This is a genomic window from Pusillimonas sp. SM2304, assembly GCF_031628915.1.
Taxonomy (GTDB): domain Bacteria; phylum Pseudomonadota; class Gammaproteobacteria; order Burkholderiales; family Burkholderiaceae_B; genus Pusillimonas_C.
The window spans coordinates 395,903-511,245 of sequence record NZ_JAVLUJ010000003.1 but is presented as its reverse complement, the minus strand read 5'-3'; the positions used below and the strand labels follow the sequence as shown (position 1 = coordinate 511,245).

97 protein-coding genes, 1 tRNA gene and 1 pseudogene (2 of these 99 running past the window's edge) are annotated in these 115,343 nt (G+C 62.5%); 62 read left to right on the top strand and 37 right to left on the bottom strand.

Annotation, left to right across the window (positions count from 1 at the left end; genetic code table 11):
* Positions 1-603, bottom strand: the start of a protein-coding gene (gene edd, locus RE432_RS17225) for a phosphogluconate dehydratase (protein WP_310934766.1). The gene continues 1,248 nt to the left of window position 1, outside the view; only the first 603 of its 1,851 coding nucleotides appear in the window; the start codon lies at positions 601-603; its stop codon lies beyond the left edge, outside the window.
* 123 nt (positions 604-726) lie between these two features.
* Positions 727-1,104, bottom strand: coding sequence for a DUF423 domain-containing protein (locus RE432_RS17220; RefSeq protein WP_310934765.1), 378 nt, complete (start codon positions 1,102-1,104; stop codon positions 727-729).
* A gap of 199 nt (positions 1,105-1,303) precedes the next feature.
* Here RE432_RS17220 and RE432_RS17215 point away from each other — a divergent pair, with 199 nt between their 5' ends.
* The 7 genes from RE432_RS17215 (at position 1,304) to RE432_RS17185 (ending at position 11,146) form a co-directional block, all read left to right on the top strand.
* A complete protein-coding gene (locus RE432_RS17215) occupies positions 1,304-2,950 on the top strand; it encodes an isovaleryl-CoA dehydrogenase (RefSeq protein ID WP_310934763.1) in 1,647 nt (548 codons plus the stop codon).
* A gap of 123 nt (positions 2,951-3,073) precedes the next feature.
* Positions 3,074-3,700 (top strand): thermonuclease family protein, encoded by a 627-nt coding sequence (locus tag RE432_RS17210; protein ID WP_310935212.1) that lies wholly within the window; start codon positions 3,074-3,076, stop codon positions 3,698-3,700.
* Entirely contained in the window at positions 3,676-5,928 is a 2,253-nt protein-coding gene (locus RE432_RS17205; RefSeq protein WP_310934762.1) for an ABC transporter substrate-binding protein, read from the top strand. The genes RE432_RS17210 and RE432_RS17205 overlap by 25 nt, the downstream gene beginning before the upstream one ends.
* A complete protein-coding gene (locus tag RE432_RS17200) occupies positions 5,925-6,902 on the top strand; it encodes an ABC transporter permease (protein ID WP_310934761.1) in 978 nt (325 codons plus the stop codon). The genes RE432_RS17205 and RE432_RS17200 overlap by 4 nt, the downstream gene beginning before the upstream one ends.
* 4 nt (positions 6,903-6,906) lie before the next feature.
* Entirely contained in the window at positions 6,907-8,415 is a 1,509-nt protein-coding gene (locus tag RE432_RS17195; protein WP_310934760.1) for an ABC transporter permease, read from the top strand.
* Positions 8,412-10,148, top strand: a complete 1,737-nt coding sequence (locus tag RE432_RS17190) for a dipeptide ABC transporter ATP-binding protein (RefSeq protein ID WP_310934759.1) — start codon at positions 8,412-8,414, stop codon at positions 10,146-10,148. Before RE432_RS17195 ends, RE432_RS17190 begins: the two co-directional genes overlap by 4 nt.
* Positions 10,149-10,675: 527 nt before the next feature.
* Entirely contained in the window at positions 10,676-11,146 is a 471-nt protein-coding gene (locus RE432_RS17185; protein ID WP_310935211.1) for a DUF1178 family protein, read from the top strand.
* A gap of 64 nt (positions 11,147-11,210) precedes the next feature.
* Here the strand turns inward: RE432_RS17185 and efp are convergent, their stop codons facing one another.
* From efp to prpB, 13 genes are all read right to left on the bottom strand, one after another.
* Positions 11,211-11,768, bottom strand: a complete 558-nt coding sequence (efp, locus tag RE432_RS17180; RefSeq protein ID WP_310934758.1) for an elongation factor P — start codon at positions 11,766-11,768, stop codon at positions 11,211-11,213.
* Between the two features lie 148 nt (positions 11,769-11,916).
* Positions 11,917-13,029: an elongation factor P maturation arginine rhamnosyltransferase EarP gene (earP, locus tag RE432_RS17175; RefSeq protein ID WP_310934757.1), complete on the bottom strand. Its 1,113-nt coding sequence runs from the start codon at positions 13,027-13,029 to the stop codon at positions 11,917-11,919.
* Positions 13,030-14,232 carry a DUF2863 family protein gene (locus RE432_RS17170; protein WP_310934756.1) on the bottom strand — a complete coding sequence of 401 codons (1,203 nt, stop codon included), beginning with the start codon at positions 14,230-14,232 and terminating at the stop codon, positions 13,030-13,032.
* A 57-nt stretch (positions 14,233-14,289) separates the two neighbouring features.
* Entirely contained in the window at positions 14,290-16,992 is a 2,703-nt protein-coding gene (gene acnA, locus RE432_RS17165) for an aconitate hydratase AcnA (RefSeq protein ID WP_310934755.1), read from the bottom strand.
* Positions 16,993-17,128: 136 nt separating this feature from the next.
* Positions 17,129-19,720, bottom strand: coding sequence for a bifunctional aconitate hydratase 2/2-methylisocitrate dehydratase (acnB, locus tag RE432_RS17160; RefSeq protein ID WP_310934754.1), 2,592 nt, complete (start codon positions 19,718-19,720; stop codon positions 17,129-17,131).
* Positions 19,721-19,894: 174 nt separating this feature from the next.
* Positions 19,895-20,170, bottom strand: coding sequence for a GNAT family N-acetyltransferase (locus RE432_RS17155; RefSeq protein ID WP_310934753.1), 276 nt, complete (start codon positions 20,168-20,170; stop codon positions 19,895-19,897).
* 82 nt (positions 20,171-20,252) lie between these two features.
* Positions 20,253-20,648, bottom strand: coding sequence for a hypothetical protein (locus tag RE432_RS17150; RefSeq protein WP_310934752.1), 396 nt, complete (start codon positions 20,646-20,648; stop codon positions 20,253-20,255).
* Positions 20,649-20,816: 168 nt separating this feature from the next.
* Positions 20,817-22,259 (bottom strand): bifunctional 2-methylcitrate dehydratase/aconitate hydratase, encoded by a 1,443-nt coding sequence (locus RE432_RS17145; protein WP_310934751.1) that lies wholly within the window; start codon positions 22,257-22,259, stop codon positions 20,817-20,819.
* A gap of 578 nt (positions 22,260-22,837) precedes the next feature.
* On the bottom strand, positions 22,838-23,233 hold the full coding sequence (locus RE432_RS17140; protein ID WP_310934749.1) for a hypothetical protein: 396 nt from the start codon (positions 23,231-23,233) through the stop codon (positions 22,838-22,840).
* A gap of 161 nt (positions 23,234-23,394) precedes the next feature.
* A complete protein-coding gene (gene prpF / locus RE432_RS17135) occupies positions 23,395-24,585 on the bottom strand; it encodes a 2-methylaconitate cis-trans isomerase PrpF (RefSeq protein WP_310934748.1) in 1,191 nt (396 codons plus the stop codon).
* 26 nt (positions 24,586-24,611) lie between these two features.
* Entirely contained in the window at positions 24,612-27,206 is a 2,595-nt protein-coding gene (gene acnD / locus RE432_RS17130; protein ID WP_310934746.1) for a Fe/S-dependent 2-methylisocitrate dehydratase AcnD, read from the bottom strand.
* Positions 27,207-27,212: 6 nt separating this feature from the next.
* The gene (gene prpC / locus RE432_RS17125; RefSeq protein ID WP_310934744.1) at positions 27,213-28,370 is read right to left on the bottom strand and encodes a 2-methylcitrate synthase; all 1,158 of its coding nucleotides are present in this window, start codon (positions 28,368-28,370) and stop codon (positions 27,213-27,215) included.
* Positions 28,371-28,389: 19 nt separating this feature from the next.
* Positions 28,390-29,295 carry a methylisocitrate lyase gene (gene prpB, locus RE432_RS17120; RefSeq protein ID WP_310934743.1) on the bottom strand — a complete coding sequence of 302 codons (906 nt, stop codon included), beginning with the start codon at positions 29,293-29,295 and terminating at the stop codon, positions 28,390-28,392.
* Positions 29,296-29,541: 246 nt separating this feature from the next.
* Between prpB and prpR the strand changes: the two genes are divergently transcribed.
* A complete protein-coding gene (prpR, locus tag RE432_RS17115; RefSeq protein WP_310934741.1) occupies positions 29,542-31,485 on the top strand; it encodes a propionate catabolism operon regulatory protein PrpR in 1,944 nt (647 codons plus the stop codon).
* Between the two features lie 61 nt (positions 31,486-31,546).
* On the opposite strand, the gene RE432_RS17110 is transcribed toward prpR, so the two are convergent.
* Entirely contained in the window at positions 31,547-32,548 is a 1,002-nt protein-coding gene (locus RE432_RS17110) for a tripartite tricarboxylate transporter substrate binding protein (RefSeq protein ID WP_310934740.1), read from the bottom strand.
* A gap of 179 nt (positions 32,549-32,727) precedes the next feature.
* On the opposite strand from RE432_RS17110, the gene RE432_RS17105 reads away from it, so the two are divergent.
* The gene (locus RE432_RS17105; RefSeq protein WP_310934739.1) at positions 32,728-33,426 is read left to right on the top strand and encodes a GntR family transcriptional regulator; all 699 of its coding nucleotides are present in this window, start codon (positions 32,728-32,730) and stop codon (positions 33,424-33,426) included.
* A 4-nt stretch (positions 33,427-33,430) separates the two neighbouring features.
* Positions 33,431-34,390 (top strand): 3-hydroxyacyl-CoA dehydrogenase NAD-binding domain-containing protein, encoded by a 960-nt coding sequence (locus RE432_RS17100; RefSeq protein WP_310934738.1) that lies wholly within the window; start codon positions 33,431-33,433, stop codon positions 34,388-34,390.
* A 64-nt stretch (positions 34,391-34,454) separates the two neighbouring features.
* On the opposite strand, the gene RE432_RS17095 is transcribed toward RE432_RS17100, so the two are convergent.
* Positions 34,455-35,444, bottom strand: coding sequence for a malate dehydrogenase (locus RE432_RS17095; protein WP_310934737.1), 990 nt, complete (start codon positions 35,442-35,444; stop codon positions 34,455-34,457).
* A 315-nt stretch (positions 35,445-35,759) separates the two neighbouring features.
* Here RE432_RS17095 and RE432_RS17090 point away from each other — a divergent pair, with 315 nt between their 5' ends.
* The 7 genes from RE432_RS17090 (at position 35,760) to gltA (ending at position 41,528) form a co-directional block, all read left to right on the top strand.
* Positions 35,760-36,530 (top strand): GntR family transcriptional regulator, encoded by a 771-nt coding sequence (locus RE432_RS17090; RefSeq protein ID WP_310934736.1) that lies wholly within the window; start codon positions 35,760-35,762, stop codon positions 36,528-36,530.
* Positions 36,531-36,626: 96 nt separating this feature from the next.
* Complete coding sequence (gene sdhC, locus RE432_RS17085; RefSeq protein WP_310934734.1) at positions 36,627-37,040, top strand: succinate dehydrogenase, cytochrome b556 subunit; 414 nt, start codon at positions 36,627-36,629, stop codon at positions 37,038-37,040.
* Positions 37,040-37,420: a succinate dehydrogenase, hydrophobic membrane anchor protein gene (gene sdhD / locus RE432_RS17080; RefSeq protein ID WP_310934733.1), complete on the top strand. Its 381-nt coding sequence runs from the start codon at positions 37,040-37,042 to the stop codon at positions 37,418-37,420. The genes sdhC and sdhD overlap by 1 nt, the downstream gene beginning before the upstream one ends.
* Positions 37,421-37,423: 3 nt before the next feature.
* Positions 37,424-39,199 (top strand): succinate dehydrogenase flavoprotein subunit, encoded by a 1,776-nt coding sequence (sdhA, locus tag RE432_RS17075; RefSeq protein WP_310934732.1) that lies wholly within the window; start codon positions 37,424-37,426, stop codon positions 39,197-39,199.
* Between the two features lie 13 nt (positions 39,200-39,212).
* Complete coding sequence (locus RE432_RS17070; RefSeq protein ID WP_310934731.1) at positions 39,213-39,929, top strand: succinate dehydrogenase iron-sulfur subunit; 717 nt, start codon at positions 39,213-39,215, stop codon at positions 39,927-39,929.
* 15 nt (positions 39,930-39,944) lie between these two features.
* Complete coding sequence (locus RE432_RS17065) at positions 39,945-40,205, top strand: succinate dehydrogenase assembly factor 2 (RefSeq protein ID WP_310934730.1); 261 nt, start codon at positions 39,945-39,947, stop codon at positions 40,203-40,205.
* A gap of 18 nt (positions 40,206-40,223) precedes the next feature.
* The gene (gene gltA, locus RE432_RS17060; RefSeq protein ID WP_310934728.1) at positions 40,224-41,528 is read left to right on the top strand and encodes a citrate synthase; all 1,305 of its coding nucleotides are present in this window, start codon (positions 40,224-40,226) and stop codon (positions 41,526-41,528) included.
* Between the two features lie 57 nt (positions 41,529-41,585).
* Here gltA and RE432_RS17055 read toward each other — a convergent pair whose 3' ends face one another.
* On the bottom strand, positions 41,586-42,506 hold the full coding sequence (locus RE432_RS17055; RefSeq protein WP_310934726.1) for a LysR substrate-binding domain-containing protein: 921 nt from the start codon (positions 42,504-42,506) through the stop codon (positions 41,586-41,588).
* A 116-nt stretch (positions 42,507-42,622) separates the two neighbouring features.
* Between RE432_RS17055 and RE432_RS17050 the strand changes: the two genes are divergently transcribed.
* On the top strand, positions 42,623-43,414 hold the full coding sequence (locus RE432_RS17050) for a sulfite exporter TauE/SafE family protein (protein WP_409079885.1): 792 nt from the start codon (positions 42,623-42,625) through the stop codon (positions 43,412-43,414).
* Between the two features lie 57 nt (positions 43,415-43,471).
* On the opposite strand, the gene RE432_RS17045 is transcribed toward RE432_RS17050, so the two are convergent.
* On the bottom strand, positions 43,472-45,769 hold the full coding sequence (locus RE432_RS17045; protein WP_310934725.1) for an NADP-dependent malic enzyme: 2,298 nt from the start codon (positions 45,767-45,769) through the stop codon (positions 43,472-43,474).
* 320 nt (positions 45,770-46,089) lie between these two features.
* Between RE432_RS17045 and RE432_RS17040 the strand changes: the two genes are divergently transcribed.
* From RE432_RS17040 to RE432_RS17020, 5 genes are all read left to right on the top strand, one after another.
* On the top strand, positions 46,090-48,960 hold the full coding sequence (locus RE432_RS17040; protein WP_310934724.1) for a 2-oxoglutarate dehydrogenase E1 component: 2,871 nt from the start codon (positions 46,090-46,092) through the stop codon (positions 48,958-48,960).
* Between the two features lie 29 nt (positions 48,961-48,989).
* Entirely contained in the window at positions 48,990-50,198 is a 1,209-nt protein-coding gene (gene odhB, locus RE432_RS17035; protein WP_310934722.1) for a 2-oxoglutarate dehydrogenase complex dihydrolipoyllysine-residue succinyltransferase, read from the top strand.
* Positions 50,199-50,310: 112 nt separating this feature from the next.
* Positions 50,311-51,738, top strand: a complete 1,428-nt coding sequence (gene lpdA / locus RE432_RS17030) for a dihydrolipoyl dehydrogenase (protein ID WP_310934721.1) — start codon at positions 50,311-50,313, stop codon at positions 51,736-51,738.
* A 96-nt stretch (positions 51,739-51,834) separates the two neighbouring features.
* Positions 51,835-52,926 (top strand): cell division protein ZapE, encoded by a 1,092-nt coding sequence (zapE, locus tag RE432_RS17025; RefSeq protein WP_310934720.1) that lies wholly within the window; start codon positions 51,835-51,837, stop codon positions 52,924-52,926.
* A gap of 27 nt (positions 52,927-52,953) precedes the next feature.
* A complete protein-coding gene (locus RE432_RS17020; protein WP_310934719.1) occupies positions 52,954-54,285 on the top strand; it encodes a tryptophan--tRNA ligase in 1,332 nt (443 codons plus the stop codon).
* 25 nt (positions 54,286-54,310) lie between these two features.
* Here RE432_RS17020 and RE432_RS17015 read toward each other — a convergent pair whose 3' ends face one another.
* The gene (locus RE432_RS17015; protein ID WP_310934718.1) at positions 54,311-54,829 is read right to left on the bottom strand and encodes a hypothetical protein; all 519 of its coding nucleotides are present in this window, start codon (positions 54,827-54,829) and stop codon (positions 54,311-54,313) included.
* Positions 54,830-54,834: 5 nt separating this feature from the next.
* Entirely contained in the window at positions 54,835-57,201 is a 2,367-nt protein-coding gene (locus RE432_RS17010; RefSeq protein WP_310934716.1) for a Tex family protein, read from the bottom strand.
* Positions 57,202-57,365: 164 nt separating this feature from the next.
* Between RE432_RS17010 and RE432_RS17005 the strand changes: the two genes are divergently transcribed.
* The gene (locus tag RE432_RS17005) at positions 57,366-59,399 is read left to right on the top strand and encodes an ATP-dependent DNA helicase (protein ID WP_310934715.1); all 2,034 of its coding nucleotides are present in this window, start codon (positions 57,366-57,368) and stop codon (positions 59,397-59,399) included.
* Here the strand turns inward: RE432_RS17005 and RE432_RS17000 are convergent, their stop codons facing one another.
* On the bottom strand, positions 59,400-60,248 hold the full coding sequence (locus RE432_RS17000; RefSeq protein WP_310934713.1) for an outer membrane protein assembly factor BamD: 849 nt from the start codon (positions 60,246-60,248) through the stop codon (positions 59,400-59,402).
* A gap of 49 nt (positions 60,249-60,297) precedes the next feature.
* On the opposite strand from RE432_RS17000, the gene RE432_RS16995 reads away from it, so the two are divergent.
* The 9 genes from RE432_RS16995 to RE432_RS16955 all read left to right on the top strand — a co-directional run bounded on the left by RE432_RS16995 (position 60,298) and on the right by RE432_RS16955 (position 68,397).
* Positions 60,298-61,260, top strand: a complete 963-nt coding sequence (locus RE432_RS16995) for an RluA family pseudouridine synthase (protein WP_310934712.1) — start codon at positions 60,298-60,300, stop codon at positions 61,258-61,260.
* Positions 61,248-62,054: a peptidoglycan editing factor PgeF gene (pgeF, locus tag RE432_RS16990; RefSeq protein WP_310934711.1), complete on the top strand. Its 807-nt coding sequence runs from the start codon at positions 61,248-61,250 to the stop codon at positions 62,052-62,054. Before RE432_RS16995 ends, pgeF begins: the two co-directional genes overlap by 13 nt.
* 80 nt (positions 62,055-62,134) lie before the next feature.
* Positions 62,135-63,766 carry a class I poly(R)-hydroxyalkanoic acid synthase gene (locus tag RE432_RS16985; RefSeq protein ID WP_310934710.1) on the top strand — a complete coding sequence of 544 codons (1,632 nt, stop codon included), beginning with the start codon at positions 62,135-62,137 and terminating at the stop codon, positions 63,764-63,766.
* A gap of 26 nt (positions 63,767-63,792) precedes the next feature.
* A complete protein-coding gene (gene phbB, locus RE432_RS16980; RefSeq protein ID WP_310934709.1) occupies positions 63,793-64,530 on the top strand; it encodes an acetoacetyl-CoA reductase in 738 nt (245 codons plus the stop codon).
* 67 nt (positions 64,531-64,597) lie between these two features.
* Entirely contained in the window at positions 64,598-65,161 is a 564-nt protein-coding gene (gene phaR, locus RE432_RS16975; protein WP_310934708.1) for a polyhydroxyalkanoate synthesis repressor PhaR, read from the top strand.
* A gap of 70 nt (positions 65,162-65,231) precedes the next feature.
* A complete protein-coding gene (locus RE432_RS16970) occupies positions 65,232-65,768 on the top strand; it encodes an iron transporter (RefSeq protein ID WP_310934706.1) in 537 nt (178 codons plus the stop codon).
* Positions 65,768-66,112: a cupredoxin domain-containing protein gene (locus RE432_RS16965; protein WP_310934705.1), complete on the top strand. Its 345-nt coding sequence runs from the start codon at positions 65,768-65,770 to the stop codon at positions 66,110-66,112. Before RE432_RS16970 ends, RE432_RS16965 begins: the two co-directional genes overlap by 1 nt.
* Before the next feature lie 13 nt (positions 66,113-66,125).
* Positions 66,126-66,977, top strand: a complete 852-nt coding sequence (locus RE432_RS16960) for an FTR1 family protein (protein WP_310934703.1) — start codon at positions 66,126-66,128, stop codon at positions 66,975-66,977.
* 10 nt (positions 66,978-66,987) lie between these two features.
* The gene (locus tag RE432_RS16955; RefSeq protein ID WP_310934702.1) at positions 66,988-68,397 is read left to right on the top strand and encodes a 4Fe-4S binding protein; all 1,410 of its coding nucleotides are present in this window, start codon (positions 66,988-66,990) and stop codon (positions 68,395-68,397) included.
* Positions 68,398-68,412: 15 nt separating this feature from the next.
* On the opposite strand, the gene RE432_RS16950 is transcribed toward RE432_RS16955, so the two are convergent.
* Positions 68,413-69,576, bottom strand: a complete 1,164-nt coding sequence (locus RE432_RS16950) for a GNAT family N-acetyltransferase (protein WP_310934701.1) — start codon at positions 69,574-69,576, stop codon at positions 68,413-68,415.
* A 14-nt stretch (positions 69,577-69,590) separates the two neighbouring features.
* Here RE432_RS16950 and RE432_RS16945 point away from each other — a divergent pair, with 14 nt between their 5' ends.
* The gene (locus tag RE432_RS16945) at positions 69,591-70,679 is read left to right on the top strand and encodes a GTP-binding protein (protein ID WP_310934700.1); all 1,089 of its coding nucleotides are present in this window, start codon (positions 69,591-69,593) and stop codon (positions 70,677-70,679) included.
* Here the strand turns inward: RE432_RS16945 and RE432_RS16940 are convergent.
* Positions 70,656-70,979: a hypothetical protein gene (locus RE432_RS16940; protein ID WP_310934699.1), complete on the bottom strand. Its 324-nt coding sequence runs from the start codon at positions 70,977-70,979 to the stop codon at positions 70,656-70,658. The genes RE432_RS16945 and RE432_RS16940 overlap by 24 nt on opposite strands.
* Before the next feature lie 522 nt (positions 70,980-71,501).
* Positions 71,502-71,578: transfer RNA gene (locus RE432_RS16935), tRNA-Met, on the bottom strand.
* 68 nt (positions 71,579-71,646) lie between these two features.
* On the opposite strand from RE432_RS16935, the pseudogene scpB reads away from it, so the two are divergent.
* From scpB to typA, 8 genes and pseudogenes are all read left to right on the top strand, one after another.
* A pseudogene (scpB, locus tag RE432_RS16930) lies at positions 71,647-72,366 on the top strand (SMC-Scp complex subunit ScpB); the annotation flags it as partial.
* A gap of 1 nt (position 72,367) precedes the next feature.
* Positions 72,368-74,143, top strand: a complete 1,776-nt coding sequence (locus tag RE432_RS16925; protein WP_310934698.1) for a pseudouridine synthase — start codon at positions 72,368-72,370, stop codon at positions 74,141-74,143.
* Positions 74,144-74,437: 294 nt separating this feature from the next.
* Complete coding sequence (gene rimP, locus RE432_RS16920; RefSeq protein ID WP_310934697.1) at positions 74,438-74,926, top strand: ribosome maturation factor RimP; 489 nt, start codon at positions 74,438-74,440, stop codon at positions 74,924-74,926.
* Entirely contained in the window at positions 74,923-76,407 is a 1,485-nt protein-coding gene (gene nusA / locus RE432_RS16915; RefSeq protein WP_310934696.1) for a transcription termination factor NusA, read from the top strand. The genes rimP and nusA overlap by 4 nt, the downstream gene beginning before the upstream one ends.
* Positions 76,408-76,475: 68 nt before the next feature.
* Positions 76,476-79,421, top strand: a complete 2,946-nt coding sequence (gene infB, locus RE432_RS16910; RefSeq protein WP_310934695.1) for a translation initiation factor IF-2 — start codon at positions 76,476-76,478, stop codon at positions 79,419-79,421.
* Positions 79,422-79,426: 5 nt separating this feature from the next.
* Positions 79,427-79,837, top strand: coding sequence for a 30S ribosome-binding factor RbfA (rbfA, locus tag RE432_RS16905; RefSeq protein ID WP_310934694.1), 411 nt, complete (start codon positions 79,427-79,429; stop codon positions 79,835-79,837).
* Between the two features lie 31 nt (positions 79,838-79,868).
* A complete protein-coding gene (gene truB, locus RE432_RS16900; protein WP_310934693.1) occupies positions 79,869-80,624 on the top strand; it encodes a tRNA pseudouridine(55) synthase TruB in 756 nt (251 codons plus the stop codon).
* Positions 80,621-82,441: a translational GTPase TypA gene (typA, locus tag RE432_RS16895; RefSeq protein ID WP_310934692.1), complete on the top strand. Its 1,821-nt coding sequence runs from the start codon at positions 80,621-80,623 to the stop codon at positions 82,439-82,441. The genes truB and typA overlap by 4 nt, the downstream gene beginning before the upstream one ends.
* A gap of 102 nt (positions 82,442-82,543) precedes the next feature.
* On the opposite strand, the gene RE432_RS16890 is transcribed toward typA, so the two are convergent.
* Both RE432_RS16890 and RE432_RS16885 read right to left on the bottom strand, forming a co-directional pair.
* Positions 82,544-84,025 (bottom strand): NAD-dependent succinate-semialdehyde dehydrogenase, encoded by a 1,482-nt coding sequence (locus RE432_RS16890; RefSeq protein WP_310934690.1) that lies wholly within the window; start codon positions 84,023-84,025, stop codon positions 82,544-82,546.
* 71 nt (positions 84,026-84,096) lie between these two features.
* A complete protein-coding gene (locus tag RE432_RS16885) occupies positions 84,097-84,723 on the bottom strand; it encodes a TIGR00730 family Rossman fold protein (protein ID WP_310934689.1) in 627 nt (208 codons plus the stop codon).
* 52 nt (positions 84,724-84,775) lie between these two features.
* On the opposite strand from RE432_RS16885, the gene polA reads away from it, so the two are divergent.
* Both polA and RE432_RS16875 read left to right on the top strand, forming a co-directional pair.
* Positions 84,776-87,493 carry a DNA polymerase I gene (gene polA / locus RE432_RS16880; RefSeq protein WP_310934688.1) on the top strand — a complete coding sequence of 906 codons (2,718 nt, stop codon included), beginning with the start codon at positions 84,776-84,778 and terminating at the stop codon, positions 87,491-87,493.
* Positions 87,494-87,538: 45 nt separating this feature from the next.
* Positions 87,539-88,327, top strand: a complete 789-nt coding sequence (locus RE432_RS16875) for a dienelactone hydrolase family protein (protein ID WP_310934687.1) — start codon at positions 87,539-87,541, stop codon at positions 88,325-88,327.
* 9 nt (positions 88,328-88,336) lie between these two features.
* Here the strand turns inward: RE432_RS16875 and htpX are convergent, their stop codons facing one another.
* On the bottom strand, positions 88,337-89,218 hold the full coding sequence (htpX, locus tag RE432_RS16870; protein ID WP_310934686.1) for a protease HtpX: 882 nt from the start codon (positions 89,216-89,218) through the stop codon (positions 88,337-88,339).
* 150 nt (positions 89,219-89,368) lie between these two features.
* Here htpX and RE432_RS16865 point away from each other — a divergent pair, with 150 nt between their 5' ends.
* Together RE432_RS16865 and RE432_RS16860 are read left to right on the top strand one after the other, a co-directional pair.
* Complete coding sequence (locus tag RE432_RS16865; RefSeq protein WP_310934685.1) at positions 89,369-90,292, top strand: DMT family transporter; 924 nt, start codon at positions 89,369-89,371, stop codon at positions 90,290-90,292.
* On the top strand, positions 90,285-91,154 hold the full coding sequence (locus RE432_RS16860; RefSeq protein WP_310934684.1) for a sulfurtransferase: 870 nt from the start codon (positions 90,285-90,287) through the stop codon (positions 91,152-91,154). The genes RE432_RS16865 and RE432_RS16860 overlap by 8 nt, the downstream gene beginning before the upstream one ends.
* Positions 91,155-91,180: 26 nt before the next feature.
* On the opposite strand, the gene RE432_RS16855 is transcribed toward RE432_RS16860, so the two are convergent.
* Positions 91,181-92,332 carry an aromatic ring-hydroxylating dioxygenase subunit alpha gene (locus RE432_RS16855; RefSeq protein ID WP_310934683.1) on the bottom strand — a complete coding sequence of 384 codons (1,152 nt, stop codon included), beginning with the start codon at positions 92,330-92,332 and terminating at the stop codon, positions 91,181-91,183.
* 227 nt (positions 92,333-92,559) lie between these two features.
* Between RE432_RS16855 and RE432_RS16850 the strand changes: the two genes are divergently transcribed.
* From RE432_RS16850 to RE432_RS16810, 9 genes are all read left to right on the top strand, one after another.
* Positions 92,560-92,844: an exodeoxyribonuclease VII small subunit gene (locus RE432_RS16850; RefSeq protein WP_310934682.1), complete on the top strand. Its 285-nt coding sequence runs from the start codon at positions 92,560-92,562 to the stop codon at positions 92,842-92,844.
* A 2-nt stretch (positions 92,845-92,846) separates the two neighbouring features.
* Entirely contained in the window at positions 92,847-93,761 is a 915-nt protein-coding gene (locus tag RE432_RS16845; protein WP_310934681.1) for a farnesyl diphosphate synthase, read from the top strand.
* A 74-nt stretch (positions 93,762-93,835) separates the two neighbouring features.
* On the top strand, positions 93,836-95,707 hold the full coding sequence (dxs, locus tag RE432_RS16840; protein ID WP_310934680.1) for a 1-deoxy-D-xylulose-5-phosphate synthase: 1,872 nt from the start codon (positions 93,836-93,838) through the stop codon (positions 95,705-95,707).
* A 140-nt stretch (positions 95,708-95,847) separates the two neighbouring features.
* Entirely contained in the window at positions 95,848-96,666 is an 819-nt protein-coding gene (gene folE2, locus RE432_RS16835) for a GTP cyclohydrolase FolE2 (RefSeq protein ID WP_310934679.1), read from the top strand.
* A 211-nt stretch (positions 96,667-96,877) separates the two neighbouring features.
* Complete coding sequence (rpsF, locus tag RE432_RS16830; protein ID WP_310934678.1) at positions 96,878-97,255, top strand: 30S ribosomal protein S6; 378 nt, start codon at positions 96,878-96,880, stop codon at positions 97,253-97,255.
* Between the two features lie 23 nt (positions 97,256-97,278).
* Entirely contained in the window at positions 97,279-97,596 is a 318-nt protein-coding gene (priB, locus tag RE432_RS16825; RefSeq protein ID WP_310934677.1) for a primosomal replication protein N, read from the top strand.
* 93 nt (positions 97,597-97,689) lie between these two features.
* Positions 97,690-97,962: a 30S ribosomal protein S18 gene (gene rpsR, locus RE432_RS16820; RefSeq protein ID WP_310934676.1), complete on the top strand. Its 273-nt coding sequence runs from the start codon at positions 97,690-97,692 to the stop codon at positions 97,960-97,962.
* 16 nt (positions 97,963-97,978) lie between these two features.
* Positions 97,979-98,434, top strand: a complete 456-nt coding sequence (gene rplI, locus RE432_RS16815; protein ID WP_310934675.1) for a 50S ribosomal protein L9 — start codon at positions 97,979-97,981, stop codon at positions 98,432-98,434.
* A 117-nt stretch (positions 98,435-98,551) separates the two neighbouring features.
* Complete coding sequence (locus RE432_RS16810; RefSeq protein WP_310934673.1) at positions 98,552-99,934, top strand: replicative DNA helicase; 1,383 nt, start codon at positions 98,552-98,554, stop codon at positions 99,932-99,934.
* Here RE432_RS16810 and RE432_RS16805 read toward each other — a convergent pair.
* Genes RE432_RS16805 through RE432_RS16785 form a run of 5 tightly spaced genes read right to left on the bottom strand, consistent with a single transcriptional unit; the run spans position 99,931 to position 104,557 of the window.
* Positions 99,931-100,911, bottom strand: coding sequence for a bile acid:sodium symporter family protein (locus RE432_RS16805; RefSeq protein ID WP_310934672.1), 981 nt, complete (start codon positions 100,909-100,911; stop codon positions 99,931-99,933). The two genes, RE432_RS16810 and RE432_RS16805, sit on opposite strands and share 4 nt — an antisense overlap.
* Entirely contained in the window at positions 100,908-101,906 is a 999-nt protein-coding gene (gene pdxA, locus RE432_RS16800; protein WP_310934671.1) for a 4-hydroxythreonine-4-phosphate dehydrogenase PdxA, read from the bottom strand. The genes RE432_RS16805 and pdxA overlap by 4 nt, the downstream gene beginning before the upstream one ends.
* 33 nt (positions 101,907-101,939) lie before the next feature.
* Positions 101,940-103,586, bottom strand: a complete 1,647-nt coding sequence (locus RE432_RS16795; RefSeq protein WP_310934670.1) for a PhoH family protein — start codon at positions 103,584-103,586, stop codon at positions 101,940-101,942.
* Positions 103,587-103,643: 57 nt separating this feature from the next.
* Entirely contained in the window at positions 103,644-104,111 is a 468-nt protein-coding gene (locus RE432_RS16790) for a peroxiredoxin (RefSeq protein WP_310934669.1), read from the bottom strand.
* Positions 104,108-104,557: an MTH938/NDUFAF3 family protein gene (locus tag RE432_RS16785; RefSeq protein WP_310934668.1), complete on the bottom strand. Its 450-nt coding sequence runs from the start codon at positions 104,555-104,557 to the stop codon at positions 104,108-104,110. Before RE432_RS16785 ends, RE432_RS16790 begins: the two co-directional genes overlap by 4 nt.
* A 178-nt stretch (positions 104,558-104,735) precedes the next feature.
* On the opposite strand from RE432_RS16785, the gene alaC reads away from it, so the two are divergent.
* Genes alaC through crcB form a run of 4 tightly spaced genes read left to right on the top strand, consistent with a single transcriptional unit; the run spans position 104,736 to position 109,052 of the window.
* On the top strand, positions 104,736-105,923 hold the full coding sequence (alaC, locus tag RE432_RS16780; protein WP_310934667.1) for an alanine transaminase: 1,188 nt from the start codon (positions 104,736-104,738) through the stop codon (positions 105,921-105,923).
* On the top strand, positions 105,920-107,224 hold the full coding sequence (locus RE432_RS16775) for a homoserine dehydrogenase (protein WP_310934665.1): 1,305 nt from the start codon (positions 105,920-105,922) through the stop codon (positions 107,222-107,224). Before alaC ends, RE432_RS16775 begins: the two co-directional genes overlap by 4 nt.
* Positions 107,221-108,630, top strand: coding sequence for a threonine synthase (thrC, locus tag RE432_RS16770; protein WP_310934664.1), 1,410 nt, complete (start codon positions 107,221-107,223; stop codon positions 108,628-108,630). Before RE432_RS16775 ends, thrC begins: the two co-directional genes overlap by 4 nt.
* A gap of 29 nt (positions 108,631-108,659) precedes the next feature.
* Positions 108,660-109,052 carry a fluoride efflux transporter CrcB gene (crcB, locus tag RE432_RS16765; protein WP_310934663.1) on the top strand — a complete coding sequence of 131 codons (393 nt, stop codon included), beginning with the start codon at positions 108,660-108,662 and terminating at the stop codon, positions 109,050-109,052.
* A gap of 48 nt (positions 109,053-109,100) precedes the next feature.
* On the opposite strand, the gene hpnE is transcribed toward crcB, so the two are convergent.
* Genes hpnE through hpnC form a run of 3 tightly spaced genes read right to left on the bottom strand, consistent with a single transcriptional unit; the run spans position 109,101 to position 112,250 of the window.
* The gene (gene hpnE / locus RE432_RS16760; protein WP_310934662.1) at positions 109,101-110,471 is read right to left on the bottom strand and encodes a hydroxysqualene dehydroxylase HpnE; all 1,371 of its coding nucleotides are present in this window, start codon (positions 110,469-110,471) and stop codon (positions 109,101-109,103) included.
* Entirely contained in the window at positions 110,468-111,331 is an 864-nt protein-coding gene (hpnD, locus tag RE432_RS16755; protein WP_310934661.1) for a presqualene diphosphate synthase HpnD, read from the bottom strand. Before hpnD ends, hpnE begins: the two co-directional genes overlap by 4 nt.
* A gap of 55 nt (positions 111,332-111,386) precedes the next feature.
* Positions 111,387-112,250 carry a squalene synthase HpnC gene (gene hpnC / locus RE432_RS16750; protein ID WP_310934659.1) on the bottom strand — a complete coding sequence of 288 codons (864 nt, stop codon included), beginning with the start codon at positions 112,248-112,250 and terminating at the stop codon, positions 111,387-111,389.
* Positions 112,251-112,338: 88 nt separating this feature from the next.
* Here hpnC and alr point away from each other — a divergent pair, with 88 nt between their 5' ends.
* The 3 genes from alr to radA all read left to right on the top strand — a co-directional run.
* Positions 112,339-113,469: an alanine racemase gene (alr, locus tag RE432_RS16745; protein WP_310934658.1), complete on the top strand. Its 1,131-nt coding sequence runs from the start codon at positions 112,339-112,341 to the stop codon at positions 113,467-113,469.
* A gap of 104 nt (positions 113,470-113,573) precedes the next feature.
* Entirely contained in the window at positions 113,574-114,290 is a 717-nt protein-coding gene (locus tag RE432_RS16740; protein ID WP_310934657.1) for an SDR family oxidoreductase, read from the top strand.
* A 26-nt stretch (positions 114,291-114,316) separates the two neighbouring features.
* Positions 114,317-115,343, top strand: the 5' portion of a protein-coding gene (gene radA, locus RE432_RS16735) for a DNA repair protein RadA (RefSeq protein WP_310934656.1). Its footprint extends 335 nt past the window's final position; only the first 1,027 of its 1,362 coding nucleotides appear in the window; its start codon is at positions 114,317-114,319; its stop codon lies beyond the right edge, outside the window.

The window sequence follows — 115,343 nt, the reverse complement described above, 5'->3', positions numbered from 1 at the left end:
TTGCGCAAACAACTGGCGGGTATGCGCTTTGTCGTTGTTGGACAGGCCGGTGCTCATGGGGCCGGCCGGAACGAACACCGCGGGCAGGTGGCCGAAACTCAAGGCGCCGATCAACAGGCCCGGCACAATCTTGTCGCACACCCCCAGGTAGACGGCGGCATCGAACATCTGATGGCTCAGCGCGATGGCGGTCGACATGGCAATCACATCGCGCGAGAACAGGCTGAGTTCCATGCCGGTATGGCCCTGGGTCACGCCGTCGCACATGGCGGGCACGCCGCCTGCGAACTGCGCGGTGGCGCCGGCCGCGAAGGCGGCTTGCTTGATGAGTGCGGGGTAGGCCGCCAGGGGCTGATGCGCCGAGAGCATGTCGTTGTACGACGAGACGATCGCCAGGTTCGGGCGGGCGGCCTCCTTGAGCCTGAGCTTGGTGTCGGCGGGCATGGCCGCGAAGGCGTGGGCAAGATTGGTACAGCCCAACTGGCTGCGCCCGGTTTTCTTGCCGTAGGCGGCGCGCGTGCGCTGCAGATACTGCTGTCTTGTAGTCTGGCTACGGTTGATGATGCGCTCAGTGACACGATATAAGGTGCTGTTCAAGGCCATGGTGCGCATCCCGAAGAGTGTGATCAGGATTTTATTGTAATTTAACTACATTACAAAGGCAAGACCGCGCTATCGTGGCAGGTCCGTGTCTGGAAGGCTTGTGCTTTCGCTACAACAGGGCGTTCAAGGCGTTGCCCTGTAGGCCGCCACGGCCACCATGGCCCAGGCGATCAGGAAGGCCGCGCCGCCCAGCGGCGTGATGGCGCCCAGCCATTTTGTGCCGGTCAGCACCAGCACATACAGGCTTCCGCTGAAAACCAGGATGCCGGCGAACATGATGCTGCCCGACAGGCTGAGCAAGGGCGAGCCCATGCGCGCGCCCATCAGGGCAATGGCCAGCATGCCCAGGGCATGCACCAGTTGATAGAGCACGGCGGTTTGCCAGATGGGCAGCATGTCGGGTGTGATCATGCGCTTCAGGCCATGCGCGCCGAAGGCGCCGGCGCCTACGCCCACCAGCAGGGTCAGGGCGGCAACAATAACAAGTTGGCGGTCAGTCATCGATTCTTCCTGTGTCGTAAGGCATATACCCGCGCCGGAAAAGGGGGTGTGCGGATAAGCCGTACTTTAACAGTCCGGCGCCGCGCCGCAGGGGGCGGCTGTCCCCGCCAGAATGCCGGTGCTATGATGAATTCACGCTTGCCAGCGCTTGATCTGGATATGAAATGGATGGTCGCCGCGGCGACATGCGAGGTGCATCATGGACTGGTCTACGCACGAAGTCACCAATCAGGTACCTGAACTGGGCGGCTACAATCTGTATGAAAGCGATGCGGCTTTGCAGGAAGGCGTCAGGCGCGAAGGCGCCCAGCCGCACGCAGAAGCCTTGCTGCACTATGGCGAGCGCCTGGGCCGCGCCGATACGCTGGCCATGGCGCACGAGGCCAATCGCCACAAGCCCGAGCTGGAAGCCTACGACAGGCTGGGCCATCGGGTCGATCGCGTCCATTTCCATCCTTCCTGGCATCGTCTCCTGCGCATGGCTTTCCTGCAGGGCATGCACTGCAGCGCCTGGTCGGCGCCCGGGGCGGGCGCGCACGTTGCCCGCGCGGCTGCTTATCTGATGCATGGGCAGGTCGAGGCCGGTTCGCTGTGTCCCGTGACCATGACCTCGGCAGCCATTCCCGTGCTTGGCCAGGAACCCTGGTTCGACTCGGTTGCGCCGCTGCTTTTTTCATCCCAGTACGACGAGCGCGATGCGCCTTTGTCGGCGAAGGTATCCATGATGATAGGCATGGGCATGACCGAGAAGCAGGGCGGCTCGGACTTGCGCAGCAATACGACCCGTGCGGTGGCGCTGGGTCCGGGCGGACGCGGGAACCTTTATCGACTGACGGGACACAAATGGTTTTTTTCGTCGCCGACGTCCGACGCGCATCTGGTGCTGGCCGGCCATGACGATGTCTTTTCATGCTTTTATGTGCCGCGCTGGCTGGATGACGGCAGCCGGAACACGCTGCGCATTCAACGCCTGAAAAACAAAATGGGCAATGTGTCCAACGCCAGCGCCGAAGTCGAGTTTCAGGACGCCACGGGTGTCCTGGTGGGCGAACCGGGGCGGGGGATCGCCATCCTGGCCGGCATGGCCTCGACCACCCGCCTGGATTGCGTGCTGGGCAGCGCGGCGCTATTGCGCCAAGGGCTGGTGCAGGCCTTGCATCATGCGCGCCATCGCGTGGCTTTCGGCCAGCCGCTGATCCAGCATCCGCTGATGCAAACAGTGCTGATGGATATCGCGCTGGAAAGCGAGGCCGCCACCGTGCTGGCCTTGCGGCTGGCACGCGCCTTCGACGAGGGCGATGACGTGCTGGCGCAGGCCTATCGCCGGATATTGACGCCCGCGGCAAAGTTCTGGATCTGCAAGCGCGGCATCGAGGCCCTGGCCGAATGCATGGAAGTCTGGGGCGGCAACGGCTACATTGAAGACGGGCCCATGGCCCGGCTGTACCGCGAGGCGCCCGTCAACGCCATCTGGGAAGGGTCGGGCAATATCATGTGCCTGGATGTGCTGCGGGGGCTCAAGCGCCACCCCGAGCTGGCCGAGGCCTTGCTGACCCGCCTGGAGCAGGACTGCGCCGGCGAACCCGCGCTGAAGTCCCGGGCGGCCGGCCTGTTGTCCTTGCTGGCTGCGGCCGGCCCGGGCCTGGAGTCCGCGGCCCGGCATATCGCCCAGGAGCTCGTCCTGCTGACGCAGGCCAATTTGCTGCGGCGGCATGCGCCGCAGGTTCTGGCCGACGCCTTCATTCGCAGCCGCTGCCAGTCGGCGGGGCGGGTGTATGGCGCCTCGGCCACACCGCTGGCCTTGCATAGCGTGCTTGAGCGCGCCTGGCCCGGGGCATCAGGATAAACCAGCTGTCGTGGCGACCCGCTAAACCCTATAATCGTTGCGCAGCGCCGCGCCGGCAGCAAGCCGCAGGCATGGCGTATAGGGTATTTTCTTGCGGTACAAAGCGGGGATATTGTGAATAGTATGTTGAACGTGCTGCTGCGGCGCCTGGTCGATGCGCTGATGGCCCGCCGCTGGACCCGTCTGCTGCTTCTGGCGGCAGGGGTTGCGCTGGCCGCGACAGGCGTGCTGTCGGGCGCCGGGCCTGGCACCCAGGCCCAGGCGGGGGCGGCCGGCCAGGACGGCAAGTCCTATGGCCTGACGGGCCGCGTGGTGCGCGTGGCCGACGGCGATACCTTCAACTTGCTGGTCGGCGGCAAACAAGAGCGCGTGCGCTTGGCCAGCATCGATGCCCCTGAAGTCACCAAAGACCGCGAACGGCCCGGCCAGCCCATGGCGCAGGCCTCCAAAGATGCGCTGTCGGCCCTGATCGGCGGCAAGACGCTGACGCTGGTCTGTTTCGAGCGTGACCGCTACGAGCGCAATATTTGCGACGTGCCCCTGGAAGGGGGCATGACCGCTAACCAGAAACAGGTACAGTCCGGCATGGCGTGGGCCAATATGGAAGGGCGCGGCAAGTTCATGCGCGATCCCAAAGTACGCGGACTGGAGCAGCAGGCCAAGGACAAGGGCCTGGGCATCTGGCAGCGGTCCGATGCGGTCAGCCCGTGGGCCTGGCGCTATCAATGCTGGCAGAAGCAGCAGTGCTAAGGGGCGCGCGGTTTTTCCCCGCCCTGGCCGGCGCCCTGCTGATGCTGGCGCTGATGGCGGGCTGCTCGCGCGGCCCGGTCAACAGCCCCTACGCGCAACAGGAAGTGCAAGAGAACGTACTGTATACGGCGTTTACCCAGCGCTCGCCCAAGTATCTGGACCCGGCCAGTTCCTACTCCAGCGACGAAACGCCATTCACCTATTCCATTTACGAACCGCTGTATGGCTACGATTACCTGGCCCGGCCCTATAAGCTGATACCCAGGGCGGCGGTGGCCATCGACCCGCCCATCTATCTGGATGCACAGGGCAATCGCCTGCCCGACGACGTGGCGGGCGAGCAGGTGGCGGTCAGTGTGTACGACGTGCGCATCAAGCCCGGCATTCTGTATCAGCCGCATCCGGCCTTCGCCCGCGATGCGGCGGGGGATTACCGCTATTGGCCGATGCCGCCCGATGCCTTGCGGGGCAAGTTCAGCATGAGCGATTTCGAACACACCGGCACCCGCGAGCTGCATGCCGATGACTATGTGTACGCATTCCGTCGCCTGGCGAGTCCTCGGGTGGTATCGCCCATCTACGGCGTCATGGCCTCGCATATCGTCGGCCTGCGCGAGTATGGCGACCAGCTCAAGCAGGCGGATCAGGCGCTGCGCGACAATCCGGACGCCGCGGCGCATCGCGGCTGGCTGGACCTGCGGCAGACCGGGTTCGACGGTGTCCAGGCGCTCGACGCGCACACCCTGCGCATCAAGGTGATCGGCAAGTATCCGCAGTTCAAATACTGGCTGGCCATGACGTTCACGGCCCCCGTTCCCTGGGAGGCCGACCGCTTTTACCATCAGCCCGGCATGGCCGAGCACAATCTGTCCTTGAATACCTGGCCGGTGGGTACAGGCCCCTACATGATGGCCGAATCCATTGTGAACCGGCGCCACGTGCTGGAACGCAACCCCAACTTCCGGGGCGAGCCCTACCCTTGCCAGGGCGAACCCCAGGATCGCGCAGCGGGCCTGCTGGACGATTGCGGCAAGCTTACCCCTTTTATCGACCGCGTGGTGTTTTCCCTGGAAAAGGAAAGCGTGCCGTTGATGGGCAAATTCCTGCAGGGCTATTACGACATCCCTCAGGCCGACCGCGGGGAATACGGCGTTGCCATGCGCGTGGCGGCGGGCGACTCGGCCGACAAGGCGGCGCTGTATGCCGATCGTGGCTTGCAGTTGCGCAGCTCGACCGAGGCCCAGCAATATTACCTGGGCTTCAACTGGCTTGATCCGGTCCTGGGCGCCGGCGATACCCCCGAGCAGCAGGAAAAAAACCGCAAGCTCCGGCAGGCGATCAGCATTGCGGTCGACTGGGAACAGTATGTGTCTATTTTCCTGAACGACGAAGGCCAGGTGGCCCACGGCCCGGTGCCGCCGGGCGTGCTGGGCTACCAGGAATTGCCCCAGGGCCTGAATCGCCAGGTCTATACCCTGGAGAACGGCCGCGCCGTGCGCCGTCCGCTGGACCAGGCCAGGCAACTGCTTCGTGAAGCCGGCTACCCGGACGGGCGCGACGCCCGCAGCGGCAAGCCGCTGATCCTGCATTTCGACTGGGCCGGCGGCATGGGCTCCAGCGCCATGCTGGACTGGATGCGCCGGCAGCTTGCGGCCATCAACGTGCAGCTCGAGGTGCGGGCCACCGACTACAACCGTTTTCAAGACAAAATGCGCAACGGCACCGCGCAGATGTATATGTGGGGCTGGGTGGCCGATTATCCCGATGCCGAGAACTTCCTGTTCCTGCTGTATGGTCCCAACGCCAAGGCAAAGAACGGCGGTGAGAACGCGTCGAACTACGCCAATCCCGAATTCGACCGCTTGTTCGACCAGATGCGTTTCCTGGATGACGGGCCTGAAAAGGAAGCCCTGGTGCATAAAATGATCGCCATCGCCCAGCACGACGCCCCCTGGATGTTCGGCTATTTTCCCAAGTCGGGCGGCGCTTACCAGTCCTGGGTGGGCAATGCCAAACCCACTCAGATGGTGCGCAACACCTTGCAGTACTACCGCATCGATCCCGATCTGCGCGCCCGGAAAATCGACGCCTGGAACGTCCCGCGGTGGTGGCCGCTATGGTTGCTGGCCGCTCTGGCGGCGGTGGGCGCCGGGCTGGCCTGGCGGGTGGCGCGCGCGCGCGACCGGGCCACGGCGCTGGGCAATACTGACTCTGCGAGCCAACCATGATCCGCTATATTGTCCGCCGGCTATGCTATGGCGTCCTGATCCTGATAGGGGTCAATCTGCTGACCTTCGTCCTGTTTTTTGCCGTCAATACGCCCGACGACATGGCGCGCCTGTCCATAGGCGGGCAACGTGTCAGTCAGAGCGCCATCGACCGCTGGAAAACCGAAAGGGGTTACGACAAGCCGCTGTTCTTCAATACCGGGGCCAGCGGCACGCAACAGTGGACCGACACCATATTCTTTACCCGGTCGGTGCCGCTCTTGCGCTTTGACTTCGGGTTTTCGGACGAGGGCCGCGACATCGGCTACGAAATCAGCCAGCGCATGGGCCCCAGCCTGGCCCTGGCCCTGCCCACCTTCGTGATGGGGCTGTTCGTCTGCATTGCCTTTGCGCTCCTGCTGGTGTTTTTCAAAGGGACGCGGCTTGATTTTGCGGGCGTGGTGATCTGCGTTGTGCTGCTCTCCATCTCGGGGCTCTTCTATATCATTGCAGGGCAATGGCTGTTTGCCAAAGTCCTGCGCTGGGTGCCTTATTCGGGTTTTATCGATGGCTGGGAAAGCGTGCGCTTCCTGGTCCTGCCGGTGCTCGTCAGCATTGTGTCGGGGCTGGGGGCGCAATCGCGCTTTTACCGTACCTTGTTTCTGGAAGAAGCGGGCAAGGACTACGTGCGCACGGCCCGGGCCAAGGGGCTGTCCGAGCGCCTGGTGCTGTTCCGTCACATTCTGCGCAATGCCATGCTGCCCATTCTGACGGGCACCGTGTCGGCCATACCGCTGCTGTTCATGGGCAGCCTGATTTCCGAGTCCTTTTTTGGCATACCGGGCTTGGGCAGCTACACCATCGACGCCATCAACGCACAGGATTTCTCGGTCGTGCGCGCCATGGTATTCCTGGGCTCGGCCTTGTACATCGTCGGCCTGATCCTGGCGGATATTTCATACACGCTCGCCGATCCGCGGATCCGATTCGAGTAACGCCATGCCAAAATTCGTCTTCCTGTGGACCGATATTTTTGTTTTCTGCCTGGTGCTGGCGGTGGCCGTTTATGCCGTCCGGGCCAGCCGCAGCGTATCGCTGCGGTCCGCCTGGCGCAGCGTCGGCCAGACGCCGTCGGCGATGTGCGCGGCGGTGGTGCTGGCCTGCTTTGTGGTGCTGGGGGTGCTTGATTCGGTGCACTACCGCCCCTTGCTGCCACCCGTGGCGGGCAGTGGCGCTGCGGCGCAGAAGGCCGGCCCCATCTACTCGCCCGTCCTGCGTTCGGCGCTGGACGACCTGCTGTCGCTGACGCAGCTGGCCCAGCGCGAGAACACCTATTCGGCGCCGCTGGCCATCCGGCAATTTACCAAGGAAACCGAAATCATCGATGGGGAGCCGGTCCGGGATTTTCCGCGCCTCAAGCATGCGGGCCGATTGCTGGACGACGAGGCCGGCCACCGCGCCGATGTCGTTGGCCGCCTGCTGCAAGGGGTGGCAGCGGGCCTGGCCGCGTCCCTGCTGGCCGCCGCCGTGCTGACCTTGTCCCATTGGCGGCGGCGCGACACGCTGGGCCTGGCCTGGCGGGCCTGGTGGCGCAATGAGTCCGGCATCCCCTGGCGCCCCATGTGGGTGACCCTGAGCCTGATCTTGCTGCTGGCGTCGGCTGCGCTGTCCCTGGGGGCCGACTACCACGTGCTGGGTACGGACCGGACCGGCAACGATGTCTTGTGGCAATGCCTGAAAAGCATACGCACGGCGCTGGTCATCGGCACGCTGACCACGGTCGCCATGCTGCCTCCGGCACTGATCTTCGGTATCGCCGCGGGCTATTTCAAGGGCCGGGTCGACGACGTGATCCAGTACATCTATACCACCCTGACTTCCATCCCGGGCGTGTTGCTGATTGCCGCCTGCGTATTGATGATGCAGGTGTATATCGACAACAATCCCGGCATGTTCGACACGGTGGCCGCGCGGGCCGACCTGCGCCTGTTCCTGCTCTGCCTGATCCTTGGGCTGACCGGATGGGCCGGGCTGTGCCGCCTGCTGCGGGCCGAGGCGCTCAAGCTGCGCGAACTGGAATACGTGCAGGCCGCGCGCGCGTTCGGCATTGGGCACTGGCGCATCATGCGCCGGCATCTGTTGCCCAATCTGATGCATATTGTGCTGATCACGCTGGTGCTGGAGTTTTCCAGCCTGGTCCTGTACGAGGCCGTGCTGTCCTATTTGGGAATCGGGGTGGACCCCAGCACGCCTTCTTTCGGCACCATGATCGACGCGGCGCGGCTCGAGATGTCGCGCGACCCGATGATCTGGTGGAACCTGCTAGGGGCCTTCCTGTTCTTGCTGGCGCTGGTGCTGTCGGCCAATATCTTCGCCGATGCGGTGCAAGACGCCTTCGATCCGCGCATGCGGCGCTTCAGGCCGCAGCGCCCGGCTGCCGTTCATGGTCGCCCCGGCCCCGGGCCGGTCCCGGCGGCGGAGCAGGCCATGAAGGAAGCCCGCCCATGAATCAGTCCGCAAACCTGCCGCAACCTTTCATGCCGGACGATGGCGGGCCCGTTTTGTCCGTTCGCGATCTTTCGGTCCAGATTGCCGGCGAGGCCGGCACCACGCAGGCCGTCAAGTCGCTGGCGCTTGCCATTGCGCGCGGGCAGACCTTTGCGTTGGTGGGCGAATCGGGCTGCGGCAAAAGCATGACCGCGCTGGCCTTGCTGCGCTTGTTGCCCGAGGCGGGCCGGATTGCCGCAGGCCGCATTCACCTGGGGCAGGTCGAGCTGAACAGCCTGTCCGAGCAGGGCATGCGCCGGGTGCGGGGTGGGCAGATCGGTATCATCTTCCAGGAGCCTTCCACCAGCCTGAACCCCGTGATGACGATAGGGCAGCAGCTGCTTGAAACCCTGCGCACGCATACCACGTACCGGGGCAAGGCCCTGACCGAGCGGGCCGCCTGGTGGCTGGCGCGCGTCGGCATACCCGATGCCGAAAAACGCCTGAATGACTATCCCTTCCAGTTCTCGGGCGGCCAGAAACAGCGCATCATGATCGCCATCGCCCTGGCGGCGGAGCCCCGACTGCTGATCGCCGATGAACCCACGACCGCCCTGGACGTGACCGTGCAGGCCCAGATTCTGAATCTGCTGGCAGACATCCAGAAAGAAATGGGCCTGGCCATTATGTTGATCACGCACGATCTGGCCGTGGTCAAGAACGTGGCCGACTACGTGGCGCTCATGCGCGCGGGGGAAATTGTAGAAACGGTGGATGCCGCCAGTTTTTTCGCCTCGCCGCGCCACCCCTACGCGCGCCAGTTGCTGGCGGCCATTCCCACCTTCGCCAAACGGGGGCAGGCCTTGTCAGGCCCCAGAGGCAGCCATGCGGACGGCAATACGCCGGCCGACGCCCGTTCGGGGGCGCATCCGGCCAGGCAGCCGGTAGCGCCGGGCGACGCACCCTTGTTGAGCGTACGCAACCTCTCGGTGGCGTATGCCAGGAAGCAGGGGTGGTGGCAGCGCGGCGGATCACTGATCAACATCGTCAAGGATGTCAGCTTTGATTTGCGCGCCGGCGAAACCCTGGCCCTGCTGGGCGAGTCGGGCTGCGGCAAGACCACGACGGCCAAGGCTTTGCTGCGCCTGCTCGACAAACAGGCCGTGGTGGAAGGCCACGCCAGCCTGAACGGCGAAAGCCTGTTGGATGCGCGCGGCAAACGCCTGCAGCGGCTGCGCCAGTCCATACAGATCGTATTCCAGGACCCTTATGCCTCGCTGGACCCCCGGATGCTGGTGGGCGAAATACTGGACGAAGGCATTGCGGCGCTGCGTCCGGACCGATCCCGGACGCAGCGCTTGGCCCAGATCCGTGAGCTGCTCGACCGCGTGGGCCTGCCCGGCAACACCATAGACCGCTACCCGCACGAGTTCTCCGGCGGCCAGCGCCAGCGCATCGCCATTGCCCGGGCGCTGGCGGTCGAGCCCGCCGTGCTGGTCTGCGACGAACCCACCTCCGCGCTGGACGTGTCGGTGCAGGCGCAGATACTGGACCTGCTGCAGACTTTGCAGGCCGATTTCAACATCGCTTATCTCTTCATCACTCACAATTTCGGGGTGGTCGAATATTTGTCCGACCGTATCGCCATCATGCATGAAGGCAGAATCATCGAATCGGGCGAGGCCGAGGCCGTGCTGACGGCCCCCAGCGAGCCAGAGACCGCGCGCTTGCTGGCGGCGGTGCCTCGTTTATAGACAAGGGTTTGCGCCTGAAAAGGCCAGTGCGGCAGGCAAGGTTGGGGGTGGGAAGGCTGATGCGGCAGGCAAACAAAAGGCCGATGCGGCAGAGGCAAGCGAGTGAGTAGACAGGCCGACGCGACAGGTAAACGTGTGGATAGACAGGCCGACGCGACAGGTAAACGTATGCGTAGAAAGGCCGGTGTGAAAGAGGCTGTGAAGGCGCCTCGCGCACGCCGTTTTAGCCCTGTCAATCGGCGATGCAAGGGCGTGGCTGTTCGAGCCCGGGCTGATGGACAGCCAGTGGCTGTCCATTCGGGCGAGTTCCACGCCCGCGCCGATTGGCAGGGCTAAAACGGGCAACCCCGGCGCAGCCGGGGTCGTAGCGCGCGAAGCCGGAACAGCCTCTTTCACACCGGCCTTTCCTTGCCAATACTGACCAACACCTTTCCCCGCCTATAATGACCATCAAGGTCTCAGCGCGGCCATCTACGTCCCGGCGCGTTGCGACTTGAATTTGGGCCAGGCGCCCGCATATGGAAGTTATGGCATTAAAAGTCTTCGATCTTCAGTGCGAGCAGAATCACGTCTTTGAGGGCTGGTTCGGTTCGGCTGACAACTACGAATCCCAGCAGGCCCGCGGCCTGTTGAGCTGCCCTGTGTGCAATAGTCATCAAGTCAGCAAGAAGCTGTCGGCGCCCCGGCTGAATGTCAGCCACATCAAGGCGCAGGAACAGGCCCAGGCGGCCCAGCCCAGCGCGGCCACGGCTGCGTCCGATGCGGGGCGGGTTGCCCAGATGCAAGCTGAAGCCCTGCGGCACATCCGGCAGATGATACGCAATACTGAAAACGTGGGCGTGCGTTTCGCCGACGAAGCGCGCCGCATGCACGAGGGCGAAGCCGAGGAACGCGCCATACGCGGAACGGCCACCCCGCAAGAGCGCGAGGAACTCATCCGTGACGGCATAGGCGTCATGCCCATCCCCGACTTCCTGGATGACGAGCGCTTGCAATAATCGCAAGGCGATTACCCTGCATAAAACATGCCGGGCATAAAAAAAGCGGCTTGGGCCGCTTTTTTTACATTACCCGGCTGCGGTATTCGCCCGTGCGGGTGTCGATTTCGATTTTATCGCCGATGTTGCAGAACAGGGGAACGGCGACTTCCATGCCCGTGTTGGTCTTGGCGGGCTTGAGCACTTTGCCCGAGGTATCGCCCTTGACGGCGGGTTCGGTGTAGACGATTTCGCGCACAACAATGGTGGGCAGCGATACCGAGATGGCGCGGCCGTCGTAGAACACGACTTCCACGGTCATGCCTTCTTCCAGGTAGTTCAGCGCATCGCCCATGCTTTCGGCTTCGACTTCGTACTGGTTGTACTCTTCGTCCATGAACACATACATGGGGTCGGCATAGTACGAGTAGGTGCATTCCCTGTTTTCAAGCACGACGACTTCGAATTTTTCGTCGGCCTTGTAAACCGATTCGCTGCCCGAGGCGGTCAGCAGGTTCTTGAATTTGAGCTTGACGACGGCCGAGTTGCGGCCCGATTTGTTGTATTCAGCTTTCTGGACGACGAGGGGGTCGCTGCCGACCATCACGACGTTGCCAACGCGCAGTTCTTGTGCGGTTTTCATAGATTTAAAAACTCCGGGGGGGTCAAGTGCTCCGCCAGATGCGACTAGCCGGGCCGGAGCATGTCTTACTAAACCAAGTATTTTAACCGTTTCGCCGCCAAAGCGCTTTTGAAACCATGGCCAGGGCGGTCTTTCATCCTGATCTGAATCAGGATTTCTGCAGTTCCAGGCAAAAACGGGTCAGCGCGCTGGCCAGATCCTGCTGTTGCGACAACTGCCGGCTCCAGCTTGCGCAAGCCGTGCGCCAGGGCGCCCAGGCGGCGGGGGGCAGCGCCTGCTTCAGCAGCGTGCGGCACTGATCCCGCTCGCCGCGATTCCATGCGGTCATCAGCGCGCTGATGGACGGCGGGAAGGGGGACAAGGCCAGCCAGGCGTCAAGCTTGGCCATGTGGGCGTCATCGTCCTGCGGGTAGATATGCCACAGCAGCGGCTTGCCGGCCCACAATGCGCGCACCAGCGAGTCCTCGCCCCGCACGCAGTTCAGGTCGCTGCTCCAGAGCAGCCGGTCGAAATCGGCTTGATCGACGAATGGCATGTCGTGAACGTAAACGGGGCCATGCTGCCCTCGGCTCAGGCCGGGGCAGACACCGGCGGGCGCCAGAATGACCGCGGGCTCCACCTGGGCGGCCAGGGCGTCGATCAGGCTGTCCGCCGGCGCATCCGGGTAGCTGAACAAAAGAACCTGTCTTGCGCCTTCCCCGAGGGATGCGATATGGGCGTCGGGCACACCGATCTTGCGCAGCAAGCGCGTCCGGCATAAGGGGTCGGCCAGCCAGGCATCGCGGCGGGACAGCAGGCCGGGCTCGCGCAGCAGCCCGCCGGTATCCGGGGTGAACCCCGGAAAGAAGAATGCCTTGCGCAGTCCGTTCGCCTGTTTGGACGGCATGGCATGGCAGGATGCCACCCAGCGCTCGGCGCTGAGATATTCAAGGTTGATCCACACGCTGTCGCGTTGGCGCATGCGGGCGATAAAGGGCGGGGGCGGATTGCAGGCAAACGCCTCGATGACCACGGCATGCGGCGCCAGGTCGGGGGCCGGCGCAGTCCAGTGCACGATATCGACACCGTCCAGCAAGGCGCCCGGAATCACGCCGCCGAGCCGGGGTTCAATGCGGGCAAAACTGTTCAGGTCATCGACCCATAGGCGAACGGCGTATTGCTCGGGCATGCCCGCCAACTGTCTGGCCAGCCGCCAGCACACGCCGATATCGCCGAAGTTGTCGACGACCCGGCAGAAAATATCGAAGGAAAGCCTGCTCATTCAGTGGAAATGCAGGGGGGTGAGATCTGTTTCTTCAGGCAGTTCGGGGTGCAGCATTTCACCGATGGGGTTCGGAAAGTAGGGCGCGCCGCAGTCGTCGCAGAATTCAGGCGGATAAATGCCCGGCAGGCGCCGGACATCGGACACGCCCATCTCCTTGAGCAGCGCGGCGATTTCATCCGGCACGTCGACGTGGCCCGCTTCCAGGCCGTCGGAGGCGGCTTCTTCCTTGCTCAGGACGGGCCAGATGCAGCCATAGATGACCTCATTGCCCTGGCGGGTGCTGAAGCCGATGCGGTATTCCTCGATGGCGGCGTCCCCGCAACCGGCGATGACGGCGCGCAGGTCGCCGCCCGACAGGCCGGCGGCGGTTTGCAGCCAGGTCACGGCCGCCTTGAGGGCCAGAGGGCGTATACGCCGGTCCGCCTCGCGGCTATTGACGTAATAGGCGTCGGGCTGAAGGAATTCGACATGGCAGCCGGTGAACTGGGAGGACAGGATGGCCGCCCCGCCTTCCGCCCAATCGCTGTGGCATTGCTGCCGGGAAACGAAGGTGTTTGCGTCTTGCTTGAGTTGCCAGCGGAACAGCGCCTGTCCTTTGGGCACCACCACCACGCCCACGACGAAGCGCGCATCGGCCAGCAAGCCCTCGGGATTGTCCTGCGCATGCAGGAAATGCTGCTCGGCCGAGATGCCCAGCGCCTGTTGCGCCAGGCCTTGGGTCCAGGCCCGCGTTTCCTGAAAGGTTTGCGGCATCTGGTCGAAATTGACCAGTTTGGGAATGAAGGCAAGCTGGGCGTCGGGCGCCGAGATGCAGGCCTGAACCTGCGCCGCCAGCGCGGCAAGCTGGTCGGGCGTGAGGTCGCCGCTGGGCAACTGATAACGGGTCCAGGCGACGATGGGCGCCGAGAACAGCAGGGCGTCGTATTCGGCGCCCGCATGGGCAAGGGTCGTGGATTCGGACAGCGTTTCAGCCTGTTCGACCAGTATCTCGTAAGCGTTGATATCGCTTGCCAGCAGATGATCCAGGGCCGTTTCGACCGTTTTGTTCTTCTTGGCCAGCAATAATTTATTCAGCTGGGCGCCCAGCAGGCCTTCCCAGTAGATATCCTCGAGTCGGCTGCCCGAGCGCGCCAGCGCTTCTGTCAGATTCAGAAGACGCTGGGCGTCGCGGGACAAACGGGACGGCGAAGTAGCAGACATATGACGCATACAAAGTAAAGCGGATAATCTGCCTAGTGTAACGCTTTAGCCCTGGGGTCAGGCCGCGAGCAATTCGCGCAGGACGTAAGGAAGTATGCCTCCGTGCAGATAGTAGTCGACTTCGGTTGCGGTATCGATGCGCAGCAGCATGCTGACCTGCTGGCTTGTGCCGTCCTGGCGGCGTATGGTCAGCGTGACGTCCTGCTGCGGTGCGATGCCGTGTTCGATACCGGTGATATCGAAGGTTTCCTGCCCGGTGATGCCCAGGCTCTGGATGCTGTCGCCATCCTTGAACTGCAAAGGCAGCACCCCCATGCCGACCAGATTGCTGCGGTGGATACGCTCGAAGCTTCGGGCCGCCACGGCCTTGACGCCCAGCAGTTGGGTGCCTTTGGCCGCCCAGTCGCGCGACGAGCCGGTGCCGTATTCTTCGCCCGCAAAGACGACGGTCGGCACGCCCGCCGCCACGTATTTCATGGCGGCATCGTAGATGGACAGGCGCTCGCCGGTCGGTTGATACAATGTTTCTCCGCCTTCGTAGCGGCTGCCGTCGGGCAGGGCCGGAATCATCAGGTTCTTGATGCGCACATTGGCGAAGGTGCCGCGCATCATGATTTCGTGGTTGCCGCGCCGCGATCCATAGCTGTTGAAATCCTGCTTCATGACGCCGTGCGCCTTGAGCCATTCGCCCGCCGGGGAGCTTTCCTTGATGGAGCCGGCCGGAGAGATGTGGTCGGTCGTGACCGAGTCGCCAAACAGGGCCAGGGCGCGGGCGCCCCGCACTGGCGGCATGGCGGCGGGCTGCATGCCGAAGCCGTCGAAGAAGGGCGGTTCGGCGATATAGGTGGATTCGGGCCAGTTGTAGGTATCGCCTTCGACCCCCAGGATATTGCTCCAGAGGTCGCCGGGGTTGGATTTGATTTCCGCGTAATTGCTGCGGAAAACGGCTGGGTCCATGGCTTGCGCCATCAGTGCCTGGACCTCGGCGTTGGTGGGCCAGATATCGCCCAGCCATACATCGCCGTGCTTGCCCCGGCCCACCGGTTCCGTCATCAGATCGCGCAGGACGGTGCCAGCCAGCGCATAGGCGACGACCAGGGGGGGCGAGGCCAGGAAGTTGGCCTTGATGTTCGGGTGGATGCGCGCCTCGAAGTTGCGGTTGCCCGACAGCACGGCTGAGCACACCAGGCCGTTCTGGGTGATGGCTTCGTTCAAGTCGGCAGCCAGGTCGCCCGCGTTGCCGATGCACGTGGTACAGCCGTAGGCGGCAATGTCGAAGCCCAGCTTTTCAAGGTAGGGCAGCAGGCCTGTCTTGGTCAGGTAGTTGGTGACCACGCGCGAGCCCGGGGCCAACGAGGTCTTGATATGCTTGGGCACCGTCATGCCGGCTTCCACGGCCTTCTTGGCCATCAGCCCTGCCGCCAGCAGCACGCTGGGGTTGGAGGTGTTGGTGCACGAGGTAATGGCCGCGATCAGGATGTCGCCGTTCTTGACTTGCGTGCCGGCGCTGGTGGTGAACACTTGATGCAGTCTTTCGGGCGGCTGGTTGAAGCCGCTGGCGGACTGTTCGGAATACAGGCGGGCAAAGGTGTTCTTGACGTCGCCCAGTTCGATGCGGTCTTGCGGGCGCTTGGGGCCGGCCAGCGAGGGCGTGACCGTGGACAGGTCCAGGGTGATGAGTTGGGTGTAGGCGATGTCTTTTGCCTTGGGCACCCCATACATGCCCTGCGCCTTGAAATACGCCTGAAAGGCCTCGATCTCTTCTTGCGTGCGGCCTGTTCCCTTGAAATATTCGATGGTGCGGTCGTCGACCGGGAAAAACCCCATGGTCGCGCCGTATTCAGGCGCCATGTTGCCGATGGTTGCGCGGTCGGTGACCGACAGGCTCGATGTGCCCGGGCCACAGAACTCCACGAACTTGCCCACGACCTTGTGCTTGCGCAGCAGCTCGGTAATGGTCAGGACCAGGTCGGTGGCGGTGACGCCGCCAAGCAGTTCGCCCTTGAGTTCGACGCCCACCACGTCGGGCGTCAAAATGTACACAGGCTGGCCCAGCATGCCAGCCTCGGCCTCGATGCCGCCCACGCCCCAGCCGACCACGCCGATGCCGTTGATCATGGTGGTGTGGCTGTCGGTGCCAACCAGCGTGTCGGGGTAATAGACATTGTCTTTGGCGTTGACATGCACGCCGCGGGCCAGGTGCTCCAGGTTGACCTGGTGCACAATGCCGAATCCCGGAGGCACGACACCGAAGGTATCGAAGGCCTGCATGCCCCACTTCATGAACTGGTAGCGCTCGCGGTTGCGCTTGAACTCCAGTTGCATGTTCAGATCCAGCGCTTCTTTGGTGCCGAAATAATCGATCATGACCGAGTGATCCACCACCAGGTCCACGGGCACCAGGGGTTCGATCCGCTTGGGGTCCTTGCCCATTTTCGCGGCGACCGAACGCATGGCGGCCACATCGGCCAGCAGCGGCACGCCGGTGAAATCCTGCAGCACGACCCGGGCCACGACGAAGGGAATTTCGGTGCTGCGCTTGGCGCGCGGCTTCCAGCCGGCCAGTTGCCTGACGTGCGTCTCGGTTATTTTCTTGCCGTCGCAATTACGCAGGACCGATTCCAGCACAATACGAATCGATACAGGCAGCCGATGGATGTCGATGCCCAGTGATTTTCCGAGCGCGGGCAGGGAATGGAACTGGGCTGTTTTCCGCCCGATCTTGAACTTTTGCAAGCTGTTGAACGTATTGTGCGCCATGAGAGCTCCGGGATGTAGTGGGGGGGGATTTGATGCCTGTTTATTTTAGGCCTCTTCGCGCCCGATTTGGGGTGAAAAAAAGCCCCTGATGCAGATAGGCATCAAGGGCTTCTTGCCGCCGGGGGCCGGTAAAGGCTTAGACGCTGACCGAGTCGGCGATTTCCTGGAAATCCTCGATCTGGTCGAAGTTCATGTAGCGGTAGATCTGGCCGCTGTTTTCGTTCAGGACGCCCATGTCGGCCATGTATTCCTCGCGGGTCGGAATCCGGCCCAGGCGCGAGCAGATGGCGGCCAGTTCAGCCGAGCCCAGGAACACATTCGAGTTCTTGCCAAGCCGGTTCGGGAAATTGCGCGTGCTGGTGGACATGACCGTGGCGCCTTCGCGTACCTGGGCCTGGTTGCCCATGCACAGCGAGCAGCCCGGCATTTCCATGCGGGCGCCTGCGCCGCCCAGGACGCCGTAGTGGCCTTCCTCGGTCAGTTGCTTCTGGTCCATCTTGGTCGGCGGCGCCACCCAAAGCTTGGTGGGAATGTCGCGCTTGCCTTCCAGCAGCTTGGATGCGGCGCGGAAGTGGCCGATATTGGTCATGCAGCTGCCGATGAAGACTTCGTCGATGACCGTGCCCGACACATCGGACAGCGTTTTCACATCGTCGGGATCGTTGGGGCATGCCACGATGGGCTCGTGCACGTCGGCCAGGTCGATTTCGATGACGGCGGCGTATTCGGCATCGTCATCGGGCTCGATCAGTTGCGGGTTCTCGAGCCAGGCCTGCATGGCCTTGATGCGGCGGCCCAGCGTACGCTCGTCTTCATAGCCATTGGCGATCATCCATTTCAGCAGCGTGATGTTGCTGTTGATGTATTCGATGATGGGCTCTTTGTTCAGGCGCACGGTGCAACCGGCGGCCGAGCGTTCTGCCGATGCGTCGGTCAGTTCGAAAGCCTGTTCGATCTTCAGGTCGGGCAGGCCTTCGATTTCCAGGATGCGGCCCGAGAAGATGTTCTTCTTGCCTTGCTTGGCGACGGTGAGCAAGCCTTGCTTGATCGCATACAGCGGAATGGCGTTGACCAGGTCGCGCAGGGTGACGCCGGGCTGCATCGTGCCCTTGAAGCGGACCAGCACGGATTCAGGCATGTCCAGCGGCATGACGCCGGTGGCGGCGGCAAACGCCACCAGGCCCGAGCCGGCGGGGAAGCTGATGCCGATGGGAAAGCGGGTGTGCGAGTCGCCGCCCGTGCCGACGGTGTCGGGCAAGAGCATGCGGTTCAGCCACGAGTGGATGATGCCGTCGCCGGGGCGCAGCGAGACGCCGCCGCGCGTGCTGATGAAGGCCGGCAATTCGTGGTGGGTCTTGACGTCGACGGGCTTGGGATAGGCGGCGGTATGGCAGAACGACTGCATGACCAGATCGGCCGAAAAGCCCAGGCAAGCCAGGTCTTTGAGTTCGTCGCGGGTCATGGGGCCGGTGGTGTCCTGGCTGCCGACCGAGGTCATCTTGGGCTCGCAGTAGGTGCCGGCGCGCACGCCCTGGCCTTCAGGCAGGCCGCAGGCGCGGCCGACCATTTTCTGGGCCAGCGAAAAACCCTTGCCGGAATCGACCGGGTTTTGCGGCAGGCGGAACAGGGTCGAGACGGGCAGGCCGAGCGCTTCGCGGGCCTTGGCGGTCAGGCCGCGGCCAATGATCAGCGGAATGCGGCCGCCGGCGCGGACTTCGTCAAACAGGACGTCGGACTTGACCTGGAACTCGGCAATGACTTCGCCGTTCTTCAAGGCCTTGCCTTCGTAGGGGCGCAGTTCGACGACATCGCCCATTTCCATGTTCGAGACATCGAGTTCGATAGGCAGTGCGCCAGCGTCTTCCATGGTGTTGTAGAAAATCGGCGCAATCTTGCTGCCCAGGCAAACGCCGCCGAAGCGCTTGTTGGGGACGAAGGGGATGTCTTCGCCGGTGAACCACAAGACCGAGTTGGTGGCCGATTTGCGCGAGGAACCCGTGCCGACCACATCGCCCACATAGGCGACCAGGTGGCCTTTTTCCTTCAGCGACTCGATGAACTTGACCGGGCCGCGCTTGCCGTCTTCTTCGGGCTGGAAAGCCGCGCCTTCGCGCCGGTTCTTGAGCATGGCCAGGGCATGCATTGGAATGTCGGGGCGGGTGGTGGCGTCGGGAGCGGGCGACAGATCGTCGGTATTGGTTTCGCCGGGCACCTTGAATACGGTGATGGTCAGGCTTTCCGGGACTTCGGGGCGGCTGGTGAACCACTCGGCGTCGGCCCAGCTTTGCAGAATGCCCTGGGCATGCTTGTTGCCCTTGTCGGCTTTTTCCTTGATGTCGTGGAAAGCATCGAACACCAGCAGGGTTTTCTTCAGGCCTTCGGCCGCCACGGGCGCCAGCTCGTCATTGTCGAGCAGATCAATCAGCGGGCTGATGTTGTAGCCGCCCAGCATGGTGCCCAGCAGTTCGGTGGCGTGCTTGCGATCGATCAGGGAACAGGTTTCCTTGCCCAGCGCGATGGCCGCCAGGTAAGAGGCCTTGACTTTGGCGGCGTCGTCGACGCCGGCGGGCACGCGATGCGTGATCAGTTCGACCAGAAAGGCTTCTTCGCCGGCCGGCGGCGATTTGAGCAGTTCGATGAGGTCAGCGGTTTGTTGCGCGGACAGCGCAAGGGGAGGTATGCCCAACGCGGCGCGTTCGGCAACGTGTTGGCGATAATTTTCCAGCATGGTGCATGCCCTTGATTCTAAGAGAGTTGGGAATGAGATAACCCCCTAATTGTAAGAGGAAGCCGGGCTGGAGGCAAATGTCTTATATCTTATATAAGACTTGAGGCGGCGCAGTGTCGCATTCAGGGGAAAGTCGGGCTGGAAACGGGAAAAATCCGGCGCTGCGGAAGGGGATCAGGCCAGCAATGCCTGATATTCCGGGTGTTTTTTGATGTAGGCCGCCACATAAGAGCATACCGGGCGGACCAGCCAACCCTGTTCCCGAGCCGTATCGAGCGCCGCCTTGGCTAGATCCGCCGCAATGCCGCGTCCGCCCACCGCCTCCGGCACGCCCGTATGCAGGATGGACATGACGCCGTTCTGGAGTTCGTAATCCAGCTCGCTGAGGATGCCGTCTTCCGTCCATTCGAAACGCTGGGCGGCTTGATGATGTTGTACAGCGCGGCTCATATCGTAAAAGCTCCATAAAGGGCCGGCCCCGGCGGGCAGGCCTTGGGTTGATCAGGAAGGGGGCCGTCGGTGGAACGCCCGCTCAAGTCATTGTAAGCAGGATCATTGTCCACAGGGTCAGCATGGCGACCAGGCCGACAAAGCAGCCGCCCCAGAACCCGACCAGCGGCCACTTGATATGAATGGAGACGTCAGCGGGCTGTACATGGGCCAGCCGCAGGTTGGCGTCGCCAATAATCCAGAATTTTGATTTGGGAAAGCACAAGCGCAGGAAGTAATCCAGCAAAATGGCCGCCTTGATGGTCAGCGGAAAACGTTCCCAGGGGAATTTGTCCAGATAGGGATGCCGCAAGGTCTGATTGGTGACGCGCAGGCGAAAAAGCAGCAATACGCCGCCCGAGATCAGCGAGGTCAGGGCGCAGGCAACCAGCAAGGTAAAGGCAAACGGCAGGACGTAAAAGGCGAAGTTTTCAAACATGTCGGAAAGTGGATGAGCGTGGCGGGCATGCCGGTCAGGGGGCTGATTCAGCTAAGCCATCAAACAGATGCCCCTTGCGCAAGCGCAGGGGCGCATAGGCAATTGTACCGATACTGTGATGGCGAGCCCGCGGCGGCCCGGCAAGGCGGGGAAACAAGCCGGGCCGGGCTAGATGACGTACAAATCAACATACTCGTGCACCGGCATGCGTTCCAGCGCTTCCTGGTCCAGGGACGCATCCAGAATGCGCTGCTGCTGCCTGGCCGGAAAGCGGCGCGCCAGATTGATGCGGACCTTGGCTTCCAGCAGCGGAATCCCTTCGTCGCGGCGGCGCTTGTGCCCAATGGGATACTCGCATACGACCTCATCCAGCACAGTGCCGTCATTCAATTCCACGGTCAGCGCATTGGCGATCGACCGCTGATCCGGGTCGTGATAGCGGGCGGTAAAGGCGGGGTCTTCAACGCACACGATCTTGCCCCGCAGGGCGTCGATCCGCGGGTCGGCGGCGATGCCGTCCTCGTAATCGGCCGCTGTCAGGCGGCCGAAGATCAAGGGCACCGCCACCATATACTGGATGCAGTGGTCGCGGTCGGCCGGGTTGTTCAGCGGCCCGGTCTTGTCGATGATGCGGATGCAGGCTTCATGCGTGCGGATGGTGACTTTCCGGATGTCGGCGCTGCTTTTGCCGGCCAGGGCCAGCTTCCGGTGCAGGTCCATGGCGCATTCCACGGCGGTTTGCGCGTGGAACTCGGCTGGATAGGAAATCTTGAACAGCACATTTTCCATGACATAGCTGCCGTAGGGGCGCTGGAAACGGAAGGGCTGTCCTTTGAACAGGACATCATAAAAGCCCCAGGTGGGGGCGGACAGGGCGGACGGATACCCCATTTCGCCGGTCCTGGCGATCAGGGCCAGGCGCACGGCCCGGCTGGTGGCGTCTCCGGCGGCCCAGCTTTTCCGGCTGCCGGCGTTGGGCGCATGGCGATAGGTGCGCAGGCTTTGGCCGTCGACCCAGGCCAGCGACACGGCGTTCAGGATTTCATCGCGGTTCAGGCCCAGCATGTGCGCGACCACGGCGGTCGACGCGACCTTGACCAGGACGACGTGGTCCAGGCCGACTTTGTTGAATGAGTTTTCAAGCGCGATGCAGCCCTGGATTTCGTGCGCCTTGATCATGGCGGTCAGGGCGTCGCGCATCGTCAGGGCTGGCTTGCCCACCGCCACGGCGCTGCGCGAAAGCCAGTCGGCCGTGGCCAGGATGGCGCCCAGGTTATCGGACGGATGGCCCCATTCCGCCGCCAGCCAGGTGTCGTTGAAGTCGAGCCAGCGGATCATGGCGCCGATGTTGAAGGCGGCCTGGACGGGGTCGAGCTGAAACTGGGTGCCGGGGACTTTGGCGCCGTTGGGGACGACGGTGCCGGGCACGACGGGCCCCATCAGTTTGGTGCAGGCGGGGTATTCCAGGGCCTCGAGGCCGCATCCCAGTGTGTCGATCAGGCAGTTCCGGGCGGTGTCGTAGGCAAGCGCGGAGGTGATTTCATACTGCTGGACGTAGTCGACGATGTCGACCATGGCTTGATCCCATTCGGGGCGTGTGGCTGACCGCATGGCGAGGGCTCCTGAAGTTGGCTCTGATTACTATACGCCCTTGATTTGATGTGGGGGGTAGAAACCGCGCTTTGGACGTTGATACGGGGGCGGGTTTGTCTTTGCTTGATGGATAGGGGGCTTGATTGGTGCTTTTGTTCTTGAGGGGTGCTGTTGTACTTAACGGATGCTTTGGTTCTTAAGAGATGCTTTGGTGAGATGCTTTGGTTCTTAAGAGGTGCTTCGGTTCTTAAGAGACGCTGGGCCTGGCGCTGGATGCCGCGAGAGAATCGCACGATCCCGGCGTTGCCGGGATTGCCCGTCCTTGTTGGCGCTGCCGGGGCGGCTGCAAAACTCGCAACGTTGGCAGCCCACTGGGCTGCCAACACCCGTGTTGCTCGAACAATTGCAGCCTTGCCTCCCCGGCAACGCCAACAAGGACGGCGTGCTCAATCCTCGCTCTATCCAGCGTCAGGCCCAGCGTCTTTAGAGCGGGGAAACGCATTTGGCCGTCTTGCTTTGCTGAGCAGGCTTATGTCATGGTTGTGTTCATGTTCATGTTCATGTTGGTTGTGTTCATGTGCATGTTCGTGCCATGTTCATACCTGTGTTGACGTTCGGATCCAATCCCAATCTTCCAGCCCCAGCCTCAAGGCAATGCGGATGACAACACTTGTGCCCAGGCCCAAGCCTAGGCACAGACCGATATCCAACTTAAAGTCGATATCGATGTTTATGTCCTTGCGCTTGCCCTGGGGTGGTTGGGGGCAGGCCGGGCTGACTTTGAGCGCGCCGTGTTCCGGATGGCGGGCAGGGAGGCAAGTGCGCGCATGTTTGAGCCGAGTGCTTTGGACAATCCGGGGGATTGTCCATTCGGCGAGTTTGCGCACGCCCTGGCTGCCATCCGGAACACGGGAAATCCCGGCGCTAGCCGGGATCGCAGCGATGGAAGCCTGGCCGGCGCCCAACCACCCCAGGGCCTCAAGAACCAGCAAAAACCCGAATCCGAACCCGAATCCGAACCCGAATCCGAACCCGAATCAGAACCGGAAGGCCCAAACCAGACAAAGATCAAGCCAGCCAAAAATGGGATCAGCCAAAAAAATCGGCCTCATATCACAGAGGCCGATCATACAAAGACACCAGGCAGCGCCCGCTACATCACATCCCCGGGCACCCGTATCCATCCCTCCATCAGCACCCGTGCGCTGCGGCTCATGATCGCCTTCTTCACGACCCATTCGCCGCCCTCCTGGCTCGCTTCCGCGCCCACCCGCAACGTGCCTGAAGGATGGCCGAAGGTCACTGCCTGCCGTTCGCCGCCGCCTGCCGCCAGATTCACCAGCGTGCCCGGAATCGCGGCGGCCGTACCGATGGCCACCGCCGCCGTTCCCATCATCGCGTGATGCAGCTTGCCCATCGACAGCGCGCGCACGACCAGATCGATACCGGAGGCGTCCACCTGCTTGCCGCTCGACGCCGTATACCCCGCCGGCCCCGCGACGAAGGCCACTTTAGGCGTATGCTGGCGCCGGGCGGCCTCGTCCACCTGGGCAATCAGCCCCATGCGCACTGCGCCATGGGCACGTATGGTTTCGAACATGGACAGCGCCTTGGGATCGCCGTTAATGGCATCCTGCAGCTCGGTGCCGGTGTAGCCGATGTCCTGGGCGTTGATGAACACCGTCGGAATGCCGGCGTTGATCATCGTGGCTTTCAAGGTGCCGACGCCCGGCACCTCCAGGTCATCGACCAGATTGCCGGTGGGAAACATCGACCCGCCGGCGCCTTCTTCTTCCGCCGCGGGGTCCATGAATTCCAACTGGACCTCCGCCGCGGGGAAGGTCACGCCATCCAGCTCGAAGCCGCCGGTTTCCTGCACCGCGCCTTGTGTGATGGGCACATGCGCGACAATGGTCTTGCCAATATTGGCTTGCCAGATGCGGACCGTGGCCACCCCGTCCTGTGGAATACGGCCGGCGTCCACCAGCCCGTTGCTGACGGCAAAAGGCCCCACCGCGGCGGAAAGATTGCCGCAGTTCCCGCTCCAGTCGATAAATGGCGTGTCGATGGACACCTGGCCGAACAAATAGTCGACATCGTGATCGGGCCGTGTGCTTTTCGACAGGATGACCGTCTTGCTGGTGCTCGACGTGGCGCCGCCCATGCCGTCGGTGTGCTTGCCGTAGGGATCGGGGCTGCCGATCACGCGCAGCAGCAGCGCATCGCGGGCGGGGCCCGGTTTTTGCGCAGCTTCGGGCAGATCCTGCAACCGGAAGAAAACGCCTTTACTGGTGCCGCCGCGCATATACGTGGCCGGCACTTTGATCTGAGGTTGATAAGCCATGGGGCAGTCCTTATCCTTTGCTTTCCTTAACTGGCCGTTGCCGATTCAATGAAGTCCTGCGCAAAGCGCTGCAGCACGCCGCCCGCTTCGTAGATCGACACTTCTTCGGCCGTGTCCAGCCGACAGGTCATCGGCACTTCGACGCGTTCGCCGTTCTTGCGATGGATCACCAGCGTCAGGGTGGCCAGCGGCGTGGGTTCGCCGATGACATCATAGGTTTCGGTGCCATCGATGTTCAGCGTCTGGCGATTGATGCCCGGCTTGAACTCCAGCGGCAGCACGCCCATGCCGACCAGGTTGGTGCGGTGGATGCGCTCGAAGCCTTCGGCTGCAATGGCTTCCACGCCGGCCAGGCGCACGCCCTTGGCAGCCCAGTCGCGCGACGAACCCTGGCCGTAGTCGGCGCCCGCCACAATGATCAGCGGCTGCTTGCGCTCCATATAGGTTTCAATGGCTTCCCACATCCGGACCACCTTGCCGTCCGGTTCGATGCGGGCCAGCGAGCCTTGCTTGACTTGCCCATTCTCCTGCACCATTTCGTTCAGCAGCTTGGGGTTGGCAAAGGTGGCGCGCTGGGCCGTCAGGTGGTCGCCGCGGTGTGTGGCGTAGGAATTGAAGTCCTCTTCGGGCAGGCCCATTTTGGCCAGGTACTCGCCTGCCGCGCTGCTTGCCAGAATGGCGTTGGAGGGCGACAAGTGATCGGTGGTGATGTTGTCGCCCAGCACGGCCAGCGGACGCATGCCCTTCAGGCTGCGTTCGCCCGCCAGGGCGCCTTCCCAGTAGGGCGGACAACGAATGTACGTGCTTTGCGGGCGCCATTCGTACAGCGGGTTGAGCTGCTCGCCCTGAACCACGCTGGCGGCGAACATGGGTTCGTATACCGTGCGGAACTGCTCGGGCTTGACGCTGGCCGCGACAATGGCGTCGATCTCTTCATCGGTGGGCCAGATGTCTTTCAGGGTGACGGGCTTGCCGTCCTGATCGGTGCCCAGGGCGTCTTTCTCGATATCGAAGCGGATCGTGCCCGCAATGGCATAGGCAACCACCAGCGGCGGCGAAGCCAGGAAAGCCTGCTTGGCGTAGGGGTGGATGCGGCCATCGAAGTTGCGGTTGCCCGACAGGACGGCGGTGGCGTACAGGTCGCGATCGACCACCTCTTGCTGGATCTTGGGGTCCAGGGCGCCGCTCATGCCATTACAGGTGGTGCAGGCAAAGCCCACGATGCCGAAGCCCAGTTGCTCGAGTTCGGGCAGCAACTGCGCGTCTTCCAGATACAGCTGTACCGCCTTGGAGCCGGGCGCCAAGGAAGACTTGACCCAGGGCTTGCGGGTCAGGCCGCGCGCATTGGCGTTGCGCGCCAGCAGCCCCGCCGCAATCACGTTGCGGGGGTTGCTGGTATTGGTGCAACTGGTGATGGCGGCGATGATCACCGCGCCGTCCGGCATCAGGCCGGGTTCGTTTTCGACCACGCCCGAGATGCCGCGCCCCGCCAGTTCGGAAGTGGGGACGCGGCGGTGCGGGTTGGACGGGCCGGCAATGTTGCGCACCACCGACGACAGGTCGAACTTCAGCACGCGTTCGTATTCGGCCGTTGCCAGGCTGTCGGCCCAGAGCCCGGTATGCCGGGCATAGGTTTCCACCAGCTTGACCTGCTCGTCGTCGCGCCCGGTCAGCTTCAGGTAGTCGATGGTTTGCTGGTCGATGTAGAACATCGCCGCGGTGGCGCCGTATTCGGGCGTCATGTTCGAGATGGTGGCGCGGTCGCCCAGCGTCAGGCGCGCGGCGCCTTCGCCGTAGAACTCCAGGTACGAGGACACGACCTTCTGGCTGCGCAGGAATTCCGTCAAGGCCAGCACCAGGTCGGTGGCGGTGATGCCGGGCTGCAGCTTGCCGGTAAGTTCGACGCCGATGATGTCCGGCAGGCGCATCCACGACGCGCGGCCCAGCATGACGCTTTCCGCTTCCAGGCCGCCCACGCCGATGGCGATGACGCCCAGGGCGTCGACGTGCGGCGTGTGGCTGTCTGTGCCGACCAGGGTGTCGGGGTAGGCCACGCCGTCGCGGGCGTGGATGACCGGCGACATCCTTTCCAGGTTGATCTGGTGCATGATGCCGTTGCCCGGCGGAATCACATCGACGTTCTTGAAGGCCTTCTTGGTCCAGTTGATGAAGTGGAAACGGTCATCGTTGCGGCGGTCTTCGATGGCGCGGTTTTTCTCGAACGCGTCCTTGTCGAAGCCGCCATGCTCGACGGCCAGCGAATGGTCGACGATCAACTGGGTCGGCACGACCGGATTGACTTGCGAAGGGTCCCCGCCTTGCTTGGCAATGGCCTCGCGCAGGCCGGCCAGGTCGACCAGCGCGGTCTGGCCCAGAATGTCGTGGCAGACCACCCGGGCGGGAAACCACGGAAAGTCCAGGTCGCGCTTGCGCTCGATCAGTTGCCTGAGCGATGCGTCCAGGGTGCCTGGATCGCAGCGGCGCACCAGGTTTTCGGCCAGCACGCGCGAAGTATAAGGCAGGGTGTCGTAGGCGCCCGGCTGGATGGCGTCGACGGCGGCGCGCGCGTCGAAGAAGTCGAGCCGGGTGCCGGGCAGGGGTTTGCGGTGTTCAGTGTTCATGGCGGCTTAGCGCTTGTCCAGGGGAACGAATTTCTGGTCTTCGGGGCCGACGTAATTGGCCGTCGGGCGGATGATCTTGTTGTCGACGCGCTGCTCGATGATGTGCGCCGCCCAGCCCGCTGTGCGGGCGATCACGAACAAAGGCGTGAACATCGCGGTGGGCACGCCCATCATGTGATAGGACACGGCCGAGAACCAGTCCAGATTGGGGAACATTTTCTTGATGTCCCACATGACCGTTTCCAGGCGTTCGGCGATGTCGTACATCTTGGTGTTCTGTTCTTTCTCGGACAGCTTGCGGGCAACGTCTTTGATGACTTTGTTGCGCGGGTCGGAAACGGTGTATACCGGGTGGCCGAAGCCAATGATGACTTCTTTGTTTTCGACCCGGCGGCGAACGTCGGCCTCGGCTTCGTCGGGCGATTCGTAGCGTTTCTGGATTTCGAAAGCCACTTCGTTGGCGCCGCCGTGCTTGGGCCCGCGCAGCGCGCCGATGCCGCCGGCAATGGCCGAATACATGTCGGACCCGGTGCCCGCAATCACGCGGCTGGTAAAGGTAGAGGCGTTGAATTCGTGCTCGGCGTACAGGATGAGCGAGGTATGCATGGCGCGCACCCATTCATCGCTGGGTTTCTTGCCGTGCAGCAGGTGCAGGAAATGGCCGCCGATGCTGTCGTCGTCGGTTTGCACGTCGATATAGTGGCCGTTATGGCTGTAGTGGTACCAGTACAGCAGCGCGGAGCCCAGGTTGGCCATCAGGCGGTCGGCGATGTCGCGCGCGTCGGGCAGATTGTGATCGTCTTTTTCGGGCAGGATGCAGCCCAGCACCGAGACGGCGGTGCGCATCACGTCCATGGGGTGGCTGGCCGCGGGCAGGGCTTCCAGCGCGGCTTGCAACTGGGCCGGCAGGCCGCGCAGCTTGCGCAGCTTCTGTTTGTAGGCGGCCAGTTCGGCCTTGTTGGGCAGCTTGCCGTGGACCAGCAAGTGGGCGATTTCTTCGAATTCGCAGGCTTCGGCGATGTCCAGGATGTCGTAGCCGCGGTAGTGCAGGTCGTTGCCGCTGAGTCCGACGGTGCACAGGGCCGTGTTGCCGGCCACCACGCCCGACAGCGCGACGGATTTCTTGACTTTGGGTTTGTTTTCTTGTGCTTCGGTGTTAGCCATGTCTGAACTCCTGTAAAGATTATTTCGATTTGCCTTGCTGGAACAGCGCGTCAAGCCGGGATTCGTATTCGTGGTAGCCGATACGGTCGTAGAGCTCGTCGCGGGTTTGCATGAGATCGATCACGTTTTTCTGGTGGCCGTCGCGGCGTATGGCTTCGTAGACGGTTTCGGCAGCCTTGTTCATCGCCCGGAAGGCCGACAGCGGATACAGTACCATGCCGACACCGGCCGATTTCAGTTCCTCGACGGTAAACAACGGCGTCTTGCCGAACTCGGTGATGTTGGCCAGGACGGGCACGTTCAAGGCTTTGGAAAAGCGCTCGAAAGTGGCCAGGTCATAAGACGCTTCGGCAAAGATCGCGTCGGCGCCGGCTTCGACGCAGGCGGCGGCGCGGTCCAGCGCGGCGTCCACCCCTTCGACGGCAATGGCATCGGTACGGGCGATGATGAAGAAGTTGCTGTCGGTGCGTGCATCGACGGCAGCCTTGACGCGGTCGACCATTTCCTGGGCGGTGACGATTTCCTTGCCCGGGCGGTGGCCGCAACGCTTGGCGCCGACCTGGTCTTCAATGTGACAGGCCGCAGCGCCGAACTTGATCAGGCTTTTGATCGTGCGGGCAATGTTGAAGGCCGATGGGCCGAAGCCGGTATCGATGTCCACCATCAAGGGCAGATCGCATACGTCGGTGATCCGGCGAATGTCGGTCAGTACGTCGTCCAAGGTATTGATGCCCAGATCGGGCAGCCCCAGCGAGCCCGCGGCGACGCCGCCGCCCGACAGGTAGATGGCTTTGTAGCCTGCGCGCTTGGCAAGCAGGGCGTGGTTGGCATTGATGGCGCCAATGACTTGCAAAGGCTGTTCCTGCTGCAGTGCCTGACGGAACAGCGCACCGGCTGAAGCGGGTTGGGAGTTGGGTTGGGTCACGTCGGAACCTCTCTGGTAGTGGAGAACAATGGCCGCGCCATCGATGAGTGCCGGAACTAAAGCAATCGCCGTGCCAGTTTTTCAGCCCCTGCGCGTCACGGCAAACAGCGGGCTAAGTGATCGTAGCAAAAAGGAAATTCAGCTGCAGTACCGGATTGAAACACCGCCTTGTTGCGATTTTTGTTTCATTCATGAAATAATAGCGTTTCATTTATGTTTCAATAACTGAAACAAAGGGGTGGGAACATGGCGCTTTTTACTGCCTTGGGCGGCGCCCGCTTGCGTATTGCCGCAGTGGGGTTTCATGGACTGCGCGCCTTGCTCGAAGAGCTGGCGCCCAATTACGGCAAGGTGGCCGAGGTCGTCATCCTGGACAAGGCCTATGGGGATGCAGTCGAAAGCATCATGGCCTTGCGCCAGGCGGGCGGCGTGGATGTGGTGGTGTCGGCGGGCTCGAACGGCGGTTTTCTGCGCGAGCACCTTGACCTGCCGGTGGTGCTGGTCAAGCCCGGGGGCTTCGATGTCATGCGCGGCCTGGCGCGCGCTTCAGGCAAGTCGCGCCGGGTAGCCTTGGTGACCTACGGCGCCGTTCCGCCCGAACTCGCGCACTTCAACGAACGCTTTTCGCTGCAGGTCGAGTTGCGTGCCTACACGACCGAGGAAGAAGCCGAGGCCTGCGTGCAAGAATTGGCGGCGCTGGGCACCGAGGTCATTGTCGCGCCGGGCCTGGTCGTCGACCTGGCCCGCTCCTACGGCCTGGAAGGGCTCTTGCTGTATTCGCAAGGCGCCGTGCGCGAGGCCATGGAAGACGCCATCGAGGTGGCGCGCATTGCGCGGCAGGAAGCCGCAAGACGCGAAAAACTCAACACCATATTGGGGCAGTTGAAAGACGGTGTCGTGGCGGTCGACCTGGACGAACGCATCGAGACGGTCAACCCTGCGATGGAGGCCATTGCCGGCATACCGGCGGGGCAGATGATAGGGCAGCGCCTGGGCGCGGTGCAGGGCGAACTGAGCCTGGGCAACACCCTGCGCACGGGCGAGGCCGAAGTAGAGCGGGTCCAGCAGGTGAACGGCAAGACGGTGGTGGTCACGCGCATGCCCATCGTAGAGCAAGGCAGGCATACCGGGGCGGTGCTGATCTGCCAGGATCCCATCGCCATTCAGCGGGTGGATCGCAGCCTGCGCTCGCGTGGCCAGCCGACGGTGCGCAAGGCCAAGTACGGCCTGGCCAACCTGATTGGCCATAGCGAAGCGCTTGTGCAGGTCAGGCAGCGCGCCCAGACCTGCGCGCAAAGCAGCGCCACCGTGCTCATCGTCGGCGAGAGCGGAACCGGGAAGGAGCTGCTGGCCCAGGGCATACACAATGCCAGTCCCCGCCAGTCCCAGCCCTTTGTGGCGATCAACTGCGCGGCCTTTCCCGACACCCTGCTCGAGAGCGAGCTGTTCGGCTATGTGGATGGCGCGTTCACCGGCTCCAGCCGCGGCGGCAAAGTGGGCCTGTTCGAAGCGGCGCACACCGGCACGATCTTTCTTGACGAGATCGGTGAAATGCCCTTGTCGCTGCAGACCCGTCTATTGCGTGTGCTGCAGGAAAAAGAAGTCCTGCGCATCGGTGCGACCGAGCCCACCCCTGTCGATGTGCGCGTGATCGCGGCGACGCATCGGAATCTGGCGCAGCAGGTTCGGCAGGGCGAGTTTCGCCAGGACCTGTACTACAGGCTGAATATATTGCTGGTGCACTTGCCGGCCTTAAGGGACCGCGCGGGCGACCTGCCTTTGCTGGCTCGGCATCTTGCTGACAAGATTGCCGGCCGGCTCGGTAATCGGCAATTGGCCGACGACGCATTGATCCAGGCCATCGTGACGGCTGCCCAGGGTTATGCCTGGCCGGGCAACATCCGCGAGCTCGAGAATCTGATGGAGCGCACCATGGTGTTTCGCGGGCCGGCCCGCGAAGGCGGCCCGATCACGGCGGATGAGCTCAAGGACATCGCGCCGGAGCTTTTTGCCGGCCAGTCCTCCCAGCCGGCGCTGCGGCGTGGCCGCGAAGCCGCGGAACAGGCGCTTTTGCGGGATGTCCTGGCCGAGTGTGGGGGAAATCGCGATAGGGCAGCGGCTCGCCTGGGCATCAGCCGCACGACCCTGTGGCGGAAAATAAAAAGGCTGCCCCAGGGCAGCCTTGAGTAAAACGCAAGCGCATCGCTTTTGAAGCCTGCCCGCCACCGCGGGCCGGGCAGGCATGACGCTTTTACTGCTCGGGCTCGATGCCGGCTGTATCGATCACCTTCCGCCATTTTTCGATTTCGTCGCTCAACGACTGCCTGGCTTGTTCCGGGTCTTGATAGCCGGTCACCACGCCCTGGTTCAGCAGCGCATCTTGCACAGACTTGTCCGAGAGCGCTTTCTGGACCGCCTGGGTCAGAATACTCAGCTTGTCGTTGTCGAGTCCGGCCGGCGCCAGCACGCCGAACATGGAGCTGACTTCGAAGTCGTCCAGGCCGGCCTCTTTGGCGGTGGGCACGTCGGGCAGGGTGGGTGCGCGCTCGGCCGATGTCACCGCCAGCGCCCGCAGCTTGTCCGATTTGATGAAAGCCTGCGCGGCGGGCACGGTTTCGATCATGGCGTCCACTTGGCCGCCCACCACGTCCGTCATGGCGGGGCCGCTGCCACGGTAGGGCACCGAAGTCAGCTTGACCTTGCTGGTGATGCTGAACAGTTCTGCCGCCATGTGCTGGGGCGAGCCTATGCCTGCCGAAGCGATGCTGTAATGCTCGGGCTGCTGCGTGGCGAGTTCGATCAGCTCTGGCAGGCTGTTGGCCTTGACCGCTGGGTTGACCACGAACACCAGCGGCACCTTGCCGACGATGGACACCGGCTGGAAGTCCGTATTCAGGTTGTAGCTGACATTCTTTGCATACAGATTCTGATAAATGGAATGGCTGGTCAGCGCCCCCAGCAGCAGCGTATTGCCGTCCGGCTTGCTGCGCGCCACTTCAGAGGCGCCAATGCTGCCCGATGCGCCGCTGCGATTGTCCACCACCACCTGCACCTTCAATTCATCGGACAGCGCCTTGCCGATGATGCGGCCGATCACGTCTGTGGCGCCGCCGGGCGGGTAGGGCACGATGAGCTTGATGGGCTGGTTGGGATAGGACGATTGCGCCCCGGTGATCGGCGCCGCCATACAGGCGACGCCGGCCAAAACCGAGGCCAGTAGTGTTTTCCTTAGTGCTGCGTGGGTGTTGAACATGCTTGATAGTCCCCAGGGTGAATCAGTTCTTGCCGGATGCAAAACATTAATTGATAATATTATTAATAATATCTGGATCCACTTTAACGACGCGACCAGAAAAACGCAAGTTTTCCCATGCGCTGCTCTTAACAGCAGCCTTTCCAACCGGGCTTGCCCACCGAACGGCAGGAGTAACCATGAGCGCTGTTGCATTGGCCCATTCCGCTGTGGACGGCATCGTCCGGCAGCTTGAAGAAGACATCGTCCTGAACATACTGCACCCGAAACAGCGCTTGGTGGAAGATGAGCTGATGGCGCGGTTCGGGGTGCGGCGCCATGTGATCCGGTCTGCGCTTGCCGAATTGGTTCACCTGGGGCTGGTAGAGCACCGGAAGAACGTGGGCGCGCTGGTGCGTTCGTTTCACCTGTCAGAGGTCCAGGACCTGTACGGCATGCGCGAGCTGCTTGAAACCGAGGCGCTGTCCCGCATTGAACTGCCTGCGCGTCCGGAAGACATCGAGCGCCTCGAGGCGTTGCAGCAGGTGCACGACCAGGCGGTCATTGCCGAAGATCCCCGTGCCATCTTCAGGGCGAACGGCGATTTCCATGCCGCGTTTTTCGCGCTGTGCCCGAATCGCGTCATGGTGGACTCGATTGAATATTATTCAATCCAGACCAACGCCATCCGGTTCAGCTCCGCGCAGTCGCCCAAGGCGCAAAAGCGTTCGCGCCGCGACCACCGCGCCATGATCCAGGCGCTGAAAGAGGGCCGGCGCGGCGATCTGGTGCGTATCAGCCGCGAACACATCTTCCCCGCGCGTGACGAATACCTGGCACGCAATCAATATTATTTACAACACGATCATCGTCAATCTGATCAGAACAGAAAGGGTTAAAAACATGAAACAAGAGCAATGGCTGGGTGCGCCCAGCGCCGCCCGCGCCGTCGTGGTCGGCGGCGGCATCATGGGGGCCGATGTGGCTGTCGTGCTGCTGCGGGCGCGTTGCAAGACCGTCCTCGTCGAACCCAGGCAGGCACTGCACCAGGGCATCCGCGAGAAAATCGCCGAGAACCTGCAGGCGATCGAGCGGGGCGACAACATCGGCCTGCTGGCCATGGCCGCGTCGATCGACGAGGTGGACTGGCAGGACGTCAACCTGATGATTGAATGCGTGCCGGAATCGCTGGAGATCAAGCGCGAGCTGTTCAAGGCGCTGGCGGACAAGGCGCCCGCCCATACCTTGCTGGCCAGCAATAGTTCCAGTTTTCCCATCAGCCAGATTGCCCAAGGGCTGCCGACGCAAGAGCGCATGATAGGCCTGCACTTTTTCATGCCCGCCCATATCGTGCCCCTGGCCGAGGTGGTGCTGGGGCCGGCGACCGACCCGGGCGCCGCCGACGCCTTGTCCGCATTCATGCGGCGCTGCGGCTCGGTGCCTATTCTGGTGCGCAAGGACGTCCCGGGCTTTATCGGAAACCGGCTGCAGCATGCCCTGGGCCGCGAGGCCTTTTCCTTGATACAGGAAGGTATTGCCTCGCCGGAAGACATCGACGCCGCCGTGCGTTTCGGGTTCGGTTTCCGCTACCTGGCCGCGGGGCCGGTCCTGCAAAAAGAGCATGCGGGCCTGGATGTGCATGCCGCGGCTGCGGCCACCATCTATCCTTCTTTGTCCAATACGGCCATACCGCCCGCGGTCCTGTCGGACAAGCCCAAGAATGGTCAGTTGGGCATGAAATCCGGGCAAGGTTTCTATGCCTGGGATGATGCGCGCATCAAGGCCGAAAAGCAGCGCTACACCCGCGCCTTGCAGGCCAGCCTGCGCATCCTGGCTGAAGACCTGCCGCCGATCGAGCCCTGATCGGCCGGCGCCGCAGCAAAAAAAATGCCGCCATGATGGGCGGCATTTTTTTGGAGGGCGCTGCTTACTTCAGCAGGTCTTGCACGCCGTCGCGTTCTTCAAGCAGTTCCTTCAGGGTGAAGTCCATGCGTTCGCGCGAGAAGGCATCGATGTCCAGCCCTTCGATGCGGGTGTATTCGCCATTGGCCGTCGTGACGGGCACGCCGTAGATGATGCCTTCCGGAATGCCGTAGGAGCCGTCGGAAGGTATGCCCATGGTGACCCATTTGCCGTTCGAGCCCAGCACCCAGTCGCGGACGTGGTCGATCGCGGCATTGGCGGCCGAGGCGGCGGACGACAGGCCGCGTGCGTCGATGATGGCGGCGCCGCGCTTGCCCACGGTGGGAATGAAGGTATCGCGATTCCAGGCGTCGTCGTTGATCAGGCCGGCCAGGCTTTCACCGCCCACGGTGGCAAAGCGGATGTCTGGGTACATGGTGGGCGAATGGTTGCCCCACACGATCAGCTTCTCGATGTCGGCGACGGGCTTGCCCGATTTGGCGGACAACTGGGACAGGGCGCGATTGTGGTCCAGGCGCAGCATGGCGGTGAAGTTCTTGGCGGGCAGGTCGGGCGCCGATTTCATGGCGATGTAGGCATTGGTGTTGGCCGGGTTGCCCACGACCAGCACTTTGACATTGCGGCTGGCGACATCGTTCAGGGCCTTGCCCTGGGCGGTGAAGATCTGGGCGTTCACTTGCAGCAGGTCTTTGCGCTCCATGCCGGGACCGCGGGGGCGTGCGCCAACCAGCAGGGCCACGTCGGCATCCTTGAAAGCTTCGCGCGCGTCGCTGTGGGCGCTCATGCCGGCGAGCAGCGGGAAGGCGCAATCATCCAGCTCCATCATGACGCCTTGCAGCGCTTTCTGGGCTTTCTCGTCGGGAATTTCGAGCAGTTGAAGAATGACGGGCTGATCCTTGCCGAGCATTTCGCCTGAGGCGATACGGAACAGCAGGGCGTAGCCGATTTGGCCGGCAGCGCCGGTGACGGCGACACGCATGGCGGGTTTGGACATGAACAATCTCCCGGTAGATGTTAGGAATGAGTGAGGATGAAGAGACAACAGACAGTGTAATTCTTTGAGGGCGTTCTTTCACGGCCGGCGATGGCCCGGAGAACAGGCCGATACCGCTACGCGGCAAGAAACAGGACACCCTGCACCGCTTGGGCACAAGGCGCTAGCGTAGCCAAAAAAGGGTTTTTAGTCAAACATCTTATATCTTATATAAGACAGAAGAGTGTTAGACAGAAACGCCCAAGCATGCGAGAATAGCGGGCGTTCCATCCGCTTTTTTTGAACTTGCGCTCTGTCGCCGTATTGACCCTTCCCATGTCTGACACACCCCTAACTGATCGAGGTCCGGTACCTGAACGCGCTGCCAGCAGCGCTGCGTTCAGCCCGCTGTACCAGCAGATCAAGGGCCTGCTGCTGCAAAGCCTGGACCGGGGTGAATGGAAGCCGGGGGAATCGATACCCAGCGAGCTCGAGCTGGCCGCGCGTTTTCAGGTCAGCCAGGGCACGGTGCGCAAGGCCATCGACGAGCTTGCCGCCGATAACCTGCTGCTGCGCCGGCAGGGCAAGGGTACGTTCGTGGCGACCCACCACGAAGCCAAGGTGCGTTTTCGCTTCCTTCGGCTGACCCCTGATGACGGCAAGCAGGCCGTCTCGGGCAGCCAGATCCTGGATTGCCGCCGGATCAAGGCGCCCACCGACATCGCCGCCTTGCTTGAATTGCGCAGCGGTGAAATGGTGGTCAATATCCGCCGTCTGCTTTCCTTCGACCAAACCCCCACCATACTGGACGACATCTGGTTGCCCGGCGCGGCATTCCGCGGCTTGACCGCCGAGTCGCTGGCCCGCTACCGGGGGCCTTTGTACGCCTTGTTCGAGTCCGAGTTCGGCGTCAGCATGGTGCGGGCCGAGGAAAAAATCCGTGCTGTCTGTGCGGCAGAGGAACCCTCGCAGCGGCTGCAGGTCGAGCCGGGCACCGCCTTGCTGCAGGTCGAGCGCGTGTCGTACACCTATGGCGACCGGCCAATGGAAGTGCGCAGGGGGCTATACGTAACAGAACGCTTCCATTATCGAAACAGTTTGAATTAAAAGGGCCTTTTCTTCGATTTGGTACATCCGTGTTAAATCGGCGAAAATGCTCGTAGCGCTTTGCAATAAATTACTTTGTTTTAACTCGAGGCCATCATGTCCGATTCAGCTTCAAAGCCGCGTCCGCAGTTTCGCAACCTTAGCGTACCGCAGATCCTGAGCTACCGTCTGCCCCTGGCAGGAAAATCATCCATCTTGCACCGTGCAAGCGGCGCCTTGCTGTTTCTCTGTATTCCGCTGGTGATCTTGCCCTTGTTCGCGCTCAGCGTGACGTCGCACGAAAGCTTCGCCAGCATCCAGGCCTGGGTGGCCAATCCGCTGTGCAAGCTGGTTCTGCTGGCGCTTATCTGGGGCTATCTGCACCACTTCTGCGCGGGCATCCGCTACCTGGTGCTCGACCTGCACATCGGCAACGACAAGCACACTGCCCAAAAGACGGCGGGTGTCGTGTTCGGCGTCAGCCTGGCGCTGACACTGGTCTTCGGTCTTAAATTGTTTGGGGTGTGGTAATGGCTCAAGAACGCATCGGTACACAGCGCCTGGTCGTCGGCGCGCATTACGGCACCCTCGATTTCATCGCCCAGCGGGTCACCGCGGTCATCATGGCCGTCTACACCCTTGTGCTGCTCGGCGGCATCCTGTTTACGCCTGAACTCGACTTCGAAGGCTGGCGCAATCTGTTCACGTTCACCTGCCTGAGCCTGCCCGTGGGGCAGTTGCTGGCCACGCTGGCGTTCTTGTCGCTGGCCTGGCATGCCTGGATCGGCGTCCGCGACATCTGGATGGACTACGTCCGTCTGGCCGGCCTGCGCCTGTTCCTGCAGGTACTGACCATCCTGTGGCTGGTCGGCGCCGTTATTTATTTCGCAAAAATTCTCTGGAGTTTATAAGCCGTGGCTGCTGTCAAAAATTCCTTACCACGCCGCCAGTTTGATGTGGTGGTCGTAGGCGCCGGCGGAGCCGGCATGCGTTGCTCATTGCAACTGGCGCAGGCCGGCTTGTCGGTCGCTGTTCTGTCCAAAGTGTTTCCCACGCGTTCGCACACCGTTGCCGCGCAAGGCGGGGTCAGTGCATCGCTGGGCAACATGAGCGAAGACAACTGGTATTGGCACATGTACGATACCGTCAAGGGTTCCGACTGGCTCGGCGACCAGGACGCCATCGAATTCATGTGCCGCGAAGCGCCCAATGCCGTGTACGAGCTCGAGCACTTCGGCATGCCTTTCGACCGCAACCCCGACGGCACGATCTATCAGCGTCCGTTCGGCGGCCACACGGCCAATTTCGGTGAAAAACCCGTTCAGCGCGCCTGTGCGGCGGCCGACCGTACCGGCCATGCCATGCTGCACACGCTGTATCAGCGCAATGTGGCGGCGCGCACGCAGTTCTTTGTCGAATGGATGGCGCTCGATCTGCTGCGCAACGAGGCGGGCGACGTCCTGGGCGTCACGGCGCTTGAAATGGAAACCGGCGAAATCTACGTGCTGGAAGCCAAGCAGACCGTGTTGGCCACTGGCGGCGCCGGCCGCATCTGGGCGGCCTCCACCAACGCATTCATCAATACCGGCGACGGCCTGGGCATGGCCGCCCGTGCGGGCCTGCCGCTGCAAGACCTCGAGTTCTGGCAATTCCACCCCACCGGCGTGGCCGGCGCGGGCGTGCTGATTACCGAAGGCGTGCGCGGCGAAGGCGGTATACTGCTCAATAAAGACGGCGAACGCTTCATGGAGCGTTACGCGCCCACCCTCAAGGACTTGGCGCCGCGCGATTTCGTCTCGCGTTCCATGGACCAGGAAATCAAAGAAGGGCGCGGTTGCGGCGATGGCAGCTACGTGGTGCTCAAGCTCGATCACCTGGGGGCGGAAACCATCCAGAAACGCCTGCCGTCCATTCGCGAGATCGCCATCAAGTTCGCCAACGTCGATCCCATCAAGGAACCGATCCCGGTCGTGCCCACCATCCACTACCAGATGGGCGGCGTCCCCACCAATATCTATGGCCAGGTCGTCAGCTACGCCAATGGCGAAACCACGACAGTCAACGGCCTATACGCCATCGGCGAGTGCGCGGCCACGTCCGTGCACGGCGCAAACCGCCTGGGCACCAATTCGCTGCTCGACCTGATCGTCTTCGGCCGTTCAGCGGGCAACCATATCGTCCAGACGCATCCGGAACGTCAGCACGCGCACCAGCCCATTCCCGAGTCGTCCATCGACGCCTCGCTCGATCGCGTCAACAAGATCGAGTCGCGCACGTCCGGCGAAAAGGTGCAGGATGTCGCCAATGCCATGCGCATGTCCATGCAGCATCATTGCGGCGTGTTCCGTACCCTGGACCTGCTGGCCAAGGGCGTGGAATCGATCGAAGGCATTGCCGAGCAAGTCGAGCACATCCACTTCCAGGACAAGTCCAAGGTCTTCAACACGGCCCGTATCGAAGCGCTTGAGGTCTCCAACATGATCGAAGTGGCCCGCGCAACGACCAAGTCGGCGGCCAATCGCACCGAAAGCCGCGGCGCGCATGCGCTCAGCGACCACCCCGAGCGCGACGATGAAAACTGGCTGCGCCATACCTTGTGGTTCTCCGAAGGCAGCCGTCTCGAATATAAGCCGGTCACCATGAAACCGCTTACCGTGGACAGCTTCCCGCCCAAGGCGCGGACCTTCTAAGCAGGATATCGAAATGAGCCAAAAACGTATCGTCAAATTTGAAATCTACCGCTACGATCCCGACAAGGACGAGCGTCCTTACATGCAGAAGCTCGAGGTCGAGCTGCAGCCCACCGACAAGATGCTGCTCGATGCCATCATCCGTATCAAGAACGATGTGGACGACAGCCTGGCGTTGCGCCGGTCGTGCCGGGAAGGGGTGTGCGGTTCCGACGCCATGAACATCAACGGCAAGAACGGCCTGGCGTGCACGACCAACCTGCTGGAGCTCAAAGAGCCCATCGTGCTCAAGCCCCTGCCCGGGCTGCCCGTCGTGCGCGACCTGATCGTCGACATGACGCACTTCTTCAATCAGTACCACTCGATCAAGCCCTTCCTGATCAACGACCAGCCGCCGCCCGAGAAAGAGCGTCTGCAGTCGCCCGAGGCGCGCGAAGAGCTCGATGGCCTGTACGAGTGCATTCTGTGCGCCTGCTGCTCGACGGCCTGCCCCTCGTTCTGGTGGAATCCCGACAAGTTCGTGGGGCCGGCCGGCCTTTTGCAGGCGTATCGGTTTATTGTGGATAGCCGCGACGAAGCCACCGGCGAGCGCCTCGACAATCTCGAGGACCCTTACCGGCTGTTCCGTTGCCACACCATCATGAACTGCGCCGATGTCTGTCCCAAGGGATTGAACCCATCCCATGCGATCGGCAAGATCAAAGAAATGCTGGTTCGCCGTGCCATATAAGGTTCAGGATCGCTGATGAGAAAGTTATCAGAGCTGGAACGCGCGCGCCTGCGCTGGCGCGCGCGCCGGGGTCTGCTTGAAAATGACCTGATCATCACCCGGTTTTTGGATCACTATGAGGCCGAGCTAACCGACACAGATGTTTCTGCCTTGTCTTTGCTTTTCGAGATGGGCGATAACGAGTTGCTTGATGTGTTGCTGGCCAGGACAGAGCCTGCGGGCGTATACGATACGCCTGACATTCGCAGACTGGTCGCGCAAATGCAGAAGCTGTAACCTTTAAGGAAAATTGTGATGCAATTGTCAGACAAAAAAGCCACGCTATCGTTTTCGGACGGTAGCGCGCCGATAGAGTTCCCTGTTTATCAAGGCACTGTCGGTCCTGATGTCATCGATATCCGGAAGCTGTACGGCCAAAGCGGCATGTTCACGTACGATCCCGGTTTCCTCTCGACGGCCTCGTGCGAGTCGGGTATTACCTACATCGACGGCGACAAGGGCCAACTGCTTTATCGCGGTTATCCCATCGATCAGCTGGCGCAAAATTGCGACTTCCTCGATATCTGCTATTTGATCCTGAACGGCGAGCTGCCCGCCGGCAACCAGAAAGCGGAATTCGATGCCCTGGTGACCAATCACACCATGGTGCACGAGCAGATGCGCATCTTCCTGCAGGGTTTCCGGCGCGACGCCCATCCCATGGCCGTGTTGACCGGCCTGGTGGGCGCCTTGTCCGCCTTCTATCACGATTCCACCGACATCACCGACCCGCATCACCGCCATGTATCGGCCATCCGGCTCATCGCCAAGATGCCGACGTTGGTGGCGATGGCGTACAAGCATTCCCTGGGCCAGCCTTTCATCTATCCGCAGAACGATTTGTCGTACACCGGCAATTTCCTGCGCATGATGTTTGCCACGCCTTGCGAAGACTACAAAGTCAACGACGTCGTCGAGCGCGCGCTTGACCGTATCTTCATCTTGCATGCCGACCACGAGCAAAACGCGTCCACCTCCACGGTTCGCCTGTGCGGCTCGTCGGGCACCAATCCGTTCGCGGCCATTGCCGCCGGCGTGGGTTGCCTGTGGGGTCCGGCGCATGGCGGCGCCAACGAGGCTTGCCTGCAAATGCTCGAAGAGCTTCAGGCCAATGGCGGCGTGGCCAAGGTCGGCGAGTTCATGGAAAAGGTCAAGGACAAGAACTCGGGCGTACGCTTGATGGGCTTTGGCCATCGCGTCTACAAGAACTACGATCCGCGCGCCAAACTGATGCAGGAAACCTGCAAGGAAGTCCTGTCGGCGCTGGGCCTGGAAAACGACCCGCTGTTCAAGCTGGCCATGGAGCTCGAGCGCATTGCGCTGGAAGACCCGTACTTTGTAGAGCGCAAGCTGTACCCGAACGTCGACTTCTATTCGGGCATCGTTCAGCGCGCCATCGGTATTCCCACTTCCTTGTTTACGGCGATCTTCGCCTTGGCGCGTACCGTAGGCTGGATCGCCCAATGGAGCGAAATGCTGTCCGATCCCGACTACAAGATCGGCCGTCCGCGCCAGCTTTACACCGGCTCGCAAACACGCGACGTACCTGCTAAACGCTGATTCCGGCTTGATCAAAAGGGCGGGGCGCTTGTCAACAGGCGCTCCGCCTTTTGTTTTTCAAGGTCGGACCGCCGCGCCGGACGGCCTTGCGCCGGGCGCATCCAGCAGGCATCGCATCATTTCCTTCACGTATACCGGCAGATCATCGGCTGAACGCACGCACAGCATCAGGTCTCGGGCTGCCCAGGGGTCGCTCAGTGCGACCCGCTTGATGCGGGCCGCCCGCCCGCAACGCAGGGCCGCCGCCTTGGGCACCACGCCTATGCCGATGCCCTGGCCGACCATCCTGCAAACCGCGTCCAGGCTGCGCAGGCGCACGCGATAGCTCAGGCGCTTGCCCGACCTGCGCGCATGGTGGGCAATATGTTCCTGAAGCGCGCTGCCTTCCGTCAGGCCGACGAAGGCGCAGTGAGCCACTTCGGCCAGGCTGACCGAATCGCGCTGGGCCAGTTCGTGGTCCCTGGGTACGATCAGTGTCAGCGCGTCGTGCCGGAATATGCGGGTTTCCAGGCCCTGCAGGTCAACCGAGTCGGCCACGATGCCGATGTCCGCATGGCCGGCGCGGATTGCGTCGGCAATGTCGTAGCTCATCTTTTCTTCCAGATCGACTGAAATCTGCGGGTATCGGGCCAGGAATCCGCTGAGCATGTCGGGCAGGTACTCGCTGAGCGCGGCGGTATTGCAGAGCAGGCGCACGTGTCCGGCAAGGCCCTGGCCATATAGATCAAGCTCGCCCCGCATGCGGTCCATCTGCTGCAGTACCGTGCGCGCATGATGCAGCAGCGTACGTCCCGCCGGCGTGGCCTGCACGCCGCGCCGGCCGCGCAGCAGCAGGGCGGCGCCCACAGCTTCTTCCATGCCCTTGACGCGCTCGCTGGCAGAGGCCAGCGTCATGTGCGACCGCTGGGCGCCGTCGGTAATCGTGCCCGCTTCGTTGATGTTCAAGAACAGGCGCAGGTCGGTCAGGTCGAAACGCATGAAAAAATCATAGCATGCGCCCCTGGGCCAGGCTAAGGTTCAGCCTGAGGCTGGCTTAGCTAAAACCGAATTTTCCAATCCAGGGCCAGGCGGCAGAATAGCGGCAGGCTTTGATCATGAATTCCCTGGAGTCGTCGACGATGTTGACCGAAATGCTTGATGGTTTCACGCTGCAGTCGTTCCTGCCCGTGGCGGCGGTGTTTGTGCTGGCCGGCCTGGTCAAGGGGGTGGTCGGTTTGGGCCTGCCGACCATTTCCATGGCCTTGCTGTCCATCTTCATGGCGCCGGCGCAAGCCGCCGCTTTGCTGGTGATCCCGTCCCTGGTCACCAATGTCTGGCAGACCCGGCCTGTCCATGCGCTGGGCCCCATGCTGCGGCGCATCGGCGGCATGCAGGCGGGGGTGGCCGCGGGTACGTTGGCCGGGGCGGCCCTGCTGGGCGCGCCGGCCGGGGCCTGGGCAGCGGTGTCGCTGGGGGTGGCGCTGATTGCTTATTCGGCCTGGACGCTGTTCGGCAAGCCCCTGGCCGTGCCGCCGCGGGCGGAAAAATGGATGGGTCCGCTGGTGGGCGCCGTGACGGGTTTCATTACGGCCGTAACCGGCGTTTTCGTCGTGCCCGCCGTGCCCTACCTGCAGTCCCTGGGCCTGGCGCGCGATGCGCTGATCCAGGCCATGGGGGTGTCGTTCACCGTTTCAACCGTGGCGCTGGCCGTCGGCCTGTGGATGAATGACAGTTATTCATTCAGCGCGGCAAGCGCGTCGCTGCTTATGCTGCTTCCCGCTTTGATCGGGATGGGGGCCGGCCAGCGGCTACGCCAGTCGCTGGCCCCCGCTGTTTTCCGGCGTTGCTTCCTGATCAGCCTGGCCATCGTCGGCATCTATCTGGCCATCAAGGGTTTATGGCCGTAGCCGGGCAGGGCGCGGCGGTTTCAGCGCAAGGCCGGCACCGCCGCGCCCTTGACCCTTTTACAACTGCACCTGCCCGGCTTCTTGCTGCGCATCCACCACGGCCAGCGCCGTCATGTTCACAATCCGCCGCACGGTCGAGCTCGTCGTCAGGATATGTACCGGTCTTGCCGCGCCCAGGAGCACCGGCCCCATGGTCACGCCATTGCTGCCCGTCATCTTCAGCATGTTGTAGGTAATATTCCCCGTATCCAGGTTCGGCGTGATCAGCAAGTTGGCCGGCCCTTTCAGGGTCGAGTCGGGGAAGGATTTCAGGCGGATTTTCTCGGACAGCGCCGAATCCGCGTGCATCTCGCCGTCGACCTCCAGGTCGGGCGCGCGCTCTGCAATGATCCGGCGCGCCTCGGCCATCTTGCGCGAAGAAGCCGACGAGCGGCTGCCGAAGTTCGAGTGCGACAGCAGCGCCACCTTGGGCACCACGCCAAAGCGGTGCACCTCTTGCGCCGCCTGGATCGTCATGTCGGCAATCTGCTCTGCCGTCGGGTCTTCATTCACGTGCGTATCGCAGATGAACAGCGTCTGGGTCGGCAGCATCAGCACATTCATGGCTGCGTATGTTTTGGCGCCCGACTTCAGGCCGATCACTTCGTCCACATAGCGAAGCTGATTGTCGAAGCGGCTGGTGACGCCGCAGATCATGGCATCGGCGTCGCCGCGCTGCAGCAGCATGACCCCGATCAGCGAATTGTGCTTGCGCACCATGGCCTTGGCGATTTCAGGCGTTACGCCATCGCGGCCTTTCAGCTTGTAGTAGGCCGACCACGTTTCGTTGAAGCGGGAGTCGTCTTCGGGGTCGACGACCTCGACATCCTTGCCGATCGCCAGGCGCAGGCCGAATTTCTTGATGCGCATATCGATGACGGCGGGGCGTCCCACCAGGATGGGGTGGGCGAATTGTTCATCGACAATGGTCTGCACCGCGCGCAATACGCGCTCGTCTTCGCCGTCCGCATAGATGACCCGCTTGGGCGCGCTCTTGGCCTGCATGAAGAGCGGGCGCATCAACTGGCCGGTATGGTAGACCAGGCTCATCAGCTTCTGCCGGTAGGCCTCCATGTCGGCAATGGGGCGCCGGGCAACGCCGGAAGCGGCGGCGGCTTCGGCGATGGCGGGGGCGATTTTGACGATCAGGCGCGGATCGAAGGGTTTCGGGATGATGTAATCAGGGCCGAAGGTGAGTTCCTGGCCGGCATAGGCGGTGGCCACCTCGTCGTTTTGTTCGGCTTCGGCCAGTTCGGCAATGGCCTTGACGCAGGCCAGCTTCATTTCTTCATTGATGACCGTGGCGCCGGCATCCATGGCGCCCCGGAAAATGAAGGGGAAGCACAAGACGTTATTGACCTGGTTGGGATAGTCGGAACGGCCGGTGGCGATGATGCAGTCGGGCCTGGCCGCCTTGGCGACCTCGGGCCGGATTTCGGGCTCGGGGTTGGCCAGCGCCAGGATCAGCGGCTTGGGCGCCATGGTCTTGACCATGTCGGCGGTCAGTACGCCCGGCGCCGAGCAGCCCAGGAATACGTCGGCATCCCGGCAGACATCGGCCAGTGTGCGCGCGTCGGTGTCCTGGGCGTAGCGCGCCTTGTTGGCTTCCATGTTTTCTTCGCGGCCCTTGCGGATCACCCCGCGTGAATCGACCACATAGATGTTGGACAGCTTCACGCCCAGGTGCGTCAGCAGGTCCAGGCAGGCGATGGCGGCCGCGCCGGCGCCCGAACACACCAGCTTCACCTCGCCGATCTTCTTGCCGACCACTTTCAGGCCGTTGAGGATGGCCGCCGACGAAATGATCGCCGTGCCGTGCTGATCGTCGTGGAAAACCGGGATCTTCATGCGCTCGCGCAGTTTCTTCTCTATATAGAAGCACTCGGGCGCCTTGATGTCTTCCAGGTTGACCCCGCCCAGCGTCGGCTCCAGCGCCGCAATGATCTCGACCAGCTTGTCCGGATCGGTTTCAGCCAGCTCGATATCGAACACATCGATGCCGGCAAACTTCTTGAACAGGCAGCCCTTGCCCTCCATGACGGGTTTGGCGGCCAGCGGCCCGATATTGCCCAGGCCCAGTACGGCGGTGCCATTGGTGATCACGCCCACCAGGTTGGAGCGGGACGTATACATCGCGGCGGCATCTTCGCCGTCCGCGTGTATGGTCATGCACGCCACCGCGACGCCCGGCGAGTAGGCCAGCGATAGATCGTCCTGGTTGGCCAGCGGCTTGGTCGGCATGACCGAGATTTTTCCCGGGACGGGGTTCGCATGATAATCGAGGGCCAGTTTGGCGAGATCGGCATTGGGGTCCATGGCGGGGTGCTCCTGCAATAAAAATGAAACTTTCAATCAAAAGGGAAAAAGTTAACTGGATAAGGCCTGCTTGTGTGAAGAATTATCCGGATTCCGGCAAAGTTGTTTGTTAATGCCAACGCTTTGGCGCATTTGCCGGGGAATTCCCGCCGGCCAGGTTTATCCTGCCTTGCTTCAAGGGTATACTAGTACGAATACGGCTTATCAAGGCGTCGTACGTTGCCTTCTGCCCCGCTATCCGCTAATCGGTCTGGCCGTGTCGCGGAAGGTTGTTCCCTGCATCATAACGAGTGAGACACTCGGATAGGTGAAGCGCATATATGTCATCGGAAATAGAACTCTTATCTAACTCTTACCTGTTTGGTAGCAACGCCCCATATGTCGAGGAACTCTACGAGTCCTACCTTGACAATCCCGGTTCTGTTCCAGATCAGTGGCGTGATTACTTCGATCAACTGCAGCACCTGCCTGCCACCGACGGCAGCGAGGTCACCCGCGACCAGGCCCATGCGCCCGTCATCGAGTCGTTCGCGCAGCGCGCCAAGGCCAACGCCTTCATCGCGCGCGCCCAGGAACCCGATCTTGCCGTGGCCAGCAAGCAGGTCTATGTGCAGTCGATTATCGCTGCCTATCGCTCGCTGGGTTCCCGTTTCGCCGACCTTGATCCGCTGAAACGCCAGGATCGCCCCAATATCCCCGAGCTCGACCCCAGCTTCTACGGCCTGACCGAAGCCGACCTGGATCAGGTGTATTCCGCCACGAATACCTATTTCACCAAAGCCGACACCATGACCATGCGCGACATGCTCAAGGCCTTGCGTGATACCTATTGCCGCAACGTCGGTGCGGAATTCATGCACATTTCCGACCCGGCGGCCAAGCGCTGGATTCAGGAACGCCTTGAGTCCACCGTCGGCGTGCCGTCTTTCTCCCCCGAGCGCAAACGTCATATTCTGCAGCAGGTCACCGAAGCCGAAGGCCTCGAACGCTTCCTGCATACCAAGTATGTGGGCCAGAAGCGTTTCTCGCTGGAAGGCGGCGAAAGCTTCATTGCCGCCATGGACGAAGTCGTCGGCCATGCCGGCGATAACGGCGTACAGGAAATCGTGGTGGGCATGGCGCACCGCGGCCGCCTGAACATGCTGGTCAACATCATGGGCAAGATGCCCGCCGACCTGTTCGCCGAATTCGAAGGCAAGCATGCCGAAGGCCTGACCGACGGCGACGTCAAATACCACAACGGTTTTTCCAGCGACCTGTCCACGCGCGGCGGCCCTGTGCACCTGTCGCTGGCGTTCAACCCGTCCCACCTTGAAATCGTCAACCCGGTGGTCGAGGGCAGCGTGCGCGCCCGCCAGGATCGCCGGGGGGATGACGAAGGCTCGCAGGTATTGCCCGTGCTGGTTCACGGCGATGCCGCCTTTGCCGGCCAGGGTGTTGTCATGGAAACCCTTAACCTGGCGCAAACGCGCGGTTACGGTACCGGCGGCACACTGCACATCGTCATCAACAACCAGATCGGCTTTACCACCTCTGATCCGCGCGACACGCGTTCCACGCTGTATTGCACCGATGTGGTCAAAATGATCGAAGCGCCCGTCTTTCACGTCAACGGCGACGACCCCGAAGCCGTGGTCTACGTGACCCAGCTGGCGCTCGATTACCGCATGAAGTTTCATCACGACGTCGTGGTCGATATCGTCTGCTTCCGCAAACTGGGCCACAACGAGCAGGACACCCCCTCGCTGACCCAGCCCCTGATGTACAAAAGCATCGGCAAGCACCCCGGCACGCGCAAAGTTTACGCCGACAAGCTGGTGGCGCAGGGCGTGCTGGCCGAGGGCGAACCCGATCAACTGGTCAAAGACTATCGCCAGCTCATGGAAGACGGCCAACGCACCATCGAGCCCGTCCTGACCGACTACAAGAACAAGTATTCGACCGACTGGTCCGCCTTCCTGGGCGCCAAATGGACGGACCAGGCCGATACCGGCGTACCGCTGGCCGAACTGACCCGTATCGGCGAAAAGCTGACGACCGTGCCGGAAGGCTTTACGGTCCACTCCCTGGTCAACAAGCTGCTCAACGACCGCCGCAACATGGCGCGCGGCGAGCAGAATGTCGACTGGGGCATGGGCGAACACCTGGCTTTCGCTACCCTGGTCGCGTCGGGCTATGCCATCCGCATCACCGGGCAAGACTCGGGCCGCGGCACGTTTACCCACCGGCACGCCGTCCTGCACGATCAGAAGCGCGAGCGCTGGAACGACGGCACCTATATCCCGCTGCAGAACGTCTCCGACAGTCAGGCGCCGTTCACCGTCATCGACTCGGTGCTGTCCGAAGAGGCCGTGCTGGCCTTTGAATACGGCTATGCCTCGGCCGAGCCCAACACGCTGACCATCTGGGAAGCGCAGTTCGGCGACTTCGTCAACGGCGCGCAAGTGGTGATCGACCAGTTCATCACCTCGGGCGAAGCCAAGTGGGGCCGCCAGTGCGGCCTGACCATGATGCTGCCGCATGGCTACGAAGGGCAGGGCCCCGAGCACTCGTCAGCCCGCATCGAGCGCTTCCTGCAGCTGTGCGCCGACAACAACATACAGGTTGTGCAGCCCACCAACGGCTCGCAAATCTTCCACCTGTTGCGCCGCCAGATGATCCGGCCCTTCCGCAAGCCGCTGGTCATCCTGACGCCGAAGTCCTTGCTGCGCAACAAAGACGCCACCTCGCCCTTGTCCGACCTGGCCAACAGCCAGTTCCTGCCCGTCATCGGCGAACAGGACGAGACCATCGACGCCGCAGGCGTCAAGCGGGTGCTGGTCTGCTCGGGCAAGGTCTATTACGACATTGTCAACGCACGCCGGGAAGCCGGGCGCTCCGATGTGGCCGTGCTGCGCGTCGAGCAGCTCTATCCCTTTGCCCACAAGTCGTTCCAGGCCGAGCTGCAAAAATACACCAACGCCAAGGAAATCGTCTGGGTTCAGGACGAGCCGCAGAACCAGGGGCCGTGGTTTTATATTCAGCATCATTTGTACGAAAATGTGGCTGAAGGCCAGCGCTTGGGCTATGCAGGGCGCGCCGCGTCGGCCTCGCCGGCGGTGGGCTACCTGGCCAAACACCAAGAGCAGCAGCGCAACCTGCTGGAGCAGGCCCTGGCGCCCAAGTTCAAGAGCTTCATGCTGACCAAATAACGAATACCTCACATAACGGAATACATACTATGGCTATTACTGATGTTCTCGTACCCCAGCTTTCCGAGTCGGTTTCCGAGGCAACCTTGCTCAACTGGAAGAAACAGCCGGGCGAGGCTGTCGAGGCCGACGAGATCCTGATCGAGGTTGAAACGGATAAGGTCGTGCTTGAAGTGCCCGCGCCTTCGTCGGGCGTCCTGAAAGAAATCGTCAAGGGCGATGGCAGCACTGTCACGTCCGGCGAAGTGCTGGCCCGCATCGACTCCGAAGGCAAGGCCGCCGCGCCCGCTGCTGCGGCGCCTGCCGAACAAGCCGCAGCGCCTGCCGCAGCCGCCCCCGCGGGCGCGCCGGCCGCCGCTTCCGCCATCACTTCGCCCGCCGCCGGGAAAATCCTGGCCGACAAGGGCGTCGATCCGGCGTCGGTCGAAGGGTCGGGGCGTGGTGGCCGCATCACCAAGGGCGACGCCCTGCAAGCAGGCAGCCAGCCCGCCAAGAAGGCGGCCGCGCCCGCGGCGCCCGCCACGCTCTCGCTCGATGGCCGCCCCGAACAGCGCGTCCCCATGAGCCGTCTGCGTGCCCGCGTGGCGGAACGCCTGTTGCAATCGCAGGCCGACAACGCCATCTTGACTACCTTCAACGAAGTCAACATGCAAGGCATTCTGGATCTACGTAAAAAATACAAGGACCAGTTCGAAAAAGAGCACGGCGTCAAACTGGGCTTCACGTCCTTCTTCGTGAAAGCCGCCGTTGCCGCACTCAAGAAATACCCGGTCGTCAATGCTTCCGTCGACGGCAAAGACATCATCTATCACGGCTATTTCGATATTGGCATCGCCGTGGGCAGCCCGCGCGGCCTGGTCGTGCCCATCCTGCGCAACGCCGATCAGCTTTCCATCGCTGAAATCGAAAAGCAGATCGCCGATTTCGGCGCCCGCGCCCGCGACGGCAAGTTGGGTCTTGAAGAACTCACCGGCGGCACGTTCTCGATTTCCAATGGCGGCGTGTTCGGTTCGATGCTGTCCACCCCCATCATCAACCCGCCCCAATCGGCGATTCTGGGCATTCATGCCACTAAAGAGCGCCCCGTCGTCGAGAACGGCCAGATCGTCATTCGTCCCATCAACTTCCTGGCGCTGTCCTACGACCATCGCATCATCGATGGCCGCGAAGCCGTGCTGGCCCTGGTGGCCATGAAAGAAGCACTGGAAGACCCACAACGCTTGCTGCTGGACGTTTAAGCATCATGCAGGCTAAGGTGGTGTAAGAAAAACCCCGGAAGCCTCTTCGCCCATGCGCGAACAGGCTGGCCCGGGGTTTTTGAGTTAATACTCTATTCAATCGAGAAAGAACATGGCTAAACAATTCGACGTTGTTGTTATCGGAGCAGGGCCGGGCGGTTACATTGCCGCCATCCGCGCTGCGCAATTGGGCATGAGCGTGGCGTGCATCGATGCCTGGAGCACGGCCGATGGCAAACCCGCGCCCGGCGGCACCTGCACCAATGTGGGGTGCATTCCTTCCAAGGCGCTGTTGCAGTCGTCCGAGCACTTCGAGCAGGCCAATCATCATTTTGCCGAGCATGGCATCGAGCTCAAGGGCGTGAGCCTGAAGCTCGATACGCTGGTTGGCCGCAAAGATACCGTCGTCAAGCAGAACAATGACGGTATTTTGTATCTGTTCAAAAAGAACAAGGTCACCTTCTTCCATGGCAAGGGCTCGTTCGTGGCCCACGTCGATGGGGGCTGGTCCATCAAGGTAGACGGAAAAGCCCAAGAAGACCTGGTGGCCAAGCACGTCATCATCGCCACGGGTTCCTCGCCGCGCGAGCTGCCCGGCCTGCCGTTCGACGAAGCCCAGGTCCTGTCCAACGACGGCGCCTTGCGCATTCCCGCCGTGCCTAAAAAGCTGGGCGTGATCGGCGCGGGCGTGATCGGCCTGGAGCTGGGCAGCGTATGGCGCCGCCTGGGCGCCGAAGTCACCATTCTGGAAGCCATGCCTGATTTCCTGGCGGTGGCCGATCAGCAGGTCGCCAAGGAAGCGCAAAAAGCATTCGCCAAGCAAGGCCTGGCCATCCATACCGGCGTCAAGATCGGCGAAGTCAAATCCACTGCCAAGTCGGTCACCGTGCCCTACACGGATGCGGGCGGCGCCGAACAGAAGCTGGTGGTCGACAAGCTCATCGTGTCCATCGGCCGTGTGCCCAATGTCGACGGCTTGGGCGTGGATACGGTCGGCCTGAAACGCGACGAGCGCGGCTTCATTGCCGTCGACGACGACTGCAAGACCAATCTGCCCAACGTCTGGGCGGTGGGTGACGTAGTGCGCGGCCCCATGCTGGCGCACAAGGCGGAAGAAGAAGGGGTGGCGGTGGCCGAGCGCATCGCCGGGCAGCATGGCCACGTCAACTTCGCCACCATTCCATCGGTTATCTACACCTCGCCTGAAATCGCCTGGGTGGGCAAGAACGAGCAGCAGCTCAAGACCGAAGGGCGCGACTACAAGGCGGGCAGCTTTCCGTTCATGGCCAATGGCCGGGCCAGGGCCCTGGGCGACACCACCGGTTTCGTCAAGGTGCTTGCCGACGCCAAGACCGACGAGGTCCTGGGCGTGCATGTGATCGGCCCCATGGCTTCCGAACTCATCGCTGAAGCGGTCACCATCATGGAGTTCCGCGGCGCGGCCGAAGACATCGCCCGTATCTGCCATGCGCATCCGACCTTGTCGGAAGCCATGAAGGAAGCGGCGCTGGCGGTCGACAAACGCACGCTGAATTTCTGATCCTCGGCGTCGTCGATGACGTGACCTTTTGAAAAGGGCGGGCGCACGGCTCGCCCTTTTTTCGTTGCCCCCTTTGCCCAGACCAGGCTTCAAGCTATGAATGTTCTTGAGTATTATCATCACGCGCTGAAAGAGCGCGGCTACCAGCCCGACGAGGCGCAACTGGCCGCGATCGAGCGCTTGCAGGCTTATTTCGATGATTGGGTGAGCTTCAAGCAAGACCGTTCCTCGGCGCTCAGGAAAATCTTCAAGCGGCCCGATGTGCCGCGCGGCGTGTATTTATGGGGTGGGGTGGGCCGGGGCAAAAGCTTTTTGATGGATGCCTTCTACCTGACGGTGCCGGTCAAGCGCAAGACGCGGGTGCATTTTCACGAGTTCATGCGCGGCGTGCACCGCGAGCTCGATGCGGTCAGGGGGCAGCAGGACCCGCTGGACGAGGTCGCGCGCCGCGTGGCCAAGCGCTACCGCCTGATATGCTTTGACGAATTCCATGTGTCCGATGTCGCCGATGCGATGATACTGTACCGACTGCTGCTCAAGCTGTTCGAGCACGGCACGTCGTTCGTCATGACCTCCAATTACGAGCCATCGACCTTGTATCCGGACGGCCTGCATCGCGACCGCATCCTGCCGGCCATCAAGCTGATTCAAGAGCGCATGGACATCATGAATGTGGATGTCGGCACGGACTATCGGCGCCGCAGCCTGGAGCAGGTCCGCTTGTACCTGACGCCTATTACGTCGGATACGAACCAGGAACTGCAGGCCAATTTCGACAGGCTGCTGGACACGGCGCCCATGAAGCCGGTGCTGACCGTTGAAAACCGCGAGATCAAGGCCGTTGCGCTGGGCGGCAGCATCGTCTGGTTCGATTTTGCCACCTTGTGCGGCGGCCCGCGTTCGCAGAACGATTATCTGGACCTGGCCAGCCGCTTCCATACGGTCATTTTGTCGGATGTGCCGCGCATGGGGCCGCGCCATGCATCGGAAGCACGCCGCTTTACCTGGCTGATCGATGTGTTCTACGATCACAAGGTCAAACTCATCATGTCGGCCGAATGCGAGGCCGACGAACTCTACACGCAAGGCCCCATGTCCAACGAGTTTCATCGGACTGTCTCGCGCATCATGGAGATGCAATCCAGGGAATACCTGGATGCCGAGCGGCGCGAAGCCGTCACGCTGTAGTTCCCTTTCCTGACATCGAAGCGATTTATGAATACCAGAGTCCTCACAGGCATTACCACTTCCGGTACCCCGCATCTGGGCAACTATGCGGGCGCGATCCGCCCGTCCATACAGGCCAGCATGCTGCCCGGCGTGGATGCCTTTTACTTCATGGCCGATTACCATGCCCTGATCAAATGCGACGATCCGCAACGGATTGCGCGTTCGCGCCTGGAAATCGCCGCAACCTGGATCGCCGCCGGGCTGGACCCGGAAAAAGTCACGTTCTACCGGCAGTCCGACATCCCCGAGATTCCCGAACTGTGCTGGATGCTGACTTGCGTCACGGCTAAGGGGCTGATGAACCGGGCGCACGCGTACAAGGCAGCCGTCGACCAGAATGTGGCCCGGCAGCAGGAACCCGATGACGGGATCACCATGGGGCTGTTTTCATATCCGGTGCTGATGGCCGCCGACATCCTGCTGTTCAATGCCAACAAGGTCCCGGTGGGCCGCGACCAGATACAGCATCTGGAAATGGCCCGCGACATCGCCCAGCGCTTCAACCATCTGTATGGCCAGGGCAAAGACCTGTTCGTCTTGCCGGAAGTCCAGATCGCCGAGGACGTGGCGACGCTGCCCGGCCTGGACGGCCGCAAGATGTCCAAGAGCTACGACAACACGATTCCCCTGTTCGAGGGCGGCGCCAAGGCCTTGCGGGCGGCCGTCATGCGCATCGTGACCGACTCGCGCCAGCCGGGCGAGCCCAAGGACGCGGAAGGTTCGCACTTGTATGCCTTGTACCGCGCATTTGCCGCGCCGCAGGCAGCGGCGCAGTTCCGCAAGCAACTGGAAGAGGGCATGGGCTGGGGCGAAGCCAAGGACCAATTATGCATCCTCATCGAAGATGAGCTCTCGCCCATGCGCGAGCGCTATGTCCAGCTCATGGCCAGTCCCGACCGCATCGAAGACATTCTCCAGGCGGGCGCCGTCAAGGCGCGCCGCCTGGCGCAACCCCTGATGGAGCGTTTGCGCGTAGCGGTCGGCCTGCGCGCCGCCCCGGTGCCAAGCCAGGCGCCGGCCGCCAGGAAATCCGCCGGCAAGCGTGCGCGTTTCGTGAGCTTCCGCGACCAGGACGGCCAGTTCCGCTTTCGCCTGCTGGCCGCCGATGGGCAGGAGCTGCTGCTGTCGGAAGGCTTCGCCGACCCGAAGGCGGCGGGGGTGGCCATGGGCAAGCTCAAGGACGAACCCATCGCCTCCTTGCTGACCCGCGATGATCAGGTCGCGAGCCTGCATCTGGACGGCGCGCTGGTTTGCCGCTTCGACGCGGCACTGCTGCCGCGCGTGCATGAAGCCGTGGCCGAGCTGAATCAGGAATAAAACCGGGCCCGCTGCCGCGGGCACGTCAGTCGCAGCGCTCGGCCTTCAGGCCCAGTTCCTGGCACAGCGCCAGGGTGGCTGCGGCCTGTTCGCGATAGACGAGCACGGTCTGGAAGTCGTGGGTATAGCTTTCGCCAAAGCTGATCAGACAGTATTTGCCGTGGTGGGCCAGCAACTGGCGGTCAGCCCATCGATAGAAGTCCGACATGGTTTCGAAGTCGTTATCGTCGTAGGGGTAATCCGGCAGGGCGGGGCGCTCGAAAGCGTCGACGATCTGTTCATACAGCTCGTCGACCGTGTCTGCGACCGCGAAATAGTCCTCGAGCTCGATAAAGACGATGAAGGCCGTGACGCCTTCCGGGTCGTACTCGGCCACCTTGGCGGCATCCGCGCCGTAATGCTCCCGCAGCGTAGCGGCGGGGGCGCCTTGCGCCTGCAGGCAGATATTGACGATGCGGCTGGTTTCATGCTCGTCCATATCGTCGCAAGACAACAGGCCGATCAGGCGTTCGAGCTGCTGCCGATAGATATTTTCAGTGCTCATGGAGACTATTTCTTGAGTTTTGCAAAAGCGGCGGCCATGGCGCCCTGGCCGGCGGCTTCCTGCGGGCGCTGCGGCGCCTGGCGGCGCGAAGGGTTGCCGGCGGGGCCGCGGCGGTCGTCGCCTGTGCGGCGCGCCGGCGGCGCATCGTCATTCAGGCGCATCGTCAGCCCGATGCGCTTGCGCGCGGCATCGACTTCCTGCACTTTGACCTTGACCATCTGCCCGACGCGGACCACATCGCGCGGGTCCTTGACGAAGGTGTCGGACAGGGCCGAAATATGAACCAGCCCGTCCTGATGCACGCCGACGTCGACGAAAGCCCCGAAGTTGGCCACATTGGTGACGACGCCTTCCAGGATCATGCCGGCGTGCAGGTCGTTGATGGTGTTGACGCCTTCCTTGAATTCCGCGGTTTTGAACTCGGGCCGCGGGTCGCGCCCCGGTTTCTCGATCTCGAGAAAGATATCTTTGACGGTGGGCAGGCCGAACCGTTCATCGGTGAATTCGGCGGGCGACACGCCTTTCAAGGCGCCTGACTGGCCCATGACCTGGCGCGCATCCGCATTGATTTTCTTCAGGATGCGTTCGACCACCGGATAGGCTTCGGGGTGGACCGACGAGGCATCCAGCGGATTGTCGCCATTGGGAACGCGCAAGAATCCGGCCGCTTGTTCAAAGGCCTTGTCGCCGAAGCGCGGCACTTTCATCAGGGTCTTGCGGTCGGGAAAGGCGCCGTGATCGTTGCGCCAGGCCACAATGTTCTTGGCCAGGGATGCATTCAGGCCCGATACCCGCGTCAGCAAGGGCGCGGATGCCGTGTTGACGTCGACGCCGACGGCGTTCACGCAGTCTTCGATGACGGTATCCAGCGAGCGGGCCAGTTCGCGCTGATTCACGTCATGCTGGTACTGGCCCACGCCGATTGCCTTGGGTTCTATTTTGACCAGCTCGGCCAGCGGGTCTTGCAGGCGGCGCGCAATGGATACGGCGCCGCGCAGGCTGACGTCGAGGTCGGGGAATTCGTGAGCGGCCAGCTCGGACGCCGAATAGACCGAGGCGCCGGCCTCGGAGACCATGACCCGCGTCAACTGAAGCTCGGGGAACTTCTGCTGCATGTCGATCACGAGCTTTTCGGTCTCGCGCGAGGCGGTGCCGTTACCGATGGCGACCAGTTCGATCTTGTGCTTGGCCACCAGGGCGGCCAGCGTGTTGATGCTGCCTTCGCGATCGCGGCGCGGCTCGAAGGGGTAGACGGTGCTGGTGGCCAGCACTTTTCCCGTGGCGTCGATGGCGGCCACCTTGACCCCGGTGCGTATGCCCGGGTCCAGTCCCAGTACGGCTTTGGGGCCGGCGGGCGCGGCCAGCAGCAGGTCTTTCAGGTTGGCGGCAAAGACGCGTATGGCTTCCTGTTCCGCCGTATCGCGCAGCCGGCCGATCAGTTCGGATTCAAAAGCCGTCAACAGCTTGACCCGCCAGGTCCAGCGGCAGACTTCGCCCAGCCAGCGCCCGCGCGGCGGGGCGTCCGGGCTGAAGTCGGCGCCCACGCGCAGAAAGTCCGCGATGCGCGCTACGCAGGGGTGGGGCGTCAAGGCTTCCAGCTCGGGTTCCAGCCCCAGGCGGATGTCCAGTACGCCCTGCTGGCGTCCGCGCAGCAAGGCCAGGATGCGATGCGAGGGCAGCGAGCGCAGCGCTTCGCTGAAATCGAACCAGTCGCGGAAATTATCGCCTTCGTGCTCTTTGCCCTCGACCACCTTGGCATGTACCAGGCCTGTGTTCCACAGGTGCTCGCGCATGTTCTCCAGCAAGTCGGCGTTTTCGGCAAAGCGTTCGGCCAGGATGTCGCGCGCGCCGTCCAGCGCGGCTTTGGCGTCGTTGATTGAGGCTTCCGGATTCAGATACGATTCGGCCAATTGGGCGGGATCGGCATGCCGGTCTTCCAGAATGGCATCGGCCAGGGGCTCCAGGCCCGCTTCCCGCGCGATCTGGGCGCGCGTACGGCGCTTGGGCTTATAGGGCGCGTACAAGTCTTCCAGCCGCTGCTTGGTGTCCGCGGCCTGGATTTCCTGCTGCAGCGCGGGGGTGAGCTTGCCTTGCTGCCCGATCGAATCAAGAATGGCGGCACGGCGGGTTTCGAGTTCGCGCACGTAGATCAGCCGTACTTCGAGGTTGCGCAGCACCGTATCGTCCAGGCCGCCGGTGGCTTCCTTGCGGTAGCGCGCGATAAAGGGCACGGTGGCGCCGCCATCGAGCAGTTCGATGGTGGCGGCAACCTGCGCGGCGCGCACATTGAGCTCGTTGGCCAGCAAGGCCACGATTCGTGCCGGGTCGATGCCGGCGGCGTCGGGTTTGGATGAAACGGAGGCAGTAGTCATTAAGGCATCAAAAAAACATAAATCAAGCGGCGCATTTTGCCACATTGATCCTGTGTTCGAAAAATACCCGAGTATCATCACGGGTGGATCTTTCGGGGGGAGCGCATACTTTACCCCTTTTGCCTCGCCGTGCAGGCAGTGCTTATACCTTCTTGACTTTTTTGATGCTTTTGCAAGAACTTTCCGATATTTTTGCCTCCGATGGCCCGCTTGCCCAGGCTGTGCCAGACTACCGCCCCAGGCAGGCACAACTGGAATTGGCCCAGGCCATCGAAGAGGCCTTGCTCAATCACACCACGCTGATTGCCGAAGCGGGCACCGGCACGGGCAAGACCTGGGCCTACCTGGTTCCCGCATTCCTGAGCGGCAGCAAGGTGCTGGTGTCCACCGGCACCCGTACCTTGCAGGACCAGCTGTTTCGCCGCGACCTGCCCCGCTTGCGCAACGCGCTGGCCTTGCCGATCTCGGTGGCGCTGCTCAAGGGCCGGGGCAATTATGTCTGCCACTATCATCTGGACCGCCTGGCGGGCGACGAGCGGGCCCTGAAATCCCGCTCTGAAATCGGCCAGTTGCGCCAGATCCAGGTGTTTGCCCAGCAGTCCAGGACGGGCGACCGCGGCGATCTGGCCGAGGTCCCGGAAGATGCCGATATCTGGAGCAGGGTGACGTCGACACGCGAAAACTGCCTGGGCCAGGAATGCCCCAACGTGCGCGACTGTTTTGTGCTGAAAGCGCGCCGGCAGGCCCAGGACGCGGATTTGATTGTGGTCAATCATGCGCTGTTCATGGCGGACCTGGCCTTGCGCGAAGAAGGGATCACCGACCTGCTGCCCACCGTGGAGCTGGTTGTCTTCGACGAGGCGCACCAACTGCCCGACATCGCCACACGCTTCCTGGGCACCAGCGTTTCCTCGCATCAGTTGCTGGATCTGGCGCGCGCCGCCGAGGTGGCGGGCCTGGCCCATGCCCGGGAATCCACCAACTGGAGCGAAGCGGGCAAGCGGATCGAGCATGCCGCCCGCAAGCTGCGCCTGGCGGCCGCGCCGATCGAGAAAATGCCCGGGCGCAAGGCCACCTTCCAGGCCATTCCCAACCCAGAGGAATTCGACGCGGCCCTGGATGAGCTGCTGGTGGTCCTGGATCAGAGCATTCTGCTGCTGAATGTGGTCAGCGAAAAGCATCCGGACCTGGCCGCGGTGGCCAAGTCCTGTCTGGACATTCGCGCCCGGCTGTATCAATGGACCCAGCCGGACCGCCAGGGCCGCAATGCGCTGGCGCCGGTCCGGCAAGACGACGAACCCGCCCATCCGGACGACCCGGATGGCAAAAGCGAGCCTGCCGTGCGCTGGGTAGAGCAAAGCCTGCACCACATGCGCCTGCACAGCGCCCCGTTATCGGTCGCCCGTATTTTTTCCCGTTACCGTAGTAAAGAGCAGGCCTGGGTGCTGACATCGGCAACCTTGTCGGTGAATGGCGATTTCGGGCATTTCCTGCGGCAACTGGGGCTGTGGGATGCGCGCACGCTCAGTTGGGAGTCTCCCTTCGACTACGCGTCGCAAGGCGTGCTGTATGTGCCTAAAGCGCTGCCGCTTCCCAGCGACCGCTATTTCAATGAGCGTTTCGTCGATGCGCTGATGCCCTTGGTCAAGGCGTCGCAGGGGGGCGTGCTGGTCCTGTGCACGACCTTGCGGGCCGTGGACCGGATCGCCGAGCTGCTGCAGGAACGGTTCGACGACGAAGCCATAGACCGGCTGCTGCTGCGCCAGGGGGAAAGCGCGCGGCGGGCCTTGCTCGAGCGCTTTCGCGCCGGCAACAACGCCGTGCTGGTCGGCAGCGCCAGCTTCTGGGAAGGCATAGACGTGCCGGGCGATGCGCTGACCCTGGTGGCCATCGACAAGCTGCCGTTCGCGCCGCCCGATGATCCGGTGCTGGAGGCGCGGCTGAACGTATGCCGCAGCCAGGGCGGCAATCCTTTCATGGAATACCAGCTTCCCGAGGCGGCGATCGCGCTCAAGCAGGGCGCGGGGCGGCTGATCCGGTCGGAGCGGGATTGGGGCGTATTGATGGTGGGCGATACGCGGATGATAGACAAGCCTTATGGCCGTCTGTTATGGCGCGGCCTGCCGTCCTTCGCGCGTACGCGCGAGCCCGGGCAGGCCGTGGAATTCTTTCGCAAAAAGCAGCAGGCCGGGGCCTGATCAGAACCAGTTGATGGGGTTCCACAGGCTGCCGCCGGGCTCGCTCAGCCCCTGCTGGTAATACTTGCTGTTGGGGTAGTTCTGATCCAGCACACGCTTGGCATCGTCGCGCAAGTCGTCCAGTTGCAGCTTATCGTACGACAAGTACATCAGGTATAGCGCTTTCTCGGAAGCCGGCACGCCCTGGAAATCGGTAATGACGGTTTGCGCGCGGTTCACGGCCGCCACATAGGCGCCGCGCTCGTAGTAGTACTGGGCGACGAGCACTTCATTTTCCGCAATGGTGTTGACCAGCCAGGTGACGCGTTTTTTTGCATCGGCGGTATAGCGGCTGTCGGGATAGCGGTTGATCAGCTCGTTGAACGAATCGTAGGACTCGCGCAGGCCCTTGGGGTCGCGTTCGCTGGGATTCTGGCGGGTGATGTTGGTGAACGAGGCGCTGGGCGGCGTGAAGGTGATCAGGCCCTTCAGGTAAAGCATGTAGTCCGTGCCGGGATGGTTCGGGTATTGCTGCTGGAAGCGGTCGATGGCCGCCAGGGCCTGTTCGGGTTCATCGTCTTTCCAGTTGACGTAGGCCTGGTCAATGAGCGACTGCTGGGCATACCCCCCAAACGGATAGCGCGCTTCGACGGCCTCGAGGCGGGTCCGTGCCTCGTTCCAGTTGCCCGCGCTGATTTCCGCGCGCGCATCCTGGTACAAGCGTTCGGCGGTCCAGCCGATCGTGGGGTCTGTCTCGACCTTGCTTGTGCCGCATCCGGCAATCAGCACCGCGGCAGCGAAGGCGATTGCAGCGCGGCTTAACCGTGCAAGGCCGGAAAATCGGGGTTGATTGGGGTTGATACGAGTCACAAAAGCGTCCTTGGTGTTAGCATGCAGGCTGATTATATGATTTGTCGCCATGCCTGACACAGATATTGCCACAGAAAGTTTGCCGTCGGCCGAGCCGCTGGAATTTCTTATTCCTTACACGGCCTTGCCAGAGCGGCTGGACAAAGTCTTGGCCAGGCTGATGCCGGCGCATTCCCGCAGCCGGCTGCAGGGGTGGATAGAAGGCGGGCATGTGCTGGTCAACGGCCAGCCCGGCCGCATCAAGCAAATGGCCAACCCGGGCGACAAGCTGGTGGTTCATGAGCAGCGCCCGCCCGAATCGTTGGCCTTCACGCCGGAACCGGTCGATTTTACCGTGGTCGCCGAAAGCGGCGACTGGATCGTCGTCGACAAGCCGGCGGGCCTGGTGACCCATCCGGGGGCGGGCAACTGGAGCGGCACCTTGCTGAACGGCTTGCTGTATCGCTATCCGGAACTGGCCACGGTGGCGCGCGCCGGCATCGTGCACCGGCTGGACAAAGATACTTCCGGGCTGCTGGTGGTGGCGCGCCACGACAAGGCGCAAACACATTTGGTCCGCCAGTTGCAGGCGCGCAGCGTAAGCCGCGAGTACGTGGCATTGGTGCATGGCCGCCTGACCCGGCCGGGCAGCGTCAAGCTGGCCATCGGGCGGGACCCCAGGGTGCCCGTGCGCATGGCGGTCGAGCATCCCATTGCGCCCAAGCCCGCCTTGACGCACTATGCGCCGCTGCGTGCGGGACGGACAGCCGATGACGCGGTCGTCACGGAAGTGGCCTGCAAGCTGGAAACAGGCCGTACCCACCAGATACGTGTGCACATGATGAGCTTGCGTCATCCCCTGGTGGCGGATGTGCTGTACGGCGGCAAGCTGGTGGGGGGCGCCTTGCGGCAATTGCTGCACGCCAAGGCCTTGAGCTTCGACGACTGCTCGACCGGCCGGCGCATGGCATTCGAATCGGCCCTGGCGCAGGACTTTCAACAGATCATCGACCATATCGCATGGGAAACCTGAAACAAGCCGCCATTCCGCTCGTGTCGGGGCTGCCCTGGACGGGCGTCCACTACTTTTGCACGACCCGGCAGGGCGGCGCCAGCACCGGGCCGTGGGCCTCGTTCAATCTGGGCGAGCATGTGCAGGACGAGGCGGCGCGGGTTCAAGCCAATCGGCAAAGCCTGGACGCCCTGTTGCCCGGCGAACCATTGTGGCTCAAGCAGGTGCACGGCGCCGAGGTGTTCGATGCCGACCGGGCGGCGGGCATCGGCCAGGGCGGCGATCCCCCCACGGCCGATGCGGCGGTCACATCGCAGGCCAATCGTGTGCTGGCGATCATGACGGCCGACTGCCTGCCTGTTGTGCTGGCCAGCACCGACGGCCGCTATTTGGGCGTGGCGCATGCTGGCTGGCGCGGGCTCGCCGCCGGCGTGCTGGAAAACACCTTGCAGGCCCTGCGTGAGCGCGCGCCGGCCCAGACGTCCTGGCGGGCGTGGGTGGGTCCGGCCATCAGCCAGCGGCATTTCGAAGTGGGCGCCGATGTCTATCAGGCTTTCACACAGCGCGATCCCGGCACGGCGGTTTTCTTTGCGGAAAAGACGGCGGGGCTGAAATGGCTGGCCGATCTGCCGGCGCTGGCCAGACACCGTTTGCATCAGGCGGGCGTCGCCAATATCGAGCTGAGCGGCCAGTGCACTTTTGAGCGGGACGGTATGTATTATTCTTATCGGCGCCATGCCGTGACGGGGCGGATGGCGACGCTGGCATGGCTGCAAGAACGTGGCCAGATGCAGCGTAGCGGGCCAAGGGGGTAGCGACTTACCCTGATTGACAGAGATTTGATTGCCATACAAGATGGGGTCAAAGCATAAGGTTTCTGTAAGGTGTCTGAATCGTGAGTAAACCGTTTTCGTCAGAATGGCCGGTACCGGTAAGCGTAGCGCCTGACAAGCTCGCGGAAATCCAGGCAGAGTTTGCGCGTGAATGGCTGCGCATCGCCGAAAGCGCCCAGCACGGCTTGCTCGAACCTCCCGCCGATCGCCGTTTCGCCTCGAAGGCCTGGGCCGCCAACACGCCCTTGCTCATGACGGCGCACACCTACCTGCTGTCGGCCAGGGCGCTGAACCAAATGGTCGATGCAGTGCAGGTCAGCGAATCCGTACGCAACCGCTTGCGCTTTGCCGTCATGCAATGGATCGAGGCGGTTTCGCCCTCCAATTTCATGACCACCAATCCCGATGTCCAGCAGGCGCTGATCGAAAGCAATGGGCAGTCTTTGCGCAAGGGTGTGCAGAATCTGTTCGAAGACATGCAAAAGGGGCGGCTCAGCCAATCCGACGAATCCCGCTTCGAACTGGGCAAGAATATTGCCGTGACACCGGGGGCCGTGGTGTACCAGAACGCCTTGATGCAACTCATTCAATACGCGCCCGCCACCGGCAAGGTGCACAAGATTCCCCTGGTGCTGGTTCCGCCGTGCATCAACAAGTTCTATATTCTCGACCTCCAGCCCGAGAACTCTTTCGTCAGGCATGCCGTCGAGCAGGGCTTTACGGTTTTTCTGGTCTCGTGGCGCAATCCGGCTGCCGCCGACGATGACGGCATCGATACCGCCACCTGGGCCGACTATCTTCAGCATGGCGTGTTGCAGGCCCTGGACGTGGCCTGCGCCATCTCGCGGCAAAAGCAGGTCAACGCCCTGGGCTTTTGCGTCGGCGGAACCTTGCTGGCTTCGGCGCTTGCGTTGGCTCATGCGCAAGGAAAAGATCCCGTCGGCGCGCTGACCTTGCTGACTACGCTGCTCGATTTCGAGGAAACCGGCGTGCTCGATGTCTTCGTCGATGAATGCCACGCCCAGGCGCGCGAGCGCCAGCTGGGCGCAGGCGGCCTGATGTCCGCCCGCGAACTGGGGACTACATTTTCCTTTTTGCGTCCCAGCGAGCTCGTCTGGAATTACGTCGTGGGCAACTACATGAAGGGCGAGGCGCCGCCTGCCTTCGACCTGCTGTACTGGAATGCCGATGGCACGAATCTGCCCGGGCCTTTTTTCGCCTGGTATTTCCGCAATACCTATCTGGAAAACAACCTGAAAGTGCCGGGGCGGGTCAAGGTCGACGGCTACCCGCTCGATCTCAGCGCCTTGACCATGCCTGTCTACATTTACGGCTCGCGCGACGACCACATCGTGCCCTGGCATGCCGCGTACGCCACAAGCAACATATTGCGCGGCCCCATGCGCTTCGTCCTGGGCGCCTCGGGCCACATCGCGGGGGTCATCAATCCGCCCGCCAAGAAGCGCCGCTGCTATTGGGCGCACGAAGCGCCCAGCCCGCATGCCGACATGCCGGGCGATCCCGAAAGCTGGCTGGCGGCGGCCGACGAACATGCCGGCAGTTGGTGGCCCGACTGGACCAACTGGCTGGCTTCGCATTCAGGGGCCATGCAGCGGGCGCCGGCAAAACCCGGCAACACCCGCTACCCGCCCCTTGAACAAGCACCCGGCAGCTACGTTGCGGTGCGAGCGTAATTCAGAGATATTCAAAGGAGAACAACATGAGTGGAAAACTGGCTTACGTGACAGGGGGAATGGGGGGCATAGGCACGTCCATATGCCAGCGTCTGGCAAAAGAAGGCTACACCGTTGTCGCCGGCTGCGGCCCCAGCCGCAATTTCAAGCAGTGGCTCGATGAGCAGGCGGCGCTGGGCTACAAGTTTCATGCTTCCGTCGGAAACGTATCCGACTGGGAATCCACCGTGACCGCTTTCGAGCAGATCCGCGATAATCTCGGGCCGGTCGATGTGCTGGTCAATAATGCCGGCATCACCCGCGACGGCCTCTTCCGGAAAATGAGCCAGGAAGACTGGCGCGCTGTCATCGACACCAATCTGAACAGCCTGTTCAATGTGACCAAGCAGGTCATCGAAGGCATGGTCGACAGGCAGTGGGGGCGTATTATCAATATCAGTTCGGTCAACGGCCAGAAAGGGCAGTTCGGCCAAACCAATTATTCGACGGCCAAGGCCGGGATACATGGCTTCACCATGGCCCTGGCCCAAGAGGTTGCCAGCAAGGGGGTCACCGTCAATACAATCTCCCCGGGGTATATTGGCACTGACATGGTCCGCGCCATCCGCCCCGACGTGCTCGAAAAGATCGTCGCCACCATTCCTGTAAAACGCCTTGGCACACCCGAGGAAATCGGTTCCATCGTGGCATGGCTGGCATCCGACGAATCGGGTTTTGCCACCGGCGCGGACTTTTCCTTGAACGGTGGGCTGCATATGGGGTAGATTGCCGGACAACGCGGCTTGTCCATCCTGTTTGTCGGTTTCCCGTTCACGTATTCGGCCTTAACTCATGACGCAATCTCAAGCAACAAGCTCTACCCGCCTGATCAAAAAATATCCCAACAGGCGGCTTTACGACACACGCACCAGTGCTTACATCACGCTGTCCGATGTCAAGCAACTGGTGCTTGACTGCGAGGAGTTTCAGGTTGTCGACGCCAAATCGGGTGACGACCTGACCCGCAGCATCCTGCTGCAAATCATTCTTGAAGAAGAAAGCGGGGGCGTCCCCATGTTTTCGCCCACGGCGCTGTCGCAGATCATCCGTTTCTACGGCCACGCCATGCAGGGGGTGATGGGCTCCTACCTGGAAAAAAATATCCAGGCCTTCATCGATATCCAGGATCGCATGGCCGAACAGTCCAAAGGGCTGTACGGAACCCAGTTCGGCCCCGAGGCCTGGGCCCAGTTCATGAATGTGCAAACCCCTGTTTTGCAGAACATGATGAACAACTACGTCGATCAAAGCAAAAACCTGTTTGTCCAGATGCAGGATCAGATGCAGGACCAGACGCGCAATATGTTTTCCGTGTTTCCGTTCAACCCGGTCCCGCCCAAAGACACAAAAAAATAAGCCTTTTCAGACGCCTGTAAGTCCCTTGGTTTCATAATGAGAACCAATCTTGTTTATGGAGCTTGCAGGGATGAAACGGCATGGGTTGACAATACTGCTCGGGATGGGCCTGACGATGACGGCCGCAGCGGCCGAATATCCCATAGGCCAGCCATCGGAACAGCACGGCCTTGAGGTCGCTGCCGTCTATCTGCAGCCCGTCCAGATGGAGCCTGCAGGGCTGATGCGCGATACGCGCGACTCCGACATCCACCTTGAAGCCGATATCCACGCTACAGCCGACAACAAGAACGGTTTGCCCGAAGGGGCGTGGGCGCCTTACCTGGTCGTTCATTATGCCCTGCAGAAAGCGGGCAGCGATCAGGTTCACAAGGGGGAACTGATGCCCATGGTAGCCAATGACGGCCCGCATTACGGGGATAACGTCAAGCTGGACGGCCCGGGCAAGTACCAGCTTACGTTTTCCGTTGCTTCGCCCGACGCCGGAAAAATGAATCACTTCGGCAGGCACGTCGACAAGGAAACAGGGGTCGCCCCCTGGTTCGATCCCTTCGAGCTGCATTACGATTTTGTCTTTGCGGGCACCGGCAAGAAGGGCGGTTATTGATGTCTGGACTGGGCCGTTGCCTGGCGGCCATATGCCTGGCGGCAGCGGGCAGCGCGACCGCCCTGGCGGCGGAATTGCCGACCTTTACGCTGGTCTTCAAGCCTGACGGCACATTTGAGCCCGCCCGCCTCGACGTGCCTGCGGGGCGCTTCAAGCTTGTGCTCATCAACGAGAGCAAGGAGCCGGTCGAGTTCGAAAGCCTGCCGCTGCGTACCGAAAAAGTCATGGGGCCCGGGGTCAAGTCCTTCGTTGTGATCACGATTTCACGGCCTGGCGAGTATCCCTTCTTCGATGATTTCCACCAGAACATAAAAGGCACGCTGGTCGTGCTGCCCAAGCCCTGAACCGCCACCCATCATGGAACAAGTCGCTGTCATCGTCTGGCGTGAAAGTGTCGAGGCGCTGCTGATCGTCGGTATTCTTTTCACCTGGCTGCGCGCCAGCCCGGAAGGCCGCAAAGGCTTGCCCTGGCTATGGGGCGGCGTGGCAGCGGGTTTGGTGCTCGCGGTCATGCTGGCGCTGGTCTTGCTGGGGGTTTCGTCATGGCTGCCGGCCGAAGGGCAGGAATGGTTTCAGGCGCTGATGGCGCTGCTTGCCTGCGTGCTGGTCGTGCAAATGGTGGTCTGGATGAGGCGCCACGGCCGCACGCTGAAGCATGAACTGGAAGGCGGTGTCAGCCGCTCCGTGTCCGAGTCGAACTGGTGGGGGCTGCTGACCCTGGTCATGATCGCGGTGGCCCGGGAAGGCAGCGAAACCGTGGTGTTCCTGTACGGCAGTATTTCGGCGGGCGCCGCCAACGGGTCGGCAGGCAGCCTGGTGCTGGCCGGGTGCCTGGGTTTTTTGGCGGCGCTGGCCTCGTTCTGGCTTTTGCAACTGGGCGGCCGGCTGATTACGTGGCGCCGTTTCTTCCGGTTGACGGAAATCCTGTTGCTGCTGCTGGCCAGCGCCTTGCTGGTAAGCGGCCTGGACCGCCTGATTTCGCTTGGCGCGCTGCCCACCCTGGTGGACCCGATATGGGACAGTTCCTGGCTGCTGGACAGCAGCGGCGGGCCTGGAAAGATTCTGGCTGATTTCGCCGGCTATCGCGATTACCCCGCGCTGTCTCAGTTGCTGATCTGGATGGCGTACTGGATGGGCGTCTATCTGTTGCTGAAACGGGCCGCCGCGCAGGCTGCGCGCGCCGGGCGTCCGTCAGCCAGCACGGCGTAGGCGGCTACCCATGACACCGCGATGGCAATCGGGCCTGGCCAGCTTTGGCGACTTTCTGCGCGACCACGCGCCCCTGTTGCGTGGGCTGCAATGGGTGATCGTGGCCTTCTATCTGGTGCTCCTGATTGTGCCGGCTGTGTTGCCCCTGCCGGACCGCACGGCATCGGTGTTGAACAACCTGACGGTTTTCGCGCAGTTCGCCTTCTGGGGGATCTGGTGGCCCTTCGTATTGCTGTCCATGCCTTTGTTTGGACGCGCCTGGTGCGGCTGGTTCTGTCCGGAGGGAATGTTGTCGGAGTGGGCCAGCGAATGGGGGCAGAGCAAGGCCATCCCTAAATGGATGCGTTGGGGCGGCTGGCCTTTTGTGGCTTTTTCGCTGACCACCATTTACGGCCAGTTGGTCAGTGTCTATCAGTATCCCTGGGCCGTGCTGGCTGTGCTGGGCGGGTCCACCGCCGCTGCCATGCTGGTGGGCTGGCGTTATGGCCGGAGCAAGCGGGTCTGGTGCAAATACTTGTGTCCGGTCAACGGGGTGTTCGGCCTGCTGGCCAAGCTGGCGCCCTGGCACTATCAGGTGGACGAAGAGGCCTGGCGCCATCCCCAGCGGCGCACCCGCGCCATCAACTGCGCGCCGCTGGTGCCTTTGCGGCATATGCAGGGGGCGTCCGATTGCCATATGTGCGGGCGCTGCAGCGATTATCGGGGGGCCATCCGGCTGACGCTGCGCTCTCCCGAGTCAGAGGTCTTGCGGATTGCCAGCGGCGATGCATGGCAGACGGCGCTGATTGTTTTTGGCCTGATGGGGTTGGCGGTGGGGGCTTTCTTGTGGAGCGCCAGCCCGTGGTTCGTCCAGCTCAAGCAGGCCGAGGCCGCCTGGCTGATCGACCATGACATCTACTGGCCCCTGGCGCAGAACGCGCCCTGGTTTGTGCTGACCCATTACCCCGAAGTCAACGACAGTTTCAGCTGGCTGGATGGCGGCGTCGTGCTGACATTCATTGCCGCGGCGGCGCTGTGCCTGGGCGGCCCGGTCTTGCTGGGCTTGTGGGTGGCGGACCGCTGCCTGGTCCCGGCGTCCGCGCCGCATGTCAAATCGGCCGGCAATCCGCTCCAGGGTGTTTTCAGCGGCGTGCACAAGCTGGCCCAGGGCCTGATTCCTGCGGCGGGAGCGGGTGTTTTCCTGGGGCTTTCAGCCACGACGCTGACGCTGTTGCGGCACGAAGGCATGAGCACGGCCTGGGCGCCCGCCGCGCGTTTTGCCTTGCTGGGCCTGGCCATGCTCTGGAGCCTGCGGCTGGTCTGGCGCATGACGGGCTTGCGCACGAACGCCTTGCCGAGGCGGGTGCTGGCTTTGCTGGCCGTGGCGCTGGGTACGGCGCCGTTCTGTGCCGCCTGGGTGCTGTTTTTTGTGGTGTGGTGAACCCGCGGCCAATCGTCAGCCCGGGCCGGGCTTGAAAGGCGTGTGATCCAGCAGCGCATCCAGATAGGCGCCGACGGCGGGCGATTCCTGAGCCAGGTAATCGTCGATCGCCAGGGCAAAGCGGTCGTCTGAAACCCAGTGCGCCGAATAGGTCTTGACGGGCAGCAGCCCGCGCGCAAGTTTGTGTTCGCCCTGGGCTCCGCCTTCAAAGACGGCAAGCCCATGGGCGATGCAAAATTCAATGCCTTGCATATAGCAAGTCTCGAAGTGCAGGCCGGGTATAAAACGCAGGCTGCCCCAATAGCGGCCGTACAGGGCCTGGCCGCCACGGATGTTCAGCGCTGCCGCCACCGGCTCGCCGTCCTGTTCGGCCAGTATGATGACCATGCAGTCGGCCAGATGGGTTCTGAGCTGCTCGAAAAAGGCCATGCTCAGATAAGGGGCGTTGCCGTGTTCCCAATACGTCTGCTCGTAGCACCGGTAGAAGAAAGCCAGGGCCTTGTCATCGATCTCTTTGCCTTGCAGCCATTTGAAACGAACCCCCGCCTGCGCCGATTTCTTGCGATCCTGCTTGAGCTTCTTTCTTTTCTGCTGATTCAGGCTGGCCAGAAAGTCCGCCATCTGCGCATAGCCCTGATTGGTCCAGTGGAACTGAACGTTGTACCGGAAGCGGAAGCCCGCCTCGGCCAGCGCCGCCTGTTCATGTTCGGCGGGGAAAAGAATATGCAGCGATGACAATCCGTGCTGCCGGCATAGCTGGATCGCTTCGCGGGCCAGCAGAACCCGGTCCGCATGCTCGCCGGCCAGCAGCCTTGGGCCCGTTACGGGGGTGAAGGGGATGGCCGAGAGCAGCTTGGGATAATAATCCAGGCCATGCCGCTCGAAAGCATGCGCCCAGGCATGATCAAACACATATTCGCCGCGGGAATGGGATTTCAAATACAGGGGCAAGGCGCCTGCCAGCGCGCCATCGCGATGCATCAGCAGGTAATGCGGCGCCCATCCCGTTGCGGCGGTGGCGCATCCCGTCTGGTCCAGCGCCAGCAGGAAGGCATGCTGGACGAAAGGCTGGTCGCCCGCCAGCCGGTTCCATTGCTCGGGGTTAATATCTTCAAGGCGTCGTGCTAGGCTGAATGTGACTGGCAAGGCTGTCTGGCTGTACTTAAGGGTTGGCTTCATGGGGAGTGTAGTGCATGGGCGGGAAAATACCCGTAACGGTGGTGTCAGGTTTCCTGGGCAGCGGCAAAACCACGCTGCTCAACCGCCTGTTGAACGATAGTGCGCCGGACCCGGCCGCCGCGTTCGCACCGTCGCGCATTGTGGTGCTGATCAACGAGCTGGGCGATATCGGCCTGGATCACGAGCGCTTTGTGCAGCTTGACGACCATATGGTGCTGCTGGAGTCGGGCTGCATTTGCTGCGCCGTGCGGGGCGACCTGGTGAATGCCTTGCAGCGTCTGTTCCTGGATGCGCTGCACAGGAAAATTCCGCCGTTTTCCGCGCTGGTGATCGAGACCACCGGCATTGCCGACCCGGCGCCCATTATGTATACCCTGCAATACGAGCGCTTTTTGGCCGACCGCTATGCCTATGCCGGATGCATCACGGTGGTGGATGGCCTGCATGGCGCCGCGCAACTGCAATCGCAGCCGGAAGCGGCGCAGCAGGCCGTGTTGGCGGATGTGTTCGTCCTGAGCAAAGCCGATCTGGCCGGCCCGGATACGCTTGCGGCCCTGCAGGCTGCGCTGGCGCGCATCAATCCGGGCGCCCTGCAGTATCGGATGCAAGCCTTGCCCAGTCCCGGCGCCTTGTTGCGCATGGCGTCCGAACGACAAGGCGGCATGCCGCGCCGGGGCGGCGCCCACGCATGGGCGGACCGTGTCGCCGGCCGGCCGGCGCCCGTGCATACCGGGGTGGGCGTCGTGACGATGAGGTGGGAGCGGCCCCTGGACCGCCCGGCGTTCAACCGCGCCATGCCCGGCTTGCTGGCCCCGGAGGGGATGTTGCGTTTGAAAGGCAAAATCCATTTTCAGGGCGAGCCGGGTGTCTTCGCGGTGCATGCGGTGCATCAGCAGCTCTATCCCATCGAGGCCATCGAGCCCGAAGCGGCTGCGCCGCGGCGCGGTCCCGGCCCCGAAGAACAAGAGGCATCGGCCGCGGGCGCGTCGGTGCTGGTGCTGATCTTCCGCGGTGTCGATGAGGCCGGCCTGGTGGACCGGATTCATGCGATGTTGCCGGGCGGCGCCAGAATATTGTCGTCAGATGGCAACTTTATCCAGTGAATTGTTGCATTGCATCCCGGCAGATGGTGTAATGAACCCATTACTGCCACCAGGCTGGCTGCATCGCTGCCATACTTCGATGTCACGCTGACTACACGGGTTTTTTATATTAAGAATGTGTACAAGCGCCTGCTGGTTCAGGCCCGCGATGATTCCATGCTCGCCGGCCATCGCAATATAAATTGAATAATTTTTAAGCAAACGTCTTTTGCTTGCGCCAGGCGGCATGTCCCATGCGGGCGGGTGTCTTTGGCGAACCAAAAGCGCTTGAATCACATATTTCACAGTCGTTTGTTGCACGTCTGCGATCAGGCCTCGGGCCGGACGCAGCCCAGGGCATCAAGCTGCTTATTGAAATAGGAATAATGGCTGATATCCCGTATCAATCCGGCACGGACCAGACAGGCGAATCGCACCAACGTCGTGCGTATGCGCTGTGCCGGCTCACACCCTTTCTCGATAGGCTTGGCAGACAACTGCCGGCGGATCCGATCATGCGCCTGCTGTGCGTGGCGTGTGCTGTTTACGGACGATGGTGCGCGGCCAGGCTAAAGCACGCGTTTGTTTCCGGCGCCGCCGTGGCGGCGGGATGGATGCAGGCGGGACATGAAATCGGCGGGAATCCGCAGGTCAACAAAGCAGGCCCGGCGCGGGGCCAGGAATCAGCTCAAACACGTATCGGGTCAACGTTCATCGGGTCGGCGTTCGTCGGCTCAACGTTCATCGAGCCAAAGCGCATCGGGCCAAAAAACAATCAGGCCAACAATGCAAGCCAAACAAAACGGGCCAATTGCTTTTGGCAATTGGCCCGTTCTGGAAATCTGGTTGCGGGGACAGGATTTGAACCTGTGACCTTCGGGTTATGAGCCCGACGAGCTGCCAGACTGCTCCACCCCGCGTCTGAAGAAAATGATATTAACCCATACAAGAATTTTGTGCAACTTTTAAGACAAATAGCCCTACATTGATGACTGAAACCGAGATCATCCGCGTTCTGGAAACAGCGCTTTTGTGCGCGGACGAACCCATGCCCCTGCCCGAGCTGCGCAAACTGTTTGCGACAGAGGAACTTTCCCCCGACGATCTGCGCCGGCATCTGGCTGTGCTGCAGCAGAATTGGGCCGAAAAAGGACTCGAGCTGGTTGCCCTGGCAGGCGGCTGGCGATTCCAGAGCCGGCCCGACATGCAGCGCTATCTGGCCCGCCTTCATCCCGAAAAGCCGCCCCGATACTCGCGGGCCGTGCTTGAGACCCTGGCCATCATTGCGTGGCGGCAGCCGGTGACCCGGGGCGATATCGAAGATATTCGCGGCGTGACGGTGTCATCGCAAATCATACGTACGCTCGAGGATCGCGGCTGGATCGAGGTGCTTGGCTATCGCGACGCCCCGGGCCGGCCGGCCTTGCTGGGCACGACCCGGCAGTTCCTGGATGACCTGGGACTGAAAGCGCTGGATGACCTGCCCGAGCTCGAAACGCAGGACGCGGTCGTGGCGCTGGCGGGACTCGAGTTCGAAGAGGTGACGGAAGCCGCCGCCGGCGAACCGGTGGACGCCGTCGCAGGCGAGTTGACGCAAGCAGAAGCAAGCGAATCGGTGGAAGCTGCCGCTGACGAATCGTTGGAAGCCGCCTCTGGCGAGTCAGCAGACACAGAAATAGAAGAGATTCACATGGAGTACCAGAAAGAAAATGAGTGACATGAACGAAGAATTGGGCTCGAGCACACACGATGTGCCGGCGCCTTCAGGCGCCGATCAAGCGGGTGACGACACCAAGGCGGCTGCGCCGCGTGGCCGCGGCCGCAAGCTGCGGACGCCGTTTCGGCGCCGGCGCGGCGATGCGCAGCCTGACGCGCCGGCAGACGAGGCCGCCCAGCCGGTCGCTCAGGCAGCGGATGCCGACGCCGGCCCTGCGGCTGCGCCGCGGGCTGCGGCCAAGCCGGCCCGGAACCCGCGCCGTCGCAAGACGGCTGGCGCCGACGCGCCGGCTGTAGAGAAAAAAACAGGCGAAGGGCAGGGCGGCAAAGCACGCGGGCAAAGTCCGCGGCACGTAGAAAGCCTCGAGAGCGAAAAAGAGGCGGAGCAGGCCTTGACCTATCTGGATAGCGCCGCGCCGATTTCACAGCGCCTGGGCAAATACCTGAACAGCGATGCGTTGATGCCCAAGCTGCACAAGGTGCTGGCGGATGCGGGCGTGGGCTCGCGCCGTGAAATGGAAGAGCTGATTGTTGCTGGACGCGTATCGGTCAATGGCGAGCCTGCCCATATCGGGCAGCGTGTCGGCCCCAACGACCAGGTGCGGGTCAACGGACGGCCGGTGACGCGTCCCAATGCCAAGAAGCCGCCGCGCATCATTCTTTATCACAAGCCGGCGGGTGAAATCGTCAGCCACGATGACCCGGAAGGGCGTGCCACCGTATTCGCCCGCCTGCCCAAGATGCGTGTGGGCAAATGGCTGTCGGTGGGGCGTCTTGATCTGAACACCGAGGGCCTTCTTATCTTGACGACGTCCGGCGACCTGGCCAACCGTCTGATGCACCCGCGCTACGGCGCGGAGCGCGAGTACGCCGTGCGCGTGCTGGGCGAGCTGGGCGAAGAGCAGCAGGCCAGCCTGCTTAAAGGCGTGCAGCTCGAAGATGGCATTGCCCAGTTCGGCTCCCTGGATTATCTGGGGGGCGAAGGCAGCAACCGCTGGTATCGCGTGACCTTGAAAGAAGGGCGCAATCGCGAAGTCCGCCGTATGTTCGAAGCCGCCGGCGTGACGGTAAGCCGGCTGATCCGCACACGATTCGGCGAAGTGGTTCTGCCGCGCAATCTGCGCCGGGGGCGCTGGGAAGAGCTCGACAGTACGCTGGTGACGGCGCTGATGCTGCAATTGGGCTTGTTGCGCGAAGATGATGCCGATGGTTCGCCGGGCGGACGGCGTGAGCGTCAGCCCATATCGCACGACAGCGCCTTGCCGCCCGGATTCGGGACGATGGAGCGCAATGGCATGAACGGCGCCAAGGTCAGCCGGCGCGGCAAGCTGTCCGGCGGGCGCATTCAGCGCGGCGCAGCCAGCGAGGCCTATCCCTCGGACCCCTACGGTACGGGGCTGATGTTCAGCGGCGGGCTGCCCAATGGCCATCCTACGGCGGGCGGGCGCGGAAAAGCGGCGGGCGGCAATAAAGCGGGCGGCCGGAACAAGAAACCGGCCGGGCAGGCCCGTGGCGCTCGCCCCGAGGGCGGTGCGCGAGCCGAAGGCGGCGCGGCGGCGGATGCGCGCCGAAGAGGTCCGGGGGCGCGTCCTCCAAAGGCCGGTGGCCCCAAGCCTGCGCCGCGCGCGCCGCGAAGCGAGAAAAAGCCGAAGGCGGGCGGTTCCCGGTCGCGCGGCGGCGCGGCCGCCCATGGCGACGACTGGCAGCCCCGCAGCGCGTCGGCGCATGAGTCGCATTTGGGCAAGCTGGGCGGCGGCCGCGGCCGCTGATGCACCCAGGCCGGACACGGAATCGTGTCCGGTGTTGCTTTTTAAGTGTAAGGCCCAGACATAACAGGAAAATTTCTGAATTTCTGTTAGAATGTAGGGCTTTACAGCTATATTGTTTTTGTTGTGTGGGCCCGTTGCCCCGGCTAACAATACTAGCGGCACATTTTCGGATGCGCCTAGGGTGGCAGGTATTGGGCAGCGCAGGTGCCGCAGGGCATATGCTGCAGCCTGCGCTTTGCTTACCGCGGGTGCAGTAACAGTGGGCTGGTATACAGCCCATTTTTTTTGGATTTTATGGCAGATATATTCGCTTTGACACAAGAGGCCCTGGCTGGCATGGATGTCGAGCTTGTCGATGTTGAACGCGCCCCGCTCGGGCTTTTGCGCGTGACCATCGATCGCCCCGACGGTGTCCGAATTGAAGACTGCGAACAGGTTTCTAAACAATTGTCGCGCGTATTCGAGGTTGAAAACGTCGATTACAAGCGTCTTGAAGTGGGCTCGCCCGGCATAGACCGCCCCCTCAGGCAGGTTGCCGATTTCATCCGGTTCGCCAATGAACGGGTCGAAATCAGGCTGCGCGAGGCCATTGACAACCGCAAGGTATATGTGGGTTTGCTTCGTGTCCCCGAAAACGCGGCTTCCGATACGTCCGTCTCGCCGGTGTTCGGCCTAGAGCTCGAAACCGGCTCAGGCGAAGGGCAGGTGCTTGACTTTACCTTCGACGACGTTGAACGTGCAAAACTGGATCCCATTCTCGATTTCAAGGGTAAAAAGCGATGAGTCGCGAAATTCTTTTACTGGTTGACGCCTTGGCGCGTGAAAAAAACGTAGCGCGCGAGGTCGTTTTCGGCGCGCTTGAAAACGCTTTGGCATCCGCCATGAAAAAGCGCTTCAAGGAAGATGCCGATATACGCGTCACCATTGATCGCACGACGGGCGAGCATGAAGGCTACCGCCGCTGGCTGGTTGTGCCCGACGACGCGGGCCTGCAAGAGCCCGATCAGCAGGAAATGTATTCCGACGCACAGGAAATCGTGCCCGGGATCGAAGTGGGCGAGTACATCGAAGAAGCGCTCGAGCCTGAAGAATTCGGCCGGATCGGCGCCCAGGCGGCCAAACAGGCCATTCTTCAACGCATACGCGATGCCGAGCGCGAGCAGGTGCTGAACGATTTCCTCGAGCGTGGCGAAAACATCATTTCGGGCACCGTCAAGCGCATGGACAAGGGCGATGCCATTATTGAAACCGGCAAGATCGAAGCCCGGCTGCCGCGTACCGAAACCATCCCGAAAGAAAACATCCGGGTAGGGGACCGCATACGCGCCTGGGTGCTGAAGGTCGACCATGCCGCGCGCGGCCAGCAGGTCATCCTGTCGCGTACGGCGCCCGAATTCATTCGCCAACTGTTCGAGAACGAAGTGCCCGAAATAGAGCAGGGCCTGCTTGAAATCAAGGCGGCCGCCCGCGACCCGGGTGTCCGGGCCAAGATCGCCGTCATCGCCTACGACAAGCGTATCGATCCCATTGGCACCTGCGTAGGCATGCGCGGTTCGCGTGTGACCGCGGTGCGCAACGAACTCGGCGGCGAACAGGTCGACATTGTGCTGTGGGCTGAAGACCCGGCTGAATTCGTGATCGGCGCGCTGGCGCCCGCTCATGTCGAATCGATTGTGGTCGACGAAGACAAGCACGCCATGGATGTCGTGGTCGATGCCGAAAACCTGCCCAAGGCCATCGGGGCGCGCGGCCAGAACGTACGGCTGGCTTCCGAGCTGACCGGCTGGCAGATCAACATCATGACGCCGGAAGAAAGCCAGAATCGCCAGGAAGAAGAGCGTACCGAGCTGCGCCAGGCCTTTATCAGCAAGCTCGATGTCGATGAAGAAGTGGCCGACATCCTGATCGATGAAGGGTTTACCGGCCTGGAAGAAGTCGCCTATGTGCCGCTGCAGGAACTGCTCGAGATCGAAGCCTTCGATGAAGACACGATCAACGAGTTGCGCACCCGGGCCCGCAACGCCTTGCTGACCGAAGCCATCGCGCAGGAAGAGCGCGTACAGACGGTTGCACAGGATCTGCTGGAAGTCGAAGGGATTACGCCTGAACTGATCGCCAAGCTGGCCGAGAACGAAGTGCTGACGCTCGACGATCTGGCAGAGCTGGCCACTGACGAACTGTCGGAAATATCCGGCATGTCCGAAGAAGAAGCCAGCCAGATGATTATGCGTGCGCGAGCCCACTGGTTTGACGACGAGGCCTGACCAGCATGCCAAGTCAGAGTCAGGGTGTATTTGTTGAGAAATAGTAGTAGCAAGCAAGAGAGAGTCGAATGCCGAGTAACACCGTCGCCCAGTTCGCTGTTGAACTGAAAATGCCTGCGAACGTACTGCTGGAGCAGTTGCGTTCCGCTGGCGTTGAACTCAAGTCGGTTGACGATGCCGTCACCGACGCGGATAAGGCGAAACTCCTTGATTCGTTGCGCCGCGCCCATGGAGGGAGCGAGGGCAAGAAAATCACCTTGACCCGCCGTCAAACCTCTGAAATCCGGCAGGCCGACGGTTCGGGGCGGTCGCGCACGATTCAGGTAGAGGTGAGAAAGAAGCGCGTGTTCGTCAAGCGCGATCCCGCCGAACTCGTCAACGAAGCTGGACGGGCCGAGGAAGCGGCCGAATCGGCCCAGGAAGCCGCTGCCGCGGCCCCGGTCGACACGCAAGCCGACTCTCCGGTCGAGCAGCGCGTGCCGGTTGAAGCGCCTGCGCCAGGCGTTGAAACCGCCGACGCGCCGGTTGCCCAGGATCCCGCTGCCGATCAGCCCAAGGCCGCTGAGGCAGAGACCGCGCCGGCCGAAGCAGCCCAGGCTGACGAGCAAGCCGCCAGTGCGTCGCCCGCCGAGCCTGCCGAAGCCGAGCAGCCGCAGGTTGAACCTGCCACCGAATCACCCGCTCCGGCGCCCGCCGCGGCTGACGACCGTCCCGCCGTCGCGGCTGAGCCCCCGGCAGAACCCGTCGCCGAGCCAGAACCGGAAGTCCAGGCACCGGCCGAGGACGCCGCGGCCGCCAAGCCGGCTGCCGCCCGCTCGGGCAAGACCGCCGCGCGCCGCGCCGCGCCAGCGCCCGAGCCCGTCGACGAAGAACGCGAGCGCGCCCGGCGCGCCGCCGAGGCTGAAGCCGCCGCCTTGCGTGAAATGCTCAACCGCCCCCGCAAGGTGCTGAAAGCCGCCGAGCCCGAAGCCGGTAATCTGTCAGGCACTTTGCACAAACCGGCTGGCGCCAAGGGCGCCAAGAAGGACGGCAAAGCGGGCGAAGTCAAGAAAGTCATCAAGACCGCCGAAGTGTCGTCCTCTTGGACCGACGACAGCGGGCGCAAGAAGCCCGCGGCCAAGGCCGATGCGCCTCCGGCCAGCCCCAGCCGCGATGGCTGGCGCGCCGGCGGCAAGGCAGGCAAGGGCGCCAAGGGCGGCAATGCCCGTGGCCGCGGCCGCAATGCCCAGCCCGAGCGCAAAGAAGTGCAGCCGGTCGAATTCATCGCCCGCGAAGTCCATGTGCCCGAAACCATTTCGGTGGCCGACCTGGCCCACAAGATGTCCGTCAAGGCGGCCGAAGTCATCAAGCATCTGATGAAGCTTGGCCAAATGGTGACCATCAACCAGGTGCTCGATCAGGAAACGGCCATGATTGTGGTCGAAGAACTGGGTCATACCGCCATTGCCGCCAAGCTCGACGATCCCGAGGCCTTCCTTGACATCGCCGAAGGCCCCGACGCCGAAGAACTGCCCCGCGCGCCTGTGGTGACCGTCATGGGTCACGTCGATCACGGCAAGACCTCGCTGCTCGACTATATCCGCCGCACCAAGGTGGCATCGGGCGAGGCGGGCGGCATTACGCAGCATATCGGCGCCTATAACGTCAAGACCGACCGCGGCCAGGTGACCTTCCTCGATACTCCCGGGCACGAGGCCTTTACCGCCATGCGTGCGCGCGGCGCCAAGGCCACCGACATCGTCATTCTGGTGGTCGCATCGGACGACGGCGTCATGCCGCAAACCAAGGAAGCCATTCACCATGCCAAGGCAGCCGGCGTGCCGCTGGTCGTTGCCATCACCAAGATCGACAAGCCGGACGGCAACCCCGAGCGGGTCAAGCAGGAACTGGTGGCCGAAGAAGTCGTGCCGGAAGAATACGGCGGCGATGTGCCCTTCGTGGGCGTGTCGGCCAAGACCGGCCAGGGCATCGACGAATTGCTGGAAAATGTCTTGCTGCAGGCTGAAATCCTTGAACTGACCGCAGCGGTCGACGCACCGGCCAAGGGTATTGTGATCGAGGCGCGCCTGGACAAGGGCCGTGGTCCGGTCGCAACCATTCTGGTCCAAAGCGGCACCCTGAACCGCGGCGACGCTGTCCTGGCCGGCGCAAGCTTTGGCCGCGTCCGCGCCATGCTCAACGAGAACGGCAAGCCGGTCAACAGCGCCGGTCCTTCCATGCCGGTCGAAATCCAGGGCCTGACCGAGGTTCCGGCGGCCGGCGACGAAGTCATCGCCATGGCCGACGAGCGCAAGGCCCGCGAAATCGCCCTGTTCCGTCAGGGCAAGTTCCGCGACGTCAAGCTGGCGCGCCAGCAGGCCGCCAAGCTCGAGTCCATGTTCGACAACATCGGCGAAGGGGTGCAAACTCTGGCGCTGATCGTCAAGACCGACGTACAGGGCTCGCAGGAAGCGCTGGTGTCCTCGCTGACCAAGCTGTCCACCGACGAGGTGCGTGTGCAGGTCGTTCATGCGGCCGTCGGCGGCATCTCGGAAAGCGACGTCAACCTGGCCATCGCTTCCCATGCCGTGGTCATCGGCTTCAACGTCAGGGCCGAGCAAAGCGCCAAGAAGCTGGCCGAGAGCAACGGCATCGACCTGCGCTACTACAACATCATTTACGATGCGGTAGACGACGTGCGCAATGCGCTGTCGGGCATGCTGGCCCCCGAGAAACGCGAAGAAGTCATCGGCATGGTCGAAATCCGCGAAGTCTACAACGTGTCGCGCGTGGGCAATATCGCGGGCTGCATGGTCACCGACGGCGTTGTGCGCCGCGACGCGCAAGTGCGTCTGCTGCGCAACCACGTGGTGCACTGGACGGGCTGGCTCGATTCCCTGCGCCGCTTCAAGGACGACGTCAAGGAAGTCAAGTCGGGCTTCGACTGCGGTATTACCCTCAAGGGCAATAACGACATCGAAATCGGCGACCAGCTTGAAATCTTTGAAATCAAAGAAATCGCCCGGACGCTCTGATCACCATGGGTCGACACAAGTCCAAACCTAATCCGGGGCGCAATACCCGGCTTGCCGACCAGATCCAGAAGGATCTGGCCGGCTTGATCCAGCGCGAGCTGGATGTCTCGCGCGCCGGCTTGATTACGCTGACCGGCGTCGAGCTGTCGGCCGACTACGCGCATGCCAAGGTGTATTTCACCGTCATGGGGGCCGAGCCGGAAGCGGCCACCGCGGCGCTGGCTGAAAAAGCCGGCTGGCTGCATTCGCTGCTGTTCAAGCTGCTGCACATTCATACTGTTCCTACACTGCGCTTCATCCACGACGACCAGCTCGCCCGTGGCATCGAACTGTCGCAACTGATCGACCGGGCCAATCGCCCGCAGGTCGAACCTTTCAAGCCCTCGGAACCCGAGGACCCCGACGAACAGCCATAGGGGCTGTCGTTTTTGCATGGATTTATAAACGATGGCTTCCCGACGCGGGCAGATGCTCGATGGTGTCCTGTTGCTGGACAAACCGGAAGGTTTGTCCAGTAATCACGCCCTGCAGCGCGCCAAACGGGCCCTGGATGCCCGCAAGGCGGGGCACACCGGCACCCTGGACCCTTTCGCCACCGGCCTGCTGGTTTGCTGCCTGGGCCGCGCCACCAAGCTTTCCAACCACTTGCTCAACGCCGACAAGTGCTATATAGCCACCTTGCGGCTGGGTGAAGAGACCGACTCGGGCGACCTGACCGGCCATATCGTGAGCCAGGCGCCGCCTGGGTTCCAGGGTGTGAAGCAAGAGGAACTGGAAAACGTATTGCCACAATTTCGTGGTGAAATAGAGCAGATTCCACCTATGTATTCAGCCTTGAAGCGCGATGGCAAGCCCTTGTATGAATATGCGCGCCAGGGTATTGAGCTGGATCGCCCCGCCCGGCAAGTCACGATACACGAACTGGAACTGCTGAAGTTCGACGGGCTTGAGGCCGATATTCTGGTTCACTGCAGCAAGGGCACTTATATACGCACCCTTGCCCAGGATATTGGCCGCCAACTGGGCTGTGGCGCGCATTTGAAGGCTTTGCGGCGCACGCGTGTCGGTCCGTTCAGCCTGGACGACGCGATCGGGCTGGAAGCCTTGCAGGCCATGCCTGCTCCTCAAACCACTTTAATTGCAATCAATGCCTTGCCCGCCGGCCTGATGCCAGCAACCACCAAACAAAAGGATGAATTATGAATCGCGCTTTGCGTAATGTGGCCATTATTGCCCACGTCGATCACGGCAAAACAACGCTTGTCGATCAGTTGCTGCGCCAGTCGGGTACGTTCCGCGATAACCAGCAGGTGACCGAGCGTGTCATGGATTCCGGCGATATCGAGAAAGAACGCGGCATCACCATTCTGGCCAAGAACTGTGCCGTCCAGTACGAAGGGACGCATATCAACATTATCGATACCCCGGGACACGCCGACTTCGGCGGCGAGGTGGAGCGTGTGCTGTCCATGGTCGACGGTGTGGTGCTGCTGGTGGATGCGGTCGAAGGCCCGATGCCGCAAACCCGTTTCGTGACGCGCAAGGCGCTGGCCCTGGGCCTGAAACCCATTGTGGTCGTCAACAAGATCGATCGCCCCGGTGCGCGTCCCGACTTTGTCATCAACGCCACGTTCGACCTGTTCGACAAGCTGGGCGCGACCGAAGAGCAGCTGGATTTTCCCATCATCTACGCCTCGGGCCTGTCGGGCTACGCGGGCTTGACGGAAGACGTGCGCGAAGGCGATATGCGTCCGCTGTTCGACGCTATCCTCAAGTACGTGCCGCAGCGCGAAGACAATCCCGACGCGCCCCTGCAGATGCAGGTGATTTCGCTGGATTACAGCACTTACGTGGGCAAGATCGGGGTGGGCCGCATCAATCGCGGCCGCATCCGCGCCGCCCAGGATGTCATCGTCAAGTTCGGCCCTGAAGGCCAGCCCATCAAGGGCCGCATCAATCAAGTGTTGAAGTTCAAAGGGCTTGAGCGCGAGCAGGTCGAAGAGGCCCAGGCCGGCGACATCGTGCTGATCAATGGCATTGAAGATATCGGCATCGGCTGCACGATCATGGACCCGGCCCACCCGGAGGCCTTGCCCATGCTGCGCATCGACGAGCCCACCTTGACCATGAACTTCATGGTCAACACCTCGCCGCTGGCAGGCCGCGAAGGCAAGTTCGTCACCAGCCGCCAGTTGCGGGATCGCCTGGACCGCGAGCTCAAATCCAATGTGGCGCTGCGGGTCAACGATACCGACGACGACACCGTTTTCGAAGTCTGCGGCCGGGGCGAACTGCACCTGACCATCTTGCTGGAAAACATGCGCCGTGAAGGCTATGAACTGGCGGTGTCGCGTCCGCGCGTGATGTTCAAGGAAGAGAACGGCGTCAAGCTGGAGCCTTATGAACTGCTGACGGTCGACGTGGAAGACGGGCACCAGGGCGGCGTCATGGAAGAACTGGGCCGCCGCAAGGGCGACCTGCAGGACATGCAGGCCGACGGGCGCGGCCGCACCCGTCTGGAATATCGCATTCCGGCGCGTGGCCTGATCGGGTTCCAGAGCGAGTTCATGACGCTGACCCGAGGCACAGGGCTGATGAGCCATATCTTCGACGACTATGCCCCCATGCGCGAAGGCGGCGTGGGCGAGCGCCGTAATGGTGTTCTGATCAGCCAGGACGAAGGCGCCGCGGTGGCCTATGCTCTGTGGAAATTGCAGGATCGCGGCCGCATGTTCGTGTCGCCGCAGGAGCCTTTGTATGAAGGCATGATCATCGGCATCCACAGCCGCGACAACGATCTGGTGGTCAATCCCATCAAGGAAAAGAAGCTGACCAACGTCCGTTCTTCGGGCAAGGACGAGCATATCGACCTGGTGCCGCCGGTGCAGCTGACGCTGGAGTACGCGGTGGAATTCATCTCGGATGACGAGCTGGTGGAAGTGACGCCAAAGTCGATACGTTTGCGCAAGCGCTACCTGCAAGAACACGAGCGCCGCCGCGCATCGCGGGAAGCCAGCTAGACAGGCGGTTTGACCGCTGGCTGAAGCAATAAAAAGGGCACTCGCGATGAGTGCCCTTTTTGCATGATTGGGCGGGCCGTGAAGCGGGGCCCGCTGGCCGGCTTACATGCCGCCCAGGCAAACGTATTTCATTTCCATGAAATCATCCATGCCGTAGACTGAACCTTCCCGGCCCAGGCCGGATTGCTTCACGCCGCCGAAGGGCGCCACTTCGTTCGAGATCAGCCCGGTATTGACCCCGACCATGCCGTATTCCAGCGCCTCGGCCACCCGGAATATGCGGCTGACGTCGCGGCTGTAAAAGTAAGCCGCCAGGCCGTATTCGGTGTTGTTGGCCAGTGCAATGACATGGTTCTCGTCGGAGAACTTGATGACGGGGGCGAGCGGCCCGAAGGTTTCTTCGCGCATGCAGAGCATGTCTTCACTGATGTTCGACAGCACGGTGGGCTGGAAGAAGCGTCCGCCCATCTGGTGCGGCTGGCCTCCGGTGTCGACTTTGGCGCCTTTTGCGAGCGCATCCTTGACATGCTCAAGGACTTTTTCAACCGCGGCTTCGTCGATGAGCGGCCCCTGGACCACCTTGTCGGCGAAGCCGTCGCCTACCTGGAGTCCGCCCACCTTGGCCGTGAATTTTTCGATGAAGGCGTCGTAGACGGAATCATGCACATAAATGCGGTTGGTGCAGACGCAGGTTTGGCCGGCGTTGCGGTATTTGGCGATCATGGCGCCGTCGACGGCAGCGTCCAGGTCGGCGTCATCGAACACGATGAACGGGGCATGCCCGCCCAGTTCGAGCGATAGTTTCTTGACCGTGGGCGCGCTTTGCTGCATGAGTATGCGTCCCACGGGCGTCGACCCCGTGAACGTCAGTTTCCTGACGGCCGGACTGGCGCACAGGGTCTTGCCGATGGCGATGGACCGCTCGCTGTCGGCGGTGATGATGTTCAGGACGCCCGCCGGGATTCCGGCCCGTTCGGCCAGCTCCGCCAGCGCCAGCGCCGACAGGGGCGTCTGCTCGGCCGGCTTGAGCACGACGGTGCAACCGGCGGCCAGCGCCGGCGCCACTTTGCGCGTGATCATGGCGTTAGGGAAGTTCCAGGGCGTGATGGCGGCGCATACGCCGATGGGCTCGCGCATCACCAGCATGCGGTTGGCGCTGTTGGGCGAAGCCATGATGTCGCCGCTGACGCGCTTGGCCTGTTCGGCAAACCATTCGACGAAGGAGGCGCCATAGCCGATCTCGCCGCGGGACTCGGACAGGGGCTTGCCCTGTTCGAGCGTCATGAGCCTGGCCAGGTCTTCGGTGTTGGCGATGATCAGGTCGAACCATTTCCGCAGAATGTTGGCGCGCTCCTTGCCTGTGCGCCCACGCCAGGCCTTGAACGCCTGGTCGGCCGCGTCGATGGCATCCTGGGCCTGGCCGGCATCCAGGTTGCCCACTTGCGCAATGGTTTGCCCGGTGGCGGGATTGTCGACGGCGAAGGTGCTTTGATCGGCCGCCTGGACCCACTTGCCGTTTATGTAGGAATCGGTTTTGAAAAGGCTGGAGTCTTCAAGCTGTATGGGCAGTTGCTGGCGTGTCATGGTGTGGGCGTGGTGGCAAAAGGATTGAAAGGAATACTTATTGTATGCCTGCTGCGGCAGGCCGCTGCCGTTTATTCAGGCAAGGCGGGCGCCACATTCTGTTCGTCGGCGAACTCGGCGCAAAAAGCCTCGATGTCGCGCATGGCCAGGTCAAGGTCGTCGGTCAGGGTGACCAAGTCGATGTCGTGGGGGCCGATCAGCTTGTTGGCGAGCAACTGGGCTTTGACCCAGTCGATCAGGCCGCCCCAGAATTCCGTGCCGATCAGGATGATGGGCGCGGGCGGCACCTTGCGGGTCTGCACCAGCGTCATGACTTCGAACAGTTCGTCTAGGGTGCCGAAACCGCCCGGCAGGGCAATATAGGCGGCGCTGTGCATGAAAAATGTGGCTTTTCGCGAGTAAAAGTAATCGAAATTGAGGCTGTGCGTCTGGTAGCTGTTATTCTGGGGCTCGCGTGGCAGCTTGATGTTCAGGCCGATGCTATTGCCGCCCGCCTGGAAGGCGCCTTTGTTGGCGGCTTCCATGATGCCCGGCCCGCCGCCCGCGATGACGGTCAGCCCAGCCTTGGCCAGGCGGGCGCCCAGGGCTTCGCTGATTGCATAATAGGGTGAGCTTGGCTGGATGCGGGCGCTTCCGAAAATGCTGACGCCCCAGCCAATTTCTTGCAGCGTCTCGGCAGCGGCCTGCAACTCTGACATAATTCCGGGAATCTGCTGCGTTGCCGGCATACGAACTATTTTATTGTTTGACATGAAAAAAACCTTGTTGCTTGTTGATGGGTCCAGCTATTTGTATCGCGCTTATCACGCCATGCCAGACCTAAGAAACGCCAAAGGGGAGCCCACGGGCGCACTGTATGGCGTTATCTCCATGTTAAGGAGACTGTTGCAGGATTACAAGGCGGATTATGCCGCCTGTGTTTTCGATGCGCGGGGCAAGACGTTTCGCGACGATATCTACCCCTTGTACAAAGGCAACAGGCCGTCCATGCCCGATGAATTGGCGGGGCAGATCGAACCCATACACCGCGCGGTGGCCGCCCTGGGCTGGCCGGTGCTGGCCGTGCCCGGCGTCGAAGCCGATGACATTATCGGTACATTGGCGTGCCGGGCCACGCAGGACAATGTGCATACGGTGATCTCGACCGGCGATAAAGACTTGGCCCAGTTGGTGAACGAACATGTGGAACTGGTCAACACCATGAACGGCGACCGCCAGGATGTGGACGGCGTCGTCAAGAAATTTGGCGTGGCGCCAGATCAAATTGTAGACTTTTTAATGCTGACTGGCGATACCGTGGACAACATTCCCGGCGTCGAAAAGGTCGGCCCCAAAACGGCCGCCAAATGGCTGGCGGAGTTCAAGAGCATTGACACCCTGGTCCAGAACGCGGACAGCATAAAAGGGGTGGCCGGAAACAATCTGCGCGCGGCCATTCCCAATTTCGACATGACCCGCCAATTGCTGACGGTCAAGACAGACTGCGCGATTCCCGATCTGGCCGATGGGCTGGCCGGCCTGGCCCCCAGGCCGGTCGACCGCGAGGCGCTGATCCGCCTGTACGATGAGTATGGCTTCAGGACCTGGCTGCGCGAACTGAGCGGCGAGCCCGATCGCATCCCCGAACAGGACAGCCGCCAGCCGGCGCAACCGCCCGAACAGCCGGAAGCGCTGCGTTATGAAACCATCAGCGAATGGGCCGACTTCGACCGCTGGCTGGACACCATAGAATCCGCCGGGCTGGTGGCGCTGGATACCGAAACGACCTCGCTCGATCCCATGCTGGCCCGCCTGGTTGGCATTTCCCTGTCGGTGGAGCCCGGTGTGGCGTGCTATATACCGGTGGCGCACCGGGGGCCGGACCACGCGCCGCAATTGCCCAAGCAGCAGGTGCTGGACCGCTTGCGCCCCTGGCTGCAGAACGCCCAGGCGTCCAAGCTGCTGCACAATGCCAAGTACGACACGCACGTCTTCCTGAACGAGGGCATCGCGCTGGCCGGCGTCACCGAAGACACCATGCTGCAAGCCTACGTGCTCGAGTCGCACAGGCGGGTGAACATGCAGGAATTGGCCGAGCGCTGGCTGGGCCGCACGGGAACGACCTATGAAGAACTGTGCGGCAAGGGCGCCAAGCAGATCTGCTTTGATGAAATCGACGTCGACAGGGCGTCGCACTATGCCTGCGAGGACGCCGACTTTACCTTGCAGCTGCATCAAGCGCTCAGGCCCAAGGTACAGGTCGATCCGGGCCTTGAAAGCATTTATCAATTGGAAATCAAGGCCTCGGCGGTGCTGGCGACCATCGAAAGCAATGGCGTTCGCATCGACGGACAGGTGCTGGCCGTGCAAAGCCACGAGCTGGGCCAGCAACTGCTGGCGCTCGAGGAAAAAGCCTACGCGCTGGCGGGGCAGCCCTTCAATCTGAACTCGCCCAAGCAACTGGGTGAAATCCTGTTCCAGCAGATGCAGTTGCCGGTCGTGCGCAAAACCGCCAGCGGCGCGCCCTCGACCGACGAAGATGTCTTGAGCAAGCTGGCCCGGGACTACCCCCTGCCGGCTTTGCTGCTGGAATACCGCGGGCTGGCCAAGCTCAAGTCGACGTATACCGACAAGCTGCCGAAAATGATCAATGCCCGCACCGGTCGCGTACATACCCGCTATGCCCAGGCGGCGGTGATCACAGGCCGCCTGGCCTCGTCCGACCCCAATCTGCAGAACATACCGGTGCGCACCGAAGAGGGCCGGCGGGTGCGCGCGGCCTTTGTCGCCAGCGGCGGGCAGATTGTATCGGCCGACTATTCGCAGATCGAACTGCGGGTCATGGCGCATATGTCGAATGATGAAAACCTGCGGCGCGCATTCGTCCAGGGCGATGACATTCACCGCGCGACGGCTTCCGAAGTGTTCGGCGTTGCGCTGGCCGAGGTCACGAGCGACCAGCGCCGCGCGGCCAAAGCCATCAACTTCGGCCTGATCTACGGCATGGGCGAATTTGGCCTGGCCGCCAACCTGGGCATTACGCGCGATGCGGCGCGGGCGTATATCGACCGTTATTTCGCGCGCTATCCCGGCGTGGCCTCGTATATGGAACAGACCAAGCGCCTGGCGCTCGACCTGGGTTATGTGGAAACCGTCTTCGGACGGCGGCTATGGCTGCCCGACCTGCGCGGCGCCAAGGGCCCGCGCAAGGCCGCTGCCGAGCGGGCGGCGATCAATGCGCCCGTGCAGGGCACCGCGGCCGACCTGATCAAAATGGCCATGGTGGCCGTGCAGGGCTGGCTGGACGAGCAGCAACTGAAGACCTTGATGGTGATGCAGGTGCACGACGAACTGGTGTTCGATGTGCCCGGCGACGAGGTCGAGATCATTCGCAAGCACTTGCCGGGCCTGATGTGCAATGTGGCCGAACTGGGCGTGCCCTTGCTGGCCGAGGTGGGCGCGGGTCCCAACTGGGAGCAGGCCCACTAGCCATCCGTCCTGATTGAAACATGCTTCATGCACAAAGGAGTAGAGATGTCATTTTCCCCCGTTACCGGAAAAGCGCCCACGGCGCTGCACACTGGCGCCGAAGGCTTGCGCCACGGCCTGGTCGACATACCGACGTTCGATGGCGTCGTGTCCGCCTATTATGCGGCGCCGGCCGATCAGGAACATCCAGCGCTGGTCCTGGTCATCCAGGAGATCTTCGGCCTGCACGAGCACATCCAGGATGTATGCCGGCGGTTCGCCCGGGAAGGCTATATGGCGGTGGCCGTCGAGCTATATCAGCGTCAGGGCGATGCAAGCCAGTACAGCGATATGCAGGCGCTCATCAAGGATATTGTGGCCAAGGTGCCTGACGAGCAGGTGCTGGCCGATCTGGATGCCAGCGTCGAATGGGCGGCATCGCAAGGGGCCGATGCAACGCGCCTGGGCGTGACGGGATTCTGCTGGGGCGGCCGGCTGACCTGGATGTATGCCGCGCACCAGCCGCAATGCAAGGCCGCCGTGGCCTGGTATGGCAAGCTCACCGCCGGGCATGGCCCCCTGCAGGTCAGCAATCCTATTGACGTCGCGCCCCAATTGCATGCGCCCGTGCTGGGCCTGTATGGCGCAAAAGATGCCAGTATCCCGATGGAGGATGTGGCGCGCATGCAGGCTGCGCTCAAGCCGGGCAGCCCGGCCGCCCAAGCGTCCCGGTTCGTGGTCTACCCCGAGTCGGGCCACGCCTTCTATGCCGACTACCGCCCCAGCTTCAATCCGGAAGACGCCCAGGACGCCTGGGGCCAGGCGCTGGGCTGGTTCAAGCGGTACTTGGCCTGACTGTGTCCGCTACAGGCGTTGGGCGGCGTGTAGCGCATTGATGCGCGCGGCGATCGGCGGGTGTGTCGAGAACATGGCGCTGATCGCCTTGTTCGCCGAAATGCCGGATGCCTGGAAAGTCTTGGGCAGTTCGCCGGCTTCGACGCCGCCCAGGCGGGCCAGGGCGCGGATCATGGGCTCGCGCGAGCCCAGCAGGCTGGCCGAGCCGGCGTCTGCGCGGTATTCGCGCTGGCGCGAGAACCAGGCCACGATAATGGACGCCAGCACGCCGAACACCAGTTCACAGACAAACACGGTGATGTAGTAGCCCATGCCGATGCCGCGGTCGTTCTTGAACACGACGCGGTCAATGAAGTAGCCGGCGACGCGCGCAAAGAAAATAACGAAGGTGTTGACCACGCCCTGTATCAGGCTCAGCGTGATCATGTCCCCGTTTGCAATGTGGGCGACTTCATGTCCCAGGACCCCTGCGACTTCCTCTTCCGTCATGCTTTCCAGCAGTCCGGTCGACACCGCGACCAGCGCGTTGTTTTTGAAGGCGCCGGTGGCAAAGGCATTGGGCGCGCCTTGATAGATGGCGACTTCAGGCCGGCCGATGCCGGCCCGGTCTGACAGTTGATACACCGTGTCGACCAGCCAGGCCTCGCGGGCGTTGGCGGGGGCTTGCGGGTCGATCACCCGCGCGCCGGTGGATTGCTTGGCCATCCATTTGCTGATGAGCAGGGAAATGATTGAGCCCGTGAACCCGATGATGGCCGAGAAAATGAGCAATTGGGACAGGTCCAGGCCGTTGGCCGTCAGGTAGCGGCCGACCCCCAGGATGTTCATGGACGCGCTAAGCACGACCATGACGGCAACGTTGGTGATCAGGAACAGAAAGATTCGTTTCATATTTTAAATATTCCAGACAAGGCGAGCGTTGGAGTTTGACTTGACATATTGGGGTCGGTTCCTCATTTTTAAAGTATTGGCCCAATATTTTTTTTGCACCAGAGTATAGTATCGGCTTGGCGGTTTTAATCTGAAATTTCGGTAAAGTGCATGCAGTCTCTGTGGATGTTACTGGCGAGTATCATGTTTGCTGGCATGGGGGCCTGTGTGAAGGTGGCCTCCGACTATGGGGCGTCCCTGCCGCATGTTGTTCTGTTTCGCGGCGTCCCTTCGGTGCTGCTCCTGTTCGTCTGGACGCGGTTTACCCATCGCAGCCTGGTGCCCAACAGCTGGAAGCTGCACATCTGGCGCAACCTTTCCGGGGTTTCATCGATGTGGCTCGGCTTCTTCGCCATTTCGCACCTGCCGCTGTCGACCGCCATCAGCCTCAATTACACCGCACCGCTGTTCATCGCCGGCTGGATGCTGGGCTGGGGAGGGACGCAGCGCGACCCCATCCGCATCGCGGCCGTCGCGCTGGGCTTTCTGGGCGTTGTCGCGGTTCTGCGGCCCAGCATCGAGTACGAGCACTGGTTTGCCGCGGCAATGGGTCTTACGGCCGGCGCCATGTCGGCGATCGCCATGATGCAGATACGCCAATTGGGGCGGGTGGGCGAGCCTGAATGGCGGACAGTCTTCATTTTTTCTTGTTTTGTCTGCCTGACCGGGATCGCCGGCCTGCTCATTGAAGGATGGCGCGACATCGGCGTGGCGGCCTGGGCCGCCCTGACCGGGGTGGGGGTGCTGGGCCTGGTGGGGCAGTTGGCCATGACGCGGGCATTCGGCATGGGCTCCGCGCTGCTGACCGCCGCATTGCAGTACACAACCATTATTTTTGCGGCGCTGCTGGGTATTGTCTTCTGGGGCGATATCCCCGATATTGTGGCATGGGCCGGCATGGCGCTTATCATTGCCTCTGGATTGCTGTCGATCTGGCGCACCTACAGCGAAGACCGCATCATGCGCGGCCAGACCGTGGTGCAGATGCAGGCGGCAACCGCCGATACGGCAACACAGGAGACCCCACATGTTTAAATTACTGATCACCGCCGATGAACTGCGCAAAGCCGTCACATCGCGCAATTGGCTTGTCTTCGATGTCCGGCACGACCTGGCCGATCACCAGGCGGGGCGGCTGGCGTACGAGCAAGGGCATATTCCAGGCGCGCTCTATCTGGATCACGAGCGGCAGCTGTCGGCGCCCAGAACAGGCAAGAACGGCCGCCATCCCCTGCCGAGCCGGGACGACTTCGCGGCGCTGATGCGCAGCCAGGGCCTGACGCGGCAGTCGCAGGTGGTGGTCTACGATGGCGGCAACAGCATGTTTGCGGCGCATCTGTGGTGGATGCTCAGATGGCTGGGGCACGAACAGGTGGCCATACTGGACGGCGGGTGGCCTGCATGGGTGGCCGCCGGCGGCGAGGTTCAAACCGGTACAAACACCGCATCGGTCACCGAGGCCCAGGCCGTGCAAAGCATGGGCGCCCCCCGCGAAGCGGGCATGCCGACGGTGGATGCGCAGGCCGTGCTGGCCAACCTGGCGCTGCCTTCGTTTGTCGTCGTGGATGCGCGTGCCGCCGAGCGCTATCGCGGCGAGGTCGAACCCATGGACCCCGTGGCGGGCCATATTCCGGGGGCGCTGAACCGGCCCAACACGCTGAATGTCCAGGCAGACGGCCGTTTCAGGCCAGCCAGCGAATTACAGCAGGATTTCCGCGCCCTGCTGCAGGGGCGCTCGCCCGACCAGGTGGTGCATCAGTGCGGTTCGGGCATTACGGCCTGCCATAATCTGTTTGCCATGGAGCTGGCGGGCTTGACGGGGTCAGCCCTGTATCCGGGCTCCTGGAGCGAATGGTGCAGCGATCCCGCCCGGCCGGTGGCCCGGTCGGAAGGCTGACCCGGCCTGGGCAGGCGTGCCGGCGCTTACGCGCCGGCGTCTTCCATCAAGCGCCGGTACCATTCATGAAAATGCATCATCCCGTCTTCCATGGGCGACTGGTACGGGCCGGTTTCATTGGTGCCGCGCAGCATCAGGGCCTTGCGTCCGGCATCCATGCGCTCGGCGATTTCATCGTCCTCGATCGCCGTTTCCATGTAGGCGGCGCGCTGGGCCTCGACAAACTCGCGCTCGAAGGCCGCAATGTCCTCGGGGTAATAGAATTCGACGATATTGACGGTTTCCTGCGGGCTGACGGGATGAAGGGTGGACAACACCACGACGTGCGGGTAAAGCTCGATCATGTGCGTGGGAAAGTAGGTTACCCACACGGCGCCGAAATCGGGTGAGCTGCCGTCGCGGTAGCTCAGCAGCCTTTCGTGCCACTGCCGGTATACATCTGTGCCGGGCTGCTCAAGCGCTTGATGCACACCGACGCGCTGCGAGCTGTACCATGGGGCGAACTCCCAGCTCAGGTCGTCGCAGGTCACGAACTTGCCCAGTCCGGGATGAAAGGGGCCTACATGGTAGTCCTCGAGGTAGACCTCGATAAAGGTTTTCCAGTTGTAGCGGCAATGATGGACCTCGACGTGGTCCAGCACATAGTCGGAAAAATCGAACTCGGGCCGTTCGAACAGCGCCGCCATGTCGTGCGCGGGGCTGCGCGGGCCTTCAAACAGCAGGCCATGGCAGTTCTTGAGCGTGAAGCGCTGCAGATCCATGCAAGGCGTTTCGGGAAACTGCGGGGCGCCCAGCAACTGGCCATTCTTGCTGTAGGTCCAGCGATGCACGGGGCAGACGATATTGCCGCCGGTATCGCGCAGGTTGCCGCTGGCGACGCGTGAACTGGTGACATGGCCGGCTTCGCCGCCCAGCATGATGGCTTGCCGGTGGCGGCATACATTGGACAGCAGCTCGACGCCGCCGGGGTTGCGCACCAGGACGCGGCCAGCCTGCTCCTGCGGCAAAGTGCGCCAGTCTCCGATCTCGGGTACGAGCTTTTCGTGTCCTACATAGAGCGAGGAATGCTTGAAAATACGCGCTTGCTCTTGGGCAAAGATCGCTTCGTCGAAATAGCTGCTGACTGAAAGTTGGGTTTGGGCCGGCGCGAGATGCGCTTCCCGACCGATGTCGGTCATGGTTCCCCCCGCAATGATGAAACCAGGAGGGCGTGATGATTCCTGGTGCGAAGAAAAAAACGGACTGGCCGATGAAATTTTAAGGAGGTAGGATTGTACCCCACTTTTTTTCTTGTAAAACAAGACCTCCGCGCGGTTTTGGGCAGGCTGGGCCGGCTTCTCGTACAATTTAAGCCAGATACAAAAAAGCGCGGCATGACGGCGTGCTTGTTTATTGGAATAGAGTCATGAATGACGCAAAGGCGGGCGCGCAGCCCGCAACGGACAAGAATGCCTCCACCGAGGCATTACCCCAGGATTTTGAAACCGCGCTGGCACAGCTGGAGTCTCTGGTCGCGCAAATGGAAACCGGCACGCTGGCGCTGGACCAGTCGCTGGCCGCTTACGAACAGGGCGTGGAGCTGGCCAAGATATGCCAGCGCCGCCTGGACCAGGCCGAGCTGCAGGTCAAGGTGCTGCAAGACAATCTGCTCAAGCCGTTGACCGATGCGCCCGAAGGCCAAGAGGGCTAGGCATGGCGCGCAAATCCATTGACTTCCCGGCCTGGCTGGGCGATCGCGTGCAGCACATCGAAGGGGTGCTGGACCAGTTCCTGCCGCAGCCCACGGTCGTGCCTGAAAGCCTGCACGAAGCCATGCGCTATGCCGTGCTGGGCGGCGGAAAGCGGGTACGCGCCGCGCTGGTGTACGCGGCGGGCGAAGCGTCGATGCAGTCCGGAACCCCCGCCTCGGCCCAGGAAATTGCGTTGGACCACGCCGCAGCCGCCGTCGAGCTTATCCATGCCTATTCGCTGGTGCATGACGATCTGCCCTGCATGGACGATGACAGCCTGCGCCGCGGCCAGCCCACGGTGCATGTCCGCTTCGACGAGGCGACAGCCATGCTGGCGGGCGACGCCTTGCAGCCGCTGGCGTTCGAGCTGCTGGGCCTGATGCCCATTGCGCCGGCGCTCATCGTGCAGGCCACGCAATTGCTGGCGCGTTCGGCCGGCAGCCTGGGCATGGTGGGCGGCCAGGCCATTGACTGCGAAAGCGTCGGCCTGACGCTTTCCGGCGAGCAACTGCAGCAGATGCACAGCATGAAAACCGGCGCCATGCTCGAAGCCAGCGTCCTGCTGGGGGGGATTGTCGCCGGTGCGGGCTCGGCGGTGCGCCAGGGGCTGGAAAGCTACGCCGCCGCCGTCGGGCTGGCCTTTCAGGTCGTGGACGATATCCTGGACGTCACGGCCGATACGGCCACGCTGGGGAAAACGGCCGGCAAAGACGCCGCCGGCAACAAACCCACCTATGTGTCCATCATGGGGCTGGACGGTTCGCGCGAATTGCTGCATTCGCTCCATGCGCAGGCCCATGCCGCCTTGCTGCCGCTGGGGCCTGCCGCGGCGCATCTGGCGGGTATTGCCGACTATATCGTTGGGCGTGACCGCTGAGCCGGTTTCGCCCCATCCCGCTTGCTGTTATTGTGGACAGCTAAAATGCAGTTTGACCGAACCCTTTAATCTGTATGGCTATTGTCTCTTTAGAAAACATCCACTCTCCGGCCGACCTGCGGTCGCTGGATCGATCCGAGCTCAACGAGATCGCCGTGCAGTTGCGCGAGTTCGTGCTGCAGTCGGTCTCCAAAACAGGCGGCCATCTGTCGTCCAATCTGGGTACGGTCGAACTCACCATCGCCTTGCATCACGTATTCAACACGCCGGAGGACCGGATTGTGTGGGACGTGGGGCACCAGTCCTATCCGCACAAGATACTGACCGGCCGGCGCCAGGACATGGCCAGACTGCGACAGAAAGACGGCATTTCGGGTTTCCCCAAGCGCAGCGAATCCGAATACGACGCCTTCGGGACCGCGCATTCGTCCACCTCGATATCGGCTGTGCTGGGCATGGCCGTGGCCTCCCGCAACGCCGGCCTTGAGCGCCAGCACATTGCGGTGATCGGCGACGGCGCAATGACCGCCGGCATGGCTTTCGAAGCGCTGAACAACGCGGGCGTCACGCCCGGCGTGAATGTGCTGGTCATCCTCAACGACAACGACATGTCGATTTCGCCGCCGGTGGGCGCGCTCAACCGCTATCTGGCCCGTTTGATGTCGGGCAGGTTCTATGCCACCGCCAAGAATGTGGGGCGCGCCGTGCTGCAGCATGTGCCGCCTGTGCTCGAGTTCGCGCGCCGTTTCGAGGGCCATGCCAAGGGCATGATGTCGCCCGCCACGCTGTTTGAAGAACTGGGCTTCAACTATGTCGGGCCCATCGATGGGCACGATCTGGACGCGCTGGTGCCTACGCTCGAGAACCTGAAGGCGCTGGGCGGCTTGCAGTTCCTGCATGTCGTGACCAAGAAGGGCCAAGGCTATAAGTTGGCCGAAGCCGACCCCGTGCTCTATCACGGCCCCGGCAAGTTCGACCCCAGCGTCGGCATCCAGAAGCCCAGCACGCCCGCCAAGCAAACGTTCACCCAGGTATTCGGGCGCTGGCTGTGCGACATGGCCGAGGCCGACTGCCGGCTGGTCGGCATCACGCCGGCCATGCGCGAGGGCAGCGGCATGGTGGAGTTCGAACGGCGCTTTCCCGACCGCTACTTCGATGTCGGGATTGCCGAGCAGCATGCCGTGACCTTTGCCGGCGGGCTGGCCTGCGAGGGGCAGAAACCGGTGCTGGCCATTTATTCCACCTTCCTGCAGCGAGGCTACGATCAATTCATTCACGACGTCGCCTTGCAGAACCTGGACGTGACGTTCGCCCTGGATCGGGCGGGTATCGTGGGCGCCGATGGCGCCACGCATGCCGGCAATTACGATATCGCCTTCTTGCGCTGTGTGCCCAATATGGTGGTGGCCACGCCGTCGGACGAGAACGAAGCCAGGCTGTTGCTAAGCACTTGCTACCATTATCCCGGCCCCGCCTCGGTGCGCTATCCGCGCGGCGCGGGTTGCGGCGCGCAGGTCGGCGAAGGGCTGGACGTCGTGGAAATCGGCAAAGCGGTCGTTCGCCGCCAGGGCAGCGGTATTGCACTGCTGGTCTTCGGTACGCTGGCCAATGCGGCGCTGCAGGCAGCCCATGCCCTGCAGGCCACCTTGGTCGACATGCGCTTCGTCAAACCGCTGGATGAAGCGCTGCTCCTGGAGCTTGCGCAGCAGCACCAGGCCTTCGTCACGATTGAAGAGGCCGCCATCATGGGGGGCGCCGGCAGCGCCGTCCTGGAATGCTTCAGCCGTCAAGGCATCGTCTGTCCCGTGCTGCAGTTGGGATTGCCCGACCGTTTCATCGACCATGGCGATCAGGGCGCCATTCTGAGCGAACTGGGGCTGGATGCGGCCGGCATCGAACGTTCAGTGCGGGAACGCTTTGCCGGCTTGATGCATCCAATTGCATGAACCCCGCAGGTTTGCGGTAAAGTAATTAAGACCTAATACCATCATGGTTATAGGGTTAATCGACACAGCGGTGCCGCATAATGCACTGTTGTCAGAAAATCAGCGCCCGCCGCGGGCGGGCGCGTCAAAGGCTTTGTCTCATGAATAGTTTGATTGATTCTGCTGTTGCCATGCCGGACGTGCAGAGCAGCGTCGATACACGCCATATGGCGATCGAGCGCGTAGGCGTTCGCGGCGTGCGTCACCCCATGCTGCTGGCGGGCCCACAGGGGGCCGCCGTGCCGACGGTGGGCAACTGGGAACTCACCGTGGCTTTGCCGGCCGAAGAAAAAGGCACGCACATGTCGCGTTTCGTGGCCCTGCTCGAACAATACCGCAGCACGCCCATGACACCCGCCCTGTTCTGCGACATGGCGCGCGCCATGCTGCCTCTGCTCAATGCGCAAAAGGGCGACATGGCCGCTTCGTTTCCCTATTTCATGAACAAGATAGCGCCGGTCTCCGGCGTCGCCAGCCTGATGGACTACGAGGTCGTCTGGACGGCGCGCGCGGATGCCGCCGGGGGCGGCGTGGAGTTCGAATTGTCTGTCCTGGTGCCTGTGACCAGCCTGTGCCCTTGCTCCAAAGCCATTTCCGAGTACGGCGCGCATAACCAGCGCTCGCATGTGACCGTCACGGTGGCGTACAGCGATCCCGCGCTGGTCGATCTGGACGGCTTGATCCGTTCGGTCGAGCAGCAGGCATCGTGCGAGCTTTGGGGCCTGCTCAAGCGCGTCGACGAAAAGTACGTGACCGAACGCGCCTACGAAAACCCGAAGTTCGTCGAGGACCTGGTCCGCGATGTGGCCGTTCAGTTAAAGGCTGTCGCCGGCATGCAACGCTTTCGCGTCGTCGCTGAAAACTTCGAATCCATACACAACCATTCAGCCTATGCGGTCATCGAAGGCGGGAAAAGCTAGCGGGCGCCTGTCGCCCGGTCCCGGTCACTAAGGCTAACCGCTTGCCAGACAAGCGGGAAAACTGTTATTATGGCTGGTTTCTTGCTCGACTTATAGCGCGTTGACGCCCCTATTGCCAAGCGATAGGGGCAGAAACAAGGTATGGGCGGGCTGTCCCTTTTGGCGGCGCTTTCGGGCAGCCGGCAAAAGATATCCACAAGGAGTGTATTTTATGCGTCACTACGAAGTAGTGTTTATTGTGCATCCCGATCAAAGCGAGCAAGTGCCCGCCATGATCGAGCGCTATCAGGCTGTCGTCACCAGCAACGGTGGGCAAGTGCACCGCCTGGAAGATTGGGGCCGCCGCCAGTTGGCTTACCCCATCCAGAAGCTGGTCAAAGCCCATTATGTGTGCTTTAACATCGAATGCGGCCAAACCGTACTCGACGAACTCGAGCACTCGTTCCGCTACAACGACGCCATTTTGCGCCATTTGGTCATCAAGACCAAAAAGGCCACGACGGCCCCGTCGCTGATGATGAAATCGGTTGAACGCGAAGAGGCCCGCAAGGCCAGCGCTGAAAGCACCGCTGCTGCTCAACCGGAATAAGGCCCTGTGTCCCGGGTCGCTACGTGAACCAGCTTGTCCTGACCGCCACCGCCACCGAGGTCAAACCGCTCAGGTATACCCCGGCGGGCTTGCCGGCAGTTGAAATCACGCTGAATCACGAGTCGGAAGTCCAAGAGGCCGGCCATATGCGCCGGATCGAACTGGTTCTTTCCGCAGTGGCTCTCGGAGACATCGCCTTGTTGCTGGCAGACACGCCATTGGGTGCATCCTTATCGATACAGGGGTTTATTGCCCCCGCACGCAAGGGTTCAAACAAGCTGGTGCTGCATATTCAACAGGCGGACCGGGTTTTTGCCGGCGGCGCAAGCGCCGTTGTTTAGCAGGCATTCATGGCAAACACAGTCTGGGCGCTTTAGCGCCAGGCACATCGAATTTACCGTTCGGGCACAGCCCGGGCATACAAGAGGCACATTATGGCTTACTTCAAGAAAGGCAAAGAAAAACGCAAGTTCACGCAACAAAATCCGCTGTTCAAACGCCGCAAGTTCTGCCGTTTCACAGCCGCCAATGTCGAGGAAATCGATTACAAAGATCTCGATACGCTGCGCGACTTCATCCAGGAAAATGGCAAGATCATTCCTGCCCGCCTAACCGGCACCAAGGCACACTACCAACGCCAGCTGGACACCGCGATCAAGCGTGCCCGCTTCCTGGCTTTGCTGCCTTACACCGATAACCACAACTAATCCGGGGCCTATCGTCATGCAAGTTATTCTGCTCGAAAAAGTTGTCAATCTGGGTAATCTTGGCGAAGTCGTCCGCGTGCGCGATGGCTATGCCCGCAACTACCTGATCCCGCAAAAAATCGCCCGCCGCGCCACCGAGGCCGCCTTGAAAGAATTCGAAGCGCGCCGCGCCGAAATCGAAAAGGTCCAGGCCGAGAAACTGGCAGCTGCCCAGGCAACCGGCGACAAGCTCTCGGGTTCGACCGTCACCATCCTGCAAAAAGCAGGGGTCGATGGCCGCCTGTTCGGCTCGGTCACCAGCATGGACATCGCCGCTGCGCTGGTCAGGGACGGTTTCTCCTCTGTCGAAAAATCGCAGGTCCGCTTGCCCGACGGCGCCATCAAGGCTGTCGGCGAATTCCCGGTCCAGGTCGTGCTGCACGCCGATGTCGTCTCTGACGTCACGGTTGTGGTCCAGGGTGAAATGGCCTAAGCCAACCTGATCCGCGTGGTACATTTCCCAGGCAGGGAAGCACACCGCGCAGCAAGCAAAAAAGCCGGTGCATGCCGGCTTTTTTTATTTTGACCCGCCCTTGTTCGGAGCATTGATTTGGACAGCACGAAAACACACACCGACCCGCAACTGGACTACCTGCGCGTTCCGCCGCATTCGGTCGAGGCCGAGCAGTCTGTGCTGGGCGGCTTGCTGCTGGACAATGCCGCGTTCGACCGTGTCACCGATGTGCTCAACGAAGACGATTTTTATCGTTTCGATCACAAAATCATCTGGCAGCACATTACCCGGCTCATCGGCCTGGCGCGGCCTGCCGACGTGGTCACGGTCAACGAGTCGCTCGCCAGCGCCGGCAAGTCCGACGACGTGGGCGGCCTGGCATACTTGAACGCGCTGGCGCACAACACCCCCTCGGCCGCCAATATCCGGCGCTACGCCGAGATCGTGCGCGAGCGCTCGATGCTGCGCAAACTGGTGTCCGTGGCCGACGAGATCGCCGCCGCCGCCTTCAATCCGCAAGGCAAAGAGGCGCGCCAACTACTGGATGAAGCCGAATCCCGTGTGTTCCAGATTGCCCAGGAAGGCGCGCGCGGCGCGACCGGTTTCCAGGATATCCAGCCGCTGCTGACCCAGGTGGTCGAGCGCATCGACGAACTCTATCATCGGGAAGGCGATTCCGACATCACCGGGGTACCCACCGGCTTTGCCGATCTGGATCGCATGACGTCGGGCCTGCAGCCCGGCGATCTGGTGATTGTGGCAGGGCGGCCGTCCATGGGCAAAACCTCGTTTTCCATGAACATCGGCGAGCACGTCGCCATCGAACAGGGCCTGCCGGTGGCGGTGTTCTCGATGGAAATGGGCGCTGTGCAGCTGGCCATGCGCATGGTGGGATCGGTAGGCATGCTGGACCAGCACCGCATGCGTACCGGCAAGCTCACCGCCGACGACTGGCCGCGCCTGACCCACGCGGTGCAGCAGGTGCAGGAAGCCCAGGTTTATATCGATGAAACCCCTGCATTGACCTCCATGGAGGTCAGGGCGCGCTCGCGGCGCCTGGCCCGGCAGTGCGGCCAACTGGGCCTGATTATTATCGACTATATGCAGTTGATGTCCGCCAATTCGTCCGGCGAGAACCGCGCGACTGAAATTTCGGAAATCAGCCGCTCGCTGAAAGGGCTGGCCAAAGAGCTGAACTGCCCGCTGATTGCCTTGTCGCAGTTGAACCGGAGCCTGGAGCAGCGGCCCAACAAACGGCCCGTCATGAGCGATCTGCGCGAATCGGGCGCCATCGAGCAGGACGCCGACTTGATTCTGTTCATCTATCGCGACGAAGTCTACAACCCCGACTCCCCCGACAAGGGGACCGCTGAAATCATTGTGGGCAAGCAGCGTAACGGCCCCATCGGCAGCGTGCGGCTGACATTCCAGGGTTCCAGCACCCGCTTCCTGAACTACACCGGCGGCCTGGGCGTTTAAGCGCCGGCCCGAGCCGGGCGGCGGGCATAGGCGCCCGCAATGATGGCGCACACGATCAGCTGGATCTGGTGGAAAACCATGATGGGCAGGACGATGGCGCCCACGGCGTGGCCGGCAAACAGGATGTTGGCAATGGGGATGCCGCTGCTCAGGCTTTTCTTGGCGCCGCAGAACAACAGCGTGATGCGGTCTTCGATGCTGAATCCCATCAGGCGGCCCAGCAGCAGTATCAGGCCCAGCACCAGGGCCAGCAGCGCTGCCGAGATCAGCAGCACGGCCAGCAGGGCGGACGGCGGCGTCGTCGTCCACAGCCCGCCTATGACCGATGCCGAGAACGCCGTATACACCACCAGCAGGATGGAACCCTGGTCCACATGCTTGAGCAGGCGGTTGCGTTTCGCGACCCATGCGCCCAGCCAGGGCCGGGAGGCATGGCCCAGCACGAAGGGCAGCAGCAGCTGCAGCATGATCTTGCCCACGGCGTCCAGGGAAATGGGGGCATCGCCCGTGCTGGAGCCGGCCAGGATCAGGCCCGCCAGCAGCGGGGTGACAAAGACGCCCAGCAGATTGGACGCCGAGGCGCTGCAGATGGCGGCGGGAATGTTGCCGCGCGCGATGGCGGTAAAGGCGATGGCCGACTGCATGGTGGCGGGCAGGCAGCACAGGAACAGGATGCCTGTGTGCAGTTCCGGTGTGACATAAGGCGCAAACAGCGGCCCGGCCAGCAGGCCCAGCGCCGGAAAGAGCAGAAAGGTCACTGAAAAGATGCTCAGGTGCAAGCGCCAGTGTCCCGCGCCGGCGACGATGGCCTCGCGCGACAAGCGCGCGCCGTGCAGGAAAAACAGCAGCGCAATGCTCAGGTTGGCCGCCCACGAGAATAGTGTGGCGCCCGTGCCGTGGGCGGGCAGGATGCTGGCCACGATAACGGCCAGAAACAGCTTGGCCAGAAAGGGGTCGATGGAAAAACGCGACTTCATCCGTATCGGGTCATGTCCAGCGCGAGGTCGTAAGCGGCGCGCAGCGAGCTTGGGTCGGCAATGCCTTGCCCCGCGATGTCGAAGGCGGTGCCGTGATCGACGCTGGTCCGTATGAAGGGCAGACCCACCGTGACATTGACGCCTTGGTCGATGCCCAGGTACTTGACAGGGATCAGGCCCTGGTCATGGTATTGGGCCACCACAATGTCGAATTCGCCCTGGCGCGCGCGCATGAAGACCGTATCGCCCGGCCAGGGGCCGCTGGCGTCTATGCCCTCGATCCTGGCCTGCTGGATGGCAGGTTGGATCACCTCGATGTCTTCCCGGCCGAAACGGCCGTCCTCGCCGGCATGCGGATTCAGGCCCGCGACGGCAACGCGGGGCCTGGCAATGCCCGCCTGGATACAGGCGCGCTGCGCCAGCCGTATGGTTTGCAATTCCAGGTCAAGGGTGATCAGGGCGCTGACCTGGCTGAGCGGGACATGTATGGTGGCCAGGATGACGCGCAGATCTTGATTGACCAGCATCATGGCAAAGTGCTGGGTGGCGCTGCGGTCGGCCAGGATTTCGGTATGGCCGGGGTAGTCGGCCCCGCCCGCCTGCATGGCTTTTTTATTGAGCGGCGCGGTAACGATGGCCCGCAGTCTGCCCGCTTGCGCGTCGTCGATGGCGTGGCACAGGTATTCGTACGCGCCCCGTCCCGCCAGCGCGCTGAGCTGGCCCGCCGGCAGGTCGGCGGGCAGCTCGCGCCATCGATTCAGCACGGGCATGACGCCCGCCGCGCCTTGTGCCTGATCGGGCCCGCTGACGAGTTCAATTTTCAGCGTGTCGGCCAGGCCCAGTTGCGTGATGGCCGCATCCAGGATGCCCGCATCGCCGTATACCAGCGCGGCATGGGGCAGGCCGGCCGCAAACAGCTTGACGATGATTTCCGGGCCTATGCCGGCCGCATCGCCCATGGTGAAGCCGACCGGCAGGGCGTCAAGGGCAGTCATGGGCGCCTAGGCAAAGAACGGCCCGTGCGCGGGTCAAAGCGCTTCGCTGGCATAATCCGCCAGGCGCGAACGCTCGCCGCGCTGCAGGGTGATGTGCCCCGCATGCGGCCAACCCTTGAATCGGTCCACCACGTAGGTCAGGCCCGAACTGCCTTCGGTCAGATAGGGGGTGTCGATCTGGGCGATATTGCCCAGGCAGACGATTTTTGTGCCCGGGCCGGCCCGGGTCACCAAGGTTTTCATCTGCTTGGGGGTCAGGTTCTGGGCCTCATCAATGATCAGGAACTTGTTCAGAAAGGTCCGGCCGCGCATGAAATTCAGGGACTTGACCTTGATGCGCGAACGAATCAATTCCATGGTCGAGTTCTTGGACCAGTCCTGGCCGCCGGCTCCGCTCGCCATTTCGTTGCTGCCGGCGCCCAGATGCAGGACTTCGAGGTTGTCTTCCAGCGCGCCCATCCAGGGAAGCATTTTTTCTTCTTCGGTGCCCGGCAGGAAGCCGATGTCGTCGCCGACCGGCACCGTCGCCCGGGTGATGATGATCTCGTTGTAGCGTTTGGTTTCCAGGGTCTGGGTCAGGGCGCTGGCCAGCGCCAGCAAGGTCTTGCCCGTGCCCGCCTGGCCCAGCAGCGAGACGAAGTCGCAATCGGGGTTCATGAGCAGGTTCATGGCGAAGTTCTGCTCGCGGTTGCGGGCGGTGATGCCCCATACATTGTTCTTGCCGTGGCTGTAGTCGCGCAAGGTGGCGAATACGGCGCTGCGGCCATTGACTTCCTTGACCTGCGCCTGCAAGGGCAGCTCGCCGTCCAGGTACACGAATTCGTTGACGATGAATTCCGAGCACAAGGGGCCTTTGACCCGGTAGTAGGTCGTGCCCCCTTGTTGCCACGATTCGACGTCTTTGCCGTGCTTGAGCCAGAAATTATCGGGCAAGGGCATGACGCCGTCGTAGAGCAGGTCGGAGTCATCCAGAACATGATCGTTCAGGTAGTCTTCAGCCGGCAGGCTCAGCGAGCGGGCTTTGAGCCGCATGTTGATGTCTTTCGACACCAGGATGACTTCGCGCTTGGGGTACGCCAGTTGAAGCGCATGGACCACATGCAGGATGGCGTTGTCGGCTTTGCCCAGCGGCAGTTCGATGGGCAGCTCGGCATGCAGCGCCGAGGTCTGGAAATGCAGATTGCCCAGCGCTTCCTGGTTGCCCAGCGCATCGAGTTCGACGCCTTTTTCCAGTTGGCCCTTGCCGCTGACCAGGCCATCCAGGAAACGGCTGACCTGGCGGGCGTTGCGCGCCACTTCCGACATGCCCTTTTTCTGATGGTCGAGCTCTTCCAGCACCATCATGGGCAGGAAAATGTCGTGTTCCTCGAACTTGAACAGCGAATTCGAGTCATGCAGCAATACGTTGGTGTCCAGCACGAACAGTTTGCGCTTGGACACGGGCAGCCGGGTTTTCTTTGGGCTGCTGCGCGAGGCGACAACCGACAAAACAGGAGGCTCGGGCACGGATGGCGCCAGTGCCTTGACGCCCGGGCTGTCCTTGGCGGGCGTCTGGCGCTTGGCGGCAGGCTTGTTGCGGGCAGTTGCCGGGATTTCAGTTTCAGGTGCATCGGGTGTCACAGTGGCAGTCGATGAGGTAACCATGGCACCCATGCGGGTCGGCAACTTTGGTAGCGGCATAAAGTGTGTGCTCCTGTGGTTCTGAAAGGTTGGGCAAGAAAGCTCGCCGCAGCGTGTTTACTGGGTATCGCGCACAGCCTGCAGGACTTCGTCGACATGGCCCGGTACCCGCAGGCCGCGCCATTCGCGCAGCAGCGTGCCGTCCGTATCGATCAGAAACGTGCTGCGTTCAATACCGCGTACCTGTTTACCGTACATGTTTTTCATTTTGATGACGCCGAACAACTGGCACAGGGTCTCATCCTGGTCGGCGATCAGGGGAAAGGGCAGGTCCTGCTTGTCGGTAAAGTTGGCGTGCGACTTGAGCGAATCGCGCGACACGCCGATGATCTGGCAGCCTGCGTCGACGAAGGCCTGGTAGTTGTCGCGAAAGCCCTGGGCCTGAGTGGTACAGCCCGGGGTGCTGTCCTTGGGATAAAAATACAGTACGGCGCGATGCCCTTGCAGGCTGTTCAGGCTGATTTCGCCCTGGGTGCTGGTGGCGCTGAAATCTGGAATGGCTTTGCCGACGGCGATCTGGCTCATGCGGCCTCCTCGTGGGGTAACAGGGCGACGACAACGCGCCGGCCTTCGGACATCAGAATATTGTAGGTGCGGGCGGCCGCCTGGGTGCTCATGGCCTCGATGCCTATGCCCAGGCTCAGCAAAGGCTGGGTCACCTGGTTCGGCAGCAGGTGCTGCTTGAGGCCGGTGCCGATCAGCACGACCTCGGGGGCATTGGGCGGCTTTTCCGCCATGGCGCCGCCGTCCAGGAAAGCCATGGGGTCCGGCTTGCTGTCTTCCAGGCCGGCGACTTCGCGCAGGGCGCCGGCGGTAATGTCCGCCGCCCTGGAGACATGCCATTCGTGGATGTCGCCTTCCGGGGCAAAGTACACGGCGTGCGCATAGGTGATTTCGTTGATTTCAACGTAGTCATGCCCATACGCGGTCACGGTGTTCAGCGCGGGATTGGATTCGCTTTGTAATTGCACAAGAAACTCCCAATAATCCTCTCGATCATAGCGCAAAGCGCCATCCAGACAAGGCGATTTCCTGTTTTTTTCGGATGGATTACACTTGTCAGCTGTTGTCCGGCACAGGCCGGATGATTTTTTTGTTGCATTGCACCCATCGATATCGACCCCCTACATTGCCCCTCCCTGGATCATCATGACGAATTTCCCTCGCATAGAACGTTTACCGCCTTACGTTTTCAACATCACCGGGGAACTGAAAATGGCGGCGCGCCGGCGAGGCGAAGACATCATCGACATGTCCATGGGCAATCCCGACGGACCCACGCCCAAGCATATTGTCGATAAGCTGGTCGAGGCGGCCAGCCGGCCCGATACACACGGATACTCGGTCTCCAAAGGGATACCGCGCCTGCGCAAGGCGATTTCGGGCTGGTACGAACGCCGCTACGGCGTGCAGATCGACCCCGACTCCGAAGCCATCGTCACCATCGGCTCGAAAGAAGGGCTGGCCCACCTGATGCTGGCCACGCTCGATCGCGGCGACACTGTGCTGGTGCCCAATCCCAGCTATCCCATACACATATACGGCGCGGTCATCGCCGGCGCCAATATCCGCTCGGTGCCCATGACGCCCGGGCTCGATTTCTTCGAGGAAATCGAACGGGCCGTGCGCGAAAGCATACCCAAGCCCAAGATGATGATTCTGGGCTTTCCCAGCAATCCCACCGCGCAGTGCGTGGACTTGTCTTTCTTCGAGCGCATCATTGCGCTGGCCAAAGAGCACAACATCCTGGTGGTGCACGATCTGGCCTATGCCGACATCACCTTCGATGGCTATGTGGCGCCGTCCATCATGCAGGTCGAAGGCGCGCGCGATGTGGCGGTCGAGTTCTTCACCATGAGCAAAAGCTACAATATGGCGGGCTGGCGCGTCGGCTTCATGGTGGGCAATCAGGAACTGGTCAACGCCCTGGCGCGCATCAAGAGCTACCACGACTACGGGACCTTCACGCCCATACAGGTGGCTTCCATCGCGGCGCTCGAGGGGCCGCAGGAATGCGTGGCCCAGGTGGTCGAACAATACCGCAACCGCCGCGACGTTCTGGCCAAGGGCCTGCACGAGGCGGGCTGGATGGTCGATATTCCCAAGGCCTCGATGTACATCTGGGCCAAGATTCCCGAGTTCTACGAAAGCCTGGGCTCGCTGGAATTTTCCAAGCGCGTGCTGGCCGACGCCAAAGTGGCGGTGTCGCCCGGCGTGGGGTTTGGCGAATATGGCGATGGCTACGTGCGTTTCGCACTGATTGAAAACGAGCAGCGCACCCGCCAGGCGGTGCGCGGCATTAAAGAGATGTTCCGTAAGGACGGATTAGGTAAATGAGTCCTATAAAAGTAGGTTTGCTGGGATTGGGTGTGGTCGGGGGCGGCACCTGGAAAGTATTGACACGCAACGCCGAGGAAATCGCCCGCCGCGCGGGCCGGCGCATTGACGTGGCGGCGGTTGCCGTGCGCGACACCGCCAAGGCGCGGCGCCTGGTCGGCGATGATGTGCTGGTGACGCAAGACGGCATGGACGTCGTCCGCCATCCCGATATCGACATCGTGGTCGAGCTGATCGGCGGCGATACGCTGGCGCGCGAGTGGATCATGGAAGCCATTGCGCAGGGCAAGCACGTGGTTACCGCCAACAAGGCCTTGCTGGCTAAGCACGGCAACGAGATTTTCGCCGCGGCGCATGCCAAGGGGGTCATGGTGGCCTTCGAGGCCGCGGTGGCGGGCGGGATTCCCATCATCAAGGCCATACGCGAAGGCTTGACCGCCAACCGGATACAGTGGCTTGCCGGCATCATCAACGGCACGACGAATTTCATTCTGTCCGAGATGCGTTCGCAGGGCCTGCCCTTTGATCAGGTGCTGGCCGAAGCGCAGCGGCTGGGCTATGCCGAGACCGATCCCACTTTTGATATCGAAGGCGTCGATGCCGCCCACAAGCTGACCCTGCTGGCTTCGCTGGCATTCGGCATCCCGGTGCAGTTCGACAAAGCCCATATCGAAGGCATCTCCTCGCTGGCGGCCGAAGACATCGCGCACGCTGAACGGCTGGGATACCGGATCAAGCTGCTGGGCATGACGCGCCGCCGTGAAGACGGCATCGAGCTGCGCGTCCACCCCACGCTGGTGCCGGTGAGCTGCCTGCTGGCCAATGTGGAAGGCGCCATGAACGCCGTCCTGGTCAGCGGCGATATGGTGGGCCCGACCATGTACTACGGGCAGGGCGCGGGCGAACTGCCCACGGCCTCGGCCGTCGTCGCCGACCTGGTCGACGTGACGCGGCTGGAGGCCGCGGACCCCGGCCATCGCGTGCCGCACCTGGCCTTTCAGCCCGATGCCATGGACGATACGCCGGTGCTGCCCGTTGCCGAGGTGGTTTCTTCCTACTATTTGCGCCTGCGCGTGCAGGATCGCCCCGGCGTGCTGGCCGATATCGCCGGCATTCTTGCCGAAATGGGTATTTCCATCGGTTCCATGTTCCAGGAGCCGCATGGCGATGCCGAAGCCGATATCATCTTCCTGTCGCACCAGGCGCGCGAGGGCGCCATCGATACGGCGCTGGCGCGTATTCGCGCGCTGCCGTTCGTGCATTCCGACGTGACCCGCCTGCGTGTGGAGAACCTGCTATGAAATACTTGTCTACCCGCGGGGGCATGGCGCCGCAGCCCTTTTCCGATATTCTGCTTGAAGGGCTGGCGCCCGATGGCGGATTGGCGCTGCCCGAAAGCCTGCCTGCGATCAGCGCCGATACGCTCGAGTCCTGGCGCAAGCTGGGCTACGCCGACCTGGCCGCGGAAATCCTGACTCTGTTCATCGACGACATTCCCAAGGCCGACCTGGCACGCCTGACGCATGCCGCTTATAACGCCAAGGTGTTCGGCAGCGAGCAAATCGTTCCGCTCAAGCCCCTGGGCAAGGGATTGACGCTATTGGGGCTGTCGGAAGGGCCGACGCTGGCGTTCAAGGACATGGCCATGCAGTTTCTGGGCCAGGTTTTCGAGTATGTGCTGGGCAAGCGCAATGCCAGCCTGAACATTCTGGGCGCGACCTCGGGCGACACCGGCTCGGCAGCCGAGTACGCGTTGCGGGGCAAGCGCGGCGTATCCGTCTTCATGCTCTCGCCCCACGGACGCATGAGCGACTTCCAGCGAGCGCAGATGTATTCGCTGCAGGACGACAACATCCACAATATTGCCCTCAGGGGCGTGTTCGATGAGTGCCAGGATATCGTCAAGGCGCTGGCCGGCGACCTGGACTTCAAAGCGGGCCATCGCCTGGGCGCCGTCAATTCCATCAACTGGGCGCGTATTGCCGCCCAGGTCGTCTACTATTTCTGGGGCTGGCTGCGCGCAAGCAGCGGGCCGGGCCAGCAGGTGTCGTTCGCGGTGCCTTCCGGCAACTTCGGCAATATCCTGGCCGGACACATTGCCCGGCAAATGGGCCTGCCGGTCCGCCGCCTGGTGCTGGCCACCAACGAGAACAACGTGCTGGAAGAATTCTTCCGTACCGGCATCTACCGTCCGCGTCCGGCATCCGAGACCCATGCCACCACCAGCCCGTCGATGGACATTTCGCGCGCTTCCAATTTCGAACGCTTTGTGTTCGACCTGCAGGGCAGGGATGCAAGCAAAGTGCGCGCATGCTGGGACGAACTGGCCCGCACGGGCCAGTTCGATCTAAGCGCCATGCTGCCTCAGTTCGAGTCGCGTTATGGTTTTGTCGCCGGCGTCAGCACGCATGCCGACCGGCTGGAAACGATACGAAACACCCTGCGGGAAACCGGCGTGCTCATCGATCCGCATACGGCCGACGGGGTGAAGGTGGCGGCGCAGTATGTAGAGCCCGGCATCCCCATGCTGGTGCTGGAAACCGCATTGCCGGCCAAGTTCAGCGAAACGATTGAAGCCGCCACCGGCAAGCCCGCACCCGTCCCCGCGCATCTGCAAGACCTGGCATCGTTGCCGCAGCGGGTCGTGGTGCTGGATTGCAAGACGGAGCTGGTCAGGGATTACATCAGCCAGCACGCGCCTGTCTGACGCGTGCATTGAACAGAGGACGCCCGCCAATGCTGACTTTCAATCATTTTCTGGCAGTGGGGGTGGGCGCCGCGCTCGGCGCGATCAGCCGCTGGCTGCTGGGAATCTGGCTGAACGGTCCGCATCTGGCCCTGCCCTGGGGCACGCTGGCAGCCAATCTGGCGGGCGGATACCTTATCGGCATCGTCCTGGGCGTGGTCTCGCTTTATCCCGAGGTGCCGCTGTGGCTGCGCCTGATGCTGGTGACGGGTTTCCTGGGCGGCCTGACGACGTTTTCCACTTTCTCGGGCGAAACCGTGAATATGCTGATGCGTGGCGCGTATGCGTCGGCGCTGGGGTATGCCGGCCTGAGCCTGCTTGGCAGCCTGGCCCTGACCGCGCTGGGGTTTGCCACCGTGCGCGGCGTGCACGCATGGGCCTAGGGGCCTAGGGCGGCCTCGCGTTCCCTTATTGCCGGGCGCTGCCGTCCGTCATGCAAGCGATTGAAGCAGCGAACGCGCTGCCGCGCGCCCGCTGCGCACAGCGCCCTCGAGCACACCGGGGTAGCCGGTGTCGGTCCAGTCGCCCGCGGCCCAGATGCGTGGCCAGGGCGTAGCGACCGGCGGGCGGGCCAGTCCCGGTGTCGCGGCGAAAGTTGCCCGCTTTTCCACAATAAGATCATGGCCGGTCACGCGGGGCATGGGGCCGAACCGCCGCGTTTGCGCCTGGACTTGCCGGATGACGGCGTCGGCAATCTGTGCCGGCGGATGCTGCTGCATGGCCGAGGCGGCGCTGATGACAATATGCAGCAGGCGCGGGGCGTCCGCTTGTTTTGCAGTGTGGCTGCTGGATACCGACCTGGAGGCGGCAAAGGCGCTGCGATCGAACAGCCATTGGCCGAACTGCAGCCTGGCGGGGTCGTCGCGCAGCAGCAGCATGGGCTGCGGCAGCCCCCAGGGCCGCTCAAGTTGCAAGGTCAGGGTGGCGATGGGAAGGTAAGTGAACGCCGAAAGCATGGCCAGGTAAGCGTCGCTGCCCGCCTGGGGACCGAGCTGTTCAAGCAGCTTGCGGGCCGACGGCGCGTTGCCCGCCACCACCGCGGCGTCGAACTGCGCACCGTCCACCGTGACACCGGCGGCGGAGCAGGCCAGTTGCCGCACGGGGCGTCCAAGATATACCCCGGCGCCGTCGGTATTGCCGCCGTTCAACTGGCGTGCCGCTTCATCGGGCCATAGTTGCGATAAATCCACCCGGGGTATCAGCACGTCCGTTGCCCTGCCGGCGCCGCCCAGGCTGTCGCGCAGCACGTGGGCGAATAGCTGGGCGCAAGCGCTGTCCACAGGCGTGTTCAGGGCCGCCAGGCACAAGGGCTGCCAGAAGCTGCGCAGGGCATGGGGCGACTGCCGGCCTTGTTCCAGCCATTGCGCCACGCTCAGCCCGGCTGCGGTCTTCCAGCCGCGGGCCCGCAGCGTGGCCGTCAACGTGACCAGGCGCAGGCGCTCCAGCGGGCCGAGCCCGCGCGCGGTGGCGATGCCGCCCAGCAGATGCAGCGGGGCAGGCAAGGGCAGGGCGCGCAGGAGGAAGGCGCCGTCAGCCGATTGCAGCGTCAGGCGTTCCCGATGAAAGCGTTCACAAGGATTCAGGCCAAGCTCGCCCATGAGGGCCAGTGTGTCGGTATAGGCGCCCAGCAAGATATGCTGCCCGTTGTCTATGATCTGGCCCAGGGGGCGCGACGAGACGCGGCGGGCCCGCCCGCCCAGGGTCCGGGCTGCTTCGAATACGGATACGGCATGCCCCTGCCTATGCAAGGACCAGGCAGCGGCCAGGCCGGCCCAGCCTCCGCCGATAATGGCGACCTTCATTGGCTCAGGCGTTTGACCAGGCTGCGTCCGCCGCCGACCCATACTTTCCAGGCCAGCCAGAATTTACGGATGGGCGTCAGCGAGATTCTTTGATCCAGCACCTGCCAGTTATCGCGTTCGATCTCGTGCAGCAAGGCGTGGTAGATGGCGGCCATCATCAGGCCGGGCCGTTGGGCGCGCCGGTCGGCTTCGGGCAGGGACTGCATGGCCTCGCGGTAGCACTGCCTGGCCCGGTCGGTCTGGAAACGCATCAAGGCCACAAAACGGTCGGAATGCTCGCGATTGATGATTTCCGCCGCGGTCACCTCGAACCGCTGCATGTCGTCCACGGGCAAGTAGATGCGGCCGCGGCGGGCATCGTCGCCGACATCGCGAATGATGTTGGTCAATTGAAATGCCAGGCCCAGCTTTTCGGCATACACCAGGGTTTCGGCCTGCGTGTAGCCGAAAATGCTGGCCGATAGTTCGCCCACGACGCCGGCGGCGTGCCAGCAGTATTTGCGCAAGCCGGGCCAGTCCGCGTAGCGGGTCTGGTCCAGATCCATTTCCATCCCCTCCACGATCGCGTACAGCCGGTCGGCGCTCAGGCCATAGGCATGCACATGCGGCGCCAGGGCCTGCATGACTGGATGCTCGGCCTTGCCGGCATACAGGGCCTCGATCTGGGTACGCCACCAGGCCAGCTTCATCCGGGCGACCGAGGGCTCGGTGCTTTCATCGACAATATCGTCGACTTCGCGGCAAAAGGCGTAAAGCGCGGTAATGGCCTTGCGGCGTTCCGGCGGCAGGAACAGGAAGGCGTAGTAAAAACTGGAGCCGCTTTTGGCAGCCTTGTTCTGGCAGTATTCGTCAGGACTCATGCGTAGGTGTCGTGCTCGGGTAGGGCATTGCTTGGGCCGGGGCGGGGCCGGCCCATCAGGCCAGCGCGCGCCACAAAAGCAGGAGCCAATCGCTTTTCTTGAGCGTTGGCCGATGAAAGAATATGTCGTAGTGTAATTGGTCGAGACGCTCCAGGATACGCAAGCCCCCGTATACGACCAGCCTTAATTCGAATCCTATGCGGCCCGGCAGGCGGCGCGTCAGCGGCAGCCCCGATTGCAGCAAGTCCCGGGCTTGCCCCACTTGTTCCGCCATCAGCGCCTGCCATGCGGCGGGCACATGCCTTGCCGCGGGCGCGGCGGCGAGCAAGCCCAGGCGCGTCTGCTCGGCGATGAAGTCTTCGCTGACCCCATGGCGTTCCCGTTTGTCCTGCGGCAGGTAGACACGGCCTTTTTCCCAGTCTATGGCCACGTCCTGCCAGAAATTGGTCAGTTGCAGGCCCGTGCAGATGGCGTCGGCCTGCGCCAGGTTATCGGGCAAGGCCTGTTCGTACAGATGCAGCATCAGCCGGCCCACGGGGTTGGCGGAACGGCGGCAGTACTCGAACAGCGCTTCGTCGCTGGCGTAGCGCGTGGTGGCCACATCCTGTTCAAAGGCCGAAATCAGGTCGAAAAAAGGCGCCATGGGCAGCGCATGCCGCTGTATGGTGTGCGCCAGCGGTTCGAATACGGCTTTCCTGGGGTCGCCATCGGCCAGGTCCAGCCTGCCGTCCTGTATCTGCCGCAGGGCGGCGCGATACCCCGCCAGCTGTTCCAGGCGTTCGCCGGCCTGCATCGTGCCTTCGTCGGCAATGTCGTCCGCGCTGCGGGCATAGCGGTAAATATTCTGTACCGGGATGCGCAGGCGCCGGGGCAGCAGCACCGATGCAACAGGGAAGTTTTCGTAATGATCCACAGCCATAGGCGGTGAGTATAAGGCACCCGCCGCCGGGGGCGCCCAGCGAAGCGCGGCCAAGTGGTTTAGACTTCGCTATCCATGGAGAGAAGTCATGCCCCGTCCGATTTCGGCGACGATTTCCTTATCGTCATTGCGTCATAATTTACGCGCTGTTGCAACGCAGCTGGAACAAGCCTGCACCCGTTCCCGGCCCGCCCGTCCGAATATCTGGGCGGTCATCAAGGCCAATGCCTATGGTCACGGGATAGACCAGGCGGTAAGCGCTTTCGCGCAGGCCGATGGCCTGGCCATGCTGGACTTGAACGAAGCGGTCCGATGCCGCGAGCTGGGCTGGACCAAGCCCATTTTGCTGCTCGAAGGCTTCTTCGAACCCGGCGATATTCCCGTCCTGGACGAATATCGCCTGGCCACGGCCTTGCACTGCCAGGAGCAGCTCGACATGCTGGCGGCGGCAAAACCCGCGCGGCCGCTGGATGCCTTTGTCAAACTGAATGTCGGGATGAATCGGCTTGGATTTTCCCAGGAGGCCTATCCGGACGCCTACCGGCAGGCGCTGGATGCCCGGGAGCGCGGCGTGCTCAATCTGGTCGGGAAAATGAGCCACTTTGCGCGGGCTGACGACGATGCTGTGGTCACAGGACAACAACTGGATGTCTTCAACCGTGTTGCGGCGGGCTTGCCCGGCCGCTTCAGCGTGTGCAACTCGGCGGCCACCTTGACGCCGGGCTTGTGGACGACCGTCCCCTGCGACGAAGCGCAGTGGGTCAGGCCCGGAATCTGCCTGTATGGGGCGTCGCCCTTTGCCGACCGGAGCGCGGCGCAACTGGGGCTGCTGCCGGCGATGACGCTGGCCGCCCGCCTGATCAGCGTGCGCGACATCCCCCAGGGGGCGGGCGTGGGCTATGGGCATACCTTTATGGCGCAGGGGCCGATGCGCATCGGCATCGTCGCCTGCGGCTATGCCGACGGCTACCCCCGCCATGCGGGCACGGGTACGCCCGTCACGGTCGACGGGGTGCGCACTCAGTTGATCGGCCGCGTGTCCATGGACATGATGGCTGTCGACCTGACGCCGGTTCCGCAGGCCAGGGTCAACAGCCCGGTGGTGTTGTGGGGGCATGGCGGCCCGTCGGTCGATGAAGTCGCCCAGGCCGCGGGCACGATAGGCTACGAGCTGCTGTGCGCCGTCGCGCCGCGCGTGCCCAGGGCCATTATTGATTAAGGTTGTTGTTGATTGACGGACGGGGCGCAGGACGGTTTAATCCGTAAGTTCGACCGCCATACGGCACGCCCAGAAGTGTGTCGATCCACCAAAAGGGACATCGCGTGAAAGATAAATGTGTGTTGGTAACGGGCGCAACAAAAGGCATAGGCTGGGCAATCAGCCAGCGCCTGGCCGACCAGGGCTGCCATGTCGTGGGCCTGGCCCGTCATACCCAGGACATCGATTTTCCGGGTTATCTGTATTCCTGTGATTTGAATAACGCGGGCGAAACCGAAGACATGCTGCGCGTCATCCGCGAAAAATATCCGGTCGACGCCGTGGTGAACAATGTCGGCGTCGTCCTGCCTGAGCCGCTGGGCGAAGTCGACCTGGCGTCGCTCTACCAAGTGTTCGACCTGAACGTGCGGGTCGCCGTGCAGGTCACGCAAACCTTTGTGCCGTCGATGAAGGCCCGCAAGGAAGGCCGCATCGTCAATATATGCAGCCGCGTGACGCATGGCGGCATCAATCGCACCAGCTATTCGGCCGCCAAGAGCGCCCTGATCGGGTGTACCCGGACCTGGGCGCTTGAACTCGCTCCCTATGGGATTACCGTCAACGCGGTATCGCCCGGCCCGATCGACACCGAGCTGTTCCGCGCCGGCCATCCCGAAGGCAGCGATACAGAAAAAAAAGCGCTGGCGTCCATCCCCATGGGGCGTTTCGGCTCTCCGGCCGATGTCGCCGCCGCGGTGACCTTCCTGCTGGGCGACGAGGCAGGCTACATGACCGGTCAGGTCCTGGGCGTGGATGGCGGGGGCAGCCTGGCGGGCCGGTAGTCGCGGTGGCCGGTTAAACTCGCACGATGGCCAAATCAAAAACCTTATTCATATGCAGCGAATGCGGTGGCAGTTGCCCCAAATGGGAGGGCAAGTGCCCGCATTGCGGCGCCTGGAACACGCTGCAGGAGTCGCGCGATACCGGGGTGCCGGCGCACCGCTACGCTCCGCTGGCCGGGGCCAGCCCGGTACGCAGCCTGGCCGAAATCGAAGCGCGGGAATTGCCGCGCCAACCGTCGGGCATCGCCGAGTTCGACCGCGTGCTGGGGGGCGGCCTGGTGTCGGGCGCCGTCGTGCTGATCGGCGGCGATCCGGGCATAGGCAAGTCGACGCTGCTCCTGCAGGCGCTGGTCTCGTTGTCGCGCGCCGTCAAGGTCCTGTACGTGACGGGCGAAGAATCGGCCGAGCAGGTGGCATTGCGCGCCCGCAGGCTGGAACTGGTGACCGGCGAGGTCGATCTGCTGGCGGAAATCCGCCTGGAATCGATCATGGCCGCCCTGACGGAACAGCGGCCCAGCGTGGCGGTGATCGACTCCATTCAAACCTTGTATTCCAGCGAGCTCAGCGCCGCGCCCGGGTCGGTGTCGCAGGTGCGCGAATGCGCGGCCCAACTGACCCGGCTGGCCAAGCAGACGGGCATAACGATTGTGCTGATCGGGCACGTCACCAAGGACGGTACCCTGGCGGGGCCGCGGGTGCTGGAGCACATTGTCGATACCGTGCTGTATTTCGAAGGGGACACGCATTCCTCTTTCCGCCTGGTGCGGGCTTTCAAGAACCGCTTCGGCGCGGTCAATGAGCTGGGCGTGTTCGCCATGACCGATCGCGGCTTGCGCGGCGTGGCCAATCCTTCGGCCCTGTTTCTTTCGCAGCACGAACAGAATGTGCCGGGGTCATGCGTGATGGCCACGCAAGAAGGAACGCGCCCGCTGCTGGTCGAAATCCAGGCGCTGGTCGACACGGCGCACGTACCCAACCCGCGCCGCCTGTCGGTGGGGCTGGAAGGCACCCGGCTGGCCATGCTGCTGGCCGTGCTGCATCGCCATGCGGGGG

Bases quoted from the DNA above. Each gene is read 5' to 3' on its own strand.
- RE432_RS17155 (WP_310934753.1), bottom strand. From the start codon at position 20,170: ATGAGCCGCGCTGTACAACATCATCAAGCCGCCCAGCGTTTCGAATGG.
- alr (WP_310934658.1), top strand. From the start codon at position 112,339: ATGCCCCGTCCGATTTCGGCGACGATTTCCTTATCGTCATTGCGTCAT.
- prpR (WP_310934741.1), top strand. From the start codon at position 29,542: ATGGCGCTTTTTACTGCCTTGGGCGGCGCCCGCTTGCGTATTGCCGCA.
- thrC (WP_310934664.1), top strand. From the start codon at position 107,221: ATGAAATACTTGTCTACCCGCGGGGGCATGGCGCCGCAGCCCTTTTCC.
- RE432_RS17170 (WP_310934756.1), bottom strand. From the start codon at position 14,232: ATGTCTGCTACTTCGCCGTCCCGTTTGTCCCGCGACGCCCAGCGTCTT.
- RE432_RS17185 (WP_310935211.1), top strand. From the start codon at position 10,676: ATGGCATTAAAAGTCTTCGATCTTCAGTGCGAGCAGAATCACGTCTTT.
- efp (WP_310934758.1), bottom strand. From the start codon at position 11,768: ATGAAAACCGCACAAGAACTGCGCGTTGGCAACGTCGTGATGGTCGGC.
- sdhD (WP_310934733.1), top strand. From the start codon at position 37,040: ATGGCTCAAGAACGCATCGGTACACAGCGCCTGGTCGTCGGCGCGCAT.
- dxs (WP_310934680.1), top strand. From the start codon at position 93,836: ATGGCTATTGTCTCTTTAGAAAACATCCACTCTCCGGCCGACCTGCGG.
- RE432_RS16790 (WP_310934669.1), bottom strand. From the start codon at position 104,111: ATGAGCCAGATCGCCGTCGGCAAAGCCATTCCAGATTTCAGCGCCACC.
- rpsR (WP_310934676.1), top strand. From the start codon at position 97,690: ATGGCTTACTTCAAGAAAGGCAAAGAAAAACGCAAGTTCACGCAACAA.
- RE432_RS16955 (WP_310934702.1), top strand. From the start codon at position 66,988: ATGACACCGCGATGGCAATCGGGCCTGGCCAGCTTTGGCGACTTTCTG.
- RE432_RS17070 (WP_310934731.1), top strand. From the start codon at position 39,213: ATGAGCCAAAAACGTATCGTCAAATTTGAAATCTACCGCTACGATCCC.
- RE432_RS17190 (WP_310934759.1), top strand. From the start codon at position 8,412: ATGAATCAGTCCGCAAACCTGCCGCAACCTTTCATGCCGGACGATGGC.
- lpdA (WP_310934721.1), top strand. From the start codon at position 50,311: ATGGCTAAACAATTCGACGTTGTTGTTATCGGAGCAGGGCCGGGCGGT.
- RE432_RS16995 (WP_310934712.1), top strand. From the start codon at position 60,298: ATGCCTGACACAGATATTGCCACAGAAAGTTTGCCGTCGGCCGAGCCG.
- RE432_RS17045 (WP_310934725.1), bottom strand. From the start codon at position 45,769: ATGGACCCCAATGCCGATCTCGCCAAACTGGCCCTCGATTATCATGCG.
- RE432_RS16845 (WP_310934681.1), top strand. From the start codon at position 92,847: ATGGCGCGCAAATCCATTGACTTCCCGGCCTGGCTGGGCGATCGCGTG.
- nusA (WP_310934696.1), top strand. From the start codon at position 74,923: ATGAGTCGCGAAATTCTTTTACTGGTTGACGCCTTGGCGCGTGAAAAA.
- RE432_RS17220 (WP_310934765.1), bottom strand. From the start codon at position 1,104: ATGACTGACCGCCAACTTGTTATTGTTGCCGCCCTGACCCTGCTGGTG.
- RE432_RS17010 (WP_310934716.1), bottom strand. From the start codon at position 57,201: ATGACTACTGCCTCCGTTTCATCCAAACCCGACGCCGCCGGCATCGAC.
- crcB (WP_310934663.1), top strand. From the start codon at position 108,660: ATGCTGACTTTCAATCATTTTCTGGCAGTGGGGGTGGGCGCCGCGCTC.
- typA (WP_310934692.1), top strand. From the start codon at position 80,621: ATGAATCGCGCTTTGCGTAATGTGGCCATTATTGCCCACGTCGATCAC.
- rbfA (WP_310934694.1), top strand. From the start codon at position 79,427: ATGGGTCGACACAAGTCCAAACCTAATCCGGGGCGCAATACCCGGCTT.
- prpC (WP_310934744.1), bottom strand. From the start codon at position 28,370: ATGGCTAACACCGAAGCACAAGAAAACAAACCCAAAGTCAAGAAATCC.
- RE432_RS16855 (WP_310934683.1), bottom strand. From the start codon at position 92,332: ATGACCGACATCGGTCGGGAAGCGCATCTCGCGCCGGCCCAAACCCAA.
- RE432_RS17050 (WP_409079885.1), top strand. From the start codon at position 42,623: ATGAATTCCCTGGAGTCGTCGACGATGTTGACCGAAATGCTTGATGGT.
- RE432_RS16925 (WP_310934698.1), top strand. From the start codon at position 72,368: ATGAGTGACATGAACGAAGAATTGGGCTCGAGCACACACGATGTGCCG.
- RE432_RS16970 (WP_310934706.1), top strand. From the start codon at position 65,232: ATGAAACGGCATGGGTTGACAATACTGCTCGGGATGGGCCTGACGATG.
- RE432_RS17110 (WP_310934740.1), bottom strand. From the start codon at position 32,548: ATGTTCAACACCCACGCAGCACTAAGGAAAACACTACTGGCCTCGGTT.
- RE432_RS17150 (WP_310934752.1), bottom strand. From the start codon at position 20,648: ATGTTTGAAAACTTCGCCTTTTACGTCCTGCCGTTTGCCTTTACCTTG.
- RE432_RS17195 (WP_310934760.1), top strand. From the start codon at position 6,907: ATGCCAAAATTCGTCTTCCTGTGGACCGATATTTTTGTTTTCTGCCTG.
- prpF (WP_310934748.1), bottom strand. From the start codon at position 24,585: ATGGCTTATCAACCTCAGATCAAAGTGCCGGCCACGTATATGCGCGGC.
- gltA (WP_310934728.1), top strand. From the start codon at position 40,224: ATGCAATTGTCAGACAAAAAAGCCACGCTATCGTTTTCGGACGGTAGC.
- RE432_RS16860 (WP_310934684.1), top strand. From the start codon at position 90,285: ATGTTTAAATTACTGATCACCGCCGATGAACTGCGCAAAGCCGTCACA.
- pgeF (WP_310934711.1), top strand. From the start codon at position 61,248: ATGGGAAACCTGAAACAAGCCGCCATTCCGCTCGTGTCGGGGCTGCCC.
- hpnD (WP_310934661.1), bottom strand. From the start codon at position 111,331: ATGAGTCCTGACGAATACTGCCAGAACAAGGCTGCCAAAAGCGGCTCC.
- RE432_RS17065 (WP_310934730.1), top strand. From the start codon at position 39,945: ATGAGAAAGTTATCAGAGCTGGAACGCGCGCGCCTGCGCTGGCGCGCG.
- RE432_RS17055 (WP_310934726.1), bottom strand. From the start codon at position 42,506: ATGCGTTTCGACCTGACCGACCTGCGCCTGTTCTTGAACATCAACGAA.
- hpnE (WP_310934662.1), bottom strand. From the start codon at position 110,471: ATGAAGGTCGCCATTATCGGCGGAGGCTGGGCCGGCCTGGCCGCTGCC.
- RE432_RS17020 (WP_310934719.1), top strand. From the start codon at position 52,954: ATGAATACCAGAGTCCTCACAGGCATTACCACTTCCGGTACCCCGCAT.
- RE432_RS17145 (WP_310934751.1), bottom strand. From the start codon at position 22,259: ATGCGGTCAGCCACACGCCCCGAATGGGATCAAGCCATGGTCGACATC.
- sdhC (WP_310934734.1), top strand. From the start codon at position 36,627: ATGTCCGATTCAGCTTCAAAGCCGCGTCCGCAGTTTCGCAACCTTAGC.
- rimP (WP_310934697.1), top strand. From the start codon at position 74,438: ATGGCAGATATATTCGCTTTGACACAAGAGGCCCTGGCTGGCATGGAT.
- RE432_RS17100 (WP_310934738.1), top strand. From the start codon at position 33,431: ATGAAACAAGAGCAATGGCTGGGTGCGCCCAGCGCCGCCCGCGCCGTC.
- phaR (WP_310934708.1), top strand. From the start codon at position 64,598: ATGACGCAATCTCAAGCAACAAGCTCTACCCGCCTGATCAAAAAATAT.
- infB (WP_310934695.1), top strand. From the start codon at position 76,476: ATGCCGAGTAACACCGTCGCCCAGTTCGCTGTTGAACTGAAAATGCCT.
- RE432_RS16945 (WP_310934700.1), top strand. From the start codon at position 69,591: ATGGGCGGGAAAATACCCGTAACGGTGGTGTCAGGTTTCCTGGGCAGC.
- RE432_RS17040 (WP_310934724.1), top strand. From the start codon at position 46,090: ATGTCATCGGAAATAGAACTCTTATCTAACTCTTACCTGTTTGGTAGC.
- RE432_RS16890 (WP_310934690.1), bottom strand. From the start codon at position 84,025: ATGACACGCCAGCAACTGCCCATACAGCTTGAAGACTCCAGCCTTTTC.
- RE432_RS16865 (WP_310934685.1), top strand. From the start codon at position 89,369: ATGCAGTCTCTGTGGATGTTACTGGCGAGTATCATGTTTGCTGGCATG.
- acnB (WP_310934754.1), bottom strand. From the start codon at position 19,720: ATGCTGGAAAATTATCGCCAACACGTTGCCGAACGCGCCGCGTTGGGC.
- truB (WP_310934693.1), top strand. From the start codon at position 79,869: ATGGCTTCCCGACGCGGGCAGATGCTCGATGGTGTCCTGTTGCTGGAC.
- RE432_RS17205 (WP_310934762.1), top strand. From the start codon at position 3,676: ATGCTGGCAGAAGCAGCAGTGCTAAGGGGCGCGCGGTTTTTCCCCGCC.
- polA (WP_310934688.1), top strand. From the start codon at position 84,776: ATGAAAAAAACCTTGTTGCTTGTTGATGGGTCCAGCTATTTGTATCGC.
- RE432_RS16850 (WP_310934682.1), top strand. From the start codon at position 92,560: ATGAATGACGCAAAGGCGGGCGCGCAGCCCGCAACGGACAAGAATGCC.
- zapE (WP_310934720.1), top strand. From the start codon at position 51,835: ATGAATGTTCTTGAGTATTATCATCACGCGCTGAAAGAGCGCGGCTAC.
- rpsF (WP_310934678.1), top strand. From the start codon at position 96,878: ATGCGTCACTACGAAGTAGTGTTTATTGTGCATCCCGATCAAAGCGAG.
- pdxA (WP_310934671.1), bottom strand. From the start codon at position 101,906: ATGACTGCCCTTGACGCCCTGCCGGTCGGCTTCACCATGGGCGATGCG.
- htpX (WP_310934686.1), bottom strand. From the start codon at position 89,218: ATGAAACGAATCTTTCTGTTCCTGATCACCAACGTTGCCGTCATGGTC.
- rplI (WP_310934675.1), top strand. From the start codon at position 97,979: ATGCAAGTTATTCTGCTCGAAAAAGTTGTCAATCTGGGTAATCTTGGC.
- RE432_RS16795 (WP_310934670.1), bottom strand. From the start codon at position 103,586: ATGCCGCTACCAAAGTTGCCGACCCGCATGGGTGCCATGGTTACCTCA.
- RE432_RS16885 (WP_310934689.1), bottom strand. From the start codon at position 84,723: ATGTCAGAGTTGCAGGCCGCTGCCGAGACGCTGCAAGAAATTGGCTGG.
- RE432_RS17105 (WP_310934739.1), top strand. From the start codon at position 32,728: ATGAGCGCTGTTGCATTGGCCCATTCCGCTGTGGACGGCATCGTCCGG.
- RE432_RS16965 (WP_310934705.1), top strand. From the start codon at position 65,768: ATGTCTGGACTGGGCCGTTGCCTGGCGGCCATATGCCTGGCGGCAGCG.
- RE432_RS16775 (WP_310934665.1), top strand. From the start codon at position 105,920: ATGAGTCCTATAAAAGTAGGTTTGCTGGGATTGGGTGTGGTCGGGGGC.
- RE432_RS17095 (WP_310934737.1), bottom strand. From the start codon at position 35,444: ATGTCCAAACCCGCCATGCGTGTCGCCGTCACCGGCGCTGCCGGCCAA.
- RE432_RS16875 (WP_310934687.1), top strand. From the start codon at position 87,539: ATGTCATTTTCCCCCGTTACCGGAAAAGCGCCCACGGCGCTGCACACT.
- RE432_RS16805 (WP_310934672.1), bottom strand. From the start codon at position 100,911: ATGAAGTCGCGTTTTTCCATCGACCCCTTTCTGGCCAAGCTGTTTCTG.
- hpnC (WP_310934659.1), bottom strand. From the start codon at position 112,250: ATGGCTGTGGATCATTACGAAAACTTCCCTGTTGCATCGGTGCTGCTG.
- alaC (WP_310934667.1), top strand. From the start codon at position 104,736: ATGACGAATTTCCCTCGCATAGAACGTTTACCGCCTTACGTTTTCAAC.
- RE432_RS16950 (WP_310934701.1), bottom strand. From the start codon at position 69,576: ATGAAGCCAACCCTTAAGTACAGCCAGACAGCCTTGCCAGTCACATTC.
- acnD (WP_310934746.1), bottom strand. From the start codon at position 27,206: ATGAACACTGAACACCGCAAACCCCTGCCCGGCACCCGGCTCGACTTC.
- RE432_RS17210 (WP_310935212.1), top strand. From the start codon at position 3,074: ATGTTGAACGTGCTGCTGCGGCGCCTGGTCGATGCGCTGATGGCCCGC.
- RE432_RS17005 (WP_310934715.1), top strand. From the start codon at position 57,366: ATGCTTTTGCAAGAACTTTCCGATATTTTTGCCTCCGATGGCCCGCTT.
- RE432_RS17015 (WP_310934718.1), bottom strand. From the start codon at position 54,829: ATGAGCACTGAAAATATCTATCGGCAGCAGCTCGAACGCCTGATCGGC.
- phbB (WP_310934709.1), top strand. From the start codon at position 63,793: ATGAGTGGAAAACTGGCTTACGTGACAGGGGGAATGGGGGGCATAGGC.
- RE432_RS17215 (WP_310934763.1), top strand. From the start codon at position 1,304: ATGGACTGGTCTACGCACGAAGTCACCAATCAGGTACCTGAACTGGGC.
- acnA (WP_310934755.1), bottom strand. From the start codon at position 16,992: ATGGCGCACAATACGTTCAACAGCTTGCAAAAGTTCAAGATCGGGCGG.
- RE432_RS17200 (WP_310934761.1), top strand. From the start codon at position 5,925: ATGATCCGCTATATTGTCCGCCGGCTATGCTATGGCGTCCTGATCCTG.
- folE2 (WP_310934679.1), top strand. From the start codon at position 95,848: ATGAATAGTTTGATTGATTCTGCTGTTGCCATGCCGGACGTGCAGAGC.
- earP (WP_310934757.1), bottom strand. From the start codon at position 13,029: ATGAGCAGGCTTTCCTTCGATATTTTCTGCCGGGTCGTCGACAACTTC.
- RE432_RS17090 (WP_310934736.1), top strand. From the start codon at position 35,760: ATGTCTGACACACCCCTAACTGATCGAGGTCCGGTACCTGAACGCGCT.
- odhB (WP_310934722.1), top strand. From the start codon at position 48,990: ATGGCTATTACTGATGTTCTCGTACCCCAGCTTTCCGAGTCGGTTTCC.
- RE432_RS16960 (WP_310934703.1), top strand. From the start codon at position 66,126: ATGGAACAAGTCGCTGTCATCGTCTGGCGTGAAAGTGTCGAGGCGCTG.